This window comes from Pseudomonas sp. YuFO8, from assembly GCF_035065025.1.
GTDB lineage: Bacteria > Pseudomonadota > Gammaproteobacteria > Pseudomonadales > Pseudomonadaceae > Aquipseudomonas > Aquipseudomonas putida_AE.
This window is the reverse complement of sequence record NZ_JAXDEQ010000010.1, coordinates 56,380-169,283: the sequence shown is the minus strand read 5'-3', so window position 1 is coordinate 169,283 and position 112,904 is coordinate 56,380. Positions and strand designations below refer to the sequence as shown.

Genomic DNA, 112,904 nt, shown 5'->3' with positions numbered 1-112,904 from the left:
CTCGAGGCGTGCTTCGATTTGCGGGCGCGAACCGTGCACCAGCACCAGGCGCACGCCGAGGCTGTGCAACAGCACCAGGTCGTGGACGATGTTGCCGAAGTTCGGATGTTCAACGCCGTCGCCGGGCAGCATGACGACAAAGGTGCAATCGCGGTGGGCGTTGATGTAGGGCGAAGCATGACGAAGCCAATTGACGTATTCGGGCATGAACCTGGGCCTGTAATAAATAGCAGCCGAAAAAAGGGCGAAACAGTAAAACGCACAGCGGGCTGATGGTTATCGTCGGAACAGGCTTGGCGACACGCGCGCTCTCCTCATGAATACGGGTTTTGAACCTGACAAATTAATCGAGAACCCCTGTAGGAGCTGCCGAAGGCTGCGATCTTTTGATCTTTGTTTTACAAGCAAGATCAAAAGATCGCAGCCTTCGGCAGCTCCTACAAGGGCTTGCGTTCAACCGACAGACGCCAGTTCTTTGGCCGGCGTCAGGCAGTAATGTTCAATCAACTGACGTAATAGATGCACCGTAGGCTGCAAACGTGACATTTCGAGGAATTCCCCCGGTTGGTGGGCGCAGGCGATATCGCCCGGGCCGAGTACCAGTGTTTCGCAGCCAAGGCGCTGAAGATAAGGCGCTTCGGTGCCGAATGCCACTGCTTCGGCGGCATGGCCGGTGAGCTTTTCGGCAATGCGCACCAGTTCCGCATCCTCAGCCTGTTCGAAAGGCGGCACGGCGGGGAACAGCGGTGCGTAATCGATCTTGACCTGATGGCGTTCGGCAATCGGCTTGAGCTTCTGCAGAATCTCGGCACGCAGGACCTTGGGATCCATCCCCGGCAACGGCCGCAGATCGAATTCCAGCGAACACTGGCCGCAGATACGGTTGGGGTTGTCGCCACCATGGATGCAGCCGAAGTTCATGGTCGGCATCGGCACGCTGAACTGCGGATTACGGAATTCGCGCTGCCACAGCAGGCGCAGGCCGCGCAGTTCGCCGATGGCATCGTGCATGGCCTCGAGCGCGCTGTGACCCAGGCGCGGGTCCGAGGAGTGGCCGCTTTGCCCGAGGATATCGATGCGCTCCATCATGATGCCTTTGTGCATGCGGATCGGCTTGAGCCCGGTCGGCTCGCCGATCACTGCCGCACGCCCCAGCGGGCGCCCCGCCTCGGCCAGCGCCCGGGCGCCGGACATCGAGCTTTCTTCATCGCAGGTGGCCAGGATCAGCAGCGGCTGCTTGAACGGTTGGTCGAGCAGCGGCTTGACGGCTTCGATGGCCAGGGCGAAAAAGCCCTTCATGTCGCAACTGCCCAGGCCGACCCAGCGGCCGTCGACTTCCGTCAGCTTCAGCGGGTCGGTCTGCCACAGCGCGCCATCGAACGGCACCGTATCGCTGTGACCGGCGAGCACCAGCCCGCCGGGCCCGCTGCCAAAACTGGCGAGCAGGTTGAATTTGCCGGGGCTGACCTGCTGGATGTCGCAGGCAAAGCCCAGGTCGCCGAGCCAGGCGGCCAGCAGGTCGATCACCGGACGATTGGATTGATCGAGGCTTGCCTGGGTGCAGCTGACGGATGGTGCAGCGATCAGCGCAGCGAACTGATCTTTCATGGACGGCAAAGGCATCGCTGACTCCAACTCCCGGATTGAAGTCCATCATAGAGCCATCCGGTGACAGGAATAAACCGTCGCGCGGCGTAGGCAGGTCGAGTCCTGTACACTGCACGGCCTTGGCAGCCACCTTTTCCCCCGGCTGCGCTCCCGATCCTGGATTTTCCGGCCATGCAGAAAGAAACCGAAATCAAACTCCGCGTCAGCCGCGAAACCCTCGCCGCCCTGCGCGAGCACCCCTTACTGAAAAAACGCAACAAAAGTGGCTGGGAACGCCGTGAGTTGATGAATCAATACTTCGACACCCCGGAGCGGGACCTGGCCCGGGCCAAAGTCGCCCTGCGCCTGCGCAAGGATGGCGAAGAAGTGATCCAGACCCTCAAGACCCGCGGCCAGAGCGTCGCCGGCCTGTCCGTACGTAACGAGTACGACTGGAACCTGCCGAAAGCCAAGCTCGATCTGAAAAAACTCGACGGTGAATGCTGGCCCGAAGAGCTGGCTGAACTGGACAAGAAAACCCTGAAAGCCATCTTCACCACCGATTTCGTCCGCGAGCGCGCGGAAATCGCCTGGGGCCGTGGCAAGACCAAGGTGGTCATCGAAGCGGCGCTGGACCTGGGCCATGTGGTGGTCGGCAAGCAGAAAGAAGAAATCTGCGAACTGGAACTGGAATTGCGCGAAGGCGAGCCTGCCGCTCTCCTGGAACTGGCCGCCGAACTGGCCGAGAAACTGGCCCTGATGCCATGCGACATCAGCAAGGCCGAACGCGGCTATCGCCTGTACGACGCCCACAGCTACTCGCTGAGCCTGCCGGCACCGCAGATCAGCGCCGAAACGCCACTGGACGACGCCTTCGCCGCGCTCAGCTGGCACTTGCTGGGCAGCAGCCAGCGCCTGGCCGAGCAGTATCGCTTCAATGGTCACTGGCGCCTGTTGCAGGACTGGGTCGAGAGCCTGGCTGAAATGCGCGCGCTGATCAGCAGCCTCGGCCAAGCCGCGCCACGTCAGTCGACCCACGATCTGCGCGTCGCGCTCGACGCCTTGCTGGAAGACTGGCGCCCGCTGGTCCAGGCCGGCCTGGACGACGAAGACGTGCGCAAGGCCGCGCCGGAGCAGTTCCTCGAAGAACTCGAAGACCCTCGCTGGGGCCTGTTCTCCCTGAACACCTCGCGCTGGTTGCTGGCCCGCACCTGGACCGCCGACCGCAACACCCGCGGCAATCGCCAGGGCGCCGCGCAACTGGGCAGCTGGCTGCCACGTTTGCTGGGCGAAGAAGCCACTTCGCTGCAATTGCAGCGTTACCAGCAGCAGCCGGAAGACCTGGCTGAGCAACTGCCGCGCATCGAACGCATCCAGGTGTGGCTGCATCACGCACGCAACGTGCTGGAGATTCCGGAAATGGATCGCCTGTACGGCGAGCTGAACAAGCTGGCGCAACTGGCCAACGAGCCGATCACCGACGAAGTCCTGGATGCGCGCAAGCAGCAGGCGATCGCGGTTTATCAGAATCGTGCCTGGAAGATGCTTCTGCGCCTGTAATACCGCTATCGCCAGCAGGCTGGCTCCCACTGGGGATTTGTGGCGTACACAAAACCAATGTGGGAGCCAGCCTGCTGGCGATGGATTTCAGACCGGCAAACTGGTGGTCGACTTGATCTCCGACAACGCCACGACCGAGTTCACCTCCTGTATCCCCGGCACCAGCGACAGCTTCTCAAAGAAGAACCGCTCATACGCCTCGATGTCCGCCGCAACGATGCGCAGCATGAAATCCACCGCCCCCATCAGCACGTAACACTCCAGCACCTCCGGAAACCCTCGAATCGCCTCGGTGAATTCGGTGAAGTTCGAACGGCCATGGGCGTTGAGCTTTACCTGGGCAAAGATCTGCGTGTTCAGGCCGATTTTCTTGCGGTCGAGCAAGGTGACCTGGCCACGAATGATCCCCTCCTCCTTCATCCGCTGAATCCTTCGCCAGCAAGGCGACTGCGAAAGCCCCACCTGCTCGGCGATCTGCGCGCTCGAGAGCGAAGCATCCTCTTGCAGCAAGGCGAGAATCCTGCGGTCGTAGTTGTCCAGCTCGCTGTGCATAAAAAAACCTTCAACTGATAATTGTGTGAATTGCACTATTCAACAAAGCCGCAATATGCCTAATCATAGATAAGAAATACCCGGCGGCGAATGTAAAAATTTCTCCAACAACTTGGAGACCGAGCATGCCGTACCTGGAAGCCGTAAATACCTCGCCGACCCGCTTTGATGCCTGGAGTGCCAGCAACGCCCATTGCCGCGTTCACTACCAATTGCTGGCCGAAGCCGAGCCAGATCTGCTGTGCCGTGCGCTCAATCTGTTCGCCTTGCAGTTCCTGACACCAGAACAGGTGCAGGTGCAGCGCCAGGAGGACTTGCTGGCGATCGATATCGTCATCGACGGATTGAGCTGGCATCGCGCCCAGGTGATCGCGGAAAAACTTCGAAACCTGATCAGCGTTTGCTCGGTCGAGCTGCAAAGCGTTGATTCGGCGTGGGTTGAAGCGGCCCAGGCAGCCGGCTGAAAAAAACCGATACGGCTTCGTCGGGTAGTGGCCCAACGGCCTGCAGGGTCACGACTATCCTTTGCGCACTGTCGTTCAAAGGAGCCCGCATGTCCGTACAAATCGCCTTTCAGGACCGCTGGCTGGATCTCAATGATGTGCTGCGTGAACTGGTCGCCCAGGGCTTCGTCAGCCAGGACTCGGCCGAACAGGCGCTCAATGCCCGACGCCGTCACGCCGCCCATGGCCAGATGCACCCACTGGAGTTCATCGCCAGCCAACACCTGGACGACCTCAGCCGTCCCGGCAAGCACCTGGACCTTGAAAGCCTGACCCTATGGCTGTCCCAGCAGGCAGGCCAGCCCTACCTGCGGATCGATCCGCTGAAAATCAACGTCGCGGCCGTGACGCCGCTGATGTCCTACGCCTTCGCCCAGCGCCACAAGATCCTCGCGGTGTCGGTCGATCGCGACGCAGTGACGATCGCCAGCGCCCAGCCCTACGTCACCGCCTGGGAAGCCGACCTGACCCACGTGCTGAAGCTACCGATCAAGCGCGTGGTGGCCAACCCGGTGGACATCCAGCGTTTCAGCGTGGAGTTTTTCCGCCTGGCCAAATCGGTCACCGGCGCGAATAGCGGCGATCAGCAGGTCAATACCCTGGGCAACTTCGAACAGTTGCTCAACCTCGGCGCCAGCGATCAGGAGCCCGATGCCAACGACGCGCACATCGTCAATATCGTCGACTGGCTGTTCCAGTACGCCTTCCAGCAACGCGCCAGTGATATCCACATCGAGCCCCGGCGCGAACAGGGCACGGTGCGCTTTCGCATCGACGGGGTGCTGCACAACGTCTACCAATTCCCGCCACAGGTGACCATGGCCATCGTCAGTCGCCTCAAAAGCCTCGGGCGAATGAACGTCGCAGAAAAACGCAAACCCCAGGATGGCCGGGTGAAAACCAAGACCCCGGAGGGCGGCGAAGTCGAGTTGCGACTCTCGACCCTGCCCACGGCCTTTGGCGAAAAAATGGTCATGCGCATCTTCGACCCGGAGGTGCTGCTCAAGGACTTCGATCAGCTGGGTTTTTCCGCCGACGACCTGCGACGCTGGCAGGACATGACCGGCCAGCCCAATGGCATCATCCTGGTCACCGGCCCCACCGGGTCGGGCAAGACCACCACGCTCTACACCACGTTGAAAAAGCTGGCGACGCCGGAGGTCAATCTCTGCACCATCGAAGACCCGATCGAAATGGTCGAGCCGGCGTTCAACCAGATGCAGGTCCAGCACAACATCGACCTGACCTTCGCCGCCGGCGTCCGGGCGCTGATGCGGCAAGACCCGGACATCATCATGATCGGCGAGATCCGCGACCTGGAAACCGCCGAGATGGCCATCCAGGCTGCGCTGACCGGGCACCTGGTGCTGTCGACGCTGCACACCAACGATGCGCCCAGCGCCATCAGCCGCCTGCTGGAACTCGGCGTGCCGCATTACCTGATCAAGGCCACCGTGCTCGGCGTCATGGCCCAGCGCCTGGTGCGCACCTTGTGCCCACACTGCAAGGCCCCGCAAGCCTTGGCTGAAGAGGATTGGCAAACCCTGACCCGCCCCTGGCAAGCCCCGCTGCCTGGCAACGCCCAGCGCGCCATTGGCTGCCTGGAATGCCGCGATACCGGCTATCACGGTCGCGCCGGGGTGTACGAAATCATGCAACTGAGCGACGGCCTCAAGGCGCTGATCAATCCCGACACCGACTTGCTGGCGGTGCGGCGCCAGGCGTTCAAGGAAGGCATGCGCAGCCTGCGACTGTCGGGTGCACAGAAAGTGGCGGCCGGTTTGACGACCATCGAGGAGGTGTTGCGGGTGACGCCGCAGAGCGAGCAGAAGTAGCCCGGCCGGGAGGGAACTCGATTGAGGGACGACAATCCAACACCGCAGTTAATCAGTGGAGTCACCCATCATGCGTCTCAAACTTGCTGTCGCTACCATCGCCCTGTTGTCCCTGCCTGTCGGTTCGGCGATGGCCGATAGCTTTTGGCGTAACGTCATTTCCTCCGGTGCAACCACCGGTTCGACCTACCTGACGTTCAAGGATCACAAGCTGATCGTCGCTGCCCAGGACGATGCCGGCAGCTTTGTCGCCAGTGACGGCGGCATCCGCGGCCCGTACCTGGAAGCGGCGATGCAGAAGGTTCGCGCCGACAACCCGGGGCTGCAGGCTACGGACATGGAACTGGCGAATGCGATTTTGGCGAAGAATGCCGTGGCTTCGGAATAAGCTTAGCCTGAACAAAAATGCCGCTCCCATGAGCGGCATTTTTTATGGCCAACACAAAACCCTCTGTAGGAGCTGGCTTGCCAGCGATGGTGGGTCAGACAAATTGATGTCGACTGACACTCCATCGCTGGCAAGCCAGCTCCTACAGGAGGGGTGTGTGTTTTTCAGCGGTACTCGTCCAGCGGCACACACGCACAAAACAGATTCCGGTCGCCGTAGACATTGTCCACCCGGTTCACCACCGGCCAGTACTTGTGCGCCTTGGTATGAGCATCCGGCGTGACCGCTTGCTCAATGCTGTAAGGCCGCTCCCATACCCCAGTGATGTCCGCCAGCGTATGGGGCGCGCGTTTCAACGGGTTGTCCTCGGCCGGCCAGTTGCCGTTCTGCACCTCGGTGATCTCCGCGCGGATACTCAGCATCGCCCCGATGAAGCGATCCAGCTCCGCCTTCGACTCACTTTCAGTAGGCTCGACCATCAAGGTCCCCGGCACCGGGAACGACATGGTCGGCGCATGGAAGCCATAGTCCATCAGGCGCTTGGCCACGTCTTCTTCGCTGATACCGGTCAGCGCCTTCAGAGGTCGCAGGTCGAGAATGCATTCGTGGGCCACCCGCTCGTTGCGCCCGGTGTAGAGGACTGGAAACGCGCCGGACAGGTGCCGCGCCAGGTAATTGGCCGCCAGGATCGCCACTTCGCTGGCGTCGGCCAATTGCGGCCCCATCATGGCGATGTACATCCAGCTGATCGGCAGAATGCTCGCGCTGCCCCAAGGCGCGGCACTGACGGCGCCGTTCTGCGGCAGCGGCCCTTCGATCGGCACCACCGGGTGGTTGGCCACGAAGGGTGCCAGGTGCGCGCGCACGCCAATCGGCCCCATGCCCGGTCCACCGCCGCCATGGGGGATGCAGAAGGTCTTGTGCAGGTTCATGTGTGACACATCGGCGCCGATGTCCGCCGGGCGGGCGAGGCCAACCTGGGCATTGAGGTTGGCGCCGTCCATGTACACCTGCCCGCCGTGGCTGTGGATAACTTCACAGATTTCGCTGATGCCTTCCTCGTACACGCCATGGGTCGACGGATAAGTCGCCATCAGGCAGGCGAGCTTATCCCCGGCCTGGGCGGCTTTGTCTTTCAGGTCATCGAGATCGACGTTGCCCGCTTCGTCGCACTCGACAATCACCACGCGCATCCCGGCCATTTGCGCCGAGGCCGGGTTGGTGCCATGGGCCGATGAAGGAATCAGGCAGATATCCCGCCCGCCCTCCTGGCGGCTCTCGTGGTACTTGCGGATCGCCAGCAACCCGGCGTACTCGCCTTGGGCCCCGGAGTTGGGCTGCATGCAGATCGCATCGAAACCGGTGATCGCGCAGAGCCAACGCTCCAGTTCTTCGATCATCAATGAGTAACCGACCGCCTGCTCCTTGGGCGCGAACGGATGCAGGTTGGCGAACTGCGGCCAGGTAATCGGGATCATCTCGCTGGTGGCATTGAGCTTCATGGTGCAAGAACCCAGCGGGATCATCGATTGATTGAGCGCCAGGTCCTTGTTTTCCAGTTGCTTGAGGTAGCGCAGCATCTCGGTTTCGCTGTGATGGGCGTTGAACACCGGGTGGCGCAGGTAGGGCGAGGTTCGCCTGAGCGCGTCGGGAATGCCGCCATCCAGGGTTTCAGCGTCCAGTTCGTCGACGTTGAGCCCATGATCGGCCCCCAGGAACACATCGAACAGTTTCGCCACCGTGCTTTCGTCAGAGGTTTCGTCGAGGCTCAAAGCCAACTGCCCACGCCCAAGAATGCGCAGGTTGATTTGCGCGGCCTGAGCGCTTTCGAGGATCGCGGTCTGGGTGCCACCGACTTCCAGGGTCAAGGTGTCGAAGAAGTGTTGGTTGAGGCGGTTGATGCCCTTGCGCTCAAGGCCGGCGGCAAGGATGCAGGTCAGCCGGTGCACGCGCTGGGCAATCCGTTTGAGCCCCTCCGGGCCGTGATAAACCGCATAGAAACTGGCGATATTGGCCAGCAGGACCTGCGCGGTGCAGATGTTCGAGTTGGCCTTTTCACGACGAATATGCTGCTCGCGGGTTTGCAGCGCCATGCGCAGGGCAACGTTGCTGCGGGCGTCTTTCGACACGCCGATGATGCGTCCGGGAATCGCTCGTTTGTACTCGTCACGGCTGGCAAAAAACGCCGCATGAGGGCCGCCGTAGCCCATGGGCACGCCGAAACGCTGGGATGAGCCGAACACCACGTCGGCCCCCAGCTCCCCCGGCGGGGTCAGCAACAGCAGGCTCAACAGATCGGTGGCGACACAGGCCAGCGCCTGCTGGGCATGCAGATGATCGATCAACGGACGCAGGTCACAGATCTCGCCGCGGGTGTCGGGATATTGCAGCAGCGCACCGAACACCTGGTGCTGTTTCAAGTTATCCACAGCGTCGACGATCAGCTCGAAGCCGAAGCCTTCGGCGCGGGTTTGCACCACGGAGATGGTCTGCGGATGGCAATGTTCGTCGACAAAGAACAGATTGCTTTTCGACTTGGCGACCCGCTTGGCCAGCGCCATGGCTTCCGCCGCCGCAGTGGCTTCATCCAGCAGCGAGGCGTTGGCCAGTTCCAGGCCCGTGAGGTCGATGGTCAATTGCTGGAAATTCAGCAGCGCTTCGAGCCGGCCCTGGGCGATTTCCGGTTGATAGGGTGTGTACGCGGTGTACCAGCCGGGATTTTCCAGGACGTTGCGCAGGATGACGGCCGGCGTCAGCGTGCCGTGATAGCCCATGCCGATCAGGCTGGTCCAGACCTGGTTCTGCTCGGCGTAACCGCGCAGCTTGGCCAGCGCGGCTTCTTCGTCGAGGGCCGGCGGCAAATCGAGTGGCCGGTTCAGGCGGATTCCCGGCGGCACCGTCTGCTCGATCAACTCGACCCGGCTGCCGAGGCCCAGGCTGTCGAGCATTGCCTGTTGCTCGGCGGCATCAGGCCCGAGGTGGCGGCGAAGGAAGGCATTGGGGTCGCGTAACTGGCTCAGGGACGGCAACTGGGACATGACGGGCTCTCTCTTGACTGGCGCTCAGCGTCGATGCAACACGGTCAAACCAGCATAGCAGTCCCCTGAAAATCAAAAGATCGCAGCCTTCGGCAGCTCCTACAGGGGACCGCATTTCAATGTAGGAGCTGCCGAAGGCTGCGATTTTTTAGGGTACAAAAAAGCCCCGACAGGTCGGGGCTTTGGGGTAACGCTGAAGGCTTATTCGCCGATGGCGGCCTTGTAAGCCGCTGCATCGAGCAGCTTTTCCAGGTCAGCCGCGTTGCTTGGCTTGATCTTGAAGATCCACGCACCGTACGGGTCGGAGTTGAGCAACTCAGGTTCAGCGCTCAGTGCTTCGTTGACCGCGATCACTTCACCGGCAATCGGGGAGTAGATGTCGGAAGCGGCTTTTACCGATTCAACGACACCGGCCTGGTCTTCAGCGGCAAACACATTGCCTACTTCGGTCAGCTCAACGAACACCACATCACCCAGCGCTTCCTGCGCGTGATCGCTGATGCCCACGGTGACGGTGCCATCGGCTTCCAGGCGAGCCCATTCGTGACTCTCGGCAAAACGCAGGTCGGCAGGGATATCGCTCATGTTCTGTGTCCTCAGGAAAATGATCGGCGGTCAAGGTCCGCCGGAAAAGGTTAGATCAAGGTTTTGCCATGGCGGACGAAGGTCGGCTTGACCACTCGGACCGGGTACCACTTGCCACGGATTTCCACTTCTGCGCGGTCGGCCGTGGCCATTGGCACGCGCGCCAGCGCAATCGACTTGCTAAGCGTAGGAGAGAAACTACCACTGGTGATCTCCCCTTCGCCAACATCGGCGATGCGGACCACTTGATGAGCGCGCAAAACCCCGCGCTCCTCGAGGACCAGACCGACCAGCTTGTGTTGTATGCCGCCGCTGCGCTCGGCTTCCAGCGCCGTGCGGCCGATGAACTGGCGAGCGGCCGGCTCCCAGGCGATGCTCCAGGCCATGTTGGAGGCCAGCGGGGAAACGTCCTGGTGAATGTCCTGACCGTACAGGTTCATGCCCGCCTCGACCCGCAGGGTGTCACGCGCGCCCAGGCCAATGGGGGAAATGCCCGCGCCCACCAGATCGTTGAAGAATCCCGGTGCCTGGTCGGCCGGCAGAATGATTTCCAGGCCGTCTTCACCGGTATAGCCGGTGCGTGCGATGAACCAGTCACCGTCGGGCTTGCCCTCGAAAGGCTTGAGCTGCTGGATCAATGTGCCGCGTGCCTGGTTCACCAACTCGGCAATCTTGTTCCGGGCATGAGGCCCCTGGATGGCCAGCATGGCCATTTCGGAACGCTCGTTAAGCTGCACATCGAGACCGTCGAGATGCGCCTGCATCCACGCCAGGTCCTGATCGCGGGTGGAGGCGTTGACCACCAGGCGGTAACCGCTTTCGAGGCGATAGACGATCATGTCGTCGACGATACCGCCGCGCTCATTGAGCATGGCGCTGTACAACGCGGAACCGGGTTTGTGCAGGCGTTCGACGTCGTTGGTCAGCAAATGCTGAAGCCATGCCTTGGCCTTGGGGCCGTCGACATCGATCACGGTCATGTGGGATACATCAAAAACACCGCAATCGCGGCGCACCTGATGGTGCTCCTCGACCTGGGATCCATAATGCAGAGGCATATCCCAACCGCCAAAATCGACCATCTTCGCGCCCAGGGCGAGATGAAGGTCATACAGAGGCGTACGCTGTCCCATGGGTTTCTCCTTCCGGGCGTGGCGAAGGTGCGGGCGAGTGATGCAGCTTGCGGGCGCCTTGAAATAAGAGGCTTCCAGCCGTTTTCACTACCTTGTCTGTCAGACGGACCGCACCGAATGCCGCGCATTGTAGCCGCATGGTGTAGGACTGGCACCTAGCTGTTTCGATGCGCCGAACGACGTATCAATCCGATGACCGGTAGCAGTCCGACCAAAACCAGGGTCAAGGCCGGCAAAGAGGCCCTCGCCCACTCGCCTTCACTGGTCATTTCGAAGATCCTCACCGCCAGCGTATCCCAGCCAAACGGCCGCATCAGCAGGGTCGCGGGCATTTCCTTGAGCACATCGACGAACACCAGCAACGCCGCGCTCAACGAACCGGGGAGCAGCAACGGCAGATACACTTTGAAAAACAGTCGCGGGCCACTGACGCCCAGGCTACGTGCCGCTTCGGGCAAAGATGGCCGTATTCGCGCCAGACTGCTTTCCAGCGGACCGTAAGCCACGGCGATGAAGCGCACCAGATAGGCCAGCAGCAACGCCAGCAGGCTGCCCAGCAGCAACGGCTTGCCAGCCCCACCGAGCCAGCCGGAGAGTGGGATCACCAACTCGCGATCCAGGTAACTGAACGCCAGCATGATCGACACCGCCAGCACCGAACCGGGCAAGGCGTAGCCAAGGTTGGCCAGGCTGACCCCTGCGCGGATGCCTTGGGTGGGCGCCAGCCGCCGGGCAAACGCCAAGACCAGGGCGACACTGACGGTGATCAACGCCGCCATCGTCCCCAGGTACAAGGTGTGGAGTATCAGCGCGGTGTAGCGCTCATCCAGGTCCAGGCGCCCGCGCTGCCAGAACCAGACCAGCAGCTGCAGCATCGGAATGACGAAGGCACAGGCGAACACCAGCGCGCACCAGGCTGTCGCCAACAGCGCCTTGAGCCCGCGCAGGTGGTACAACGCCTTGACCCGTGGCCGTTCGTTGCTCGCCCGGTTGGCACCGCGGGCGCGCCGCTCGCCGTACAGTACGAGCATCACCACCAGCAGCAACAGGCTGGCCAGTTGCGCGGCGCTGGAGAGGCTGAAAAACCCGTACCAGGTCTTGTAGATGGCGGTGGTGAAGGTGTCGAAGTTAAAGACCGACACGGCGCCGAAATCCGCCAGGGTTTCCATCAGCGCCAAGGCGACGCCAGCGCCGATGGCGGGACGCGCCATGGGCATCGCAACGCGCCAGAACGCCTGCCATGGGGATTGACCGAGCACCCGCGCCGCTTCCATCAAGCCCTTGCCCTGAGCGAGAAACGCGGTGCGGGCCAGCAGGTAAACGTAGGGATAGAAGACCAGCACCAGGACCAGGATCACCCCGCCCGTGGAGCGCACGCGCGGCAATCGCAGGCCAGTGCCGAACCACTCCCGCAGCAGGGTCTGCACGGGGCCGGCAAAATCCAGCAGCCCGACAAAGACGAACGCCAGCACGTAGGCCGGAATCGCAAAGGGCAGCATCAGTGCCCAGTCCAGCCAGCGCCGGCCGGGGAATTCGCAGAGGCTGGTGAGCCAGGCCAGGCTCACCCCCAGCACCGTCACGCCAACGCCGACACCGAGTACCAGGGTCAGGGTGTTGCCCAGCAGGCGCGGCATCTGGGTTTCCCAGAGGTGAGACCAGATCTGCTGGTCGATGGTTTGCCAGGACAACAGCAGGACGCTGAGGGGCAGCAGGACCAGCGCAGCGATGGCGAAGACCAGGGGATACCAGCGGCGTTGGGCGGTGTGGGCCAAGGGATGGTTCTCGCAAAATCCTGAATTGTAGGGAAAACGCAAAAAGATCGCAGCCTCCGGCAGTTCCTACAGGGGACCTGTGTAGGAGCTGCCGAAGGCTGCGATCTTTTGCTTTAAAACCGTGGCGTCAGTTCCAGCCAGCCCGGTCCATCATGCGAATCGCTTCGGCCTGGCGCTTGCCCGCGACTTCCACCGGCAGGGTATCGGCGACGAACTTGCCCCAGGCGGCGACTTCGGCGGAGGGCTGCACGGTCGGGTTGGCCGGGAATTCCTGGTTCACGTCGGCGAAGATCTTCTGCGCCTCAGGCGTGGTCATCCACTCCACCAACGCCTTGGCCGCTTCCGGGTGCGGCGCGTTTTTGATCAGGCCAATGCCCGACAGGTTGACGTGCACGCCGCGATCCGCCTGGTTCGGCCAGAACAGTTTTACCGGCAGGTCCGGCTTCTGCTTGTGCAGGCGGCCGTAGTAGTAGGTGTTGACGATGCCGACGTCGCACTGGCCGGCATTGATGGCCTCGAGCACCGCGACGTCGTCGGAGAATACGTCGGTGGAGAGGTTGTTGACCCAGCCCTTGAGGATCTTCTCGGTTTTCTCGGCGCCGTGCACTTCGATCATGGTGGCGGTCAGGGACTGGTTGTAGACCTTCTTCGCCGTGCGCAGGCACAGGCGACCTTCCCAGTTCTTGTCGGCCAGCGCTTCGTAGGTGGTCAGTTCGCCCGGTTTCACCCGGTCGGTGGAATAGGCGATGGTCCGCGCGCGCAGGCTCAGGCCGGTCCAGGCATGGGAGGCCGCGCGGTATTGCAGCGGAATGTTGGCATCGATGGTTTTCGAGGTGAACGGCTGGAGGATGCCCATCTGCTCGGCTTGCCAGAGGTTGCCGGCATCGACGGTCAGCAGCAGGTCGGCGGGCGTGTTCTCGCCCTCGGCCTTGATCCGCTGCATCAGCGGCGCTTCCTTGTCGGTGATGAACTTCACCTTGACCCCGGTTTTCGCGGTGTAGGCATCGAAGACAGGCTTGATCAGTTCGTCGATGCGCGAGGAGTAGACCACTACCTCGTCAGCGGCCTGGGCGGCGGTGCTGCCGATCAGAGTCAGGGCCAGTGCGGTCAGTAGACGCTTCGGTGCCAACATGGGAGCGGTCTCTCGATTGAAAAAGTGAGGGCAAATGATAAGGACTCACATTTGCCTTCTCAATCGAACAGTTTGCGGAGGAGTTACCAGATGTTGCACAGGCCCGCGAATTTGCTGCGATCCCTGTAGGAGCTGCCGCAGGCTGCGATCTTTTGATTTTGCTTTTAAAAAGAGCAAGATCAAAAAATCGCAGCCTGCGGCAGCTCCTACAGGGGTATAGGGGAGGTGTCAGGCCTTGGCGAGGGCCGGCAGGTCGCCGATCAATCCCAACGCCTCACGCACGAACAGCGCCTTGGCCTCGGGCATCCGGTCGACCATCTTCAACCCGGTATTACGCAACCAGCGCACCGGCAATGGATCAGCCTGGAACAGCCGTTCGAAGCCTTCCATCGCCGCCATCAGCGCCAGGTTATGCGGCATGCGCCGACGCTCATATCGACTCAACACCTTCACATCCGCCAGGCGCTCGCCACGCGTGTTGGCCTGCAACAGGACTTCAGCCAGCACCGCCGCATCGAGGAAACCGAGGTTCACGCCCTGCCCGGCCAATGGATGAATGGTGTGCGCCGCGTCGCCGATCAGGGCCAGGCCCTCGGCCACGTAACGCTTGGCATGGCGCTGACGCAGGGGCACGCACAGACGCGGGTCGGCGCTGAGCACGCTGCCTAGCCGGCCTTCGAAGGCCCGCTCCAGCGCGCGACAGAAACCCTCGTCATCCAGCGCCATCAGCTGTTCGGCTTCGCCAGGAGTGGTCGACCAGACGATCGAGCACCAATCCTGCTGACCGTCGCGCTCCAGCGGCAGGAACGCCAGCGGACCGTTGTCGGTAAACCGCTGCCAGGCGGTCGCTTGATGGGGCTTGGAACTGCGCACGCTGGTGACGATGGCGTGGTGCAGGTAATCCCACTCCCGCGTGGCGACACCGGTCAGGCGCCGCACCGCCGAGTTGGCGCCATCCGCCGCGATCACCAGCGGCGCGCGCAAGGTACGGCCATCGGCCAGGGTCAGCAGCCAGTCGTCGCCGGAGCGGCGCATCTGCTCCAGTCGCGCGTTGGCCAGCATGCCCAGGTCACAGTCGTGCAATCGGTCGAGCAAAGCGTCCTGAACCACACGGTTCTCGACGATATGACCCAGTACCTCCGCGTGCACACTGGTCGCGGAAAAATGGATTTGCCCTGTGCCGCTGCCATCCCAGACCTGCATCTCGCTGTAAGGGCTGCTGCGCCGGCTGGCGATGCCGTCCCAGACACCCAGGCGTTCGAGAATTCGCTGACTGGCAATGGACAATGCACTCACTCGCGGCTCGAACGGCGCTTGCGGGTCATAGGGTTTGACGCTCATCGGGCTGCCATCGAGCAGCAGGACTTCCAGCCCGCTGTCCTGCAACGCCAGCGCCAGGGCGCTGCCGACCATTCCGGCCCCGACAATCAGCAGATCTGCGCGCATTTCCATGCTTTAAGCCTGTCTCGCTTGCGGCTTGAGCCGCACGTAAAGGGTTTTTCCGACACGCGCCACCAGGTTACCGGCGCCGTCATGAATATCGACCTGCAATTGCGGCAGGTACTTCCTGCCATCCGCCGTCTGCCGCCGGATCTCGTCGAGCAGGGTGTCGTCAATGTTGAAACGGGCAAACACCGGGCCTTTGCCCGGCGCGATGAAATCGATGTCGGCGGCCTTGTCCCAGACGATGTAATCGCGACCCAGGTTTTCCATCAACATCAACATGAAGAACGGGTCGACCATCGAATACAGGCTGCCGCCGAACTGCGTGCCGACGTAATTGCGGTTGTACCAGCTCAGGCCCATGGACACCTGGACGTCACGAAAGTCATCGCTGATGTGCCGTACCCGAACCCCGGCCCCAAGGTACGGCGGGTAGAGGTTCATGAACCGGCACATGAGGCGGGCCTTGCCAAACCGGCGGGTCAGCCACTTAAACATCAGGACGGGTACCCAGGCCCATGGCTTGCCGGGCGAACCAGCGCTTGGCCGGCGGCAGCAGGTCCAGGCCGAGCAGGCCCAGGTTGCGACCCAGTGATACCAGGGGCTGGGTGCTGCCGAACAGGCGCGTGACCTGGTCGGAGAATCCGACGGTGAGGTTCTGGTCCAGTCGCTGGCGCTCGCGGTAATCCTGCAAGGTGGCGAAATTGCCCGGCAGTTGTTCGCTGGCGAGCAGTGCATCGGCCAGCGCCTGGGCATCGCGCAGGGACAGGTTGAAGCCCTGGCCGGCAATCGGGTGCAGGCTGTGGGCCGCATTGCCGAGCACCACCAGGTGCGAGCGCACCTGCTCTTCGGCCTCCACCAGCGCCAGCGGATACAAGTGCCGCACACCGACTTGCTTCAACGTGCCGAGGCGATAACCGAATACCCCCTGCAGCTCGCTCAGGAAACTGCGCTCATCGAGGGCGGCCAGGCGTTGCGCATCCATGCCCTGACGCGTCCAGACCAGCGCACAGCGGTTGTCCGGCAACGGCAGCAACGCCATCGGGCCATCGTCGGTGAAGCGCTCGAACGCCATGCCGTCATGGGCTTCGCTCGGGGTGATGTTGGCGATCAGCGCGCTCTGGTTGTACGGGCGCTTCCTGATGCCGATGCCCAGTTGCTCACGCAGGCCGGAACGGCCGCCATCGGCGAGCACCGCGAGATCACAATCGAACGAGGTTTCATCACTCAGGGTCAGGCGGTAGCCGTCGGTGAGCGGCTCCATGCGCGTGACTTCCGCCGGGCAACGCCAGCTGATCACGTCCTTGTCCAGGCCTTGCCACAGACAATGGCCGAGCCAGGCGTTTTCCACCACGTAACCCAGCGCCGGAACGCCCTCTTCCATCGCCGACAGTCGCGCCGTGGAAAAACGCCCGCGGTCAGAGACGTGGATCTGCTTGATCGGCTCGGCGCGGCGGGAGATTTCCTGCCAGGCGCCCAAGCGCTGGTAAATCTGCCGCGCACCGAAGGACAACGCCGTGGAGCGTGCGTCGTAACTGGGTTGATAGGCGTCACCGGGGGCAAACGGTTCGATCAGCACGATCTTCCAGCCACGCGCCTTTGCCCCGGCCTGCAAGGCCAACGCCAGACTGGCACCGACCAGGCCGCCACCGATAATCGCCAGGTTGAATCGACTCATGCCGCTTGTGTCCGTGCTTGCGCCATCAGGGCCTCGATTTCGGCGACCGTTTTCGGCACGCCTTTAGTCAGGATTTCACAGCCGGTTTTGGTGACCACCACGTCGTCCTCGATGCGCACGCCAATGCCGCGCCATTTCTTCGCTACGTTCTGGTTGTCTGCAGCGATATAAATCCCCGGCTCCACGGTCAGCGCCATGCCGACTTCCAGCACGCGCCATTCACCGCCGACCTTGTACTCGCCGACGTCGTGCACATCCATGCCCAGCCAATGGCCGGCGCGGTGCATGTAAAACGCCTTGTAGGCCTCGCTGGCAATCAGTTCGTCGACATCGCCTTGCAGCAAGCCCAACTCGACCAGACCCGCAGTGATCACGCGGACCGTGGCTTCGTGCGCCTGATTCCAGTGCTTGTTCGGGGCAATCTCGGCAAACGCGGCCTCCTGGGCAGCCAGCACCAACTCGTAGATCGCCTTCTGTTCCGCGGAATACTTGCCGTTGACCGGCCAGGTGCGAGTGATGTCGCTGGCGTAGCAGTCAATCTCGCACCCGGCGTCGATCAGCACCAGATCGCCGTCCTTGAGCAGCGCGTCATTCTGCTGGTAGTGCAGGATGCAGCTATTGCGCCCTGCGGCGACGATCGACCCGTAGGCGGGCATCTTGGCCCCGCCCTTGCGAAATTCGTAATCGAGCTCGGCCTCCAGGCTGAACTCATGCAGCCCGACACGGCTGGCCTGCATCGCGCGCACGTGCGCCTGGGCGGAAATCCGTGCGGCTTCGCGCATCACTTTCACTTCTGCCGCCGATTTATACAGGCGCATGTCGTGCAGCAGATGATCCAGGGCAACGTATTCGTTCGGCGGCTGGGCGCCGAGGCTGGCCTTGGAGCGGATCACGTTGATCCAGTCCATCAGGTGCCGGTCGAACTCCGGGTTGCTGCCCATGGCCGAATACACCCGGTCACGGCCTTCGATCAGGCCTGGCAGGATGTCGTCGATATCGGTGATCGGGAAGGCGTCGTCGGCACCGAAGTCGCGAATCGCGCCCTCTTGCCCGGCACGCAGGCCGTCCCACAACTCGCGCTCGGCGTTGCGTTCACGGCAGAACAGGATGTATTCGCCATGCACACGCCCCGGCATCAGGACCAGTACGGCCTGGGGCTCGGGAAAACCGCTGAGGTACTGGAAGTCGCTGTCCTGACGGTAGACGTGCTCTACGTCGCGGTTGCGAATGGCCACCGCGGCGGCAGGCAGGATGGCGATGCTGTTGGGTTCCATCTGCGCCATCAGGGCCTTGCGGCGACGGCTGTATTCCGCTTTCGGGATATGAATCATGGGCAGATGGCTTTCCCTGGCTTTTTGATCAGTGCAGCGACGGCTTGGCGGCAGCCGCCACGTCTTTTTTGGTTTCGGAGAACAGCAGCAACGGCGCGATGCGCACGTACTCCATGACTTCCATATAGTCGCTTTCGCCGTCGTCCGACTCTTCCAGTGCTTCTTGCACCTGGGAAATGGCTGCAAGGTCCTGCAACACTTCGGTGGCCTCCAGGCTCAGGCTGCTGCTGTCGCGGCAGTTCAGGCCGAAACCGCTGAGGAAGCCCTGGCACCATTGGCCCAGTGCCGCGGCACGCTCGGCGAGCGGGGCGTCATCGGTCGGCAGCAACAGGACCACGGTCACGTCGTCGCCGGTGAGCTCGCCCTTGACCATCTCCTGCAGGCCGATCAAGGCGCTGCGAACGTTGTCCTGAGGCTCGTTTTCGAGCAGTTCGGCGGCGTCGATCAGCCAGCCTTCGGCCTCGAAACCGGCGCCGGCGCAGCTACGGCCGAGCAACAGGCCGTGCAGTTCGGCAGGCGAGACGTTATGACCGCTGGAAGTCAGCAGGTTGGCGAAGGCTTGGTACGGGGAATTCTGAATGGTCATGGGCAGCTAGGCGCCAGACGGCGCTATGTCTAGAATGAAGGCCTTGTATCCTACATCGACTACCCCTGTAGGAGCGAGCTTGCTCGCGATGGTCGTCAACGATAACGTTGGTTACCTGACACCCCGCGGCGATCTCTGGTTCATCGCGAGCAAGCTCGCTCCTACAGTCCATCACCCATCAGACAGTGAAGACAATGGAAGACACCGACCTGCAAGCGCTGATGGCCAGACTCGAACTGCTGATTACCCGAGTCGAGCAACTTAAGAGCCAAAACGGACTCTTACTAGCTCAGGAAAAGACCTGGCGCGAGGAACGCGCGCACCTCATTGAAAAAAACGAAATCGCCCGGCGTAAGGTCGAATCGATGATTTCGCGCCTCAAGGCCCTGGAGCAAGACTCATGAGTTCAAGCAATAGCGTCACTGTGCAGATCCTCGACAAAGAATATTCGATCATCTGCCCCCAGGAAGAACGCAGCAACCTGGTGAGCGCCGCCCGCTACCTGGACGGCAAGATGCGCGAAATCCGCAGCAGCGGCAAAGTCATCGGCGCCGATCGCATCGCCGTGATGGCCGCGTTGAACATCACCCACGACCTGCTGCACAAGGAAGAGCGACCGGACATCCAGGCCAGCGGTTCGACTCGCGAACAGGTGCGCGACCTGCTCGATCGAGTCGATCTGGTGCTCGCCACTGATCCGGATGTCACCAAAGGCTGATTCGTGTCACCGCTTGCGGTATACTCTGATCACTCCCTGGGGTGCTTGCCAGTTGGCGATGTCCCTGAGCCGATTTGCTATACCCTGGAGGTTGCACGTTGGGCTGGTGTGCATGTCCGCTAGACGGAAAGCCTGAAAGCCTACTGCATCTTCCACCTTGAACTTTCGGGTTCAAGGGCTAAGTCGACAGCGGTACATCCGGGGAGCCTGATTCCAGTCCGATGCCGGTTTAAATACCGGCATCGGCGTTTTTATAGATACGATATCTGTAATTGCATTACCGAAGCCCCGAATCCATGACCGAACCTGCGCTGCTCCCTCGCCCGCAACTTCGACGCATGTTGCGCAAGGCCCGCCGCGCACTGACGCCCTGTCAGCAACGCCAGGCGGCCCGCGGGCTGTACAAGCAATTGGCCCAGCAACCGCTGTTTCGCCGCGCCAGGCACATCTCCCTTTATCTGCCCACTGACGGTGAAATCGATCCGCGCCTGCTGCTGCGTGCGGCTCAACGTCGGGGCAAGGCCACCTATCTACCGGTGCTCAGCGCCTGGCCGCGCACCAAGATGGTGTTCCAGCGCATCCGCCCCGGCGAAAAACTCAGGCTCAATCGCTTCCGTATCCTGGAACCCAGGCACAACCTCGCCCGGCAACGTAAAGTCTGGGCGCTGGATCTGGTGCTGCTGCCATTGGTGGGGTTTGACGATGTCGGCGGGCGCCTGGGCATGGGCGGCGGCTTCTATGATCGCAGCCTGGCCTACCTGGCGCGCCGCAATGACTGGCGCAAGCCGACGTTGCTGGGGCTGGCCCACGAATGTCAGAAGGTCGAGCGACTGGCTCAGGCGAGCTGGGATGTGCCGTTGCAAGGAACGGTGACGGACAAGGCCTGGTATTACGCAGGCTAGACGCCACCGGATTCAGCGGCGTCGAAAAGCGCGGATCAGCGTTTGAAGGCTGTCGACTGTTGCTGCAATGACGAGATTTCGACCGGTGCATCGTTCTTGTTGACCCACAGGCTTTGGGCATAGCCAGTGGTCACGACGCCGAGGCCGAACAAAATAACCAAAATCCATAGTAAATCCGGTTTGCGTTTCATCGATTGCCCCCCAAAGGCATATCAACACGATGACAGCAGCGGTTTCCGTTTGTTGGCCGTGCAGCAGCGTCAAGCTTGAAAGGCCGGCATTTTGCGACAACGTGAACCGGCACGCAAATGCTGGCGTCAACCGACTGTCGGTTTGTCATAAAATTGCCCAACAACCTCTCCACCCGCTACGCAAGGAGCCAGAACCATGGCCTATTGGCTGATGAAATCCGAGCCCGACGAGCTCTCGATCAAAGACTTGGAAAAGCTCGGCAAAGCGCGCTGGGACGGGGTTCGCAACTATCAGGCGCGTAACTTTTTGCGGGCAATGGCGGTGGGGGACGCGTTCTTTTTCTATCACTCGAGCTGCCCGGAGCCGGGGATTGCTGGCATCGGCAAGATTGTCGAAGCCGCGTATCCCGACCCGACGGCGCTCGAGCCTGAGAGCCACTACTACGATCCAAAGGCAACGGCAGAAAAAAACGCCTGGAGCGCGATTGATGTCGCGCATGTCGAGACGTTTTCCCGGGTGTTGAAACTCGATTATCTGAAGCAGCAGACGGCGCTGGCCGAGATGCCGCTGGTGCAGAAGGGCTCGCGGCTGTCGGTGATGCCGGTGACAGAGGAGCAGTGGGCGGCGGTGATTGCGCTCAAGCCGTAATATTTGCAGCGACTCTGCGAATGCCTTCGCTGGCAAGCCAGCTCCTACAGGGTTCTGTGGTGAATGCAGGATTGTGATTCACCACAAACCTTGCAGGAGCTGGCTTGCCAGCGAAGAGGCCGGTAAAGGCGCTGCAAAACTTATTGGATGATCAGGTTGTTGAACAACAAATCCTCAACCACCGGCTTGCCCGTTTCATCATTCATGATCTGCTGGGTTTGCTTCAAGGCTTCCTGACGCAGCTTTTCCTTGGCCTCGACATTGTTCATCGTCTCGCTGGACTGCTGGGCAAACAACGCCACCAGTTGATTGCGAATCAGCGGCTCGTTGGCCTTCACCGCCTTGGTGGCCTCGTCCCCCGTCACACGCAAGGCCACATCGGCCTTGTAGACCTTGAGCTTGGGCGTGCCATCCAACCCGTAGTTGCCCACGAACGGCGGGCTCAAGGTGACGTAATTGACCTTCGGCGCCACCTCTTCCTTTTCCTCGGCCACCGCTGCCACAGGTAGGGACAGGGCCAGCAACAACATGATCCACGCTTTCACAATTCGCTCCTTATCCGGTTTGCGGCCCAGCATAACCACCCGCCACGCCAACACAAGCTTATGGCTGACTATCAGGCCCGGGCATGCTCGTTGACCCGTCGACTCACACACCTACACTTATCGGCCATCACTCCAAAAGGAATAGCCCTGATGAAAGCCGTGCTGTGCAAAGCCTTCGGTCCTGCCGAATCGCTGGTGCTGGAAGACGTCGCCAGTCCTGTCGCGAAGAAGAACGAAATCCTGCTGGAGGTACACGCCGCCGGGGTGAACTTCCCCGACACGCTGATCATCGAGGGCAAGTACCAGTTCAAGCCGCCCTTCCCTTTTTCCCCGGGCGGTGAAGCCGCAGGCATCGTCAGCGAAGTGGGCGAAAAGGTCAGCCACCTGAAAGTCGGCGACCGGGTCATGGCCCTGACCGGCTGGGGCAGTTTTGCCGAACAGGTCGCAGTGCCCGGCTACAACGTATTGCCGATCCCGCCCTCCATGGACTTCAACACCGCCGCCGCCTTCAGCATGACCTACGGCACCTCGATGCACGCCCTCAAGCAACGCGGCAACCTGCAACCCGGCGAAACCCTGCTGGTACTGGGCGCCTCCGGCGGTGTCGGCCTGGCGGCAGTGGAAATCGGCAAGGCCATGGGCGCCCGGGTGATCGCCGCGGCCAGCAGCGCGGAAAAACTCGCCGTGGCCAAGGCTGCGGGCGCCGATGAACTGATCAACTACAGCGAAACCAGCCTCAAGGACGAAATCAAGCGCCTGACCGACGGCCAGGGCGCCGACGTGATCTACGACCCGGTGGGTGGCGACCTGTTCGACCAGGCCATCCGCGCCATCGCCTGGAACGGCCGACTGCTGGTGGTCGGTTTCGCCAGCGGCCGCATTCCCGAACTGCCGGTGAACCTGGCACTGCTCAAGGGTGCAGCGGTATTGGGCGTATTCTGGGGCTCGTTTGCCCAGCGCCAGCCCCAGGACAACGCCGCGAACTTCCAGCAATTGTTTGGCTGGTTTGCAGAGGGCAAGTTGAAGCCGCTGGTGTCGCAGGTGTATCCGTTGAGCAATGCGGCGCAGGCCATCAATGATCTTGGCCAGCGCAAGGCGGTCGGGAAGGTGGTGGTGCAGGTTCGCTGAATCAGCGCATGATAAAAAAGGCCAGAACAACTGACATGGTTCTTCTGGTCCTTTCGTTTATATGCCTAGAGCAATTTGCGAATGTCCTCCGGCAAAAACCTCGCGTACCTGGAAACAGGTCTGTTCATGCATTGCCTGACAATCACCGGCACCTTCCTGTTCAGCTGGGCTATCAGCGCAAGACGTCGCTCATTGCTCAGCGTTGTCGTAGAAAACGCGTTCGACAGGTAAGCACGGGTATAGTGAAACGCGGCGACATCCCCCCAGGCATGATCCGGGGTACGAACAGTTCTTTCGTTGAGATCCCGACATTTCAATTCCTTAAGCCATTTGTTGAGGTCAATTGGCAGCGCTGAATCGTATCTGAAGATCATCGGTGCTATCACTTCCTGCTCCGCTGGTTTGTCACCCTCGACCGTCCACGGCTTGAATCGCCATTGCTCAATCGCCACTCTGGTCGCCTCAGCGAGATCGGGATGGTCGCTTTGCAAAATGCTCACCTTGCTGACCGATCCATCGGCATTGACCATAAATCTGACCCGAACATCACCAATGATCCCGGCCCGTTGAAGTGCCGGCGGGTAAATCGGCTTCGGGTTATTGTCCGGTATCAGGAAAACCTCCCCGGCCAGGATTTCGCCAGACATCACCAGCATGAGCATCAACACAAACCACCGCATAAACCTTCCCCCTCACACCTGAAATGCCATGTCTGGCAGTAGGACTAAGGGTAGAGATGCAGGGTTTTAAGCTGAAGGTCATGGTGTCTGGTAGTAACGCAGGACATTTCCCAAAAACCTGCCCTATTCCTGGCAAATCAGGCTTATCGAAACGCCAAGAGTAATTATTCCTACACCGCCCTTCATTTACACCTGAGCGACATGTTCATAAATGAACGCTTGAATTCCAACATTTCCGCTGTTTTGCCGATGCGAACCGATGCTATTTTCGATAACGAAACTGTAACATTCGCATCCGCAGTCAAAACAAGAAATTTGGAGCTCTTGAATGTTTGCTTTCTTTCGTCCTGCCACGCATCAGGCTCCCCTGCCTGAAGAAAAAATAGACAGCACCTACCGACGCCTGCGCTGGCAGATCTTCGCCGGTATCTTTATCGGTTACGCCGGTTACTACCTGCTGCGTAAAAACTTCTCCCTGGCCATGCCTTATCTGATCGAAGAGGGCTACACCCGTGGAGAACTGGGGGTGGCGTTGTCGGCGATTGCCATCGCCTACGGCTTGTCCAAGTTCCTGATGGGCATCGTTTCCGACCGTTCCAACCCGCGTTACTTTCTGCCGTTCGGCCTGGTGGTCTCGGCGGCGGTGATGTTCACGTTCGGTTTTGCCCATTGGGCGACGTCCAGCGTGACCATCATGTTCGTCCTGCTGTTCATCAATGGCTGGGCGCAGGGCATGGGCTGGCCGCCGAGCGGGCGGACCATGGTGCACTGGTGGTCGCAGAAGGAACGCGGTGGCGTGGTGTCCCTGTGGAACGTGGCGCACAACGTCGGTGGCGGTCTGATCGGCCCGCTGTTCCTGATCGGCATGGGCCTGTTCAACGACTGGCACGCGGCGTTTTATGTGCCGGCGGCGGTGGCCATGGCCGTGGCGGTGTTTGCCTTCATCACCATGCGCGACACCCCGCAATCGGTCGGCCTGCCACCGATCGAGAAGTACAAGAACGATTACCCGGAAGGCTACGACGCCAGCCACGAAGAAGAATTCAGCGCCAAGGAAATCTTCGTCAAATACGTGCTGCGCAACAAAATGCTCTGGTACATCGCCTTGGCCAACGTCTTCGTCTACCTGCTGCGCTACGGCGTGCTGGACTGGGCGCCGACCTATCTCAAGGAAGCCAAGGGTTTCACCGTGGACAAGACGTCCTGGGCGTACTTCTTCTACGAGTGGGCCGGTATTCCGGGCACGCTGCTGTGCGGCTGGATGTCGGACAAGATCTTCCGTGGCAACCGTGGCCTGACCGGCATGATGTTCATGGCATTGGTGACCGTGGCGACGCTGGTGTACTGGCTCAACCCGGCGGGTAACCCGACGGTTGACATGATTGCGCTGGTGTCCATCGGCTTCCTGATCTACGGGCCGGTGATGTTGATCGGTTTGCAGGCGCTGGAACTGGCGCCGAAGAAAGCCGCCGGCACGGCTGCGGGCTTCACCGGTCTGTTCGGGTATCTAGGGGGATCGGTCGCGGCCAGTGCAGCGATGGGCTACACCGTGGACCATTTCGGCTGGGACGGCGGTTTCGTCTTGCTGATCGGTGCCTGCCTGCTGGCGATGGCCTTCCTTGCGCCGACGTTGTGGCACAAGCAGGTCGCCAGTCAGAGCCGCGAAGCACTCGCTTGATCGTCCTTTGACTTGCAGCGCTTGAGCCGCGCCTCCAGATTCCGGTCTGGCATGGCGTGGCTACGCAGGGCGTGGGCGGTCTGCTCGACATAATCGCGAGTGGTGCCGTAACGCCCGCAAGCGTTTTCGAACACGTGGCTCAGCACGTGATCCGGCAGGTTGCCAGCGTAGCTGGGCAGATGCCGCTCCAGAACGAATCCCAACGCCTGAACCTGGTTGCCGTCTTCTAGTCGGCAGTTGAGCCAGTGCGGGCGATAGGACGGGAATGGCATTTCTCTTTTCCACAGCGCATACAGCGAAGCGTCCAGTTGCTCCTCCGGCAAGCGGTAGGCGAACCCGCTGCAGGAGCCGCCGCGATCCAGGCCAAACACCAGGCCGGGCATTTCCGGCGTGCCGCGATGTTCGTGGGACCACAGGTACAAACCACGATGGTAGCCATGCACGCGACCGCGAACCCGCTCCACCGCCGTGCACTCCGGTCGCCAGATCAGTGAGCCGTAGGCGAACAGCCACACCGGGCCGCCCTTGTGGCGAGCCATGGTCGACTGCATCGAGCTGAGCAATTGTTCGTGCGTGAGCTGCGGCCCCAGATCGAGCCGCGGAGGGTAAGCCAGGTTCAAGATCGAAGGTTCAATGGCGCTCATGGCGAATAGCGTTCAGCTCCCCGCGAGTTAAGAGTTACTTAATAGAACGCACCGCTGTAACAATAAGGCACATATGTTTTTCAAAGCAATTCAAGTGCCATGGCAATGTTGTTAATTAATTACCTGAACACAATATAACCTACCGGCATTTATGTGATTTTATAAATACCGATAAGCTATATATGGGGTTATAACCTGTAGGAGCGAGCTTGCTCGCGATGGACTCAAGAGCGCCGCGGGCATCCTGACTGCCCGCGTAATCGTTAACGACCATCGCGAGCAAGCTCGCTCCTACAGTGTGGTGGGACAGAATCAGGATCGAGGGGCGTATGCGAACACGTCGGCGCGCATCTGGTGAGCGTCCATTCCTGCCTCGACCAGCGCGTCCAGGGTGCCGTAGACCATGGCAGGCGAGCCACTGGCATAGACATGCAGGGCCTTGAGGTCGGGGAAGTCTTCGCAGACCGCTTCATGCAACATGCCGCAGCGCCCCTGCCAGCCGCATTGGTCGCTGACGACTTTATGCAGGAACAGGTTGGGCAGTTTCAGCCACTCATCCCAATGTTCGATTTCGTAAAAGTCTTCAGGACGACGCACTCCCCAGTACAAGTGCACCGGGTGCTTGAAGCCTTCGGCGCGGCAATGTTCGATCAAGCCATGAACCTGGCCCATCCCGGTGCCCGCCGCAATCAGCACCAGCGGACCGTCCGGCAACTCGGCCAGGTGCGCATCACCGAACGGCATGTCGATACGCACCATCGTGTTGCGTTGCAGTTGCTCGATCAGGCTGAGCGCACTGGGTTCGCGCGCCAGCACGTGGATTTCCAGATCTCGCCCGCCAGAGGGCGCCGAGGCCAGGGAGAAGGAGGACTTGTCGCCGTTGTCACGATGGATCATCAGGTACTGGCCCGCGTGATAACGCGGTGGCTTGCCGGCAGGAGCCCGCAGCCGCACCCGCCAGGTATCGCCACCAACCTCGGTGCAACTGGTGACCTGACACGACAGACTGCGCACCGGCAATTCTCCCAGCGCGAGCACGCCATCCCACAGCACGATGCAGTCTTCCAGCGGCTCTGCAATGCAAGTGTAGAACTCGCCATGGTCGCGCACGAGACCTGCCTGCTCGACGCGGCCTTCCACCAGCAGCGCGGCGCACACGTGGCAGTTACCGTTGCGACAGCTTTGCGGGCATTCATAGCCCAGGCGGCGTGCGCCATCGAGAATCCGCTCGCCGGGCAAGATATCCAGTACTGCGCCGGAGGGCTGCAAGGTTACACGCATCAATCTATTCCTAACTGATTCCAGATGGCATCGATCCGTTGGGTCACGGCGTCGTCCTTGACGATTACACGGCCCCACTCACGCGTGGTTTCACCCGGCCATTTATGCGTGGCATCGAGCCCCATCTTCGAACCCAGGCCGGAAACCGGCGAGGCGAAGTCCAGGTAGTCGATCGGTGTGTTCTCGATCATCACCGTGTCGCGCTTGGGGTCCATGCGCGTGGTGATGGCCCAGATCACGTCGTTCCAGTCCCGCGCGTTGATATCGTCGTCAGTGACGATAACGAACTTGGTGTACATGAACTGTCGCAAAAACGACCAGACACCGAGCATTACCCGCTTGGCATGCCCCGGGTACGACTTCTTCATGGTCACGACGGCCATGCGGTACGAACAGCCCTCGGGTGGCAGGTAGAAGTCGGTGATTTCCGGGAACTGCTTCTGCAGGATCGGCACAAACACTTCGTTCAGCGCCACACCCAGGATCGCCGGCTCATCCGGTGGACGACCAGTGTAGGTGCTGTGGTAAATCGGCTTGATCCGGTGAGTAATGCGCTCGACGGTAAACACCGGGAAGCTGTCGACTTCGTTGTAGTAGCCGGTGTGGTCGCCGTACGGCCCTTCATCGGCCATCTCGCCCGGGTGAATCACCCCTTCAAGGATGATTTCGGCGGTGGCCGGCACTTGCAGGTCGTTGCCGCGGCACTTGACCAGTTCGGTCCGGTTGCCGCGCAGCAGGCCGGCAAAGGCGTATTCGGAAAGACTGTCTGGCACCGGGGTCACGGCACCGAGGATGGTCGCCGGGTCAGCCCCCAGCGCCACGGCCACCGGGAACGGCTGGCCAGGGTGTTTCTCGCACCATTCACGATAATCCAGCGCGCCGCCACGGTGACTCAGCCAGCGCATGATGACCTTGTTGCGGCCAATCACTTGCTGACGGTAGATACCGAGGTTCTGCCGGTCCTTGTTCGGCCCCTTGGTGACCGTCAGGCCCCAGGTGATCAGCGGGGCAACGTCGCCTGGCCAGCAGGTCTGCACGGGCAAGGTCGACAGGTCGACGTCGTCGCCTTCGACCACCACTTCCTGGCAGATCGCGTCTTTGACGACCTTGGGCGCCATCGAGATGATCTTGCGGAAGATCGGCAGCTTGGACCAGGCGTCTTTCAGCCCCTTCGGCGGCTCGGGTTCCTTGAGGAACGCCAGCAACTTGCCGATTTCACGCAGCTCGCTGACCGCTTCGGCGCCCATGCCCAACGCTACGCGCTCGGGGGTACCGAACAGGTTGCCGAGCACGGGAATGTCAAAACCGGTAGGTTTTTCGAATAGCAGGGCCGGGCCCTTGGCGCGCAAGGTGCGATCGCACACCTCGGTCATTTCGAGCACTGGGGACACCGGAACCTGGATGCGCTTGAGTTCGCCGCGCTTTTCCAGGCCGCTGATAAAGTCGCGCAAGTCGCGATACTGCATGCGTGAGCCTCGTATTGGCCGTGGCGTTCGGGGTGGGCAGTTTAGCGCCGAACCCCTCTATTCAGAACCACGAACTGGCGATTCATCAAAAATCAGATAGCAAAAAGCCGGGTTTCCCCGGCTTCTTGGCCCGTTCGACTTACTTGCGTTTCATCGACAGGAAGAACTCATCGTTGGTCTTGGTCGTTTTCAGCTTGTCGACCAGGAACTCGATGGCAGCGACTTCATCCATCGGATGCAGCAGCTTGCGCAGGATCCACATGCGCTGCAACTCGTCGTCGGCCGTCAGCAACTCTTCGCGGCGAGTACCGGAACGGTTGATGTTGATGGCCGGGAATACGCGCTTTTCAGCGATGCGACGGTCCAGAGGCAGTTCCATGTTGCCGGTGCCTTTGAATTCCTCGTAGATCACTTCGTCCATCTTCGAGCCGGTTTCAACCAGCGCGGTGGCGATGATGGTCAGCGAGCCGCCTTCTTCGATGTTCCGCGCAGCGCCGAAGAAACGTTTCGGTTTCTCCAGGGCGTGGGCATCGACACCACCGGTCAGTACTTTGCCGGAGCTCGGGATCACGGTGTTGTAGGCACGGGCCAGACGGGTGATGGAGTCGAGCAGGATCACCACGTCCTTCTTGTGTTCGACCAGGCGCTTGGCCTTCTCGATCACCATTTCGGCAACCTGCACGTGGCGGGTTGGCGGCTCATCGAACGTCGAGGCAACCACTTCGCCGCGCACGGTGCGCTGCATTTCGGTTACTTCTTCCGGACGTTCGTCGATCAGCAGCACGATCAGATGAACTTCAGGATTGTTACGGGCGATGTTCGCGGCGATGTTCTGCAGCATGATCGTCTTACCGGCTTTCGGCGGTGCAACGATCAGACCGCGCTGGCCTTTACCGATCGGGGCGCACAGGTCGATGACTCGACCGGTCAAGTCTTCGGTGGAACCGTTACCGGCTTCCATCTTCATGCGCACGGTCGGGAACAGCGGGGTCAGGTTCTCGAAGAGAATCTTGTTTTTCGCGTTTTCCGGACGGTCGAAGTTGATCGTGTCGACCTTGAGCAGCGCGAAATAACGCTCGCCTTCCTTCGGAGGGCGGATCTTGCCAACGATGGTGTCACCGGTGCGCAAGTTGAAGCGACGGATCTGGCTCGGCGAGACGTAGATATCGTCAGGGCCGGCAAGATAGGAGGCGTCTGCAGAGCGGAGGAAGCCGAAGCCGTCCTGGAGAATCTCCAGCACGCCATCACCGGAGATTTCCTCGCCGCTTTTCGCGTGCTTTTTCAGCAGGGAGAAAATCACGTCCTGCTTGCGCGAACGGGCCATATTTTCTATGCCCATCTGTTCGGCCAATTCGAGCAGTTCGGTAATCGGCTTTTGCTTGAGTTCAGTCAGATTCATATAGGAATGACGTAATCATTTATGGAGGGGGGAAATTAAGCTTTTGGCTTAATGAGGCCGCGCCGCGGAGAAGGCGACAGGATCGCGTACTTATTCGAAAAGGAGAGCGTCGGCGACGGCTAGCAGGGGGCACTGGAGAAACCAGCGCGGGGCCGAATGTAACACCTGAGTTTCGGAGCGTCTAGCCCTTCACAACGAAAAAAGCCCCGCTATTTGCGGGGCCTTTTTCTGACAGGCTGCTACGACGCTTAAATGTTGGCGTCGAGGAAAGCTGCCAGCTGCGACTTCGACAGTGCGCCGACCTTGGTCGCTTCAACGTTGCCGTTCTTGAACAGCATCAGCGTCGGGATACCACGCACGCCGTGCTTGGCGGGGGTTTCCTGGTTTTCGTCAATGTTCAGTTTGGCAACGGTCAGCTTGCCTTTGTAGGTCTCGGCAATTTCGTCCAGGACAGGAGCGATCATTTTGCAAGGGCCGCACCATTCAGCCCAGTAGTCGACCAGTACAGCGCCTTCAGCCTTGAGTACGTCGGCCTCGAAGCTAGCGTCGCTAACGTGTTTGATAAGATCGCTGCTCATGGAATTCTCCAGGGTTGTAAGCAAAAAAACGTGGCCCATCATAGCCGCCCTTCCCCCGTTCAGGAAGGTGCAGATGATTGAGTCTCGCTATGGTGTTACATGAGTTTGGGTATAGCTCAGGTCACGCGGTGGCGGGAGCGACGAAGGCGATTCCGGTACGCAGGGCCGCGTTGCGCACATGTTCGTGCATGGCCTTTTGCGCGGCCCCCGAGGCCCGGCGCGCCAGCGCGCGAAGGATTTTGCGGTGTTCCTGCCAGGTTTCCATGGCCCGTTCGGCCCGGATGAACGGTAGCTTCTGGCTCTCCAGGAAGATGTCGGCGCTGGCCGTCAGGATGCTCAGCATCGCCTGATTGCCGCTGGCCAACAGGATTCGACGGTGGAATTCGAAGTCCAGCCGCGCCGCCGCTTCAAAGTCGCCGGACTTCAGTTCGTTGCGCATGGCAGCGACGTTGTCTTCCAGCGCATCGAGCTCATCGGTACTCAAGGTCACGGCCGCAAGCCCCGCCGCGAATCCCTCCAGCGCATACCGCAACTGGAAGATATCCAAGGGCGAAGCCTGTGCCGCGAACGGCCAACCGGGCGCTGCCTCGCCTCGGGGCAACTCCACCGGCGACTGCACGAACACCCCTTTACCCGGCTGGATGCTGATCACACCCAGGGCACTGAGCGATGACAGCGCCTCGCGCAACGACGCCCGGCTGACCCCCAATTGCACGGCTAGGTCCCGCTGCGAGGGCAAGGCATCCCCCGGCACGAACCCCTGTTCGGTGATCAGTTTGCGGATGGCTTGCAGCGCCACTTCAGGTACGGCGCGGGAGATCGAATTCATGGTTTTCCACTAGAACCAGGCCAATGTGCGATCAGTTGTAAAGCTATTCGCCGCGCCCGGCAAGTCGTGCCCCATGGGGGTTCGGTAACGTTAACGGCTGCGCCATCGGGGTGCGAAACGCCACCGGACTGTTCAGACCAGTAAGACCGTGCAACGCCAACAAAACCGCGGCCTGGCGTCCGGGAAACGCCATGTTGGCATGGCCCGTGCTCTGTCGATCCGCAGAAATCACTTCTCGAAGATCCGGAGACTTGCCATGACCCAGCGTTACAGCGCCCTCCTCGCTGCCTTGTTCGCCAGCCTCGTGCTGAGCCAGGCACCCGCCCATGCCGACGCCCTGGAAGATGTGGTCCAGCGCGGCGTCCTCAAGGTCGCCGTGCCCCAGGATTTCCCGCCCTTTGGCTCGGTCGGCCCGGACATGAAACCGCGCGGCCTCGACATCGACACCGCCAAACTGCTGGCCGAACAGCTCAAGGTCAAACTCGAACTGACCCCGGTCAACAGCACCAACCGCATCCCGTTCCTGACCACCGGCAAGGTCGACCTGGTGATCTCCAGCCTGGGTAAAAACCCGGAGCGGGAAAAAGTCATCGATTTCTCCCGCGCCTACGCCCCCTTTTACCTCGCCGTGTTCGGGCCGCCAGACGCCGACATCAAAAGCCTGGACGACCTCAAGGGCAAGACCATCAGCGTCACCCGTGGCGCCATCGAAGACATCGAGCTGACCAAGGTCGCCCCCGAAGGCGTGACCATCAAGCGCTTCGAAGACAACAACTCGACCATCGCTGCCTATCTGGCGGGGCAAGTGGACCTGATCGCCAGCGGCAACGTGGTGATGGTCGCCATCAGCGAGAAGAGCCCGAAACGCGTGCCGGCGCTGAAAGTGAAGCTCAAGGACTCGCCGGTCTACGTCGGCGTGAACAAGAACGAGCCGGCGTTGCTGGACAAGGTCAACCAGATCCTCGTCACCGCCAAGAGCGACGGCGCGCTGGAGAAAAACGCCCTGACCTGGTTGAAAGAACCGCTGCCGGCCGACCTCTGATCCGGCGCGCAGGAGACTCATGATGGCTTATCAGTTCGATTTCTTGCCGGTGGTGCACAACACCGATTTGCTGTTGCGCGGTGCGCTGTTCACCCTTGAGCTGACGGCCATCGGCGCGGTGCTGGGGGTGGGCCTGGGCATCGTCGGGGCGCTGGTGCGGGCGTGGAATATCCGCCCCTTCGCCGGGATTTTCGCGGTCTACGTCGAGTTGATCCGCAATACACCGTTCCTGGTGCAATTGTTTTTCATCTTCTTCGGCCTGCCGTCGCTGGGTGTGCAGATTTCCGAATGGCAGGCCGCCGTGCTGGCGATGGTGATCAACCTGGGAGCCTACTCGACCGAGATCATCCGTGCCGGCATCCAGGCGATCCCGCGCGGCCAACTGGAGGCTGCGGCGGCACTGGCCATGACGCGCTTCGAGGCGTTCCGCCACGTGGTGCTGCTGCCGGCACTGGGCAAGGTCTGGCCGGCCCTGAGCAGCCAGATCATCATCGTCATGCTCGGCTCGGCGGTCTGCTCGCAGATCGCCACCGAAGAGCTGAGCTTCGCCGCCAACTTCATCCAGTCGCGCAACTTCCGCGCCTTTGAAACCTATGCCCTGACCACGCTGCTCTATCTGTGCATGGCCTTGTTGATCCGCCAGCTGCTGAACTGGATCGGCCAGCGATTCATCGCGAGGAGCACTCGATGAGCGATTTCACCTTCTGGGACATCGTGCGCAACCTGCTCATGGGCCTGCAATGGACGCTGGCGCTGTCGCTGGTGGCGTTCCTTGGCGGCGGGCTGATCGGCTTGCTGGTCATGGTGCTGCGCATCTCGAACAAGCCCCTGCCACGCAGAGTTGCCCGCACCTACATCGAACTGTTCCAGGGCACGCCGCTGTTGATGCAGCTGTTCCTGGTGTTCTTCGGCGTCGCGCTGGCCGGGGTAGAGATATCGCCCTGGGCCGCGGCGGCCATCGCCTTGACGTTGTTCACCAGCGCCTACCTGGCGGAGATCTGGCGGGGTTGCGTCGAGTCGATCCCCAACGGCCAGTGGGAAGCCTCGTCGAGCCTGGCGCTGAACCCGCTGGAGCAACTGCGCTACGTGATCCTGCCGCAAGCGTTGCGCATTGCCGTGGCGCCGACCGTGGGTTTCTCGGTGCAAGTGGTCAAGGGCACCGCCGTGACCTCGATCATCGGCTTCACCGAACTGACCAAGACCGGCGGCATGTTGGCCAATGCCACCTTCGAGCCCTTCATGGTCTACGGCCTGGTCGCCCTCGGCTACTTCCTGCTCTGCTACCCCTTGTCCCTCAGTGCGCGCTACCTGGAAAGGAGACTGCATGCCTCTGCTTAGAATTTCCGCCCTGCATAAATACTACGGCGACCACCATGTGCTCAAAGGCATCGACCTGAGTGTCGAACAAGGCCAGGTGGTGGCAATCATCGGCCGCAGCGGGTCGGGCAAGTCGACCCTGCTGCGCACCCTCAACGGCCTGGAATCGATCAACGATGGCGTCATCGAAGTCGACGGCGAATACCTCGACGCCGCCCGCGCGGACTTGCGCAGTCTGCGGCAGAAAGTCGGGATGGTGTTCCAGCAGTTCAACCTGTTCCCGCACCTGACGGTTGGCGAAAACGTGATGCTGGCGCCGCAGGTGGTGCAGAAAGTACCGAAAGCCAAGGCGGCCGAACTGGCCCGGGAGATGCTGGAACGCGTAGGCCTGGGGGAGAAATTCGATGCCTTCCCGGATCGGTTGTCCGGCGGGCAGCAACAGCGCGTGGCGATTGCCCGCGCGCTGGCGATGTCGCCCAAGGTGTTGCTGTGCGACGAAATCACCTCGGCGCTGGACCCGGAGCTGGTCAACGAAGTGCTGAGCGTGGTTCGGCAGCTGGCCAGGGAAGGCATGACCTTGATCATGGTGACCCATGAGATGCGTTTTGCCCGGGAGGTGGGGGACAAGTTGGTGTTCATGCATCAGGGGCTGGTGCATGAGGTGGGTGATCCGAAAGAGTTGTTTGCCAATCCGCAGACTGTGGAGCTGGCGAATTTCATTGGCACGGTGGAAGCGGCAGTCTGATGGAAATTTAGTGCCTGTGAGACCGCATTCGCGAGCAAGCCCGCTCCCACAGGGTTCTCTGCCGGAGCACAATGGTGTGTTCGACGCAAAAACCTGTGGGAGCGGGCTTGCCCGCGAAGAGGCCATTTGCATCGCCGCGACGCCTACGCGTTGGCGCCAGCCTTTGATCGTGGCACGATGTCGAGGTTATCGACCGAGACCCTGACCATGCCGCAATCCCAAGCCAAGAATCTGTCCCTGATCGCCGCTATCGACCTGGGCTCCAACAGCTTTCACATGGTCGTGGCCAAGGCCCAGAACGGTGAAATCCGTATTCTCGAACGTCTCGGGGAGAAGGTTCAGCTGGCCGCCGGTATCGATGAAGAGCGCAAGCTCAGCGAAGAATCCATGCAGCGCGGGCTCGATTGCCTCAAGCGCTTCGCCCAACTGATCAACGGTATGCCCACCGGCGCCGTGCGGATCGTCGGCACCAACGCCCTGCGTGAAGCCCGCAACCGCAACGAATTCATCCACCGCGCCGAAGAAATCCTCGGTCACCCGGTGGAAGTCATCTCCGGCCGTGAAGAAGCGCGCCTGATTTATCTGGGCGTGTCCCACACCCTCGCCGACACCCCGGGCAAACGCCTGGTGGCCGACATCGGCGGCGGCAGTACCGAATTCATCATCGGGCAGAGATTCGAGCCATTGTTGCGTGAAAGCCTGCAGATGGGTTGCGTCAGCTACACCCAGCGCTATTTCAAGGACGGCAAGATCACCCCGGCCCGTTACGCCCAGGCGTACACCGCGGCGCGGCTGGAGATCATGAGCATCGAGCACGCCCTGCACCGCCTGACCTGGGATGAAGCCATCGGCTCCTCGGGCACCATCCGCGCCATCGGCCTGGCGCTGAAGGCCGGTGGCCACGGCAGCGGCGAGGTCAACGCCCAGGGCCTGGCCTGGCTCAAGCGCAAGCTGATCAAGCTGGGCGACGTCGACAAGATCGACTTCGAAGGCATCAAGCCGGACCGCCGGGCGATTTTCCCGGCAGGCCTGGCCATTCTCGAAGCCATCTTCGATTCCCTGGAATTGCAGCGCATGGACCACTGTGAAGGCGCACTACGAGAAGGCGTGCTCTATGACCTGCTGGGTCGCCATCATCACGAAGACGTGCGTGAACGCACCCTGACCTCGCTGATGGAGCGTTACCACGTCGACCTGGAACAGGCGGTGCGCGTCGAGCGCAAGGCCCTGCATGCCTTCGACCAGGTGGCCAGGGACTGGGACCTGGAAGACGGCGTCTGGCGCGAACTGCTCGGCTGGGCGGCCAAGGTGCATGAAGTGGGCCTGGACATCGCTCACTACCAGTATCACAAGCACGGCGCCTACCTGATCGAACACTCGGACCTCGCTGGCTTCTCCCGCGAAGACCAACTGATGCTCGCGCTGCTGGTACGCGGTCACCGCCGCAACATCCCCAAGGACAAGTTTGCCGAGTTCGGCAACGACGGCACCAAGCTGATTCGCCTGTGCGTGCTGCTGCGCTTCGCGATCCTGTTCCATCACATCCGCGGCACTCAGCAGATGCCCCAGGTGGAATTGAATGCCAATGGCAACAGCCTGGAAGTGGTGTTCCCGGAAAACTGGCTGGATGAGAACCAACTGACCCAGGCGGATTTCGAAATTGAAGCGCAGTGGCTGACGCGGGTGGATATCGTCCTTACAGCGCGCTGAAACCCCTGTAGGAGCGAGCTTGCTCGCGATGGACGTGAACGATAATGCGTGCGGCCTGAATAAACGCGCTGCCCTCAGGTTTTTCGCGAGCAAACTCGCTCCTACAGGGACGGCGGTCATAACAAAAATGGCGATCCCTTGGGATCGCCATTTTTTTTAGCGTACCGCCAGAATCGGGCTACCCAACCGCTCCAGCAACGTAGCCTGGGCACTGCGCGGGTTCTGGTTGCCGGTCGGCGTATTGCGGATGTAACGGCCGTCCGACTGCAGGCTCCAGCTGTGGGTGTTATCGGTCAGATACAACTCCAGCTCTTTCTTGACCCGCATGATCAGCTTCTTGCCTTCCACCGGGAAGCAAGTCTCGACGCGCTTGTCGAGGTTGCGCTCCATCCAGTCGGCACTGGACAGGAACATCTGTTCATCGCCGCCATTGAGGAAGTAGAAGACCCGGGTGTGCTCCAGGAAGCGCCCGATGATCGAACGCACGTGGATGTTGTGCGAGACCCCGGCGATGCCCGGCCGCAGGCAGCACATGCCACGCACCACCAGATCGATGCGCACGCCCGACTGGCTGGCCTTGTACAACGCGCGAATGATCTTCGGATCGGTCAGCGAGTTGAACTTGGCGATGATGTGCGCCGGCTTGCCCTCGAGGGCGAACTGGGTTTCCCGGGCAATCATGTCGAGCATGCCCTTTTTCAGGGTGAACGGCGCGTGCAGCAGCTTCTTCATGCGCAACGTCTTGCCCATGCCGATCAACTGGCTGAACAGTTTGCCGACGTCTTCGCACAGGGCGTCGTCGGAGGTCAGCAGGCTGTAGTCGGTGTACAGGCGGGCGTTGCCGGCGTGGTAGTTACCCGTGCCCAAGTGCGCGTAACGCACGATCTCGCCCGCTTCGCGGCGTAGGATCAGCATCATCTTGGCGTGGGTCTTGAAGCCGACCACACCATAGATCACCACCGCACCGGCCGCTTGCAGACGGCTGGCCAGTTGCAGGTTGGACTCCTCGTCGAAGCGCGCGCGCAATTCGATCACCGCGGTGACCTCCTTGCCGTTTCGCGCCGCGTCCACTAACGCATCGACGATTTCCGAGTTGGCGCCGGAGCGGTACAGGGTCTGGCGCACCGCCAGCACGTGCGGGTCCTTGGCGGCCTGGCGCAGCAGGTCGACCACCGGGGTGAACGACTCGAACGGGTGCAGCAGCAGGATGTCCTGCTTGCTGATCACGCTGAAAATGTTCTCGCTGTTTTGCAGCAGTTTCGGGATCTGCGGGGTGAACGGCAGGTACTGCAGCTCGCGCTGGCTGTCCAGGCCGGTGATGCTGAACAGACGCGTCAGGTTCACCGGACCGTTGACCTGATACAGCTCGGTCTCGCTCAGGTTGAACTGCTTGAGCAGGTAGTCGGACAGGTGTTTCGGGCAGGTATCGGCCACCTCCAGTCGCACCGCGTCGCCGTAACGACGGGAGAACAACTCGCCGCGCAGGGCGCGCGCAAGGTCTTCGACGTCTTCGGAGTCCAGCGCCAGGTCGGCGTTTCGGGTCAGGCGGAACTGGTAGCAGCCCTTGACCTTCATGCCCTGGAACAGGTCATCGGCGTGGGCGTGGATCATCGACGACAGGAACACATAGTTGTCGCCGGCGCCGCCGACTTCTTCCGGCACCTTGATGATGCGCGGCAGCAGGCGCGGGGCCGGGATGATCGCGAGGCCAGAGTCGCGACCGAAGGCGTCGATGCCTTCGAGCTCGACGATGAAGTTCAGGCTCTTGTTCACCAGCAACGGGAACGGGTGCGTCGGGTCGAGGCCGATCGGGGTGATGATCGGGGCGATTTCGTCGCGGAAATAACGGCGCACCCAGGTCTTGAGCTTGGTCGTCCAGTTGCGGCGACGGATGAAGCGGACCTGATGCTTTTCCAGTTCCGGCAGCAGAATGTCGTTGAGGATCGCGTACTGGCGGTCAACGTGACCGTGCACCAGTTCACTGATGCGGGCCAGGGCCTGGTGCGGTTGCAGGCCGTCGGCGCCGGCCTGCTCACGGGCGAAGGTGATCTGCTTCTTCAGGCCGGCGACGCGAATCTCGAAGAACTCGTCCAGGTTGCTGGAGAAGATCAGCAGGAACTTCAGCCGCTCCAGCAACGGGTAGGACTCGTCCAGTGCCTGTTCCAGCACGCGGATGTTGAACTGCAGTTGCGACAGCTCACGGTGGATGTACAGGCTGCTGTCATCCAGGCCGGGAATGGCAATCGCTGGCGCTGCCACTGCGGGCTCGACGACCGCCGCGGGCGGAGCGGGCTCCACCTCCGGCGGGGTTTCGTCGACCTGCTCCACCACTGGTTGAGCGTCTTTTACGGCAACTTCAGTGAGTACTTCGGTATTCATCGAATGTTCCTGGGAGGGCTATTTTTGCTCTCGTAACAATTGAGCGGCACGAACGGCAAAATACGTGAGGATGCCATCAGCGCCTGCGCGTTTAAAAGCGGTCAGGGATTCGAGGATAACCCCTTCGCTCAACCAGCCATTCTGGATCGCCGCCATGTGCATGGCGTATTCGCCGCTGACTTGATACACAAAGGTCGGCACTTTGAATTCTTCTTTGACCCGGCAGAGGATGTCCAGATACGGCATGCCTGGCTTGACCATGACCATGTCTGCGCCTTCTGACAAGTCGGCCGCCACTTCGTGCAGGGCTTCGTTGCTGTTGGCCGGGTCCATCTGATAGGAGGCCTTGTTGGCCTTGCCCAGGTTCAGCGCCGAACCGACCGCGTCGCGGAACGGGCCGTAATAGGCGCTGGCGTACTTCGCCGAATAGGCCATGATCCGCACGTTGACGTGACCGGCCACTTCGAGGGCCTCGCGGATCGCCTGGATGCGACCGTCCATCATGTCCGACGGCGCCACCACCTGGGCACCGGCTTCGGCATGGGACAGGGCTTGGCGGACCAGTGCGTCGACGGTGATGTCGTTCTGCACGTAGCCTTCTTCGTCGAGAATACCGTCCTGACCGTGGGCGGTGAACGGGTCCAGGGCGACGTCGGTGATCACGCCCAGATCAGGGAACTGCGCACGCAGGGCGCGGGTGGCGCGTTGGGCGATGCCTTCCGGGTTCCAGGCTTCGGCGGCGTCCAGCGACTTGAGCTCTGCCGGGGTCACCGGGAACAGCGCCAATGCGGGAATGCCCAGCTCGACCCACTTGGCCGCTTCTTCCAGCAACAGATCGATGGTCAGGCGCTCGACGCCCGGCATCGAAGCCACCGCTTCACGACGGTTCTCACCGTCCAGCACAAATACCGGCAGGATCAGGTCGTCGACGGACAGCACGTTTTCACGGACCAGACGACGCGAAAAATCGTCACGACGGTTGCGGCGCAGGCGGGTGGCGGGAAACAAACGGTTGACGGGGGTAAAGCTCACGGCAGACTCCTGAGCCCGCAGGCGTGCGAGCGTGACAGTTATAAGCGGCCATTATGACGAACGTATTACAGTTGTGTGCGCCCTATGTCATGTAGCCGTATTCCATTGTCCTTGTAGGAAATGTTCACGTCGAGACACATTTGGACACTTTCCTGAATGTGTACGAAGGGTTAGGCTGCGCGTTCATTTCGCCAGCACCCAGACAATGCTCCAACAATTTCTGCATGACTTCGGCTACTTTGCCCTGTTTCTCGGCACGTTCTTCGAAGGCGAAACCATCCTGGTGCTCGCGGGCTTCCTCGCGTTCCGTGGTTACATGGACATCAACCTGGTGGTGGTCGTGGCGTTCTGCGGCAGCTATGCCGGCGACCAGCTGTGGTACTTCCTGGGACGCAAGCACGGGCGCAAGCTGCTGGCACGCAAACCGCGCTGGCAGATGATGGGTGACCGGGCGCTGGAACATATTCGCAAACACCCGGACATCTGGGTCCTGAGCTTCCGCTTCGTCTACGGCTTGCGCACCGTGATGCCGGTGGCCATCGGCCTGTCGGGCTATCCACCGGGCCGCTATCTGCTGCTCAACGGCATTGGCGCGGCGATCTGGGCCACCGCGCTGGCGGCGGCGGCCTATCACTTTGGCGCTGTACTGGAAGGGATGCTCGGCAGTATCAAGAAATACGAGCTGTGGGTGCTCGGCGCCCTGCTCATCCTGGGCCTGGGCCTGTGGCTGCGCCGGCGCTTCAAGAATGCGCGCCTGGCCCGGCAGATCTATGCCGACGAGCAAGCCCTGAAGGCCGAAAAGCACACTACCGGCGGCCCTAAGACGCCAGTCGAGTAAAGCGGTTTCTGCAGCAATAAAGCCCGATACCGCTGATCAGGCTGTAACTGAGCAGGCCGACCCAGCCCACCGCGCTGGCCGGCCACAGTCCCGCCAGCGGCGCCAGCCAGACCAGCGGCACATTCGATGCCAGGCGCAGCAATTCCAGCTTCAGCGCCCACGGGCGATTCTCCAGGGCCACGCCCAAAACGAACAGGCCCAGCGCCACCGCCCCCCAGCCCAACACCAACGCGGCCGTCGACAGACTGGGTTCCAGGTTCATCAAATAGCTGCCCAGGGCGATGTAGACGCAGAACTGCAACAGCACATAGAGCTGCTGGCGCCCATCCAGCGGCACCTCGAATTTGCGGAACTGGCTCAGGTCCGGCTTGTTCATCGGGTACCTGGCTGCCACGTCCGCCGGCCGCCAGCCGGTGCGCATGAACCAGATCCGCAGCTTGTCCCAGGTGCTTTCGGCACGCCGCGCATCCGCCCACAACTGCGCGTAGAACTGCACGTTGGCCCACACCGGATTCCAGCTCGCCAGGGGCGTGGTCACGCCGAAAATCACCGGCTCGTTGTCGTCTTCTTCCTGGAACGAGCCGAATAGACGGTCCCAAATAATGAACACGCCGCCGTAGTTGCGATCCATGTAGAGAGCGTTCTGTGCATGGTGGGCCCGATGATTGGATGGCGTGACGAAAAACCACTCGAACCATCCCAGCTTGGGAATGTGCCGGGTGTGCACCCAGAACTGGTACAGCAGGTTCAGCGCGGCGACGCTGACGAACACCAGCAAGGGCACGCCGGCGACGGCCATGGGCAGGTAGAAGATCCAGCTCAGCAGAAACCCGGTGCTGGTCTGGCGCAGGGCGGTGGAGAGGTTGTAGTCCTCGCTCTGGTGATGCACCGAATGCGCAGCCCAGAGGATGTTGCGCTCGTGGCCCATGCGGTGCAGCCAGTAATAGCAGAAGTCATAAAAGACAAAGGCAAAAATCCATACCCAGACACTGTCGGCCGAGAGCTCGAACAGCGCCAGGTGCTTGAGGGCAAACGCGTAGGTCAGCAGCCCTACGCCTTTGGTCAGCAGGCCGGTGGTGGTCGAGAGCACGCCGGTGCTGATGCTGTTGATCGCGTCCGCCAGTCGATAGTTGCTGACCCCGCGCCAACGGTCGGCCAGCAGCTCGACGGCGATCAGCACGAAGAAAAACGGCACCGCATACAGAATGAAGTCCATGACGCGCCCTGAACGGAATCTTGAGGACAGATCCTATGTGTAACCTCGAATTATCCCTATGGCAACGAGTGACAAATTAGTGGACATTTAACGCCATGAATCTGGAGAAAAGCCCATGAGCAAAAAAGTTGCAGTGATCCTTTCCGGCTGTGGCGTGTACGACGGCGCCGAAATCTACGAAAGCGTGGTGACCCTGCTGCGCCTGGACCAGCGTGGCGCGCAGGTGCAGTGTTTTGCGCCGAACATCGCGCAGCTGCATGTGATCAATCACCTGACCGGCGAAGAAATGCCCGAGTCGCGCAATGTGCTGGTGGAATCGGCGCGCATTGCCCGGGGCGAGATCAAGGACATCCGTGAAGCGGACGCCGAAGACTTCGATGCGCTGATCATTCCCGGCGGTTTCGGCTCCGCCAAGAACCTCTCCAATTTCGCCATCGAAGGAACCGGCTGCACTGTTCAACCGGACGTGCTGGCCTTGACCGAAGCCTTTGCCGAGGCCGGCAAGCCGGTCGGCCTGATCTGCATCTCGCCTGCCCTGGCGGCGAAAATCTATGGGCCGGGCGTAACCTGCACCATCGGCAACGACGCCGAAACGGCAGCGGCCCTGAACAAGATGGGCGCCACCCACAAGGACTGTGCCGTGAGCGATATCGTCGAAGACAAGGCGCGCAAACTGGTGACGACGCCGGCGTACATGCTGGCGCAATCGATCAGTGAAGCGGCTTCGGGCATCAATAAACTGGTCGACCGCGTACTCGAACTGACCCACGAAAACGACGCCTGACACCGCCCCCTGTAGGAGCTGGCTTGCCAGCGAAGGCGTCATAGCATTCGACGCAGATGTTGAATGTTCGATCGCTTTCGCTGGCAAGCCAGCTCCTACAGGGGACCGCGTGAACCTTAAGACTGGCGCGACAGCCGCGTCAGGATCCGGTCCAGCGCATTGGCAAACGCCTGCTTCTCCCGCTCGCCAAAAGGCGCTGGTCCGCCGCTCATCTGCCCCTGCTCACGCAAGTCGGTGAACAGATTACGTACGGCCAAGCGATCGCCCATGTTCTGCGCGTCGAATTCCTTGCCCCGCGGGTCCAGCGCAGCGACGCCCTTCTTTACGAGCCGGTCGGCCAGCGGCACGTCACTGCATATCACCAGCTCACCGGGGACCGCGTGCTCCACCAGGTAATCATCCGCCGCATCCGGTCCGCTGGGCACCACGATCAGCTTGACCAGGGCCAGGCCCGGCTTGATCTGCGGCTGCCCCGCCACCAGCACCACCTCAAACCGGCGCTTGAGAGCGAACTTGACCACCAGATCCTTGGCTGCCCGAGGGCAGGCGTCGGCATCGATCCATACGCGCATGTTTTTTTCCTCTTGAAAGCAAAAGATCGCAGCCTTCGGCAGCTCCTACAGGGATTAACGTACACCTGTAGGAGCTGCCGCAGGCTGCGATCTTTTAAGGATCCTCGGTTAAGAAACTGTCACCCGCCGCTTCTCGGCCATGCGACTACGGCTGTACAGCACGATGATCGCAAGCAAAGCCACAGCCTGAGCGCTCAACGAATACGCATCCGCATGAATCCCCAGCCAATCGAACTCAAAAAACGGCACCGGTCGCGTGCCGAAGATCCCGGCTTCCTGCAGCGCCTTCACGCCATGCCCGGCGAACACCACCGACAAAGCACAGAGCAGACCGGCGTTGATGCTGAAAAACAGCGTCAGCGGCAGTTTCGCCGAGCCGCGCAGGATCACCCAGGCCAGGCCGACCAACAGCACCAGCGCCGTCGCACCACCGGCCAGCACCGCGTCATGGCCAGCGGGGCCTGCCTGCAGCCACAGGGTCTCGTAGAACAGGATCACTTCGAACAGCTCGCGATACACCGAGAAGAACGCCAGGATCGCAAAACCGAAACGCCCGCCTCCGCCCACCAGGCTGCTCTTGATGTAATCCTGCCAGGCTGCGGCATGACGACGGTCGTGCATCCACACACCGAGCCACAACACCATGACGCTGGCAAACAGCGCCGTCGCACCTTCCAGCAGTTCGCGTTGCGAGCCGCTGACATCGATCACATAAGCCGCAAGCGCCCAGGTACCCAGGCCGGCCAACAGCGCCAGGCCCCAACCGACGTTCACACTGCGTACCGCCGACTGTTGGCCGGTGTTACGCAGGAAAGCGAGGATCGCCGCCAGCACCAGGATGGCTTCCAGGCCTTCGCGCAGCAGGATCAGCAAGCCGGAGATATAGCTCAACGACCAGCTCAAGCCATCGCTGCCCAACAATTCGGCGGACGCCTTCAACTTGGCCTTGGCCGCTTCCAGGCGCTGTTCCACCTGCTCCACCGGCAGGCCGTCCTGCAACGACTGACGGTAAGCCATCAATGACTTTTCCGTGTCTTTGCGCACGTTGGCATCGACGTTGTCCAGGGAGCTTTCGACCAGCTCGAAGCCTTCCAGATACGCCGCTACCGACAGGTCATAGGCTTGGTCGTGATCGCCGTCACGGTAGGCCGCCACGCTCTTGTCCAGGGTGACGGCGGTGTAGTCGAGCAACTGCGCCGGGCCACGCTTGGCCTGTGGCGGTTGCGCCCGTTGCGCGCGGAAGGTTGCGGCGGCCTGCGGACCGTCGGCGGCATGCACTTCGGCCGGGGTCTGGCGGGCCAGCTCGGCAATGTCATAGATCTTGTCGCCGCTGGCGGTCGCCGGATCGGCGCTGAAGCTGGCGATGTAAGTAGCCAGGTCCCAACGCTGGCGATCATCCAGCTGATCGCCGAATGCCGGCATGTCGGTGCCTTCGACCCCCAGGCCCACTGTGTTGTAGATCGCGTAGAGGCTCAGGTGATCGAGGCGCGCGTTATCACGTAAGTTGGCCGGCGGCGGGGTCAGGCCGACACCCGCCGGTCCATCGCCAGCGCCCGTGTCGCCGTGACACACCGAGCAATGCTGGGCGTACAGTGGCGCGCCGCGAGTCGGGTCCGGGGTAATGATCGGCGCCTGGCTGACTTCATAGGCCACGGCCAGCTTCGCCCCGAGTTGGCGAGCCTGGCGGGCGACGTCGGCGCCATCCTGGCGGGCGCTTATCGCCGCGCGCAGCTTGGTGATGCCCTGTTCCAGCCCGGCCTTTTCCGGTTTGGCCGGCATCGCGGCAATCAAGCCTTGCACCGCCTGGACGAACTCCAGTTGCTCGCGGTATTCGGATTCGCTGGCGACCTTGCCGGCCTGCACCGCTTGCGGATAATCCGCGCCGATGTAGTCGAGCAGGTGCAGCGCTTGCGGTGCGCCCTCTACCGTGTCGGCCAGCAGATTAAAACTGCACAGGGCCAACACCGGCGCTATCAGCCAGGCCAGGAAACGGGACGGGGCAATCATGAACGAATCTCAATTGGAAATACGAAGTAACATATTGTTCACTCCCAATCAGTTTCACTCAAGCTTTGTTGTGGGGCGCGTTACTGGACTTAAACGAAAAAGGCGACCTGATAGGTCGCCTTTCCTGTGCCGGAGGGCTTAAACCGCGGCTTTACGCAGAGTCGCCATGAACGCCGCCGCGCCAATGAACAGCCCGGCGAAGGTACGGTTCATGCGCTTTTGCTGTTTGGGTGTGCGCAACATACGCAGCACTTTGGAAGCCAGCCCGGTGTACCCTGCCATGACGATCAGGTCCACACAGATCATGGTGGCACCGATGATCACGTACTGGATCAGCAGCGGCGCTTGCGGATCAATGAACTGCGGCAACACCGCCAGCATGAACACCAACGCCTTGGGGTTGCTGATGTTCACCAGAAAACCGCGGAACACCAGGGCCATCGGCTTGCCAATCGGCCGGATCGCCGCGTCATCGCTCATGTCGCTGGGCAGCGCGCGCCATTGTTTGATCGCGAGATAAACCAGGTACGCCACGCCGAACCATTTGATCGCAAAGAACGCAGTGGCCGACGCCGTGAGAATCGCGCCCACACCAGCACCGACAATCGCGATCTGCACCGCCAGCCCCAATTGCAGGCCCAGGGCGTTCCAGTAACCGCGCCAGAAACCGTACTGCAGACCGCTGGACATGGACGCAATGGCGCCGGCACCGGGGGACAGGCTGATCACCCAGCAGGCGGCAAAAAACGCCAGCCATGTTTGAAGCTCCATTGCACACCTCGACTCGGATTTGTGACAGATGAATAAGCTAATGCGGCTTCGGGTGGATGACCATCGATTTTTTGTAGTACATGGCAATGGCCGACCAGCGTTTTATGCCTTTAGGGCCCCTTCGCGAGCAAGCTCGCTCCTACAGTTGACCGCGTGCATCTGTGGGAGCGAGCTTATTTTTCAAACCCGCTGGAAGGGAATACATCCGTGCCACGCCAGCGTCGAACCGAACGCTGGAAGAACAGGCTGTTGGGCACTTGCACCATGGCGCTGCCAGTACCCAGCTCTTCAGCCTCGATCAACGTGGTGTACAGCAGATTGATCGCTATCACCCGCCCTTTGACGCCAGGCTTGTCGGTGGTGTCCACCAACTCGACCACATCACCGAGGCGGAACGGGCCAACCGTGAAAATCAGGATCGCGCACAACAGATTGGAGAGCACGCTCCACATGGCGAAAAACGCCACGGCGGCCACCGCGACGAAACCCGACAGCGCCGTCCACAGCACCGTGGCCGACACCCCGAGGCGCTCCAGCACGAAGATCAGCGCACTGCCCATGATCAGCCAGCGCAGACCGCCGCGCAGCGGCATCAGCAATTGCGGCGGAAACGGGTAGCGTTCCCCGAGACGGGTCAGGCACTTGGCAACGAAACGCTGGGCGATGTAACCCGCCAGCAGGATCAGCAGGATTTGCACACCGAGCCAGATCGGTTCGATCCACATTGCCGGCAGCGGCAGCTTGAACGCCTCCATCAGGACAGCGCCTCCAGCTCCGCCTGCATGCTTTCCAGCAGTTCCAGGGCTTCCATCCAGGCTTCTTCCAGCTCTGCTTCACGCACCTTCAGCTTGGCCTGCTCGGCCAGCAGGTCGCGCAGTTCATTCTTGCGCAAGGGTTCGTAGATGTCGCTGTCGCCCAGGCTGGCATCGATTTTCGCCAGTTTCTCGTGCAGCTTGCCCAACTCGGCTTCGAGCTTGTCGGCTTCGCGCTTGTGCGGCGCCAGTTGCTGGCGCAACGCCGCGGCGGCCTGACGCTGGGCCTTCTTGTCGGTCTTGTCTGGATTGACCGGGGTGTTGCTGACCGGCGCATTGCGCTGACGGTACTCCACCAGCCAACGGGTGTAGTCCTCCAGGTCGCCGTCGAACTCTTCGACCTTGCCGTCCGCCACCAGGTAAAAATTGTCGGTGGTGCTTTTGAGCAAATGACGATCGTGGGACACCACCAGTACCGCACCGCTGAATTCCTGCAGGGCCATGGTCAGCGCCAGGCGCATTTCCAGGTCCAGGTGGTTGGTCGGTTCGTCGAGCAGCAACAGGTTCGGCCGGTCCCAGGCAATCAAGGCCAGCGCCAGGCGCGCCTTTTCACCACCGGAGAAATTCAGCACCGGCTCGTCGATCCGTGCACCTCGGAAGTCAAAACCGCCGAGGAAATCGCGCAGGGTCTGTTCGCGCTCGGTCGGCGCCAGGCGCTGCAAGTGCAGCAGCGGGCTGGCCTTGGAGTCCAGGGAATCGAGCTGATGCTGGGCGAAGTAACCGACCACGGTGTTCTCGCCACGGGTCAGGCGGCCGGACAGCGGCGACAGCTCACCGGCCAGGTTCTTGATCAGGGTCGATTTACCGGCGCCGTTCGGGCCGAGCAGGCCGATCCGCGCACCGGGGGTCAGTTGCAGCTTGACCTTCTCCAGCACGGCCTTGTCGCCGTAACCCAGGCGGGCATCGGACAGGTCGATCAGCGGGCTGGAAATCTTCTGCGATTCACGGAAGACGAAGTCGAATGGCGAGTCGACGTGGGCCGCAGTCAGCTCTTCCATCCGCTCCAGCGCCTTGATCCGGCTCTGGGCCTGGCGGGCCTTGGTGGCCTGGGCCTTGAAGCGGGCGATATAGCTTTCCATGTGCGCACGTTGCGCCTGCTGCTTCTCGTAGGCCTGCTGTTGCTGGGCCAGGCGTTCGGCACGGGCGCGCTCGAAGGCGCTGTAGCCACCGCGGTAAAGGGTGATCTTGCGCTGATCGACGTGAGCCACGTGATCGACCACGGCATCGAGGAAGTCCCGGTCGTGGGAAATCAGCATCAAGGTGCCTGGATAGCTTTTGAGCCACTCCTCGAGCCAGATGATGGCGTCGAGGTCCAGGTGGTTGGTCGGTTCGTCGAGCAACAGCAGGTCCGAAGGACACATCAAGGCCTGCGCCAGGTTCAGGCGCATCCGCCAGCCACCGGAGAAATCGCCGACCTGGCGATCCATCTGCTCATTGGTGAAGCCCAGGCCTGCCAGCAGCTTGCGAGCGCGGGCATCGGCGGTGTAACCGTCGGCACTGTCCAGCTCGGAGTGGTAGCGGGCCTGTGCGGCACCGTCATGGGCCGCTTCGGCTGCCGCCAGGTCCCGTTGCACCTGGCGCAGGCGCAAGTCGCCATCGAGCACGTAGTCGACCGCCAGGCGCTCGAGCGTGTCGACCTCCTGGCGCATGTGGGCGATACGCCAGTCGGCCGGCAGGAAGCAATCACCCGAGTCCGGGTGCAGTTCACCCCGAAGCAAGGCGAACAGGCTCGATTTGCCGGCGCCGTTGGCACCGATGAGGCCGGCTTTCTGGCCGGCGTGCAGGGTCAGCTCGGCGTCTTCTAGCAGACGTTGCGGGCCACGCTGTAAAGTCAGGTTCTGAAGTCGAATCATAATGGCGGCGGAGTCTACCAGCTTCGCTCGCAACTGGCGCGAGTAGCACTATGTCCTCTGACCTGTGGAGCTTTTCCCTGACCCTTTATGCCCGCCCTGGTGTTGAACAGGCGTGCCTGCAATTGCAGTCGGCCGGGGTCAGTGTGTGTCTGCTGCTGTGCGGGGCATGGCTGGGACAGCGGGGTATCGCCTGCAATGAACAACGCCTGCAGCAACTTCGCGGTGTGGCGCAAGCCTGGGACGCTGATGTCGTGCAGCCGTTGCGGGCACTGCGCATGCAATGGAAAGTTGCCGCCACGCAGGATGCCGAACTGCACTCGCTACGCGAACAGGTCAAGACACTTGAGTTGGAGGCCGAGCGAATTCTGTTATTGCGCCTGGAGCGATCGGCCGAAGGCTGGCCGCAAGCTGCCGCGACCGACCTGGCGGTCTGGCTGGAAGGTGTGACGGCAGAGGCCGCCCACCTCGACCGCGACGCGCTGCATCAGCTGCGCGTCGCGGTAACCGGCACTTAAGAAGCGCTGGTTGGGGTGGAGCTGTTGCTCGACGGTGCCACTGGCGTTGGCGCAGTGGAGGCAGTCGAGGCCGTTGCTGTCGGCGCAGGAGCAGCCGAAGCGGTTGGTGCTGGCGCTGGAGTCGCTGGCTTGGCAGCAGGCGCCGGAGTCGGCTTGGCGACAGGCGCCGGAGTCGGCTTGGCGACAGGGGCCGGCTTGGTAGCAGCGGCCGGTTTTTTCACAGCAGGTTTTGCAGCTGGTTTGGCTGCTGGTTTTGCCGCGGCAGGCTTGGCTGCCGGTTTCGCTGCGGCAGGTTTTGCGGCAGCGGTTTTAGCAGCCGGTTTGGCGGCAGGTTTGGCGGCTGCTTTTGCCGCCGGTTTGGCTGCTGGTTTTGCAGCTGACTTGGCAGCGGTTTTAGCCGCGACAGGTTTTGCGGCCGGCTTGGCAGCAGGTTTTGCAGCGGCAGTTCTGGCAGCTGGTTTGGCGGCTGCGGTTTTCGCCGCGGCAGGTTTCGCAGCAGCAGTTTTGGCGGCCGGTTTGGCAGCTGGTTTCGCAGCAGCGGTTTTCGCCGCGGTTGTCCGGGCAGCAGGTTTGGCAGCTGCAGTTCTAGCCGCCGGTTTTGCAGCGCTGGCCGCGACAGGTTTTTTCGCCGCAGTTGTTGCAGCAGGTTTGGCTGCGGCTTTCACCGGTGCCTTGGCGGCAGGTTTGGCGGCAGGCTTGGCCGGTGCTTTTGCGGCAACCGGTTTGGCAGCGGCTTTCTTCGCAGGGGCCGCAGCAGGCTTGGCCGAACGCAGGGACAACGCCTTGCCGACAGCCTCTTGTACGCGACCAACACCCTGGGCCAGTTTCAGGCTTTCCTGGGCATCGCGCTTGAGTTGCAGAATGTAGCCGCGAGTTTCCGATTGACGATCCTTGAGTGCATCAAGCAGGTCCTCGAGCTGTTTCACCGCGTCCTTCGCTTTGGTCTGCGCCTTGGCCTTTCCAGCCGCCGCTGCGTCCTGCAATTTGGTACGGGATTTGTGCAATTTCTCTTGCGCTTTTCCGCGCTGCTTTTCCAGTTTGGCGAGCAGTTTTTCAGCATCGGCCAAAGCTTCGGAACAAGCGTTTTCGAGATGCTCGAGCAAGCTGCCCGAGAGTTGTTGGAGCAGGTGCAACGGAGTACTTACAGGCTTCTTGGTGGCCGACATGGTTTACCTCCTGGCTGGCGTGAGTGCGGCTCATACTAGACCTCTGCTGCTACCGCCGCTAGGGCATCTTGACAGTATCCAAAGCGCTGCGTTGCAACGAATTGAAAATGTTCTGTGCCGACGCAAAAGCAGTTCACCGTTAAACGCATTCACGCTGGCATAATCGCCCGCAACTCAGGCCGGAGAGTGCCCATGTCGCGCTACCTTTTTTTATCGCTGTGCGTGATAGTTTCCGTGGCCAACGCCGCTGAAAAAAACCAGGAAAAAGAGGCTCACGATCTCGCTTACAGCCTGGGCGCAAGTCTCGGCGAACGCTTGCGCCAGGAGGTGCCCGAATTGCAGATCCAGGCACTGGTCGACGGATTGCAGCAGGCCTATCAAGGCAAGCCACTGGCGTTGAAGGACGAGCAGATCGAACGGATTCTGGCCGAGCACCAAGCCCTGGCTGCGACGCAATCGCCTACGCCGGAAAGTGAATTGGCTTTGGAAAAAGAGCAGCGTTTTCTCAGCGAAGAAAGAGCCAGGCCCGGGGTTCGTCAACTGGCCGATGGCATCCTGCTGACAGAGCTGGCACCCGGGACAGGTGACAAGGCCGGGCCGAATGGCAAGGTGCAGGTTTTGTATGTCGGTCGCCTGCCTGACGGCACAGTGTTCGACCAGAACAGCCAGCCGCAATGGTTCAGTCTCGACAGTGTGATCAGCGGCTGGCGCAGCGCCCTGCAAGACATGCCGGTCGGTGCGAAATGGCGCCTGGTGATTCCATCGGCGCAAGCCTATGGCGCCGACGGTGCCGGTGACTTGATCGCGCCGTACACGCCCCTGGTATTCGAAGTCGAGTTACGCGGCGCAGCCGGCTGAAAAGCAGAAACGAAAACGGTGCGCATCGCGCACCGTTTCACTGACATTGCAGGAGCTCGGTTCAGGCCTGAACCGGAGCCTCTTCCTTGTGAGCGGTATGCAGCACTTCGATCAGGCAGTCTTCCAGCTCAAAACGCTCATGCAACAGCCCACCCAGTTCCTTGAACTTCTCCGCGACGCATTTGCCGGCATCACACAAATCATTGAAAGCGAGCAGTTTCTCGGTGATGACGTCGATGCGCGGGTAGATCGTCTCGGCGAGTTCCAGGCCACGCTTGTCATTGAAGGCCTTGGCCTCCCCCGTCAGCTGTTCGTAGATCTCGAAGTGGCCGGCGGATACGTAGTCGACCAGCACCCCACAGAATTCCTGCAAAGGTTTTCGGTTTTCGCCTAACGCCTCAGGCTTCTCGCCGAGCGTGTCATAGGCCCGAACCAGTTCGTGACGTTCCTGCAACCAACGATCGATCAGCAGATGTACTCCACCCCAACGTTCCTGAGCATTCTGACAACTTTCGAGCATGGCGGTCTCTCTTCCCTTGTGGGTCATGCTGCTCTACACCTGTCGCACACTTGAGAATCAAGATTCGACCAGGCAGAGCGTCATCGAGCAACATAAATCCAATGACACGTGCGGGCCAGATTATGCCCGCACGACGGTGGCTTCAAGGTACGCAGACGATAAAGTTCATACAAGTGTTTAATCGCCGGCAAGTACCCGCTGCGCCGACTCGCCGCCGAGCGGTCGTCGGCTGACGCTCAAGACCAGGCGTATCAGCTGATAAATACTCAGGATCATCACCGCAACGAAGAACAGCAGGCTCCATTCCGGGATACTCAAATCGAACAGCGTCCAGGCGATCCGCGGGCAGTCGACGGCACCCTGGAACAGCCTATGCACGGCATTCAGCCACGGTGCGCTGGTGAATACTTCGACCAGGTCAGGTGAGCAGGCGGAAAGTTGATGCACCGGATCGGTTTGCAGCAACACCTGGCGCCAGGCCGTGAAGGTCCCCAACAGGCTGCAGGACAGCCCGAGCAGCCAGTACACGAAGGATCCCAGGCGACCGGGACCGTGCACCGCAGCCATCAGGCAAAAACCGCTCAACAGCGCCAGGCAAGCCCGCTGCACCAGACACAGACCACAGGGGCTGAGGCCTACCGCATATTCCAGGTAATAGGAAACGCCCAGGGCCAGGGCGCCTGCGATAAACACAGTAAAAAACAGGGAGCGTGGGCAGGCCAACGACATGGCGTTTCCGTAACGATCAAGAGTCCGGCCGCTACGGTAGTGGAAAGCGCGCAACCCTTACAAGGCGGGCAGATGCAGACATTTCAGCAATTGCGTAGGGAAATCCCGACAGACATCAGAGGATCAGATGAAGTGGTCTGTAGGACTTTGCTGAATGCGGACTGCGAAGGGAGAATTCCGACAGGATCCGCGGTTCGGATCGCCCACTCGAGCGATCCTTCACGCAGCGATCAACCGTGCGCCAACACCGGCAGCGGTGCCGCCAGCAAGCGCTCATCAAGCAAGCCCAGGCCTTCCTGGAACAGCTGGTTGCTGCGCTCGGTATCGCCCATCTGCGCCAGCAGGCGTGCCAGTTCGGCACAGGCTTCCGGGTTGCGCTGGACTCGCAGACTGCTTTCCAGATAGTCCCGGGCCTTGCCCCACAGACTGCTTTGCAGGCACAGGCGACCCAGTGTCAGCAACAGGCCTGGATCGGTCGGATGATCTTTCAGCCAGCCCTCGGCGAGGTGCAGCTGGCGAGCCGGGTCACTGCCGCGCACCAAGCCATAGAGGCGCGCCAGATGGCTGTCGTAGTTGCGTTTCAATGCCGTGCGCAAGACCTCTTCGGCCTCGACCTGGGCCCCCAGTTGCCGCAGCTGCTCGGCATAGGCGAGGACCAATTGCGGCTCCTGGCGCTGAGCAGAGGTCAGCTGCTGCCAGGCGCGATCAAGCGCTTGCAGACCGAGAGCCCCTTCCTCTTCCCGATGCGCTGCCAGGGACAGGTTCTCACCCCAGGCCCGACGCTCCAGTTCCGCCAGTTCAGGTGCGGGCAGGACTTTGTCCTTGCGCAGCTCAGGCAGCAGGCGAATCACCGCCGACCAGTCGCCTCGCTGCTGATGCAGGCGCTGCAACTGACGCAGGACCTGTGCGTTATGCGGATGGCGCTCGTGCATCGCCTCCAGGGTCGCCAGGGCGCCTTCGGTATCACCGCGATCGGTCTGCAATTGCGCGTGGTTCAAGGCAATCGCCAACTCGGCCTGGGGCTGTCGCTCCAGCGCACGCTCCAGCAGGTTGTCACTTTCTTCGTAACGACCCTGCTCGTTCGCGGCGCGGGCAGCCCCAAGGTAGTAAAGCAGCGGCTGGCGCTCGGCCTCTGCGGCCCGATGCAAATGACGCTGCGCGCTGGCCCAGCGACCTTCGGCCAGGTCCAGTTGTCCGTGCTCGATCGCCACCTGGACCCGGCGACTGCGATTGCGCCGTGACCACGGATTGACCACGCCACCGGAGGTCGTCACCAGCTCGACCAAGGCCTTGATGCCCCAGACGACCAGCCAGAGAACGGCAACCACGGCCAGGGTCGCCCACAGGCTCGATTCGTAGCGAAAGCTCTTGTAGGCGATCAGGACGTAACCGGAATGCTCGGCGATGGCCAGGCCCAGGGCGGCCGCCGCCGCAATGGCCAGGAACACGATCACATAGAGGCGTTTCATGGGGTGGCCTCCTGCGCGGTATTGGCCGCAGGTTTGGCCATCGGCTTGATCGAGTCTTCGGCGTTGACGTTACGCCGTTCCAGGTAACCCTGGACCGCACTCAGGGTCCCGGTCAGGTCCGGGGTGACCACGGAGACCGGTTGCTTGCTCAGTTCGGCCACCTGCTCGAGCATCACTTTGCTCTGGGGATTGTCCGGGTTGAAGTTGCCCTTGAGCACATCCCGCGCCTCTGCCAGTGCCTGGGCATACACCGCTGCCTGACCGTTAAGCGCGGCCCATTGCGCCTGCTCCAGCGCCAGGCTCAGGGCAAGACGGACCTGGCTCAGGCTCTGCCCGGCCAGCAATGGGCGGACATTCTTGTCGGCGTTGAAATCGATACGGATGTAGCGCGAGATCTGATCCCACCATTGCGCCCAGCGACTGGCGCCGTCGCCATCGGCGGTCAGCCCCAGCAGGGATTCGCCACGGTCCTTGTACTCGGGCGCAAGCTCGGTGAGGCTGATCACCTGGTCGCGCAATGCCCCCAGGCGCAGGAACAGACCGGTGCGATCCGGCTGCTCGGTGCTGCGCAAGGCCACCAGGGTCTTGGCCACTTGCTCGCGGGCGGCGAAGGAACCGGGGTCGTTCTGCTCACGGAGAATTTCATCGGCACCCTGCACCAGGGCCTGGGCGCTGCTGATGTCCTGCAACGCCGAAAGGCGCAGGCTGGCCAGGCGCAGCAAGTGCTCGGCCTCCGCCAGGCGCCAGTCCTTGCGGCTGGCGCCGAGGACGGTTTCCAGGCGTTGATTCAAGCGTTGCTGGTCGCCCTGCAACTGAGTCACCAGGCGGCTGCGTTCTTCCAGCACATCGGCATTGGGCAGTTGTTCCAGGCGCGCACTCAGGCGCTGCTCGTTCAGCTTCAGGCTCTGCGCCTGATCGTTCAAAGCCTGCACCTGACTCAGTTGCTGCTGGGTATTGGCTTGCAAGTGCCGCACTTGCCAGACTCCCCAGCCACCCACTGCGACACCGACGGCGCCTACCAGCAGCGCGACGATTGCCAGCCCGTTTCCTCGGCGCTGCTGCTCGACAGGGGGTGGTTGCAGTTCATCAAGAGGTGCATCAGCCGGTGCATCGAGCACTGGCCGCGAGTCATCTTTAGGCAAGGCTGTTTCGCTCACGTATCCATCCTTTGCATTTAGAGAACGGGCACGGGATGCTCCCGTAACGCCGTCAGCAAAGCCGCGGCACTGGCGCCACGACAATCCACAACTGTCAGGGCCCCGGCGGCACGTGCCAGCTCGGCGACCCTGGGGCTTGGTACAAACAACGGCAACCGCGCCAACTGCGGCCAGGCATCGCCAGCCAATTGATGCAGGTGCTCAAAACCCTGTCCACTGCTGACCACCAGCGCATTCAGGCGTTCCGCCTCGATCCGCTGCCCGAGGGCTGCGGCCGGGTATTGCGGCAGCTCGCGGCGGTACAACTCCAGATACTCGACACTAGCACCTCGCTCGCGCAAACGCTCAGCCAGCAGTTCGCGTCCACCCTCCCCGCGCAGGATCAGCACCCGCGGATCAGGCCGGGCGACAGCCTCGCGCAGCGCTGCAAGTTCAAGCAAGGCCTCGCTGTCATCGCCTTGCGCCGGGAAGCTCACGTCCAACCCGCGAGCCTCAAGGATCTGCGCCGTCGCAGCGCCGACACTGAACCACTTCACGCGCGTTGCTTGCGGGCCAAACCGGTCGAGCAGTTCGACACCGATGCGCGCCGCCGGCTTGCTGACCACGATCACGGCGCAGTAGCGATCCAGTTCGCGGAACGCTTTACCCATTGTCCCAGAGACCGGGATCGGCACTATGTCCAAAAGCGGCAAGCTGCTGCTGAAAATCCCCTGTTCGGCCAACAGGCTGCCTAGCGCCGCCGACTCATCCGCCGGACGCGTCAGCAGCAGGCGCCAGCCTGTCACTCGTGACCTGCCTCGCCATACACCGCCTTGAGGATATCCGCAGCGCCCTGGCTCAAGAGGTCTTCGGCCACCCGCACACCCAAGGCTTCGGCATCGCCACGCGGCGCACGCGCCTGGGCACTGAGCAGCAGACTGCCAGCGGGATCCCCCACCAGCCCACGCAGCCAGACTTCCTCGCCCTCGAGCACGGCGTAACAGGCGATCGGCACCTGGCAGCCGCCATTGAGGTGCTTGTTAAGGGCGCGTTCGGCGCTCACGCGGATCGCGGTGTCCTGGTGATGCAGCGGCGCCAGCAGGGCGTGAATTTCGCTGTCCGCGGTGCGGCACTCGATGCCCACCGCGCCCTGGCCACCGGCCGGCAGACTGTCGTCGACGCTGATGGCCGAGGTGATGCGATCTTCAAAGCCCAACCGGATCAAGCCTGCGGACGCCAGGATGATGGCGTCGTATTCGCCAGCGTCGAGCTTGGCCAGGCGGGTGTTGACGTTGCCGCGCAGGAAACGGATTTCCAGGTCTGGACGTCGGCTCAGCAGCTGGGCCTGGCGGCGCAGGCTGGAGGTACCGACGATGCTGCCCGCAGGCAACGCCTCGAGGCTGGCGTAGGTGTTGGACACGAATGCATCGCGGGGGTCTTCGCGCTCGCAGATACAGAACAGACCGAGGCCTTCAGGGAAGTCCATCGGCACGTCTTTCATCGAGTGCACGGCGATGTCGGCTTCGTTTTCCAGCAGCGCGGTTTCCAGTTCCTTGACGAACAGGCCCTTGCCGCCGATTTTCGACAGCGGCGAGTCGAGCAGCTTGTCGCCGCGACTGACCATGGGTACGAGGGTCACGAGCAGACCCGGATGGGCCTGCTCCAGACGGGCTTTGACGTATTCGGCCTGCCACAGGGCAAGAGCGCTTTTGCGGGTGGCGATGCGGATCTGGCGAGAGGACATGGATCAATCCGTACTGAATAGATACGACGGATAATAACAGCTCAGCCAAATCCACTTTGACTTGTATCAGAAACTACTCGGCCTCCCTGGCCCCGGATATCCGGCAATCGGGTGTGCAGTCCGCCTGCGATCAGCGAATCAAAGCTGTTGCATCATTTTCCGCACGCCGGCCACGTGGCGTCGGCTGACGATCAAGGCATCGCCATTGAGGCCCTTGAGGAACAGCTGAAAATGCCCCAGCGGTGTTCGTTGCAAGCGCTCGATGCGCTCGCGAGCGACCAGTGCGTTGCGGTGGATGCGCACGAAACGGTCACCGAATTCATCTTCAAGGGCTTTGAGGGGCTCATCGAGCAGCACCTCGCCGCTTTCGTGGCGCAAGGTCACGTACTTGTGGTCGGCGATAAAATAGACCACCTGATCCAGCGGGATCAGCTCAATGCCCTTTCGGGTACGGGCACTGATGTGGCTGCGCGGGCCACTGCCACTCTCGGCAGCGGGACGAGTCAGGGCGGCGAGCTGGCCACGGTTGGGCCGTTCGGCTTTTTTCAACGAGTCATGTAACTGTTCAGTTCTCACAGGTTTCACCAGATAGCCTACGGCGCTGGCCTGTAAGGCTTCCACGGCAAATTCATCGGGGCCTGTGCAAAACACCACGGCAGGCGGGGTTTCGCGTTCGCACAATCGCGCGGCCACTTGCAGGCCATCGAGGCCTGGCATGCGGATATCGAGCAGCACGATATCCGGTTTGTGGCTGTCGATCAGTGCCAACGCTTCTTCGCCGTTCGTGGCGCTGGGCTCCAGGACACTGTATCCCTCGAGTTCACCAACCATTCGGCTCAGGCGCTCGCGGGCTAGGGGGTCGTCATCAACGATCAGGACATTCATATTGCGCTGGATTCCTGCGTGAGTCTCGCACAAGGATAGCGTAGACAGGTGAAGTGACGTCCGTCACCGCGATCCACGCTAAGACTAGCGCGAGCGTGAAAAAGTGCCGCTGGTCGGGCAGCTAATTTTTCATCTGCCGGGCGATTAGCGGCCCAGGCCCGCTTTGGCGACACATCGCCACAGGGTTTGCTGATACGCAATATGAACACCCCTCTTCTTATAGTCCTTTTGCGCACCGAGAAGTGCGCTCATCCTCCTGTCCAACTGTAGACGGTTGCCGGAACGATATTGCTCAATTGAAAAATATCGTTGTACTAATAGTGAAAACTGTAGGAGCGAGCCTGCTCGCGATGAACCTGAGAGCGACGGTTTATTCAGAAAGCACGCGTTATCGTTAACGTCCATCGCGAGCAGGCTCGCTCCCACACGAGAAAACCAATCGACCAGTGTCAACGACAGGATTGGCAACCCTGTTATTATCCGCGGCAGCTTTCAACGCCATTTTTCTTCAGCCGATACGAGCGAATTCATGAGCACTGACAAGACCAATCAGTCCTGGGGCGGCCGCTTCAGTGAACCCGTCGACGCCTTCGTCGCCCGCTTCACCGCCTCCGTCACCTTCGACCAGCGCCTGTATCGCCACGACATCATGGGCTCGATCGCCCACGCTACCATGCTGGCCAAGGTCGGCGTGCTGACCGATGCCGAGCGCGACAGCATCATTGATGGCCTGAAGACCATCCAGGGTGAAATCGAGGCTGGCCAGTTCGATTGGCGCGTCGACCTCGAAGACGTGCACATGAACATCGAGGCGCGCCTGACCGACCGCATCGGCGTGACCGGTAAAAAGCTGCACACTGGCCGTAGCCGCAACGACCAGGTCGCCACCGACATTCGCCTGTGGCTGCGTGACGAAATCGACCTGATCCTCGGCGAAATCACCCGCCTGCAAAAAGGCTTGCTGGAGCAGGCTGAGCGCGAAGCGGGCGCCATCATGCCCGGCTTCACCCACCTGCAAACTGCGCAGCCGGTGACCTTCGGGCACCACATGCTGGCCTGGTTCGAAATGCTCAGCCGCGACTACGAGCGCCTGGTCGACTGCCGCAAGCGCACCAACCGCATGCCACTGGGCAGCGCCGCGCTGGCCGGCACCACCTACCCGATCGACCGCGAATACACCGCCCAGTTGCTGGGCTTCGATGCGGTGGGTGGCAACTCACTGGACAACGTGTCCGATCGCGACTTCGCCATCGAGTTCTGCTCGGCCGCCAGCATCGCGATGATGCACTTGTCGCGCTTCTCCGAAGAGCTGGTGCTGTGGACCAGCGCGCAGTTCCAGTTCATCGATCTGCCGGACCGTTTCTGCACCGGCAGCTCGATCATGCCGCAAAAGAAAAACCCGGACGTGCCGGAGCTGGTGCGTGGCAAGAGCGGCCGTGTGTTCGGCGCGCTGATGGGCCTGCTGACCTTGATGAAAGGCCAGCCCCTGGCCTACAACAAGGACAATCAGGAAGACAAGGAACCGCTGTTCGACGCCGCCGATACCCTGCGCGATTCGCTGCGCGCCTTCGCCGACATGATCCCGGCGATCAAGCCCAAGCACGCGATGATGCGCGAAGCTGCCCTGCGCGGCTTCTCCACCGCCACCGACCTGGCCGACTACCTGGTACGTCGCGGCCTGCCCTTCCGCGACTGCCATGAAATCGTCGGCCATGCCGTGAAATACGGCGTGGAAAGCGGCAAGGACCTGGCGGAAATGAGCCTGGAAGAACTGCGCAAGTTCAGCGACCAGATCGATCAGGACGTGTTTGCCGTGCTGACCCTGGAAGGTTCGGTCAATGCCCGCAACCACATCGGCGGCACTGCGCCGGCGCAGGTCAAGGCAGCTGTGGTTCGTGGCCAGGCTTTGATCGCCAGCCGCTAAACCGCCAAAAGCTTCGCCAGCAGGCTGGCTCCCACATTTAACCGAGTTCTTTCAGAAAGAATGTGATCGAATGTGGGAGCCAGCCTGCTGGCGATGCGATCTTAAGAGCGCTGAAAACCTACCTTTTGGACGCGACCATCGCCATGAACGCTGGCATCGCCGCTTCCTTGTCCGCCGCAATCCGCTGCACGTTCGGATTGTCTCCCAAGCGTTCCAGCAGCGCCTTGGCAGCCGGCAGCTCAGCCAGCAGATCGATACCAAAAAGCTTCTTGGCAACCCCACAAGCCAACGGCACGCTGTACAGGAAATACAGATCCGCCACGCTCAGAGTTTCACCGGCCACGTAGGGACTGAATTTTCCGTGCCGGCCTAGCGCCGCAATACCCTGCAACAGTTCAGTCTTGGTTTTTTCCCTGATTGCATCCGGCACGCTCGCGCCGAAAAAAGCCTCGGGGTAACAGGCCCTTCCCGGCAGCTCGATATACAACTCGATCTCCTTGGCCAGCGCCAACACCTGCGCCCGCTCGAACGGATCGCTCGGCAGCAGGGGCGTGCCTTTCTGGCTCTGTTCGATGTACTCGAGAATCACGCTGGTTTCATTGATGAAACCTTGCTCCGTGCGCAGCACCGGGACTTTGCCGCGCGGGCTGATGGCCAGCGCTTCCGGGCTGGTGCCCGCGTAAAACGGCACTTCTTCGAATGGCAGTCCTTTCTCCAGCAGCGCCAGCTTGACCATGTTGTAGTAGTTGCTGACGGAAAAACCATAAAGCTTGAGCATCACAGAGCCTCCAGGCCGTGCGGGGTGGGCAGTGCCTGTTTATAGAACGCCCGAGGCTTTCTTGCCAGCAGCATCACGCTGCTGAATGCGGGTAAACTGGCGACCTTTCCCTGAGGAGCCTGCCATGAGCGAGCCAATCGATATCGATAACGACGAAGAAGAATTTGCCGAAACCACGCTGATCGAAGCCATCGAGAACCAGATCGAAAGCGATAACCCGCCAGCGGCCAAGGCAACGTTCAACAAGCTGACCCTGGTGGGTTACGAGCGTGACGAAATCCTCAACCTGATGGCCCACGTGCTGGCGGTGGAAATCGACGCAATCCTCGAAGAAGACCGCGCGTTCAATACCGAATGGTACGAAGCCGCGCTGCGGGCGCTGCCAGAGTTGCCGCCGGAAAAGAAATAACGCGTCGCCGTGACTGGACATACCGCACGAGTGGGATCACCTTAGGGGCGCTGTCGCCAAATTCCTAGAAAGTCTGGAGTCCTTATGTCGCTTACCCCTGAGTTGGTTGCCGAACTGGAAGTCCTCGCACTCTTCAACCTGGACAGTTCCCAGGAAGGTTTGAAAATTCATCAGACCGCTGCCCCGAAACACGTTGCCGCCGCCAAACGCCTGTTTGAGAAAGAACTGATCGACCAGCCCGATGGCGGTTATCTGACCAGCCTGGGCCGTGACGCCGCGCAAAATGTGCAAACCGTACTGACTATTCTGAGCGTTCAGGAAACAGCCTGAAATCCATCGCATGCCCACGGAAACCCCTGCCACGGGATTTCCGCGGGCGCATTCAGCTGCCTGGCGTCGCCCTGCGATAGAAATCTGACGCCAGAAATACAAAATCAGCTTAAAAGTCCCGGGGCCGAGGCGCTAAACTGCCCCTCATCCCGAGAGCCTCCACGTCCGAGCCCTGCGAGCCGGTTTGAGCTGACATGACCCGCACCCATGAAATCCGCCCCGATCTGGACGAGGGAATCGACCGCAAGGTTCTCAGTCAGCTGCGCGCACGCTTCCTCAAGCTCAACGAGGGGCGCATGGCGCGTGCCATGGAAGGGTTGTCGACGCGCCAGCAAGGGGTGTTGAACCTCCTTCCGCTGTTCTTCCACGTCAATCATCCGCTACTACCGGGTTACGTCTCGGGCAGCACGCCCGCCGGGCTGTCGAATTTCGAGCCGGATGCCAGCGTCCTCGCCGAAGCCCAGCGCCTGACCCGTTCCTTTTCCTATAAGCCGCGCCACGGCAGCAATCCACCCCGACCGATTCATGGCCTGTTCCTGATGGGCAGCCTCGGTACCCTGGCCCAGGCTGAGCAGAGCGATATGGACGTGTGGGTCTGCCACAGTCCGGATCTGAGCGAAAACGAACTCACCGAGTTGCGCAGGAAATGCCAACTGCTGGAAACCTGGGCTGCCAGCCAGGGCGCCGAGGCGCACTTCTTCCTGATCGACCCCGTCCGTTTCGTACGCGGTGAGCGCGACAGCCAGCTGAGCTCCGAAGACTGCGGTACCACCCAGCATTACCTGCTGCTGGACGAGTTTTATCGCACCGCGATCTGGCTGGCGGGACGCACGCCGATCTGGTGGCTGGTGCCGGTGTATGAGGAAGCCAACTATGACCGGTACACCCACACGCTGACGTCCAAGCGCTTCATTCGCGCCGATGAAACACTGGACCTGGGCCATCTGGCCTACATCCCGCCCGGGGAATTCATCGGGGCCGGGCTCTGGCAGTTGTTCAAGGGCATCGAGTCGCCGTACAAATCGGTGCTCAAACTCCTGCTGACCGAGGTGTACGCCAGCGAACACCCCAGGGTCCAATGCCTGAGCCTGCGCTTCAAGCAGGCGGTGTTCGCCAACCGGCTCGACCTCGACGAGCTGGACCCCTATGTCGTGGTCTATCGGCGCATCGCCGAATACCTCATCGCCCGCAATGAACCGGAACGCCTGGAGCTGGTGCGCCGGGCGCTGTACCTGAAGGTCAATCGCAAGCTCACCGGCAACGGCGGGCGCACCCAGGGCTGGCAACGCTCGCTGCTGGAGCGCCTGGCCCACGAATGGCAATGGGACCATCGCCAGTTGGCCCTGCTCGACAGCCGCAGCCAGTGGAAAGTCCGGCAGGTCAGCTCGGAGCGCCGGGCGCTGGTCAACGAACTGAATTTCAGCTATCGCTTCCTGACCCGGTTCGCCCGCCAGGAACACACCATCAGCCTGATCAACAAGCGCGACCTCAGCGTGCTGGGCCGACGCCTGTACGCGGCGTTCGAGCGCAAGGCGGACAAGATCGAGTTCATCAACCCGGGCATCGCCCCGGATCTGGCCGAAGACACCCTGACGCTGGTGTACGCGCCCAGCAGGAAAGAACCGAAACAAAGCCAGTGGGGCTTATACAACGGTAGCCTGACCGTGCTCGAGTGGGAACATTTCGCTCCGATCAAACGCAGTCGCCATCTGCTCGAGCTGCTCGCCTGGTGCCACCGCAACGGTGTGATCGACAGCAGCACCCGCCTGGCCTTGCACCCGGGCAGCAGCGACCTGAGCGAATTCGAGCTGTTCAATTTGCTGGGCAGCCTGCAACAGAGCATTCCCCTGCCTCTGCCGACTGTCGCCGAAGAACCCCTGCTGCGCGCCAGCGTGCCCAGCGAGGTGCTGATCCTGGTCAACGTCGGCATCGATCCGCTCAAGCACCATCGCGAACTGAACATCCTGATGACCACCGAGCGCACCGACTCCTTGAGCTACGCAGGTGTCAGGGAAAACCTGGTGCTGACCCTGGACCAGCTCACGCTCAACAGCTGGAACGAAGTGCTGGTCAGCCGTTATGACGGCCCCCATGCCCTGCTCGATTGCCTGCGCGACTATCTCAACAGCCTGCCCGGCGGGCCGCAGCAGCCCAGGGTGAGGGTCCGTTGTTTCTGCCACAACCGCGCGCAATTCATCGCCCAGCGCATCGAAGACATCCTCGACATCGCGCAGAACCTGCTGCTGAGCAAACTCAATCACCGCTACCTGATCCAGGTCCAGCAGCATTACCACGTGCTGGAGCTGATACCCGGCCAGGTCAAGCACATCGCGCTGGCCACCCTGCCGGCCCTGCTCGATTACCTCGGTGAAGAACGGGCGAGTTACAGCCCGCTGCACCTGGACCCGATGGCGTTGGACGACCAAGACCTGGCGCTACTCCTGCCCATGGGGCGGCCGGACTGCATCCAGGTGTTCTACCGGGTCAACGAAGCGCAGGCCGACCTGTACGTGCTCGATGAATTCAACGCCTTGTGGCAACAGCGCCTGCCGTGGCATGACGAACAAAGCCTGCTGGTGCCCCTGCAGCGTTTCCTGCAATCGATCCAGTACCGGCGCGACGCAGCGCTGCCGATGGACGGGGCACAGCCTGCGAACCTGGACACCCTCTATTACCAACTGCTGCCTTCAGGTGCAGGCAAGGCGCGACGGATCGAAGCCCGATCGGCACCGCAAACCCCGGCCGATAAACCCTTCTATGACGTACAGGCGATCGTCGGCAAAGCCGCACCGGGCAAGGTGCAGGTCACGTTGTATTGCAATCAGCGGGAGTTTTCCGAGCTGGAACATGGCGACCAGCTGTTCAGCGTGGTCGCTCGGGAAATCTTTGAACAACGCCGCGAGACCGAACGCTACCGCTGTTACATCACCGATCTGGACCTTTCGGGCGTGCTCGGTGATGGTCAGGGGTCAAGCCATCTGTATCTGCGCTACAAGGCCGACCTGGAGCGCGCATTGAACGAGGCGCTCGGGCAGGTCTGAGAGGAGGTCACTCGGGGAAGGCGCCGCCGTTGGCTGGCTGCGATTCGACTTCAAGCAGGGTCAGTTTCAAGGTCTTGCCACCCGGCGCCGGCCAGTCGATGTGTTGGCCGACCTTGAGCCCCAGCAGCGCACTGCCGACCGGTGCCAGAATGGAAATCTTGCCCTCGTCGGCGTTGGCATCCTTGGGGTACACCAGCGTCAGGTGATAGTCCTTGCCACTGCCTTCTTCGCGGCAGTGCACACGGGAATTCATGGTCACGACATCGGCGGGCACTTCATCGTGGCCGACCAGTGTATCGGCGCGATCCAGTTCGGTTTGCAGCGCGATAACGCCCGGCAGCGTTTCGTCCAGGCTGTCGATCAGGCGCTCCAGACGTTGTACGTCCAGACGGGTAAGGGTGATGGAAGGTGCGGTCATGATCAGGGCAGACTCCTTTCTTCTGCACGAAAAAAGCAAAACCCCGCCAGAAAAAGGCGGGGTTTTCACAAGCCTCGATGGGTTGAGGCGTACCCGGACACTATCACAGCTCAAAAAATATACAAGCCGCCACCGGCGTACGGCGATGCGCCCCTACCGGGGACCGGCGCCGGTCTTGCGCTGGGAGGCTTGGGTGCAGATGACCCGCCGACGTTCGTCATCCGCCGAGCGCCATTCGCGGATGTCTTCGACATGGCGGAAACACCCGAGACAGACCTTCTGCTCATCCAGCCGGCACACGCCGCTGCACGGCGAAGGGACGGCCGGGCTGACGTTGCTGTACAGCGGCTTGGGTGGCCGCACGGGGACTGGCTGGGTCACGGCGTTACAGGCCTTCGAAATCGAGTTCGATGCCGGCCTGCTGCTCGACGATGCGCTCGAGCATTTCACCCAGCTGCTCTTCGCTCTTGTCGCACATCCAGCGCTCGCTTTCTTCGTCGTAGTCGAAGTGAAAGCCCCCGGACACGGCTGCCAGCCACAGCTGACGCAGCGGTTCCTGGCGACTGAAGATCAGCTGGCTGCCGTTTTCAAACTTGACGGTCAGCACACCGGCCGAGCTCTCCAGATCGATATCCAGGTCACTCTCGTCAAAGATATCCTCCAGCGTCTGCTGGGTGGCATCGACCAGATCGTGGAAACGGGCTTCGGACAAACTCATTACGGCAACCTCAAAAAGTGTCTGATCAGGCTCAAGCGCCGCAAGATACGGACGAGCCCCGCTGATTGCAAAGGATAACGATCATGGGCCCATATAGGTACATCAAACGCTGTACCTGTGGGAGCGGGCTTGCTCGCGAAGAGGCCGGCACATTCAACATCTTCGTTGCCTGAACCACCGCTTTCGCGAGCAAGCCCGCTCCCACAGGGTTCGATGTGTATGCGGCAAGGCCCGCCGGACGGGAGCCCCGTCGCATAGGCAAGCTGCCGGGTGGCCGGTATACTCTGGCGCAATTAATGCATTTTCAAGGATTTCGCCATGAAGCGCTTGATCTCTTCCCTTGCTGCGCTCCTCGCGGTTGCCTGCCTGGTGTCGGCCTGCGGTCAAAAAGGCCCGCTGTACCTGCCCGATGAGGACCAGGACCCGGCAGAGCAGGCTCAGTCCTCGCAAAAGCAGCCGTCCAAATCGCACAAGCACGACGTCTACCAATAATAAGGGAACATCATGGACGCTTTTAACTACCGTGACGGTGAACTGTTCGCGGAAGGTGTTGCCCTGTCTGCTATCGCCGATCGCTTTGGTACACCGACCTACGTTTACTCGCGCGCGCACATCGAAGCCCAATACCTGGCGTATGCCGATGCCCTGGCCGGCATGCCTCACCTGGTCTGCTTTGCGGTCAAGGCCAACTCCAACCTGGGTGTACTGAATGTCCTGGCGCGTCTTGGCGCCGGTTTCGACATCGTCTCCCGTGGCGAACTGGAACGCGTACTGGCCGCCGGTGGCAGCGCCGACAAGATCGTGTTCTCCGGCGTCGGCAAGACCCGTGACGACATGCGTCGTGCCCTGGAAGTCGGCGTGCACTGCTTCAACGTCGAATCCACCGACGAGCTTGAACGCCTGCAAGTGGTGGCCGCCGAGCTGGGTGTTCGTGCGCCGATCTCGCTGCGCGTGAACCCGGACGTCGATGCCGGTACTCACCCGTACATCTCCACCGGTCTCAAAGAGAACAAGTTCGGCATCGCCATCGCCGACGCCGAAGACGTGTATGTGCGTGCCGCGCAGCTGCCGAACCTGGAAGTGGTCGGCGTCGATTGCCATATCGGCTCGCAACTGACCACCCTGCCGCCGTTCATCGATGCCCTCGATCGCCTGCTGGGCCTGGTCGACCGCCTCGGCGATTGCGGCATCTACCTGCGCCACATCGACCTCGGTGGTGGCCTGGGCGTACGTTATCGCGACGAAGAACCGCCATTGGCTGGCGACTACATCAAGGCCGTGCGCGAGCGTCTCGACGGTCGCGACCTGGCCCTGGTGTTCGAGCCGGGCCGCTTCATCGTCGCCAATGCCGGCGTGCTGCTGACCCAGGTCGAGTATCTCAAGCACACCGAGCACAAGGATTTCGCCATCGTCGACGCGGCCATGAACGACCTGATCCGCCCGGCGCTGTACCAGGCCTGGATGGACGTCACCGCCGTGCGCCCGCGCAACAGCGCAGCGCGCGCCTACGACATCGTCGGCCCGATCTGCGAGACCGGCGACTTCCTGGCCAAGGATCGTGAGCTGGCCCTGGAAGAAGGTGATCTGCTGGCTGTGCATTCGGCCGGAGCCTATGGGTTTGTCATGAGCTCCAACTACAACACCCGCGGCCGCGCCGCCGAAGTGTTGGTGGACGGAGACCAGGCATTTGAAGTGCGTCGCCGTGAGACGGTAGCCGAGTTGTTCGCTGGCGAAAGCCTGCTGCCGGAGTAAAACCATGCTGCTGCGTTTTACCAAGATGCACGGCCTGGGCAATGACTTCATGGTCCTCGACCTGGTCAGCCAGCACGCGCATATTCTGCCCAAGCATGCCAAGCAATGGGGCGATCGACACACCGGCATCGGTTTCGACCAGTTGCTGATCGTCGAAGCCCCGAGCAACCCGGACGTGGACTTCCGCTATCGGATCTTCAACTCCGACGGCTCCGAAGTGGAACAGTGCGGCAACGGTGCACGCTGTTTCGCCCGCTTTGTGCTCGACAAGCGCCTGACCGCGAAACGGCAGATCCGTGTCGAAACCAAGAGCGGTATCATCGAGCTCGATGTTCGCAGCGACGGCCAGATCAGTGTCAACATGGGCGCTCCACGCCTGGTGCCGGCCGACATTCCGTTCCAGGCGCCAGAGCAGGCCCTGAACTATCAGGTCGACGTCGATGGCACGCCGGTCGAGCTGGCCGCCGTGTCCATGGGCAACCCCCATGCCGTGGTGCGGGTCAGCGATATCAACAACGCACCGGTGCATGAACTGGGGCCGAAGATCGAACATCACCCGCGCTTCCCGGCACGGGTCAATGTCGGTTTTCTCCAGGTCATCGACCGGAGCCGCGCGCAGTTGCGCGTCTGGGAACGCGGGGCCGGGGAAACCCAGGCCTGCGGGACCGGCGCCTGTGCCGCCGCCGTCGCCGCGATCAGCCAGGGGTGGATGGATTCGCCACTGCTGATCGACCTGCCTGGCGGGCGCCTGTCCATTGAATGGGCAGGCCCTGGCCAACCGGTCATGATGACCGGCCCGGCAGTGCGCGTTTATGAAGGACAAGTGCGTCTTTGAGTGAGCCACAACCATGACCGATAAGCCCCAGGTGCCCGCCCTACAGCCCGACGAATCAGCGTCCGAAAACCTGGAGGCGGCGGCGGTGGCCGCGTACCTGGAGGCTCATCCGGACTTCTTCGTCGAGCACGAAGACCTGCTTGCGTCCTTGCGCATTCCCCACCAGCGCGGCGATACGGTGTCGCTGGTGGAGCGGCAGATGACCATCCTGCGCGACCGCAACATCGAACTGCGCCATCGCCTGTCGCACTTGATGGACGTGGCGCGCGACAATGACCGCCTGTTCGACAAGACCCGCCGACTGATCCTCGCCCTGCTCGATGCCACCAGCCTGGAAGACGTGGTGATCTGCGTCGAAGACAGCCTGCGCCAGGACTTCCAGGTCCCCTTCGTCAGCCTCATCCTGCTCGGCGACAACGCCATGCCGGTGGGTCGCTGGGTGACCCACGCCGACGCCCAGGTGGCCATCGGCGGCTTGTTGCTGGAGGACAAAAGCGTCAGCGGCAGCCTGCGCGAGCACGAGCTGGACTTCCTGTTCGGCGAAGAACAGCGCAAGCAGATCGGCTCCACCGCCGTCGTCGCCATCAGCCATCAAGGCATTCACGGCATCCTGGCCATCGCCAGCCGCGACCCGCAGCACTACAAGAGCTCGGTGGGCACGCTGTTCCTGAGCTACATCGCCGAAGTCATGGGCCGCGTGCTGCCACGGTTCAACAGCTCCCTGCGCTCGGTACGCTGATATGGAACGGCAACTGGACGCTTACTGCGAACACCTGCGCAGTGAGCGGCAGGTGTCGCCACATACACTCTCGGCCTACCGCCGCGACCTCGACAAAGTGCTCGGCTGGTGCGCCAAACAGAACATCGACAGCTGGGCCGCGCTGGACATCCAGCGCCTGCGTAGCCTGGTCGCGCGCCTGCACTCACAAGGTCAGTCGTCCCGCAGCCTGGCGCGACTGCTGTCGGCGGTACGTGGGCTCTATCACTACCTGAACCGCGAAGGCCTCTGCGACCACGATCCGGCCAATGGCCTGGCACCGCCCAAAGGCGAGCGCCGCCTGCCGAAGACCCTCGACACCGACCGTGCCCTGCAACTGCTGGAAGGTGGCGTGGAAGACGACTTTCTGGCGCGTCGGGACCAGGCGATTCTCGAACTGTTCTACTCCTCCGGGTTGCGCCTGTCGGAGCTGACCGGGCTCAATCTCGATCAGCTGGACCTGGCGGACGGCATGGTCCAGGTGCATGGCAAGGGCAGCAAGACCCGCCTGCTGCCAGTCGGCAAAAAAGCCCGCGAGGCGCTGGAAGAGTGGCTGCCACTGCGGGCCATGGCCAATCCGGCGGACGATGCGGTGTTTGTCAGCCAGCAAGGCCGGCGCCTGGGACCGCGGGCGATCCAGCTGCGGGTCAAGGCTGCGGGCGAACGCGAACTGGGACAAAACCTGCACCCGCACATGTTGCGACATTCTTTCGCCAGCCACCTGCTGGAGTCCTCCCAGGACCTGCGGGCGGTGCAGGAACTGCTCGGCCACTCGGACATCAAGACCACGCAGATCTACACCCATCTGGATTTCCAACACCTGGCCACCGTCTACGACAGCGCCCACCCACGGGCCAAACGCATGAAAGGCGACGATTAATGACCCTCCAACTGATCACCTTCGACCTCGATGACACCCTGTGGGACACCGCCCCGGTGATCGTCAGCGCCGAAGCCGTATTGCGTGAATGGCTGACTGAACATGCACCCAACCTGGGCGCGGTGCCGGTGGAGCATTTGTGGGCCATTCGCGAGCGCATCCTGAGCATTGAACCGGCGCTCAAACACCGCATCAGTGCCTTGCGTCGTCGCGTGTTGTTTCAAGCGCTGGAAGAAGCCGGTTATGCCCACGTCGAAGCGTCAGACCTGGCCGACCAGAGCTTCGAAGTGTTCCTGCATGCCCGGCATCAGCTGGAGATCTTCCCGGAGGTGCAACCGACCCTCCAGGCACTGGCCAATCATTACACCCTCGGCGTGGTCACCAACGGCAACGCCGATGTGCGGCGGTTGGGGCTGGCGGACTACTTCAAGTTTGCGTTGTGCGCCGAAGACATCGGCATCGCCAAACCCGATGCGCGACTGTTCCATGAGGCATTGCAGCGCGGAGGTGCAACCGCTGAGACGGCGGTGCATATCGGCGATCATCCAGGCGATGACATTGCCGGCGCCCAGCAGGCAGGGCTGCGGGCGATCTGGTTCAACCCGGCGGGCAAAGTCTGGGAAGCAGAGCGCCTGCCGGATGCCGAGATTCGCAGCCTGACCGAATTGCCGGGATTGTTGGCGCAGTGGAATGGCCTGACGCCGAACCTGTAGGAGCTGGCTTGCCAGCGAAGGCGGCCTCAAGGATTACACAAGATTCAAGGGCCCCTTCGCCGGCAAGCCGGCTCCTACAGGATCTGTGCACGATTTTGAGCCACCCATGAAAAAGCCCGCAGCGACGGCGGGCTTTTTCAGCAAGCGCGTAGCAGCCTCAGATAGGCCGGCTACCGTACTTGTTGTCCGGCTTCTTGGGCGGATCGGCGACCACATTGGCCTCCACTTCCTGCACCTTGCCGCCACGAGCCAGGAACTCTTCCATGGCCTTGGCCAGGGCGTCACGTTCCTTGTTCTTGGCCTCGACACTCGGCAGCTCATCGACCGATACCGCTGCCTTGGCTTTGCCTTTGGCGGTCGGAACGGGGGCATCACCGCCGTCGTCTTCAGCGACGTCTTCCGCCGCTGCTTCCAGACCTTCTTCGGTTTCGTCGTCGTCGCCTACTTCGAGGTCGTCGTTTTCCAGATCATCGTCGCTCATGTTCTACCTCATGACTTGCGAAAAGCAGATTAGTTATAGCCCAGCTTTGCCCTCTGTCGAAGGCTGCCGGAAAAAAATCAACAGCCGCTGCTGACCAGCGGTTATGCCCCTTCACCATGCACGGTGGCGAGGACTTTACGAGCACCGCCATGATCACGGTGCTCGCCCAGATAAACGCCTTGCCAGGTGCCTAACGCCAGTCGGCCCGCCGAAATCGGCAAACTGAGCTGACAGCCAAGCACGCTGGCCTTGAAGTGCGCCGGGAGGTCGTCCAGGCCTTCGTCGTTATGCTCATAGCCGTCTGTTCCTTGTGGGATCAGACGATTGAAAAATCGTTCGAAGTCGCGACGTACCGCCGGATCGGCGTTTTCGTTGATGGTCAACGACGCCGAGGTATGCTGCAGCCACAAATGCAACAGACCGACCCGACACGCCTTGAGTTCAGGCAAGCCGGCGAGTAACTCGTCCGTTACCAGATGAAAGCCCCGAGGCCTCGCCCGCAGGGTAATCAGAGTCTGTTGCCACATACAGTTCTCCGCACGTTCGGGGCGCATTCTAGCGCGCTCTGGGAAAAAACAAAGGCCCTAATATTCCTTCATTTCTGTAAGCCTTCGACCGTACAAATACACCCGGCGCAAACATCGTAAAACCTGTAGGAAAAAACCTTTCAGCTCTCCCTTCAATGACAAATCCCGGACAAAAAAATGCCCGGCAAGCCGGGCAATTTTTTTCATGCGCGTGCTTACAAGTTGTAGCCGCGTTCGTTGTGAAGCGCCAGATCGATACCGACCGCCTCTTCTTCTTCGGTGATCCGCAGGCCCATGACGGCGTCCAGGACCTTGAGGATGATGAAGGTGACGATTGCGGTGTAGATCACGGTGAAGCCCACGCCTTTGCACTGAATCCACACTTGCGCGGCGATGTCGGTCACGGTGCCAAAGCCACCCAGGGACGGTGCAGCGAAGACACCGGTGAGGATCGCGCCGAGAATACCGCCGATACCGTGTACGCCGAAGGCATCCAGGGAGTCGTCATAGCCGAGTTTGCGTTTGAGCGTAGTCGCGCAGAAGAAGCACACCACGCCTGCAGCCAGACCGATCACCAGAGCGCCCATCGGGCCTACGGTGCCAGCGGCCGGGGTAATGGCTACCAGGCCGGCAACCACACCCGAGGCGATGCCCAGTGCGCTTGGTTTGCCGTGGGTGACCCACTCGGCGAACATCCAGCCCAGTGCCGCAGCGGCGGTCGCGATCTGGGTGACCAGCATCGCCATGCCGGCCGTGCCGTTGGCCGCCGCAGCGGAACCGGCGTTGAAACCGAACCAGCCAACCCACAGCATGGCCGCGCCCATCAACGTGTAACCAAGGTTGTGCGGCGCCATCGGGGTGGTCGGGAAGCCTTTACGCTTGCCCAGCACCAGGCAGGCAATCAGACCGGCCACACCGGCGTTGATGTGCACCACGGTGCCGCCGGCGAAGTCCAGTACGCCCCAGTCCCACATCAGGCCGCCGTTGCCGGACCAGACCATGTGCGCGATCGGTGCATACACCAGGGTGAACCAGATGCCCATGAAGATCAGCATCGCGGAGAACTTCATGCGCTCGGCGAAGGCACCGACGATCAGCGCCGGGGTGATGATCGCGAACGTCATCTGGAAGGTGATGAACACCGCTTCAGGGAACAACGCAGCCGGGCCGGTCAGGCTGGATGGCGTGACACCGGCGAGGAAGGCCTTGCCCATGCCACCGAAGAACGAGTTGAAGTTGACGACGCCCTGTTCCATACCGGTGGTGTCGAACGCGATGCTGTAGCCATAGATGACCCACAGGACGCTGATCAGGCCGGTAATGGCGAAGCACTGCATCATCACGGAAAGAATGTTTTTGGAGCGAACCATGCCGCCGTAGAACAGCGCGAGGCCGGGAATGGTCATGAACAGCACGAGGGCTGTCGAGGTCAACATCCAGGCGGTATCGCCGGAGTTGAGGACTGGGGCCGCCACTTCGTCTGCCGCCAAAGCAAGGCTGGGCATTACGATGGACAACAGGGCTCCTAGCCCTGCGAATTTACGCAGAGTCATTTTGTTTTCTCCTGGGGCGTTGGGTTTGTGGCGGCTTAGATTGCGTCGGTATCGGTTTCGCCGGTACGGATGCGAATCGCCTGTTCCAGATTGACCACGAAGATCTTGCCGTCACCGATCTTGCCGGTGTTGGCCGCCTTGGTTATCGCCTCGATAACCCGGTCGAGATCCTTGTCGTCAATGGCGACATCAATCTTCACCTTTGGCAGGAAATCGACCACGTATTCCGCGCCGCGATACAGCTCGGTGTGACCCTTCTGCCGACCGAAGCCTTTGACTTCAGTAACGGTAATGCCCTGCACGCCGATCTCGGATAACGACTCGCGCACGTCGTCCAACTTGAACGGCTTGATGATGGCAGTGACTAGCTTCATGAAAACTCTCTCCCGAATTTGGTGGACTTGCCCCAGGAAAACAAACCCGTCTCAAGTCTAAGCGCAGTGCCTGGCTTTGTAACGCATCGTCGGCCTTACCTGCCCGTCCGACGCCAGTTAACCGCTCCTTGCGAAACACTCCCCGCGTTTCGCCTGGCGCACTGCATTCGTCACAGCGACTGCATCAGTGCATGGGTCATCAGCATCTAAGCAGAAAGCTTGCCATCTCCACAAAACACATTGATTTCAAGCCTTTGCCAACAGATCGCGACCACTTCACGACAACACCCAACGGGTTACGCACAACAACGGTGCGATGCCGTCCGTCCGCATGCGCGAAAAGCGTGCATCCCTTGCCTGCGGAATTGACTATAGACACTGCGTGATACACTGCCCGCCATTGCTACCAGGACATTCCCCCATGCTCGCGCCCAAAGACTTCCTCGACGCCCTGACAGGCACCGCCTCCCGACTCTTCAGCGGCGACACGCCACTGCCGAAAAGCGAAATCGAAAGCCAGTTCAAGGCTCTGTTGCAGAGCGGGTTCAGCAAGCTGGATCTGGTGAGTCGTGAAGAGTTCGATAGCCAGATGGTGGTGTTGGCGCGCACGCGGGCGCGGCTGGAGGCGCTAGAGGCGAAGGTTGCGGAAATGGAAGCGAAGCTCACTCCACCAACCGAGTAAACGCCGCGATCCCTGTAGGAGCTGCCGAAGGCTGCGATCTTTTGATGTTCCGCCCTTCCACCATCTCGGCAACGTCCTACAAAACATCACACCGCCGTCCGATTGCGTCGCCCATAAGCCAGTCTCTAAGCTCATCCCCTGCTGAATGTTCAGCACTGGGTTTGGCGACCCGGATGCTTAAGGCGTACGACGACGATCCGAAGGCGGGACTGCCTCCCACGGTAAAGACCTTGAACCTGCGGGCCTGCTTGCTGGCAAAAGAGCCTGACCCTGTCGACAGACGAACTGCCTGCATGGCGGTTTTTTTTGTGAGTCAGCACGCTCCAGGATGACTCGCAACATCCAGCGAAAATTCAAGTTCTCTACCCCAACGCGAAACCCTCATCTTCTGTCTACCCTTGAAAAACCCGCAGGAAGCGGCCTCCGTCATTTCAAGGAACGACCATGTCCCTCTCCATCGTCCACAGCCGCGCCCAAATTGGCGTGGATGCGCCCGCTGTCACCGTTGAAGTCCATCTGGCCAATGGTTTGCCATCGCTGACCATGGTCGGCCTGCCCGAGGCGGCGGTGAAGGAAAGCAAGGACCGGGTGCGCAGTGCGATCATCAATTCGGGTCTGCAGTTTCCGCCACGGCGCATCACCCTGAATCTGGCGCCGGCGGATCTGCCCAAGGACGGTGGGCGCTTCGATCTGGCGATTGCCCTGGGAATTCTCTCGGCCAGTGTGCAGGTGCCGACGCTGACGCTCGATGATGTGGAGTGCCTGGGGGAGCTGGCGCTGTCGGGCGCGGTCCGGGCCGTGCGCGGGGTGTTGCCGGCGGCATTGGCGGCGCGCAAGGCCGGGCGTTCGTTGGTGGTGCCGCGGGCCAATGCCGAGGAAGCGTGCCTGGCGTCGGGCTTGAAAGTGATTGCGGTGGATCATTTACTGGAGGCTGTCGCGCATTTCAATGGGCATACGCCGATTGAGCCTTATGTTTCCAATGGCTTGCTCTACGCCAGCAAACCCTATCCCGATCTGAATGAGGTGCAGGGGCAGCTTGCGGCCAAACGGGCGCTGTTGCTTGCCGCGGCGGGCGCGCACAACCTGTTGCTCAGCGGGCCGCCGGGGACGGGCAAGACACTCCTGGCGAGCCGTCTGCCCGGACTCCTGCCGCCGCTGTCCGAAAGCGAGGCGCTGGAGGTGGCGGCCATTCAATCGGTCACCAGTTGCGTACCGCTGAGCCATTGGCCTCACCGGCCATTTCGCCAGCCCCACCACTCTGCCTCAGGCCCTGCACTGGTGGGCGGCGGTTCGAAACCGCAGCCAGGCGAAATCACCCTCGCCCACCACGGTGTCTTGTTCCTTGACGAGCTTCCGGAGTTTGAACGCAGGGTCCTGGAAGTCCTGAGGGAACCGCTGGAGTCCGGCTACATCGTGGTCTCCCGGGCGAAGGATCGCGTGCGGTTTCCGGCGCGGTTCCAGTTAGTGGCGGCGATGAATCCGTGTCCCTGTGGATATCTTGGCGAACCTACGGGCCGCTGCTCCTGCACGCCGGACATGGTGCAGCGCTATCGCAACAAACTGTCCGGCCCGTTGCTGGATCGCATCGACCTGCACCTGACCGTCGCACGGGAGGCCACGGCGCTCAATCCTCCAGTGAAACCTGGAGAGGACAGCGCCAGCGCTGCATTGATAGTGGCCGAGGCACGCGAGCGCCAACAGACGCGTCAGGGCTGTGCCAATGCCTTTCTCGATCTGCCAGGGCTGCGCAAGCACTGCAAGTTATCCACAGTCGATGAAAACTGGCTGGAAACCGCGTGTGAACGGCTCAACCTTTCCCTGCGTTCAGCGCACCGGTTGCTCAAGGTTGCGCGGACGTTGGCGGATCTTGAGCAGGTCGACAGCATCAGCCGCGAGCATCTGGCCGAGGCGTTGCAGTATCGGCCAGCAACGCAGTAACGACTCAGCTCAGGTGCACGACATCCGGCAGCTCCATGGCCCTGACCTCCCCTTGCAGGAAGTCACTGAGCCGACGCATGCGCTCGCCACCCGGACGGGTTTTCGGCCACACAAGGTAATACTTCTCGCCGCTGGCGACTGCAGTTGGCCAAGGCAGGCTCAAGCGACCTTGGGCGACATCCTCCGCCACCATCAGCAGATCACCCATCGACACGCCGTACCCTCGGGCAGCCGCGATCATGCCCAGTTCAAGGGTGTCGAAGACCTGCCCGCCCTTGAGCGACACCTGCTCGGCCAGGCCCATGCGCTCCAGCCAATTGCGCCAGTCCCGTCGATCCGGTGTCGGGTGCAGCAGCTCGGTATTGATCAGACGCTCAACATCCCAAAGTTGATCATTAAGCAGGTTGGGCGCCCCCACCGGGATCAGTTCCTCGGGAAAGAGATAGCTCGCCTCCCAGTCCGCCGGGAAATGCCCGTTGCTCAACAACACCGCACAGTCGAACGGCTCATCATTGAAGTCCACCGAATCGATATCCATCCAGGCGCTGGTCAATTGCACCTCGTTCCCCGGCTGCAGATGGCGGAACCGACTGAGCCGCGCCAACAACCAGCGCATGGTCAGTGTCGACGGGGCTTTCATGCGCAGGATGTCGTCTTCGGCGCGCAAGGTGTTGCAGGCCCTCTCAAGGGCCGTAAACCCTTCGCGAATGCCCGGCAGCAGCAAGCGCGCCGATTCGGTCAGCTGCAGGTTGCGGCCACTGCGGTGAAACAAGCGGCAGGCAAAATGCTCTTCGAGCGTACGAATATGCCGACTGACTGCACTTTGGGTAATCGACAGATCTTCTGCGGCCCGGGTAAACGACGTGTGTCGTGCCGCCGCTTCGAATGCGCGCAGGGCATAAAGAGGAGGAAGACGACGCGACATCAGGAAAGCTCCTACAGCGGTTTTGGATACCCTAGCAGAAACTATTCAGCATGAGTTTGAATCATGTTACCCATCCTTTTTATCCCTTTGTGCAAACGCCGCAGAGCGCCGAGAATCGACGCTTTCCTGTTCTCTTTGATAACCGAGCGTGATGACCATGCAGCATCCAGCGCGTATTGAACTCTGGGCCATCCTGCGGCTGGCGGGGCCGTTGATTGCCTCGCAGTTGGCGCACATGCTGATGGTCCTCACCGACACCCTGATGATGGCGCGCCTGAGCCCCGAGGCTCTGGCCGGTGGCGGGCTCGGCGCGGCGACCTATTCGTTCGTGTCGATTTTCTGCATCGGTGTCATCGCGGCGGTTGGCACCCTGGTGGCGATCCGTCAGGGAGCGGGCGATATCCTCGGCGCAGCCCGGCTGACCCAGGCCGGCTTGTGGCTGGCATGGTTGATGGCGCTGGGCGCCGGCCTTCTGCTGTGGAACCTGAAACCGGTACTGCTGATGTTCGGCCAGACCGAAAGCAACGTCCAGGCGGCGGGACAATTCCTGATCTTCCTGCCCTTTGCCCTGCCCGGCTACCTAAGCTTCATGGCCTTGCGCGGTTTCACCAGCGCCATCGGCCGGGCAACGCCGGTGATGGTCATCAGCCTGGGCGGTACCGTTGCCAACTTTCTGCTCAACTATGCGCTGATCACAGGCATGTTCGGCCTGCCGAAACTGGGGCTGATGGGCATTGGCCTGGTCACGGCGATTGTCGCCAACCTGATGGCCCTGGCTCTGGCGTGGCACATTCGCCGGCACCCGGCCTATGATGCCTATCCACTGCGTCAGGGCTTGTCGCGGCTCAACCGCCAGTACCTGAAGGAACTGTGGCGCCTGGGCCTGCCGATTGGCGGCACCTACGCCGTGGAGGTCGGGCTGTTTGCCTTCGCTGCGCTGTGCATGGGCACGATGGGCAGCACGCAGCTGGGGGCGCACCAGATCGCCCTGCAGATCGTGTCGGTGGCATTCATGGTGCCTGCGGGGATTTCCTACGCGATCACCATGCGCATCGGTCAGCATTACGGCGCCGGGCAGTTACTGGACGCGCGGCTGGCCGGAAGGGTCGGTCTGGCTTTCGGCGCGGCGGCGATGCTGTGTTTTGCGATGGTCTTCTGGCTGTTGCCGAATCAGTTGGTCGGGCTGTTTCTCGATCACAACGACCCGGCGTTTCGCGACGTCATCGACCTGGCCGTGAGCCTGCTGGCTGTGGCGGCGTGGTTCGAGCTGTTCGACGGCACGCAAACCATCGCCATGGGCTGCATTCGCGGGCTCAAGGATGCCAAGACCACCTTCCTCGTGGGCCTGGGCTGTTATTGGCTGATTGGCGCCCCGGCAGCCTGGTGGATGGCGTTCCATTTGCAATGGGGGCCAACGGGCGTGTGGTGGGGCCTGGCGCTGGGATTGGCCTGCGCAGCGGTGAGCCTGACGCTGGCGTTTGAGTCGAAGATGAAGCGGATGATTCGGCGGGAGCCGTCGCAAGAGCGCTTCGACGCCATCCAGGCCGAATGAGATCCTTGTAATTGGATGGACTCGCCCCAGCCGAGGCGTCAATGCGCCACGGTGGCAGTCTAAACAGCCAACGGCAGCGAGGGCGAGTCCATGAAAAAGCATAGTTCGATTGATCAATCCCTGTCTTCTACCGATTTGTCGACCTGCACAACCTTGGCGGTCGATCTGGCCAAGCAGGTTTTTCAGGTCGCCGGTGAAGATGTTCTCGGCCAGGTGCGCTTCGAGCAACGGATCAAGTCGCGCGAGGCGTTCTATGAGTTTCTCCAAAAGTTGCCGCCTCATGTTGTGGTTTTGATGGAGACCGGTCCGGGTGCTCAAGCCTGGGCCCGGCAACTGCAAGACCAAGGTAATTCGGCGCGGATTCTTCCAGCCGGTTTGGTGGCCAAACATCGCAGTGGGCCAAAAAATGATCGCAACGATGCGTTGGCGATTCTGCGGGCTGGTCGCGATGAAAAAATCTGCGCAGTACCGGTCAAAAGCGTCGCGGCGCTGGCCATGCAGGCGTTGCATCGCGCCCGTCAGGGCTATGTGCGTCGGCGCACGGCCGTCAGTAATCAGATGCGCGGCCTGCTGCTCGAGCACGGTGTCGCCTTGGCGCAAGGCGATGTTGCGATCAGCCAGAAAATTCCGCGGGTGCTGGAAGATGCTACCCAGCCGGTGCCGGCCCTGCTGCGTGAACTGATCGACGAACTGCTGGCCGAGTGGCGCCATTTGGGCGAGCGCATCAGCGTACTGACGGGACGCCTGGAAGTGGCCGCCAACGCCGACATGACGGCGAAGCGACTGATGACTGTGCGCGGCATCGGCCCAGTCACAGCCACGGCCCTGGTGGCCAAGGAAACCAAGCCTGAGCGATTTCCCAATGCCCGCAAGTTTGCCGCGTACTTTGGCATGGTGCCTGACCAGCACAGCAGCGGGGAAAAGATCCGGCTGGGGGACATGACCAAGCGAGGTGATGCTTATTTACGCAGCCTGATGATCCAAGGAGCCCACGCGGTGCTGCAACAACTACGACCTGATTCCCAGCAACCCGATGACCGCCGCTTGTTGCACTGGATGAGCCGGTTGGGTCGTAAGGAAGCTGCGATCAGGCTAGCCAACCGCAACCTGCGAATCGTCTGGGTGCTTCTACAGAATGACCAGACTTATCGTCGCCACGCCGGAGATGGCCAGCAGGCAACGATGAGCCACTGAGCGACAGAGTTCTGCCACCGAGGTACCAACTGTCCGACCCTTTGCTGAAAAAAATTGACCCCAGGTAAGACCGGCGTGGATTGATGCCTAAGCTCCTACTGGCCTTCGAGGCCTGAATGTAATCGGCATACCACGAGCTTTTCCAATTTTGGCCAGAAGCCGAAGACGGCTTCCACGAATAGGCCTTATACATAGATGCAACGGGGCGACGGTTTTTTAAAAGCGGGTAGACAGTGGGGGCGAGTCCATACATAGGAGCTGGCTTGCCAGCGAAGGCGACCTCACAACCGACCCATCTCCCACGGCCGTACCCGATCTACTGTAGGAGCTGGCTTGCCAGCGAAAAAACTAAGGGCGCCGCGGGGTGTCAGGCTTCCCGCGTCATCGTTGACCTCCATCGCTGGCAAGCCAGCTCCTACTGGATGATACGTAACTTCAAATGCACACATTACCCTGTAGGAGCTGGCTTGCCAGCGAAGGCGACCTCACAACCGACCCTTCTCCCACGGCCGTACCCGATCTACTGTAGGAGCTGGCTTACCAGCGAAAAAACTAAGGGCCCCGCGGGGTGTCAGGCTTCCCGCGTTATCGTTGACCTCCATCGCGAGCAAGCTTGCTCCTACGGTGGATCGGGCTAAGGGCGCCGCGGGGTGTCAGGCTTCCCGCGTCATCGTTGACCTCCATCGCTGGCAAGCCAGCTCCTACAGTGGATCGGGTACATCCGCGGCGGTGGCCATAGTAGGTTAAGATGCCTGAAAACCTGGCTCGCCACGAGACACCCCGCATGACAGACCCCACACCCCGCCTGATCAAGAAGTACCCCAATCGCCGCCTCTACGACACCCACACCAGCAGCCACCTGACCCTGGCGGACATACGCCAGCTGGTCGTCGATAAAGTCGCGTTCCAGGTGGTGGACGCCAAGAGTGGCGAAGACCTGACCCGCAGCATCCTGCTGCAAGTCATCCTGGAAGCCGAAAGCGGCGGTGAGCCGATCTTCACCAGCGACATGCTGATGGGGATCATCCAGTTCTACGGCCCTTACCAGGGCGTACTCGGCAGCTACCTCGACAAAAGCATCCAGACCGTGATCGACATCCAGTCGCAGACGGGCGCGCAGTCGTCCGAAGCCTGGAGTACCTTCATGCACCAGCAGGCACCGGTGATGCAGGACCTGATGCGCCAGTACGTCGACCAGTCCAAGGCGCTTTACCTGAATACGCAGAACATGTTCGGCCTGTTTGGCGCCAAGCCGACTACCGATGGCAGCGACAAAAAAAATGGCGATGGGGAATAAACCCATCGCCATCGGTGCAGCCTTACTGATTTGACTTACTTGTTACCGTTGGTGGCCTTGTTACTTGCTTGCGGAGCAGCCTTCGCAACAGCGTCCGCAGCGGCGGCGGAGGCGCTGTCAAAATTACCCTGAGCGGCCTCTGTCGCCTGTTTTGCGGTTTTTTGCGCGCTTTCAAACACCGTACCGGCATTCGCCAGGCCCGATTTGAATGCCGCCACCACAGGCTCGGAACCGGCCGGTGCGTTCTTGCTGATCTCTTCTACAAATTCCTGAACCTGCGCAGTACCCGCCTCGACCTGATTCGACGTCAATTGGGCGATGTCCGAATGGGTGCCCACGATCAGAGCCTGCACCTGACGGTTGAACTCGGCCAGGCGTTCGGTCTGTGCGTTCGGCTGGCTGAAAGATGCCTGCAAATCGGCGAAGCCCTGGGGATCGCGAACAGCCAGCAGTTTGCGCACACCTTCGAATTGCTCTTCGGTGGATTCACGCAGTGCCTTGAACTGCAACTGGCTCAGCTGCTCAACGCTGGCGAAGACTTTGCCGCTGATCTGCTGCAAAAGATCGAGGTTGGCTTTCTGAACGGTTTGCAGTTTTTCCGGGTTGAAAAAAGACATGCTTGAACTCCTGGTACTGAAAGGCCCCGAAGGGACCTGAGGACGCGACAGCGATCCGGCAGTCATCGCGCTGGACTTCATATTGCAGCGCACAAAAAAGTTTGGCAATGCTTATTTTGTGCGGTGCAAAATAAACCTTGCCCACCCCACGCCTGTAAGCGCTAGACTCCTCAACTCAGACGGCCACGCACCAAAGCCCGCTTAATCGACGAGCTTGGCAACAACCGTTCCCCGTGTAAGGCATCAGGAGATCATGATGGGCCAGGAAGAAATTACCGCGCCGCACAATAAACCGTTTTGCACCGTTGCGGGTCCGTTCGACCACCTCAATCATCTGCAGCGCCTCAATGCCCGCAACATCCGCGACGCCATGCACAAACGCCATGCAACGACCTATGCAGCCTCGAGCCTTGGGCAACTCAGGCAACCCAGTGCCGCTGACTGGCAGGAGTACCTCACGGATCTCGGCCAGCGCAGCGTATTGTTCTGGGATACCTTGCGGCAGCGCGGCGACAACTCGCTGGCCCACGAACGTGCCGGGTATCCGTTGCTGTTGAAGTTCGATCATCAGCCCCTGGTCGACGGCATGGACCTGCCGCGTCCGGTCAACTACTCGCTGCTGCAGATTGTCCCGGGCCCCGGGCAACCCGTCGACAGTAAGCAGCGGCCGGTCATCATCATCGACCCCCGTGGCGGCCACGGCGCCGGCATTGGTGGATTCAAACAGGATTCGGTCATCGGCGAGAGCCTGCGCGCCGGTCACCCCACCTACTTCATCGCCTTCAGCCATGCCCCTGCACCCGGGCAGACGCTGGCGGACATCGTCAGCGCCCAGGCGCGATTTATCGAAGTGGTCAGTGAGCGCCATCCACACAGCGCCAAACCCGTGGTAATCGGCAATTGCCAGGCAGGCTGGGCGCTGATGGGCCTGGCGGCGGACCGGCCGGAGTTGCCGGGCCTGATCATCGTCAACGGCGCGCCGTTGTCATACTGGGCTGGCGTCAACGGGCGCAATCCGCTGCGCTACACCGGCGGTCTGCTGGGCGGTGGCTGGATGGCGCGCCTGGGCAGCGACCTGGGCAATGATCGTTTCGATGGCACCTGGCTGGTGAGCAATTTCGAGAACCTCGACCCGGCCAATGCCTGGTGGGGCAAGTATTACCACCTGTTCAGTGAAGTCGACAGCGAAGCGCCCCGGTTTCTCGACTTCGAGCGTTGGTGGGGCAGCCCGACCCTGCTCAATGGCGAGGAGATCGAGATGATCGTCGACGACCTGTTCATCGGCAATCGCTTGTCCGGCGGCCCCGGACGCAAGAGCAACGGGCTCGATCTCAAGCGCATAGAAGTCCCGGTGGTGGTGTTTTGTTCCTATGGTGACAACATCACCTCACCGCAACAGGCCCTCGACTGGATCGCCGACGTCTACCCAACCGATCTGGCTCTGCACCGCGCCGGGCGCACTATCGTGTATCTACGCCATGCCACCATCGGTCACCTGGGCATCTTCGTTTCCGGCGAAGTGGCGCGGCGCGAGCACCGTCAGTTACTGGGCGCAGTCGAGAGCATCAATGCGCTGCCGGCCGGGCTGTATGAAATGCTGATCGATGACGTGCCGCAAGACATGCAAACCCCCTACTCCGTGCGCTTCGAAAGCCGACGCATAGCCGACATCCATGGCGACGTTGCGCCGCAGCGCGATGACGATCGCGAATTCGCCCTGGTCGATCGCGCGTCCGCGATCAACAACAGCCTGTATGACGGCTTTGTCCGGCCATGGTTACGTCAGCTGATCAACGAGCCCACTGCCCAACTGTTGCGCAAGGCCCATCCCTTCCAGCAACAGCAGGTACTGTGGAGCAGCGCCAACCCGGCGCTGTGGTGGCTGGCCGCTAGCGCCGCGCAGGTGAGCCATGATCGTCAGCCCGCCAGCCCGCACAATCCGTTGCTGGCCTGGCAGGCGTTGTTTTCCAAGCAGGTCCACGATGCCATGGACGGCTACCGCGATGTGCGCGATGCGGCTCAGGAACTGTGTTTCTATGGTGTGTATGGCGTGCTCGGCAGCCTGCAGCTCAAGCATTGACGAGCACTACCTGAGGGTGAGAGGTGAGCGGCCCAGCACATGACTCATCGGCGCGATACTGGCCGGGGGTCATGCCAAACCAGCGGCTGCACGCCTTGTTGAAACTGCTGTGGTCATGAAAACCAAGGAGATACGCGACATTCTTCATGTTGAAGTGAGAATGGCGCAGGTAGAAATCGGCCAACTCTCGTCGTACCAGGTTCTGCACGTCCTTGAATTGCGTGCCGTCCTTTTCCAGTGCGCGTTGCAGCGTTCGTTTGCTGATGTTCATGGCGCCGGCGATCGACTCCATGTCGCATTGTCCCTGGCCATGACTCAAGCGCTCGGTGATCAGTGCGCGGAGCCTGCCGACGATGGAAGAACCGGACAACAGGTCCAGCTGCGCCTCGGCAAAGCTGTCATGCAGCACCGCCAGCGCCTCGTTTGCCATGCTCAGTGGCCGCAGGATCTCCTGGCCGTCGAACAGGATGCTGTCGTAGGCCGAGCCGAATTGCAGGTCGCAACCGAACAGGCGTCGATGCTCCGAGGTGTCCGCAGGTTCCGGATAGCTGAATTCCACACTCAAGGGTTGCGGCAGCTTGCCGTCTCCCAGCCAACGGCAAAAACCCAGCAGGGACGCCAACCCCGCATCAACATACTGGCGTGGCTTGATCGAGCCCGGTTGTTGGTGATCAAGCGAGGCCAGGCGGAAATGCTCCTGTTCCGGGACGAAAAAAAGGCTGAAGCCGGTGCCGATCAACGGACTGAAGCGCACCAGGCGTTCAAGTGCCAGTTTAAGGTTGAGGCTCGACATCATCGTGTAGCCGACGATCTGAAAGGTACCGGGATGGAAATGCCCATAGGCCTTGAGGCCGATGTCCGGATCCCCTGCGGCTTGCGCGGCCAGTTGCCACAGGCGATAGAGCACCCTTCTCTCGCACCGCGCCCCGGGCGTGTGGGCGAGTTCCAGGTCCAACCCGGCTTCCCGGCACAGGCTGGCGACATCCAGCCCCTCGGCCGAGAGCGTAGTGACCAGTACGTTAGCGTAGCCTGAACTCATTCTGAACATGGCGTCCTCGATGACGACTGAAAGCGGACATCCTGCCCGGAGCACGACTGATTGCGGCTTGGTGAATACTGAGTGTCCGCTCATTTTGAAGTATTGATACAGGTTTGGTTTATCGGTGTTTTGCGCTGCATCCGACCGGTGACCGGGCGTGGCACCGTTGGACACCGAACAGTCACCCCGCAACACTTCCGCAACGCCCGCCAATGCCCGACACTCCGCTTCTTGCAGCGCAAAACAATACTGCCCGTTCTTCCTCTGCGGGCAAGGAGCTCCATGGACAACAACACGCAAAACTTCAACACTTTCTGGTCTGGCCAGGTCCCGTTCGTCGCCTCCTTTGCAGTGCAACAATTACGCCTCTGGGTCAGCAGCAATCCCTGGTTTACCGGGCAGCCGTACAACGACTGGTTCGACTTGCCCCGGGAAACCCTGGACAGCCTTCAGTCCGACTATCAAGCGCAATGGGCCGGACTCGGCCAGCAGCTGCTGACCGGACAGCCGTTCACCTTCGATGATCGACGTTTCGCCAGCGGCAACTGGAGCACTCCACTGTTTGGCTCCCTCGCCGCGTTCTACCTGCTCAACGCCGGGTTTTTGCTCAAACTGCTCGACCAGTTGCCGATCAAGGACAAAAAACCGCGCCAGCGCCTGCTGTATCTGGTGGAGCAAGACATTGCCGCCGGCGCGCCCAGCAACTTTCTGGCGAGCAATCCCGATGCCCTGCAGCGCGTCGTCGATACCCGCGGAGGCAGCCTGCTCACGGGCCTGTTGCACCTGGCGAGCGACCTGCAGGAAGGCAAGATGCGCCAGTGCGACAGCGGTGCCTTCAAGGTCGGTGAAGACCTGGCCAGCACCCCTGGAGAAGTCGTATTCGAAAATGAACTGTTCCAGTTGATCCAGTACCACCCGCAAACCGAAACCCAGTATCAACGCCCTGTTTTCATCGTGCCGCCGTCCATCAACAAGTACTACATCCTCGACCTTCGCCCGGACAACTCGATGGTGCGCCATCTGTTGCAGCAAGGTCATCCGGTGTTCCTGATGTCGTGGCGCAACTTCGACCAGGCCCACGCCGGCACCACCTGGGATGACCTGATCGAGAACGGCATCATCAAAGGCCTGAAGGTGACCCGCGAAATCAGTGGCCAGCAGCGTCCCAACTGCGTGGGGTTCTGCATCGGCGGCACCCTGCTGAGTACGGCGCTGGCGGTCCTGGCGGCACGTGGCGACAAGGCCATCGCCAGCGTGAGCCTGTTGACCACCTTCCTCGATTACCTCGACACCGGTCCCATCGACATCTTCGTCGACGAACAACTGGTGGCCCACCGCGAACGCACCATCGGCGGAATCGACGGCCCCATCGGCCTGTTCAAGGGCGAGGACATGGGCAACACCTTCTCACTGCTGCGCCCCAACGATCTGTGGTGGAACTACAACGTCGACAAGTACCTCAAGGGCCAGAAACCAAACGCGCTGGACTTGCTGTTCTGGAACAACGACAGCACCAACCTGCCGGGGCCGATGTACTGCTGGTACCTGCGCCACACCTACTTGCAGAACGACCTGAAATCCGGCGAACTGGACTGCTGCGGGGTGAAGCTGGACCTGCGCGCGATCGATGCGCCGGCCTACATCCTCGCCACCCATGACGACCACATCGTGCCCTGGAAGAGCGCATACGCCAGCACCGACCTGCTTTCTGGAACCAAGCGTTTTGTCCTCGGTGCATCGGGGCATATCGCCGGGGTGATCAACCCACCCGCCAGGGAAAAACGCCACTACTGGACCAACGACCACCTGACGCAAGACCCGGACACCTGGTTCAACAATGCCGAGCAGCATTCCGGTAGCTGGTGGAATGACTGGTTCACCTGGCTGGCCGAGCATGCCGGAGAACGCGAAGCATCGGTACCGAGCGCCGGCAATGCGCAATACCCGGCGCTGGAACCGGCACCGGGGCGGTATGTGATGCAATGAGCGTCGACCGACCGGCTGCTCCTACAGACGACCACACCTGAGCAGCAGGCTCTCATTCGCCTGCCCCAATTCCTCACAACCGAGCTCTTGCAACAATCCCTCGGACAGGTTGCGCAAGCGCAAGGAGAGGTAAAACCTGCCATCGCCAGGCAACGCATCGATACTTTCAACGCGCCTGGCAGCACCGGCACTGTAGAATTCTGCCGAGTAGGATCCTCTGTCCAGGTAGAACAACTCTCCGGGCGCATCCGCACTGTGCTCGTTCCACAGGCTGACGATCTCCCGCTGGTTCTGCGGCCTTTCACTCAGCGATCCTTGCAGCACCAGGGCCCCACCCGTTATTGGCAGGCAAGCTGACAACAGGTAGATGATGGTCTGGCGCTTGTACATTGAAATGCTCTCGGCCAACAAGATTGCCCAGGCAGGTAAGGCAGGCAACACATAGGTCCAGAGGATATTGCCCGCCAAGGTAAAAAACAGCGGGGTTGCCAGCGCCCATCCCCAAAGGAAGGTGTAGAAATCAGGGTTCCAGCCATAGCGATTGCGCGCCTTGTGCAGCATCCACAGGCAGAGTGTCCATGGAAACAGACTACCGATCAGATATATCCAGATCGTCCCTAATGTTTCTGCATGGGCACTGCCATAAAGGTCACCCTGCCATTTCGAAATGACGTATCGACTCCAGTGTTCCCCAACAAAGAAGTAATTCAAGAATCCCGGGGTCTTGTTTTCAGCCAGGTAATACCAAGGCACAGACACCGCGGCCAGCAGAATCAAGCCAGACAACCAGGGTAGATGAAGAAAACGTTTCCAGTTCCGCGTCGAGGCAGCCCACACCATTGCCAGCAAACCCACCAGAACAATGGATAAGGGGCCTTTGGCCAACATGCCCAAACCCAGGCCTATAAACCCGATTCTGGCCCAGGTCAGGTCATGATAAGTAACCCCTCTCCACAAGCCATACGCAGAAATCACCATGGCGAAACTCAGCGCAGGGTCAGTCAGGACAACCCCACTCGCTATAAAGCCGAGCGCGCAGCTGGAGTAGATGATCGAAGCGATCAAACCTGTCCTCAGGTCGCGCTCTTCGCGACAGAACTTCAGGATCACCGCACAGGTTGCGACGTGAATGAGCCAGGCAGGAAAACGGCTGGCAAACTCACCCACGCCCAGAATTTTCATGCTCAGCGCCTGGGTCCAGAACGACAGGGGTGGCTTACCCCAGAACGGAACGCCATGATCAAACATCGGGGTGATCCAGTCATCGAGGGTCACCATCTTGCGAGCGACCTCCGCATAACGCGCCTCCGACGTATCCATCAACGGGTAAAACGCCAATCCCGCCAACCTGGCCAGACAGATGGCAATCAGGATCAACCATAACAAGCGGTTCTGATCAACCTGAGTCATGCCGACCGCTCCCGCAGGGCACTATCCGCAATCCGGGAAGTCGACTTTCTCAGAAAATAATGCGGCCTGCCCTTTGCCTCCACTTTCAGAATCCCGACATACTCCCCGACCAAGGCGATACCGCAAGTCATCAATGCCAGTACAACAAGGATGAAGTTCTCATAACCCACATTGCCCGTTATCAAGGCACCGACAAAAGCGATAACGGACATCGTCATGACCAGGGCGGCGCAATAGCTGAACCAGCGCAGCGGGCTGTGTGAAAATGAAAGTGAAGAGTCGATGGCCAGACCCAGGAGGTTTGGCATATTCCACTTGGTCTTTCCCGCCTCCCGACCCTCGCGATCATATTGCAAACAAATACTCTTGAAACCAATCCACCCGGCCAGCCCTTTCAGAACCCGAGACCTTTCCTTCAGTTCGATGAGCGCTGCCAACGGCGCGCTGCCTAACAGGCGGAAATCGCTGACTTGCGAGGGGAAAGAGAAATCCTTCACCAATACACGCATGATCCGATAGTAGGCAGTAGCGGTTGTTCGTTTCAGCCAGGAATCACTGTCACGCTTTCTGCGCTGCATATTGACAACGTCGTAACCCGCCACCCAATGCACGATCATTGAAGGGATCAACTCTGGAGGATCCTGGAGATCCGCATCGATGAAGATAATGGCACGAGCGTTTGCGTGTTCCATTCCCGCCCACATGGCGGCCTCCTTGCCAAAGTTTCGACTCAGGTGTAAACAACGCACATCCGGCTCGCGCGCAAACTCATCAAGCAGATCAGAGGTGTTATCCGCGCTGCCATCATTTACATAAAGCAGTCCGATTCGCATGTTTAATTCACGCACTACATGAGTGATTCGCTGATGAAATATCGGCAATACATCTTCCTCTTCAAAACAAGGAATAATCACCATCAAGTCATAACAAGGCGGACTACTTGAGTCTGGTTGCTGCATATTTGAATACCCAATTGTTAGAAATTGTAAAATTTACGATCATTACCAGCAAAGAAGACAGTAACTGGCCGGGCAAAGCACCTGCCCCCAGCCTCAAAATCACGGCCATGAACAGTGCATTGAAGGCAACACTCAATACACACAAAGCCGCGTAGTTGACGGGCCGTGCTGTTCTGTTGCGAAAGACCCAGGCCTTGAGGATCCAGTAGTTGACGACAGCGCCCGCTATCGCGCCGATGGTGCTACTGAGCAACACGCCGAAAACTGGCGCTAGAAGGAGCAAAAGCGCAAAATGCACTGTTGTCGCAGTCAAACCGGATATCAGGTAACGGGGAAACAGTAATGTATTCATGCAGCTAACATTACACGGCCCCGTGTGAACGGATTATCACATTCACAATCGGTTCACACTTTACTCAGTACAATGCCTGACAAGCATTAACGCGAGCATTGTCCATGCATGAAATATTATTGGTTGAAGACGACGTCGCGTTGGCCGGCACACTATGCGACTATCTTTCGGAGTTCGAAATCGATATAGATCATGCCTACGATGGGCGATCCTGCCTGGAATTGTTGAAGTCCAATAATTACGCCGCCATCATTCTGGATGTCACGATGCCGCGACTGAACGGGTTCGACACCTGCAGGCGGATCCGGGAACAAGGCAATACCGTGCCCATCATATTCCTGACGGCCCGCGACACCTTGGCTGACAAGCGGGACGGGTTCGAGGCGGGTGCTGACGACTATCTGGTGAAGCCATTTGAACCTGAAGAACTCAGGCTCAGGATCAACGCATTATTACGCCGGCAACGACCCCGGCCGCTTTCGACTCCGATAATGTGCGGGGACCTTGAGTTGACTGAAGCAACGTTCATGGTCAGTCGTGGAGAGCTGCGGACCCAACTTCCCGATATACAGTTTCGAATATTGAAGATGCTTGTCGAGGCAGCCCCAAGCCCCCTCAGCAGAAGGCAGCTTGAACTCGCTATCTGGCCCGATTCTGATCCCCCCGACAGCGATCCACTGCGCACCCAATCTACCGCCTCAGACGGCTACTCGCCAAGCTGAACCTGGATCACTCACTGGTCACCCTCCACGGAAAAGGATACCGGCTTGCGATCCCCCACTAATTCCTTTTTTGTCCGGATCCTCTCCATACTGATCCCCTTTTCTACCCTCGTTGCGATCATTTACAGCGTGTTGATCTGGGCCTCGATCTCGATGACAGAGGACTACATCGTCAAACATTACCTGAAGCGTGAATTTGAGGCGTTCGAGCGCGAGTACGTGCAAGACGCAAGTGCTACACCGTTACCCAATACTAGTTATCTGCAGACGTTCTGGGGTGATAGCCTGGAATTGCCAGACTTTGCCAAACCACTAAGTGAGGGACTGCACGAAATCGGCGATACGCACGTTCTCATCAAAAAAATGCCGGGCACAGCCAACAAGATCTACATGATACTTGACGAGTCCAAGATGAGTTCCCTGGACAGCTTTGCGCCAACAACAATCAGTCTGCTCTGGGCACTGGCCGGACTCATTATAATAGCGGGCGCAGTAGTTGCGATTGTCATGGCGCGAATCATATCCGCGCCGGTTGTGCAGTTAGCCAAGGATCTGTCCCGACACCCCCTCAAGACCAAACAGCTCGAAAGCAATCATCGCAAGGATGAAGTAGGTGTTCTAAGCCGAGTGATCAGTGGAGCACTTGAACGCCTGGAAAATACGCTGGATAGAGAGCAAGCCTTCACCCGACATGTGAGCCATGAGTTAAGAACTCCGCTGAGCATTATCAGAAACTCCCTGGCTGTCATTAAATTGCCCGGCTGCGACGAGACGAAAAAGGCGCGCAATCTTCAACGCCTGCAGCAGGCATCAAGAGACATGGAAGATTTGATTGAACTGTTCCTTTGTCTAAGCCGCGAGAAGATCGGTCAAAAATGCGCCAACATTAATCTACAACAACTGCTGAACGACGCACTGCTGCGACACCAACCGAAAATCGACTCGATGAGTGTCCAGCTTCAGGTAAAACAGGACCTGATGATCAGCGCCGACCCAATACTGCTGAAAAGCTTGATTCACAACCTCATCAACAACGCCATCCAACACGGCGGACAGCGCCTGCTGATTGCCGCCAACCAGAACAGCCTGGTTATTTCAAATACACTCACTGAAGTTGAATCAGTTGCAGGATATGGATTCGGCCTGGAAATCGTTTCGAGGATATGCCGATATGCCGGCTGGAGCTTGCACATACGCTCTACCTCGACAGTTTACTCCGCTAAAATAAGCCAACTTGGCTAGCGCAGGATGCTCACCCCCAAAGTTTTGCGCGAGCCAGGGAAACTGGCGGAAGGTAGCCGGAGTCGAACCTGCCCGGGAACGGATGCCGTCCCCAACCGGGTTTGAAGCCCGGCCGCGCCACCGGGCGCGATTACCTTCCTGAAAAATCAGTGATCCGTGGGCCGGGCCAGGGCATTGTCCAGGCGGATATGGCGTTTGTCGCCAAACCGCCGGGTCAGCCCGAGCCGATCGAAATATTCGAGAATCTGGATGCTGCGCTTGCGCCCCAGTCCCACCGCATCGCGAAACGCCGACACCTGGATCACCGGGTCAGCCTCGGCCAGTTGCATCAGCATAGCCGCCAATCGCCGGATCACCGCATCGGTGTAAAACAGGTCGCGGACCACTTGATGCAGCAGCCCCAGCCGGGCCATCTTGCGCAACAGCAAGCGCACGGTGGCCTCATCATGACCCAGTTCGCGCACCCACGGCGGATTAAACCCGGCGGCGTCGAACCGCGGCTGCAACTGTTGCCAAAGGGCTTCGTCCTCTTCACTCAAACGCACTTGATGACTGGGCAGATGCAGCCATGGCCCGCTGGTGGTGATGACCCCATCGGCCAGCAATTCGTCGAGCAAACTGATGAAGGACGGGCGATCGAGTGCCGTGCCGCTGAATCGACGCAGGCGATCGCGGTCCGGCCCCATCTGGTCCGGCTCCAATTGGTGAAAGCGCGCCAGATGCTCCAACACATCCGCTTTCAAGGCCTGCCAGCGGCCGGCGCTGAACAACAGCGGACCCTGGCGGGTGTCGATCAGGCGCACGTCATCCGGCAGCACCCAGTTTGCCCGCGGATGGTTGAACTGGCGTTCCAGGCGTTGCAGGTCAAGCCCGCTGTCACTGTTGGCCAGCAGTGTCGGCATGACGGCTTCCAGGCCAGTGCTCGCCCGCAACGCCTGTAGCTGCGCCAGTCGCTCGGGACTGCGCCGTTGTCGGCTCGGTGCGAACGGATCGAGCACGCGACCGCCGCCCAGGGTCCGTTGCGCGCTCTGGTCACGCAGGATCAGCGGATCGCCCTTCACGGCCTGCACCGGCGCATTGAGCAGGATCTGCGCGAACATCCGCTCACCCGGCGCCAGGCTGGAGCCCTCCAGCAGGGCCACGCGCCCGGTCACGTCTTGAGTGCCGATATGCGCATGCACCGGTTGAAAATGCTCGAAGGCGCGAGGCTCCCCGGGCAACAACCGCAGGTCGATATCCAGGCGCTGGGTCGGTGCGTACAGCCACTGCGTCGACAGCCACTGGCCGCGATGAATCTGCTCCAGCGCCAGGCGATCCGCGCTCAGGTTCAAGGCAACGCGCTGTCCTGCGGTCGCACGTTCGGCGGCTTGATTCTGCGCATGCAGGCCACGCACCCGCACGGGTTTGCCGAGGGGACCGAGCAATAGCGTATCGCCCACCGCCACCTCGCCGGACAGCGCCGTGCCGGTGACCACGATCCCGGCGCCTGCGACGCTGAATGCCCGATCGATCGCCAGGCGAAAGCCACCAGCGAGGCTGCGTTGCCGCACTTCACGCTGGGCATCGAGCAACGCCTGGCGCAGGGTGTCGATGCCCTGCCCGGTCACGCTCGACAGCGTGATCAACGGGGCATTGGCATAGGGCCCGGGCGCCAACAAGGATTGGATTTGCTCGCGCACCTCTTGCACCCGATCTGCTTCGACCCGGTCGCATTTGCTGATCGCCACGAGTGCGCGGGGAATGCCCAACAGTTCGACGATGGCCAGGTGTTCCCGGGTCTGCGGCATCACGCCGTCGTCGGCGGCCACCACCAGCAACACCAGGTCGATGCCCTGTGCGCCGGCGAGCATGTTGTGGGTGAAGCGTTCATGCCCGGGTACGTCGATAAAACCGGTGAGGGCCGTGCCCGGCTCGAGGGCGGCGTAAAGGTAGCCGAGGTCGATGGTCATGCCGCGTTCGCGCTCTTCGCGGCGTCGATCACCGGCCTGCCCGGTCAGTGCCTCGAGCAATGCGGTCTTGCCATGGTCGATGTGCCCGGCAGTGCCGACGATCATCTCAGGTCACCTGCAATTGATCGAGTTGCGCCAGCCAGGCCGGTTCGTCGTCCAGTTGCCGCAGGTCCAGCCACAAGGCGTCGTCGTCGATGCGCCCGAGCACCGGGATCGGCAAGGCGCGCAGCGCTTCTTCGAGCCCAAGCAGGCTTCGCCCGCGCAGACGTTTGGAGGTAAGCGGTCGCAGGCACAGCGCGGCACTGGGCAAGCGCGCCACCGGTTGGCTGCCGCTGCCGATCATGCCCAGCGCCGGCACTGCGCTGACACTCCAATGAGCGCCCAACACCCGTGCCAATGACGGTTGCAGACGTTCAGCCTGGGCGAGGATGTCGGCCTGCGGACGCGTCAGCAGGCGCAGGCTCGGCAGGCGCTCAGCCAGTCGATCCGGGTTGCGGTACAGCCCCAACACCGCTTCGAGCGCTGCCAGAGTCAGCTTGTCGACCCGCAGCGCACGTTTGAGCGGGTTTTTCTTGATCCGCGTGATCAACGCCTTGCGCCCGACAATCAACCCGGCTTGCGGGCCACCGAGCAACTTGTCGCCGCTGAAGGTGACGATGTCCGCGCCATCGAGCAGGGCCTGGCGCACCGTCGGTTCGACCGGCAAGCCCCAACGGGTCAGGTCCAGCAGGCTGCCGCTGCCGAGGTCTTCGAGCAGCGGCAAGCCATGTTGGTGCGCCAGTTGCGCCAGCTCGGCGGTCGGCACCCGGGTGGTGAAACCCTCGATGCTGTAGTTGCTCGCATGCACCCGCATGATCAAGCCGCTGCGCGGGCCGATGACGGCTTGGTAGTCGCGGGCATGGGTGCGATTGGTGGTGCCGACCTCGACCAGTTTCACTCCGGCCCGCGCCATGATGTCGGGAATGCGAAAGGCGCCACCGATTTCGATCAGTTCGCCCCGGGAGATGATGCCTTCCTTGCGGGCGCCCAGGCTGTTGAGGGTCAGCAGCACCGCGGCGGCATTGTTGTTGACCACGGTCACCGCCTCGGCGCCGGTCAGCTCGCGGATAAGGCCCTCGATCAGGTCGTCGCGGTCTCCGCGCTTGCCGCTGTCCAGGTCGAATTCCAGGTTCAACGGATAGCGCGCGGCCATTTGCACGGCGTCGATGGCTTCCTCCGGCAACAAGGCGCGGCCCAGGTTGGTGTGCAGGACCGTGCCGGTGAGGTTGAACACCCGGCGCACGTGGCTGCGGTGCTGGCTGGCCAGACGCTCGCCCGCCCTGCCCGCCAGCACGTTCGGGGTAAGTTCGACCTCGTTGAGAAGTCCTGCCAGGACCGGTTCGCGCAAGTCATCGAGCAACTGGCGCAGGCTGGCGAGCAAGGCGTCGCGCCCATAACGTTCGGCCAGCGGCTGGCAGGCCGGATGGCGAAGCAGGCTGTCGATCGAAGGCAATCGCAAGGCTTGGCTGGCAGATCGGGCGGACATCTGGCGCTCCGGCAAAGGTTGACCGCCTGAGTGTAGACGCTCGCTTCAGTCCCCCCCGGGGGCCAGCAACAGATTGGGCGCAGGACGCTGAAAACCCTCCTGCTCCAGGCGCATGTCGAGGATCAGGCTGCTCAGGTCGGCGGACAAGGCTTCGGCTTCGGCGTCGCATTCGAGATAAAGCTGCTTGAGATAACTGTGGCAACCAGGGCAGGTTTCCGCGCGCAGCGGCGCCTTGTCCGCGGCGTGGCGGTCGCTGTCGAGGCTCACGTATTGCAAGCCTTTGCTCTGCTCGCAATACACGCACTTGACCCGCACCACATGCCATTCGCAGGCACACAGCGAGCACACCAGGTAGCGCAAGCCGTTGTATTTGCCGCGATGGCGGATCACCCCGGCCATGGCCGGTGAACCGCAAGCCGGGCATTGGTTGAGGCTGTTGCCGGGTTTCAACGTGAGGTCCTTTGTGCTCAGCAACCAATGGCTCCAGGCAACTTGCAAGGCCGCCCCCAGAAATGGCACCAGCGCCGCCGGCAGCAAGGCGAACTGCCCGCTGACCAGGGCAATGGCCCACGCCTTGAGTTGCCCGACGCTGGCCTCACGCAAGGTCGCCACGGCGTTTTCCACCGCCGGCTGTGGCGGTGGCTGATAGTGCTGCAACAGCCCCTGCAGATACGCCAGCCACGCGTCCTCGCGCACCAGGCTGTCGGCGGCAAACGGCGGCAGGCCATGCTCCAGGCACAGGCGGATGCGTTGCGGGTCCGGCACTGCCGCCGCGGGTGGATCGTCCATCAGCTGCTGCTGTACGTTGCACAACCCCGCAACCAGGCGCAGGTAATCGGCCAGCGGATGCCCTTCGGCAAGGCGCTCCAGGCGCAGCGCGCGCAAGGCAAACAGGTTTTGCGGTGGAAGGTGCAGAAACGGCGGCGATGTCGCCGCCGCTTCGATCTGTCCCGGCTCCAGGATGGTGGCCAAATCGTTATCCTTTTTTGCCCAGCGGTGGGTCGGGACGCGGACGCTCGTCGTCACGGGTCACTTCGCGGTACCAGAGTTCGTGATGTTTCCTGGCCCAGGCGCGGCTGACCCAGCCATGCAGCATGGCGTTGACCGAGCCCTTGACCCAGATGCCGGCGTAGATGTGCACGATGATGCAGAGGATCAGCACGAAACCCGCCAGCGCGTGCAGCAGCATCGCCCAGCGAATCGTGGTGATGCCGAAGTACTCGCTGAAATACGCGCGCCAGATCACCAGCCCCGTGAACAGCAGTCCCAACATGCACAGCAGTAAAGTCCAGAACAGCAGCTTCTGCCCGGGGTTGTACTTGCCGATGGGAGGCACGCCCTCCTCTTCGTTTTTCATCACCCGGTCGATGCGCCGCAGCCACAGGCGATCGTTGTTGATGAAGTAGTTGGCGCGCCAGAACTGCACCACCAACCCGAGGAACAAAACGAACATCACCACGCCCATGAACGGGTGCAGGATGCGCGTCCAGGGCCCGCCACCGAACAGGTGGCTCAGCCAGAACAGCGCCGGATGAAACAGCGCCAGCCCGGACAGCCCCGCCATGAAAAACAGGATCGCCACCAGCCAGTGGTTGGTGCGCTGGTTGGCGGTATAGCGCAGGATCTGTTTGCGGATCATGGCCTGTCCTCCCGCTTCGGATCATAGGTGTGCACCGTCGGATCGACTTCATGTACGGCAGGATCGATGGGCGGCGGCAGCTCATCCTCCTCGACCACCTGCGGGCCGACGCGCACGTAGTGGAAAAATCCGGCCAGTACCGCCAGTCCCATGGCCAACAGGCCCAGGGGTTTGCTCACACCTTTCCACAGATCGACCAACGGGCTGATCACCGGATCGCTCGGCAGGCCGGCGTACAGCTTCGGCGTGTCGGCGTGGTGCAACACATACATCACGTGAGTGCCGCCGACACCGGCAGGGTCGTACAGCCCGGCGTTGTCGAAGCCGCGGCTTTTGAGGTCGACGATGCGTTCGGCGGCGTGTTCCTTCATGTCCTGCTTGGAGCCGAACACGATGGCGCCGGTCGGACAGGTTTTCACGCAGGCCGGTTCCAGCCCCACCGCCACCCGATCCGAGCACAGGGTGCATTTGTAGGCCTTGTGGTCCTTTTGCGAGATGCGCGGAATGTTGAACGGGCAACCGGTGATGCAGTAGCCGCAGCCGATGCAGTGATCCTGGTTGAAATCGACGATGCCGTTGGCGTGCTTGATGATCGCCCCGGGACTGGGGCACGCGGCCAGGCAACCGGGTTCGGCGCAGTGCATGCAGCCGTCCTTGCGGATCAGCCATTCGAGGTTGCCGGCGTCGGTTTCGTGCTCGGTGAAACGCATCAGGGTCCAGGTTTCTGCAGTCAGGTCCTGGGGGTTGTCGTAGGTGCCGAGGTTGTGGCCGACCTCGTCGCGCAGCTCGTTCCATTCCGAGCAGGCGACCTGGCAGGCCTTGCAGCCAATGCACTTGGTGGTGTCGATCAGCTTGGCGACTTCCTCCTGGTCGCGTACCGATGGGGGCACGGTGGTGGTGGCCGAGCGGGCAATGATGTCTTGGCTGGCCATTTAGACTTTCTCCACGTTGACCAGGAATGACTTGGATTCCGGGGTCTGGGTGTTGCCATCGCCGAGGAACGGCACCAGGGTGTTGGTCAGGTAGCCGTGGCGCGTGAGCCCGGTGAAGCCCCAGTGCAACGGGATACCGATCTGGTGCACCACCTGGTTGTTGACCTGCAGCGGACGAATCCGCTTGGTCACCACCGCCACCGCTTCGATGAAGCCACGCTTGCTGCTGACCCGCACCCGGTCGCCGGCGACGATGCCTTTTTCCCTGGCCAGCACTTCGCCGATCTCGACGAACTGCTCGGGCTGGGTGATCGCGTTGAGCTTGCAGTGCTTGCTCCAGAAGTGGAAATGCTCGGTCAGCCGGTAGCTGGTGGCGGCGTACGGGTAGTCCTTGGCCACGCCCAGGGAATCCCAGACCGAATCGAAGATCCGCGCCGCCGGGTTGCTGGTGGCTTTCTTGTTCTGCGGGTGCAGCGGGTTGATGCCGATCGGCGTCTCGAACGGCTCGTAGTGCTCGGGGAATGGGCCTTCGTTCATCTTGTCGACGGCGAAGAACCGCGCCACGCCTTCGGGGTTCATGATGAACGGATTCATCCCCGCTTCCGGCGCCACGTCAGCCTTGAAGTCCGGTACATCCGTACCGGCCCAGGCCTTGCCGTTCCACCACACCAGGCGTTTTTTCTCATCCCAGGGCTTGCCTTGCGGGTCGGCCGAAGCGCGGTTGTAGAGAATCCGCCGGTTCGCCGGCCAGGCCCAGGCCCAACCCTGGTGCTGGTGCATGCCATAGGGGTCGTTGTTGTCGCGTCGGGCCATCTGGTTGCCGGTTTCGGTCCAGCTGCCGCAGAAAATCCAGCAACCGGACGCCGTGCCGCCGTCGTCCTTGAGCTGGCCGAACCCGGCCAGTTGCGTATTGCCCTTGATCAGCGCCCCGGTGGCGTCGGTAAAGTCGGTGACAGCGTAGCCGTTGACCTCCTTGGCCAGTTCTTCCGGTGACGGTTCGTCCGGAACCTTGTACGGCCACGACAGTTTCAGCAGCGGGTCGGGAAAGGCCCCGCCATCGGCCTGATAGCGCTGGCGCAGGCGCAGGAACAGCTCGCTCATGATGCGGATGTCGGTGTACGCCTCCCCAGGGCCGTCGGCGCCCTTCCAGTGCCATTGCAGCCAGCGACTGCTGTTGACCAGCGAGCCGTCTTCCTCGGCAAAACAGGTGGTGGGCAGGCGAATCACTTCGGTCTGGATGTCGGCGCTGTTGACGTCGTTGTACGGCCCGACCTTTTGCCAGAACTCCGAGGTTTCGGTGGCCAGCGGATCCATCACCACCAGCCACTTGAGCTTGGCCAGCGCGGCCATCACGCGGTTCTTGTCCGGCAACGCCGCAATCGGGTTGAAGCCCTGGCACATGTAGCCGTTGACCTTGCCCTGGCCCATCAGGTCGAACACCTTGAGGATGTCGTAGTTGGGAATGTCCAGTTTCGGCAGATAGTCGTACGCCCAGTTGTTTTCCAGTGTGGCATTGGCGCCGTACCAGGCTTTCATCAGGCTCACGTGGAATTTGCTGTAGTTCTGCCAGTAGGACAGTTGCCCGGGCCGCAGCGGTTTCTGCGTGCGCTTGAGGATGTAGGCGTTGTAGTCCTGCTCGGCATCGCCGGCCAGCGTGAGATAACCCGGCAGCGCGTTGGACAGCAGGCCCAGGTCGGTCAGGCCCTGGATATTGGAATGCCCGCGCAAGGCATTCACGCCCCCGCCCGGCATGCCGACATTGCCCAGCAACAGTTGCACCATCGCCGCGCTGCGGATGATCTGCGCGCCGATCGAGTGCTGGGTCCAACCCAGCGCATAGAGGATGGTCATGGTCTTGCCCGGCGTCGAGCAAGTGGCGATCTCCTCCCAGATTTTCTGCATGGCGTCGACCGGCATGCCGCAAATCTGGCTCGCCAGTTCGATGTTGTAGCGGCTGTAATGCTGCTTCATCAGTTGATAGACGCAGCGCGGGTCCTGCAAGGTCGGGTCGACTTTGGCAAAACCGTCTTCACCGAGTTCATAGCCCCAGCCGGACTTGTCCGTGTACGTACGCTTGGCCGCGTCATAGCCACTGAAAATCCCGTCCTCGAAGCCATAGCCGGCTTTGACGATGAACGATACGTCGGTGTAGTTGCGCACGTATTCGTGCTGGATCTTGTCCTCGGTCAACAGGTAATTGATCAACCCGCCCATGAAGGCGATGTCGGTACCGGTGCGGATCGGCGCGTAATAATCGGCCACCGAGGCGGTCCGGGTAAAACGCGGATCGACCACGATCAGCCGCGCCTTGTTGTGCGCCTTGGCTTCGGTCACCCATTTGAAGCCACATGGGTGCGCTTCTGCTGCGTTGCCGCCCATCACCAGGACCAGGTTCGCGTTGGCGATATCGGTCCAGTGGTTGGTCATGGCTCCACGGCCGTACGTCGGGGCAAGACTTGCCACCGTCGGGCCGTGTCAGACACGCGCCTGGTTATCGAACCCCAGCATGCCGAGGCTGCGCACCACCTTGTGGGTGATGTAGCCCGCTTCGTTGGACGCCGCCGATGCCGCGAGAAAACCCGTGGTGAGCCAGCGGTTGACCGTCTGGCCCTGGTCGTTCTTCTCGATGAAGTTGGCGTCGCGGTCGGCCTTCATCAGGTCGGCGACGCGATCGAGCGCTTCATCCCAGGAAATGCGCGTCCACTCACTGCTGCCGGGCTTGCGCACCTGCGGGTATTGCAGGCGGCCGGGGCTGTGAATGAAGTCGAGCAAACCTGCGCCTTTGGGGCACAGGGTGCCGCGGTTGACCGGGTGGTCGGCGTCGCCTTCGATATGGATGATGTTTTGCGCGACGTTCTTGGCAGTATCGCCCTGGCTGTACATGATCAACCCGCAACCGACCGAGCAATACGGGCAGGTGTTACGGGTTTCATGGGTGTGGGCGAGCTTGAAGTGGCGCACCTGCTCGGCGAAGGCGGCAGTCGGGGCCATGCCCAACGCGCCCAGGCTCGAGCCTGCAAGGCCGATACCGGCGACCTTGAAGAACTGACGACGGCTGAGGTCCATCGTGCACTCCTGATCAGGTGGAAATCCGCTGCTTTGGCGGGTTTTTCTGGACAATCACGGTGGCGGCAGTCTGGCTACCGCCTCTTGAATTTTAGACAAGGCTGTCGAATTCACCATGAGAACCGACCGTCGGGCGACGCGCCCCCTGTAGGAGCTGCCGAGTGCAACGAGGCTGCGATCTTTTGATTTTTTTAAAGCAAGATCAAAAGATCGCAGCCTGCGGCAGCTCCTACAGGTCCCGCTCGCTCCCACAGGGATTGGCGCTTATCATGGCCACCATGATTAACCGGCCTTTACGAGACTGCGCATGACTTTCGATTTTGATCAGGTGTTCGATCGCCACGACACTGGCAGCACCAAATGGAGCCGCTACCCGGCCGACGTGCTGCCGATGTGGGTCGCCGACATGGATTTCGCCGCGCCGCCGGTGATCGTCCAGGCCCTGCAAAAGCGCCTGGAACACCCGCTGCTGGGCTACAGCATGGCCAAGGACGATTTGCGCGAAGCCATCGTGGCCCATTTGTGGAACAAGTACGCCTGGCATGTCGAGCCGCAGGAGCTGATCTTCCTGCCGGGCGTCGAGTCGGGCTTCAACATGGCGCTCAAGGCGCTGGTACAGCCGGCACAGAACGTGGTCGTGCAAGTGCCGAACTACCCGCCCCTGCGTCACGCGCCAGGCCATTGGGGCCTGATCAAGGTCGAACTGACCTTCGACCCGCAGCCGGACGGCACCTACGCCACGCCACTGTCGACCTTGAACGAGTCCCTGCAAGGCGGCGGCGCGCTGCTGCTGAGCAACCCGCACAACCCGTTGGGCAAAACGTTCGGCCGCGAAGAACTGCTGGCCATTGCGGACATCTGCCTGGCCAACGAGGCCTGGATCATTTCCGACGAGATCCACGCCGAACTGTGCTTCGACGGCCGCCAGCACCTGCCGATGGCGTCCCTGAGCCCGCAAATCGCCCAGCGCACCATCACGTTGATGTCGGCCAGCAAGGCCTACAACATCGCCGGCATGAAGACCTCGTTCATGATCATCCAGGACCGCCACCTGCGCGAGAAGGTCAATCATGCCCGCTGCGGCATGGTCGATAGCGTCAACCCGCTGGGCATGGAAGCCACCCGCGTCGCCTACAGCGAAGCCGCGCCGTGGCTCGCCGCATTGAAAGACTACCTGCAAGCCAACCGCGATTACCTGGTCGACGCCGTGCGCAGCCGTTTGCCGGGCATCACCCTGAACGTGCCGCAAAGCACTTACCTGGCCTGGCTCGATTGCTCAGCGCTGGGGCTGGATAACCCGCAACAGTTCTTCCTCGAACAGGCCAAGGTCGGTCTGAGCCCTGGCATGGATTTCGGCAATGACTGCAAACAGTTCGTGCGCCTGAACTTCGGCTGCCCGCGGTCATTGCTGGAGGAAGGGATTGCGCGGATGGAGCGTAGTTTGCGGCATCGTAACGCTTGATCCTGTCATGTCCCGTAGGAGCCAGACTGGCTCCTACAGTTTTTGAGCTCGCCTTGGCATGACCGTAAAAGCCGCCAGCACAATCAACAGTGTTCCTACGGCACTGACGATTGCCGTGAGGGAAAGGGTCTGGGAGTAACCCACCAGCCCGCCGACGACTCCGCTTCCTAGATAAATGAAGGGGTGCAGTCCACTGGTAAAGAACGTATCGACCGCCACCACTTTGCCGAGGTCCTTCTCGGGAGAAAGTGTCTGCATCGCGGTGGCCCATCCCGTCAACCAGGCCGCTTCGACGATGCCCACGAAGGTCGCCCCCAGTATCGCCATCCAGAACGAGCTTCCCATGCCGAGAAGCGCCATCGCGCCAGCCAGCAGCAAGCCGCAGGCCACGGCAAGACTGATCAGTCGCTCATGGCCGCAAGCGAGAACCGTGATGACAGATCCAATGCACGCACCGAATCCCGATGCGGCCAGACACAGTCCCCACATTTCCTGACTGAAGCGATCGCTGATGGCATAGGGTGCGACGACCAGAAAAATCGGAAAGCACAATACGTTCACCACCAGCGTGGCTGCAAAACCCAGCGAGAGCATGGAATTGCCGGTAATAACGCTAATGCCGCTGACCGCTTCTCGGATCGAGATCCCCTCCTCGCACTCACGTCGCTCTATATCGGGCAACTTCGCCGTATAAACGGCAGCGCAAAAGAACGTCAGACCATCGATCAAGATGCCCCAGACCGGGTCCCAGAAAATGATGAACACGCCCAGCGTCGCGGGAAACAGCACAGCAACCAGGTTATCGACAAAGTTCATCGCACCATTGCCGGCAACCAGTGCTTGCTTGGGCAGCAAATTGACAAGCAGTACCTGGGCACACGGACGGGATACCCCGATGCCGATGCCAAAGATCAGATAGGCAAAGATCAGGCACCACCAAGGCGCACCGCAGAAGATCAGCGCCACGGCGGTGAGCTGCGCAATACCCCGAGCCGTATCGGTGTAAATCAGCACCTGTTTCGCCGACTGTCGATCCGCCAGCAAACCTCCGGCCAAGGCCCCCATCACGGTACCTACCCCGACTGCCGCCATGACAAAACCGAACACGTCCGCTGCGAATCCACTTCGAATAAGGGCTATCGGCAACGCGGCCAGGCAAATAGCGTCACCGGCCATCGAGAGGCTTTGACCGATGAGCAAATTGCGAAAAGATGAGACGTTCAGCGCTTCGGTATACGGTGAAAAGCGATCGACAATAGAGATCATGAGTAATCGTCCATGAGGCCCATGCTTGCGTCCTGATTTAAGTGCGTAGCGAGTTTGCCAGCGAAGGCGTCCTGAAGCCGGATGCAATATCCAGCGGCCCCATCGCCAGCAAGACGGCTAACATCTTAACGATTGTTCAGCTTAGGTTCAGGTAACTGTCAATCACTCCCATATGGGAATGAGTGTCATTATGTTACAACTTAGCACCCTATCTAATTCCCCACGGTGCTGAATGCTCGTTCCTTTCCTGATCATGCTGCGCGAAGGCATTGAAGCCGCTTTGATCGTTGGCATTATCGCCAGTTATCTCAAGCAGACCGGCCGCGGCCAATGGATGCCCGCGGTGTGGGTCGGGGTGTTCCTCGCCGCCGCCCTCGCGCTGTTGGTGGGCGGTGGCCTGGAGTTGGTCAGCGCCGAGTTTCCGCAGAAGCAGCAGGAGCTGTTTGAGGGTCTGGTCGGCCTGGTAGCGGTCGGCATTCTCAGTTCCATGGTGTTCTGGATGCGCAAGGTGGCGCGTTCGATCAAGCACTCGCTGCACGTTTCCCTCGACAACGCTCTGGCCGGTTCCCGGAACCAGGTGATCGCGCTGATCGCCATGGTGTTTTTCGCCGTGGCCCGCGAAGGCCTGGAGACGGTGTTTTTCCTGCTCGCGGTATTCCAGCAAAGCGAAGGCCCGTCGGCACCGATAGGCGCCCTGCTCGGCCTGGTGCTGGCCATCGTCGTCGGTTTCCTGATCTACAGCGGCAGCATGCGCCTCAATCTCTGCGCGTTTTTCCGCTGGACCGGGCTGTTCATCCTCGTGGTGGCGGCGGGAATCCTGGCCAACTCGGTGCAGGCGCTGCATGAGGCCGGGATCTGGAATCACTGGCAGACCGTGCTCTTCGATTTCAGCACCTCGCTGCCGATGGACGGCCCACTGGGTTCGGTGCTGGCCGGGATGTTCGGTTACCAGGACGCCCCGACCGTCAGCACCCTCGGGGCCTATCTGATTTATCTGCTGGTGGCGGCGGTCATGTTCTTCATCCCTGCACCGCGCCCCAGTAGGAGCGAGCTTGCTCGCGATGGTCGTGAACGATAACGCGCCAAACCAGATTTCCAGCGGCGCCCAATGGTTTTTCGCGAGCAAGCTCGCTCCTACAGGGTTAGTCCATTCCCCCGCTTCCAGTCAGTAAGGGCAACCATGCCAGATCAAACTCCACCCCAGGTCTCCCCACCCCGAGCCTTGCGCTGGGCGGTGGCCGGTTCGGTGATCGTGATGATCGCCGCCGGCGGCCTGTTCTACTATGCCGCGCAATTGGCCGCGGCCAAGCGCGAACGCCAGGCCAACCATGACCAGGTGCTGGTGACCATTGCCGGCCACAGCTGCGAGCCGAACGCCCTGACGGTGCCGGCCGGGCGTTCCAGTTTTCGCATCGTCAACCGCTCCGATCGCGCGGTCGAATGGGAAATCCTCGACGGTGTGCTGGTGATCGAGGAACGGGAAAACATCGCGCCGGGACTGAGCCAGGTGATCAACGCCAACCTGCTGCCCGGCGATTACACCATCACTTGCGGCCTGCTGAGCAACCCGCGCGGCACGCTGCACGTTACCCCGACGGCGGCGTCGGAAGCCGCCGCCAAGGCCGGGCCTGCCTTACTGGCGTTTGTCGGGCCGCTGTCGGAGTACCGCGTGTACCTGAGCACCCAGGGTTCGATGCTGACCAAGGCGGTCACGGCCCTGGAGCAAGCCATTGGGGCCGGCGACCTCGAACAGGCGCAGGCGCTGTACCTGCCCGCGCGCGCTGCATATCAGAGACTGGCGCCCGCCGCTCAACGCCTGGGGCAATTGGACAATACGATCAACGCCCGTGCGGACTACTTCGAAAAGCGCGAACAGGATCCGGGTTTCGTGGGCTTCCATCGCCTCGAATATGCGTTGTTCGAGCAACGCAACCTCGACGGCCTGGCACCGTTTGCCCAACGCCTGCTGACAGACGTCACGGCGCTCAAGCAACAGTTGCTGGCCCAGTCCCTGGCGCCGGAGCAACTGGTGAGCATCGCGGTGCGCAATCTCGACAACATCGCACAGGTAGGCGCCAGCACGGGCGAAGAGGAGCGCTACAGCCACAGCGACCTCAACGGCTTCGCCGGCAACCTGGACGCCAGCCGCAAGGTGGTCGAGCTGCTGCGCCCATTGCTGGGCAAATCCGCCGCGCCACTGCTGGCAAACATCGACACGGCCCTGGCCGACTTCGATGGCGAACTCAACGGCTTCAAGGTCGGCGACGGTTATGCCAGCTACGACAGCGTCAGCGCCGAACAACGCCAACAGATCGCCGACAAGGCCAAGGCACTGGCCGCCGCACTCGATGCCATAGACCCCGCCCTTGGCCTTTCCGGCCTGTAAGCAGAAGACGACTTTCAGATGAACGATTCAGAGCAATTCAACCTTCAACGCCGCCGGGTACTGATGGGCATGGGCGCCGCCGGTGTCGCACTGGCAGGTTCAGCCTTGAGCTGCCCGGCCATGGCCGCCAGCCCCGCGCAAGTGACCGAAGCACCGAGTAGTGAGCGCACCCAGGACCGCCACGAATTCCATGGCAAACACCAGAGCGGCATCGTCACCCCACGCCCGGCGTCCGGCATGCTGGTGGCCTTTGATGTGCTGGCCAGCGATCGCGATGACCTGGAGCGGCTGTTTCGCACCCTGAACCAACGCATTGCGTTTTTGATGAAGGGCGGCCCGGTGGCTCAGGTCGATCCGAAACTGCCCCCGGTGGATTCGGGGATTCTCGGGCCGGTGGTCACGCCGGATAACCTGACCATCACCGTGTCTGTGGGCGCATCGCTGTTCGACGAGCGTTTCGGCCTGAGCGACGTCAAGCCCAAGCGTTTGATCCGGATGGTCGGCTTCCCCAACGATGCGCTGGAAGCTGATTGCTGCCACGGCGACTTGAGCATCCAGTTCTGCGCCAACACCGCCGATACCAACATCCACGCCCTGCGCGACATCGTGAAGAATCTGCCGGACTTGCTCCTGGTGCGCTGGAAGCAGGAAGGCAGCGTGCCGCCCCAGGCCCCGACCAAACCGGGTTTGCCGGCACAGAGCGCGCGCAACTTCCTGGGTTTTCGCGACGGTTCGGCCAACCCCGATTCCAACAACGCCCAAGCCATGGACCGCATCGTCTGGGTTCAGCCCGGCAGCGACGAGCCGGCCTGGGCGGCCAATGGCAGCTATCAGGCGGTGCGGATTATCCGCAATTTCGTCGAGCGCTGGGACCGTACGCCGCTGCAGGAACAGGAAAGCATTCTGGGCCGGGTCAAGGCCAGCGGTGCGCCCATGGGCGGCCAGCATGAATCGCAAGTCCCCGACTACGGCAAGGACCCCCAAGGCAAGCTGACCCGGCTCGACGCGCATATCCGCCTGGCCAACCCGCGCACCGCCGCGACCCAGGCCAACCTGATCCTGCGCCGGCCCTTCAACTATTCCAACGGTGTAAACAAGAACGGCCAACTCGACATGGGTCTGCTCTTCATCTGTTACCAGGCCGATCTGGAGAAAGGCTTCATTGCCGTGCAAACCCGACTCAACGGCGAACCGCTGGAGGAATACCTCAAGCCAGTCGGCGGCGGGTACTTCTTCACCCTGCCGGGTGTCACCGGTGACCAGGATTTCCTGGGCCGCTCGCTGCTTGAAGCCACACAAGCCAAAACAACAATCTGACCACCACAACCCTGACGGAACCGCCCCATGAAAAAGTCGCCACTCGCGTTATTGCTGACCCTAGGCTTGCTCAACTCCCCGCTTTCGGCATTCGCGGCAACGGCGCCGCTGGAGTTGGTGCAGCCGATTTCGGACTACAAGATCTACGTCACCGAGCAACTGGATGAACTGGCCAGCCACACCCGGCAGTTCACTGACGCGGTGAAAAAAGGCGACCTGGCGACCGCGAAAAAACTCTATGCGCCGACGCGCGTCTACTACGAGTCGATCGAGCCGATCGCCGAGCTGTTCAGTGACCTCGATGCCTCGATCGACTCCCGCGTCGACGACCACGAAAAAGGCGTGACAGCCGAAGACTTCACCGGCTTCCACCGCATCGAGTACTCGCTGTTCTCGCAAAACAGCACCCAGGGCCTGGGGGAACTCGCCGATGGCTTGAACAAGGACGTCACAGACCTGCAAACCCGCGTCGCCGGCCTGACCTTCCCGCCGGAAAAAGTCGTCGGCGGCGCCGCGGCGCTGCTGGAAGAAGTCGCCGCGACCAAGATCTCCGGCGAGGAAGACCGCTACAGCCACACCGACCTTTATGACTTCCAGGGCAATATCGACGGGGCGAAGAAGATCGTCGACCTGTTCCGGGCGCAGATCGAGCAGCAGGACGCGGCGTTTGTGGCCAAGGTCGATAAGAACTTTGCCACGGTGGACAAGATCCTGGCGAAGTACAAAACCCAGGATGGTGGTTTCGAGACTTACGACAAGGTGAAGGAGAATGATCGCAAGGCGTTGGTTGGGCCGGTGAATACGCTGGCTGAGGATTTGTCGACGTTGCGGGGAAAGTTGGGGTTGAACTGAGACTTGTAGCGTCTGGGCGGACGCTTTCGCTGGCAAGCCAGCTCCTACAGGGTTTTAGGTCGATCACGTAATTATGTGATCGACGTTGAACCTGTAGGAGCTGGCTTGCCAGCGAAGCTTTTTTTCGGTCTTACAGAATGCGGTAAAGCAACCGCTCAACCCTCACCCTGCTCACCCGTTTGAGAAACTTTGCCACCCCCGCCGGGTAATCCGGCAGGGTTTGCAGGTCCTGGTAGCGCTCGATGCGCCGGGTGTGCTGGAAAATCTGCGCAAGCTCAGTGCGGCGCGGTTCCAGCAGTTCGTTGTGCGGATCGTCGATCAGCAAGGCGTTTTCCAGGTCGAGACGAAACGCCCGCGGGTTGAGGTTATTGCCGGTCAGCAAGGTGTAGCGCTGATCGACCCACATGCCCTTGAGGTGATAAGTGTTGTCGCCGTCCTTCCACAGGTGCAGGTTCAACTGGCCGCTGTCGATGTTGCGCTGATGCCGCTTGGCAAAACGGCGCAGGCTGATCTCGTACAGATACGGCAGCGCCGAAATCACCTTGAACGGTTCGCTCGGCGGGATGTAGAAATCGTTGGCGGTCTTGTCACCGACCACGATGTCGATCTTCACCCCCCTGGCCAGCGCCCGATTGATCTCCCGGGTCACCGCCAATGGCAGGTTGAAGTAAGGCGTGCAGATGGTCAGCTGATGCTTGGCACTGGCAATCAGCTCGATGATCACCCGGCTCAACGGGTTGTTCTTGCCGACGCCCAGTAACGGGCTGACCGACAATCCACTTTTATCCGTAGAGCCCTGGGTGGTGTCGTAGGCCGCGTGCTTGAGGCGGCTACGCAGGTCGCCGATGTCATTGCGCAGGCTGCGGGTGGTCGGCAGGTTTGGCAGGTCCAGGCGATGCACCGCCTTGGAGGCCACCAGGCCGTGTTGCACCAGGTGATGCATCGAGTCGGCCAAGGCGCGGTTGTGCAGCAGGTGGTAACGGTCGTAACGGTACTTGTCGAACTGGTGCAGGTAGACGTTATTCAGGCTCGCACCGCTGTAGAGCACGCAGTCATCGATGACAAAACCCTTCAGGTGCAGCACGCCGAATAGCTCGCGGGTCTGCACCGGTACGCCATACACCGGCACGACGCTTTCACGGGTGCGGGTCATTTCCTGATACCAGGCCGAGTTGCCCGGCTGCTTGCCGGCACCGATCAGCCCGCGCTGGGCGCGCAGCCAGTCAACGACCACCACCACGTCCAGGTGCGGACGCGCCAGTTTGGCCGCGTGCAAGGCATCGAGAATTTCCTGGCCGGCCTCGTCCTGTTGCAGGTACAGCGCGACGATATAGATGCGCTGGGTGGCGCTGGCGATTTTTTCCAGCAGGCAACGACGGAACTCGGCGGCGCCAGAGAGGATGGTGACGGCATCGGCGGTCAGCGGAAAACTGCGCAGTTTAGGCAGCAGGGAGCGTTTGAAAAGCGACGGCATAGGGCTCGCAATGGGTCGAATCCGAAGAGCTTGAGAGCTTACACCATCGTTCGGTTTGGGTCTTGTTGGTGTCTGATCGGACGCCTTCGCTGGCAAGCCAGCTCCTACAGTTTGATCGCACTCCCCTGTAGGAGCTGGCTTGCCAGCGAAGGCTTTTTAATGAACGCCGCAAAAATAACATTTGACCAAGGAGAACGATCGTTCTACTGTTGGCCACATGAACGAAATCAATAGCAATGACACCCGCGACATCATCCTGGATGTCACCGAAAAGTTGATCTACAAAAGTGGCATTTCCGCCACTGGCATGGATCTCCTGGTGAAAACCGCCGGCGTCTCCAGAAAGAGTATCTACCGCTACTTCGCCAACAAGGAGGAACTGGTCGTCGCCGCCCTGCAACGCCGGGACCAACGCTGGATGCACTGGTACAGAAGCGAAGTCGACCAGGCACCCACCCCGGCCGAGCGCTTGCTCAACCTGTTTACCGTGCTCAAGGCCTGGTTCGCCTGCGAAGGCTTCCGCGGCTGTGCATTCATCAACACCAGCGGCGAAACCGGCGACCCGCAAGACCCGGTTCGCCTGGTCGCCAAAGACCACAAGCAGAAGCTGCTCGACTACGTGTGCGAGCTGTGTACCGAATATGGCGCCGAGGATCCGCAGATGCTGGCCAAGCAGCTGCTGATCCTGATCGACGGAGCCATCACCGTCGCACTTGTCATGGGTGACTACAGTGCCGCCGATAATGCGCAATGCATGGCGCGAAAGTTATTGGACCTGTAAGTACAACATCAAGTACCGACAACTTGTTTGAACTTTAACTTGCTAGGGAGACATGAAATGTCTAACGCCGAAGTCCGTCCGCCATTGCCGCCATTTACCCGTGAATCGGCCATCGAAAAAGTGCGCCTGGCCGAAGATGGCTGGAACTCCCGCGATCCGGAACGTGTATCGCTGGCCTACACCCTGGACACGAAATGGCGCAACCGCGCCGAGTTCGCCAACAACCGAGAAGAAGCCAAGGGCTTCCTGACGCGCAAATGGGCCAAGGAACTGGACTATCGGCTGATCAAGGAGCTCTGGGCCTTCACCGACAACCGCATCGCCGTGCGATATGCCTATGAATGGCACGACGATTCGGGCAACTGGTTCCGCTCCTACGGCAATGAAAACTGGGAGTTCAACGAGGACGGCCTGATGGCCCGGCGCTTCGCCTGCATCAACGACATGCCGATCAAGGAAAGCGATCGCAAGTTCCACTGGCCGCTGGGACGTCGGCCTGACGATCACCCGAGCCTGTCGGACCTCGGCCTGTAACACCGCCCCCCTTGTAGGAGCGAGCTTGCTCGCGATGAACGTCAACGATAACGCGCGCTTTCTGGCTAAACGCGGCGTTCTCCAGTCCATCGCGAGCAAGCTCGCTCCTACAACGATTTGGGTGTTTCAGGCGCAATCTGCTGCTGCGCTGTCGGCACAGCAACAGTTCAAGCTAAAAGGGGCCAGCCAGGTCGCAGCCAGAGTTGGATAAAGGTAAGATACCGGCCCTTCCCCGCAGCCCTTTGCTGCCCCCCGCCGATTAAGCCGATTCCATGCCTTTCGAACTCAGCGTTGACCTTACCACCCTGGCCATCCTGGCCTTTGTCGCTTTCATTGCCGGTTTCATCGACGCCATCGCCGGCGGTGGCGGGCTGTTGACCACCCCGGCCTTGCTGACCGCCGGCCTGCCGCCGCACCTGGTGCTGGGCACCAACAAACTCAGTTCGACCTTCGGCTCGGCCACTGCCAGCTTCACCTTCTACCGCCGCAAGCTGTTCCACCCCCGGCAGTGGATGCACGCCATCGTCGGCACCCTGGTCGGCGCGCTGACCGGCGCCGTGGTCGCGCATTACCTGCCGGCGGAATGGCTGAACAAGATGCTGCCGGTGATCGTGTTTGCCTGCGGGCTTTACCTGTTGTTTGGCGGCACGCCGAAAGCGCCGCTGGACAGCGACGCGCCGATCAGGAAAAAGTGGCAATCGACCCAAGGCTTCACCCTGGGTTTCTACGATGGCGTGGCCGGCCCCGGCACCGGAGCGTTCTGGACCGTCAGCAGCCTGCTGATGTACCCGATCGATCTGGTCAAGGCCAGCGGCGTGGCGCGCAGCATGAACTTTGTCAGCAACATTGCGGCGCTGTCGGTGTTCGTGTTTTCCGGGCAAGTGGACTGGATCATTGGCCTCTGCATGGGCCTGTCAGTGATGGTCGGGGCTTTCTTCGGCGCTCGCACCGCCATCAGCGGCGGCGCGAAGTTCATTCGTCCGGTGTTCATCACCGTGGTGCTGGGCCTGACCGTACGGCTAGCCTGGCAACACTGGTTCAGCGTGGCCTAGGCGCCGCGCCACGTAGACGTCGATCAGGTAACGGGCAATCGAGCGTGACGCCGGCAACGGCGGCAGCTCATGTACGTTGAACCACTGGGCGTCTTCGATCTCGTCCTCCTGGCAGACGATCTCGCCACCGGCGTATTCCGCATGGAAGCCGAGCATCATCGAGTGCGGGAACGGCCAGCACTGGCTGCCCAGGTACTGGATGTTCTTCACCTCGATCTGCACTTCTTCACGCACCTCGCGAATCAGGCAATCCTCCGCCGATTCGCCAGGCTCGGCGAACCCCGCCAACGTGCTGTAGACCCCGGCGACAAAACGTGGCGAGCGTGCCAGCAGCACTTCATCGCCACGGGTCACCAGCACGATCATGCTCGGGGAAATCCGCGGGTAGCTGCGCAAGTCACACGGCTGGCAATACATCGCCCGCTCGCGCGGCACCTGGGTCATGGCCTGGCCGCAGTTGCCGCAAAAACGGTGCTCGCGGGCCCAGGTGCCGATCTGCGCGGCGTAGCCCAGTACCTTGAACAGCGTGTGATCGCCCTCGAGCATGAACGCCCGCAAGCCTTTCCAGCCGCAGCCCGGCACATCGCCGGGGGCGCGCAACTCCAGCAAGTAGACGGGCTCGCCATCCAGATGGCCGATGCCGTGCTCGGCGAGTATCGGCAGGTCCTGGCGCTTGAGCCATTCGCGCGGGAACAGTGCGCCGTTGTCATCGAACAAAAAGCCTTCGGGGCTGCGCGCTACCGCCCAGCCGCCGGGTTGGTCGGTGTCCAGTACTGCCGTGGTCCAGCGTGGAGTCATTTTTCACTCAATCCAGAAATTCGGGTTTCTGTTTGCTCATATGGGCGGCCATGGCCACGCGCAGATCGGTGGATTGCAGCATGGCGGCGTTCCAGGTGGCGACGTATTCCAGGCCGTCGTCGATGCGATGATCGCGCATGTAGCTGATCATCTCCTTGGTGCCAGTAATGGCAATCGGCGACTTGCTCGCAATCTCCCGGGCAATGCCCATGACGCCGTCGAGCAGGCTGGCGGTATCGCTGTAGACGCGATTGACCAGGCCCATGCCGCGTGCTTCTTCGGCGCCGAAGGTGCGACCAGTGTAAGCCAGTTCACGCAGCATGCCGTCCCCGATGATCCGCGGCAAGCGTTGCAGCGTGCCGACGTCGGCGGCCATGCCGATGTCGATTTCCTTGATCGAGAATTGTGCGTCTTCGGCGGCGTAGCGCATGTCGCAAGCGGCGATCAGGTCGATGGCGCCGCCCAGGCAATAACC

Annotated in this window: 109 protein-coding genes, 1 tRNA gene and 1 other RNA gene (2 of these 111 only partly in view); 48 read left to right on the top strand and 63 right to left on the bottom strand. The window is 61.1% G+C overall.

All coding sequences use genetic code 11. The features are described from left to right. Both argA and argE read right to left on the bottom strand, forming a co-directional pair. Positions 1 to 207, bottom strand: the start of a protein-coding gene (argA, locus tag SOP95_RS11885) for an amino-acid N-acetyltransferase (protein WP_008064942.1). 1,092 nt of this gene lie to the left of the window's left edge; the window shows 207 of its 1,299 coding nt (coding positions 1-207); the start codon lies at positions 205 to 207; its stop codon lies off the left edge, out of view. A 246-nt stretch (positions 208 to 453) separates the two neighbouring features. Beyond that, positions 454 to 1,623 carry an acetylornithine deacetylase gene (gene argE, locus SOP95_RS11880; RefSeq protein ID WP_274073637.1) on the bottom strand — a complete coding sequence of 390 codons (1,170 nt, stop codon included), beginning with the start codon at positions 1,621 to 1,623 and terminating at the stop codon, positions 454 to 456. A gap of 156 nt (positions 1,624 to 1,779) precedes the next feature. Here argE and SOP95_RS11875 point away from each other — a divergent pair, with 156 nt between their 5' ends. After that, positions 1,780 to 3,147: a CYTH domain-containing protein gene (locus SOP95_RS11875; RefSeq protein ID WP_274073638.1), complete on the top strand. Its 1,368-nt coding sequence runs from the start codon at positions 1,780 to 1,782 to the stop codon at positions 3,145 to 3,147. Positions 3,148 to 3,234: 87 nt separating this feature from the next. Here the strand turns inward: SOP95_RS11875 and SOP95_RS11870 are convergent, their stop codons facing one another. After that, complete coding sequence (locus SOP95_RS11870) at positions 3,235 to 3,699, bottom strand: Lrp/AsnC family transcriptional regulator (protein WP_274073639.1); 465 nt, start codon at positions 3,697 to 3,699, stop codon at positions 3,235 to 3,237. 125 nt (positions 3,700 to 3,824) lie between these two features. Here SOP95_RS11870 and SOP95_RS11865 point away from each other — a divergent pair, with 125 nt between their 5' ends. The 3 genes from SOP95_RS11865 (at position 3,825) to SOP95_RS11855 (ending at position 6,425) form a co-directional block, all read left to right on the top strand. Next, a complete protein-coding gene (locus SOP95_RS11865) occupies positions 3,825 to 4,163 on the top strand; it encodes a hypothetical protein (protein WP_274073640.1) in 339 nt (112 codons plus the stop codon). 89 nt (positions 4,164 to 4,252) lie between these two features. Further along, positions 4,253 to 6,037, top strand: coding sequence for a GspE/PulE family protein (locus SOP95_RS11860; RefSeq protein WP_274073641.1), 1,785 nt, complete (start codon positions 4,253 to 4,255; stop codon positions 6,035 to 6,037). Positions 6,038 to 6,104: 67 nt separating this feature from the next. After that, positions 6,105 to 6,425 carry a DUF2388 domain-containing protein gene (locus tag SOP95_RS11855; protein WP_169857239.1) on the top strand — a complete coding sequence of 107 codons (321 nt, stop codon included), beginning with the start codon at positions 6,105 to 6,107 and terminating at the stop codon, positions 6,423 to 6,425. A 164-nt stretch (positions 6,426 to 6,589) separates the two neighbouring features. Here the strand turns inward: SOP95_RS11855 and gcvP are convergent, their stop codons facing one another. The 10 genes from gcvP to SOP95_RS11805 all read right to left on the bottom strand — a co-directional run bounded on the left by gcvP (position 6,590) and on the right by SOP95_RS11805 (position 19,123). Then, a complete protein-coding gene (gcvP, locus tag SOP95_RS11850; protein WP_323607219.1) occupies positions 6,590 to 9,463 on the bottom strand; it encodes an aminomethyl-transferring glycine dehydrogenase in 2,874 nt (957 codons plus the stop codon). Positions 9,464 to 9,664: 201 nt separating this feature from the next. After that, positions 9,665 to 10,048 carry a glycine cleavage system protein GcvH gene (gene gcvH, locus SOP95_RS11845; RefSeq protein WP_274073643.1) on the bottom strand — a complete coding sequence of 128 codons (384 nt, stop codon included), beginning with the start codon at positions 10,046 to 10,048 and terminating at the stop codon, positions 9,665 to 9,667. A gap of 50 nt (positions 10,049 to 10,098) precedes the next feature. After that, on the bottom strand, positions 10,099 to 11,181 hold the full coding sequence (gene gcvT / locus SOP95_RS11840) for a glycine cleavage system aminomethyltransferase GcvT (RefSeq protein WP_323607218.1): 1,083 nt from the start codon (positions 11,179 to 11,181) through the stop codon (positions 10,099 to 10,101). Positions 11,182 to 11,336: 155 nt separating this feature from the next. Then, positions 11,337 to 12,953 (bottom strand): ABC transporter permease, encoded by a 1,617-nt coding sequence (locus SOP95_RS11835; RefSeq protein ID WP_323607217.1) that lies wholly within the window; start codon positions 12,951 to 12,953, stop codon positions 11,337 to 11,339. A gap of 127 nt (positions 12,954 to 13,080) precedes the next feature. Further along, entirely contained in the window at positions 13,081 to 14,085 is a 1,005-nt protein-coding gene (locus SOP95_RS11830; RefSeq protein ID WP_274073646.1) for an extracellular solute-binding protein, read from the bottom strand. Between the two features lie 228 nt (positions 14,086 to 14,313). Further along, a complete protein-coding gene (locus SOP95_RS11825) occupies positions 14,314 to 15,531 on the bottom strand; it encodes a 2-octaprenyl-3-methyl-6-methoxy-1,4-benzoquinol hydroxylase (RefSeq protein WP_323607229.1) in 1,218 nt (405 codons plus the stop codon). Positions 15,532 to 15,540: 9 nt separating this feature from the next. Beyond that, positions 15,541 to 16,026, bottom strand: coding sequence for a DUF4442 domain-containing protein (locus tag SOP95_RS11820; RefSeq protein WP_274073647.1), 486 nt, complete (start codon positions 16,024 to 16,026; stop codon positions 15,541 to 15,543). After that, positions 16,019 to 17,206 carry a 2-octaprenyl-6-methoxyphenyl hydroxylase gene (ubiH, locus tag SOP95_RS11815; RefSeq protein WP_323607216.1) on the bottom strand — a complete coding sequence of 396 codons (1,188 nt, stop codon included), beginning with the start codon at positions 17,204 to 17,206 and terminating at the stop codon, positions 16,019 to 16,021. Before ubiH ends, SOP95_RS11820 begins: the two co-directional genes overlap by 8 nt. Then, complete coding sequence (gene pepP, locus SOP95_RS11810; RefSeq protein WP_274073649.1) at positions 17,203 to 18,537, bottom strand: Xaa-Pro aminopeptidase; 1,335 nt, start codon at positions 18,535 to 18,537, stop codon at positions 17,203 to 17,205. Before pepP ends, ubiH begins: the two co-directional genes overlap by 4 nt. A 28-nt stretch (positions 18,538 to 18,565) precedes the next feature. Beyond that, a complete protein-coding gene (locus tag SOP95_RS11805; RefSeq protein ID WP_274073650.1) occupies positions 18,566 to 19,123 on the bottom strand; it encodes a YecA/YgfB family protein in 558 nt (185 codons plus the stop codon). 194 nt (positions 19,124 to 19,317) lie between these two features. Between SOP95_RS11805 and SOP95_RS11795 the strand changes: the two genes are divergently transcribed. The 4 genes from SOP95_RS11795 (at position 19,318) to SOP95_RS11780 (ending at position 20,743) form a co-directional block, all read left to right on the top strand. Next, positions 19,318 to 19,527, top strand: a complete 210-nt coding sequence (locus SOP95_RS11795) for a TIGR02449 family protein (protein WP_007982902.1) — start codon at positions 19,318 to 19,320, stop codon at positions 19,525 to 19,527. Continuing rightward, on the top strand, positions 19,524 to 19,841 hold the full coding sequence (locus tag SOP95_RS11790) for a cell division protein ZapA (RefSeq protein WP_008055229.1): 318 nt from the start codon (positions 19,524 to 19,526) through the stop codon (positions 19,839 to 19,841). Before SOP95_RS11795 ends, SOP95_RS11790 begins: the two co-directional genes overlap by 4 nt. Before the next feature lie 30 nt (positions 19,842 to 19,871). Next, positions 19,872 to 20,050, top strand: a non-coding RNA gene (ssrS, locus tag SOP95_RS11785) — 6S RNA. Positions 20,051 to 20,137: 87 nt separating this feature from the next. Beyond that, positions 20,138 to 20,743 (top strand): 5-formyltetrahydrofolate cyclo-ligase, encoded by a 606-nt coding sequence (locus SOP95_RS11780; protein ID WP_274073651.1) that lies wholly within the window; start codon positions 20,138 to 20,140, stop codon positions 20,741 to 20,743. A 35-nt stretch (positions 20,744 to 20,778) separates the two neighbouring features. Here the strand turns inward: SOP95_RS11780 and SOP95_RS11775 are convergent, their stop codons facing one another. After that, entirely contained in the window at positions 20,779 to 20,934 is a 156-nt protein-coding gene (locus tag SOP95_RS11775) for a hypothetical protein (RefSeq protein ID WP_274073652.1), read from the bottom strand. A 196-nt stretch (positions 20,935 to 21,130) separates the two neighbouring features. Here SOP95_RS11775 and SOP95_RS11770 point away from each other — a divergent pair, with 196 nt between their 5' ends. Further along, a complete protein-coding gene (locus SOP95_RS11770; protein ID WP_274073653.1) occupies positions 21,131 to 21,583 on the top strand; it encodes an EVE domain-containing protein in 453 nt (150 codons plus the stop codon). A gap of 140 nt (positions 21,584 to 21,723) precedes the next feature. Here SOP95_RS11770 and SOP95_RS11765 read toward each other — a convergent pair whose 3' ends face one another. Further along, complete coding sequence (locus SOP95_RS11765) at positions 21,724 to 22,128, bottom strand: flagellar basal body-associated protein FliL (protein ID WP_274073654.1); 405 nt, start codon at positions 22,126 to 22,128, stop codon at positions 21,724 to 21,726. Between the two features lie 150 nt (positions 22,129 to 22,278). On the opposite strand from SOP95_RS11765, the gene SOP95_RS11760 reads away from it, so the two are divergent. Further along, a complete protein-coding gene (locus SOP95_RS11760; protein ID WP_274073655.1) occupies positions 22,279 to 23,256 on the top strand; it encodes an NADPH:quinone oxidoreductase family protein in 978 nt (325 codons plus the stop codon). A 65-nt stretch (positions 23,257 to 23,321) separates the two neighbouring features. Here SOP95_RS11760 and SOP95_RS11755 read toward each other — a convergent pair whose 3' ends face one another. After that, on the bottom strand, positions 23,322 to 23,936 hold the full coding sequence (locus SOP95_RS11755; RefSeq protein WP_323607214.1) for an energy transducer TonB: 615 nt from the start codon (positions 23,934 to 23,936) through the stop codon (positions 23,322 to 23,324). 328 nt (positions 23,937 to 24,264) lie between these two features. On the opposite strand from SOP95_RS11755, the gene glpT reads away from it, so the two are divergent. Beyond that, positions 24,265 to 25,614 carry a glycerol-3-phosphate transporter gene (gene glpT, locus SOP95_RS11750; protein ID WP_323607213.1) on the top strand — a complete coding sequence of 450 codons (1,350 nt, stop codon included), beginning with the start codon at positions 24,265 to 24,267 and terminating at the stop codon, positions 25,612 to 25,614. Here the strand turns inward: glpT and SOP95_RS11745 are convergent. From SOP95_RS11745 to SOP95_RS11720, 6 genes are all read right to left on the bottom strand, one after another. Then, a complete protein-coding gene (locus tag SOP95_RS11745) occupies positions 25,590 to 26,258 on the bottom strand; it encodes a gamma-glutamylcyclotransferase (RefSeq protein WP_323607212.1) in 669 nt (222 codons plus the stop codon). The genes glpT and SOP95_RS11745 overlap by 25 nt on opposite strands. Before the next feature lie 312 nt (positions 26,259 to 26,570). Then, positions 26,571 to 27,539 carry a CDP-6-deoxy-delta-3,4-glucoseen reductase gene (locus SOP95_RS11740; RefSeq protein ID WP_323607211.1) on the bottom strand — a complete coding sequence of 323 codons (969 nt, stop codon included), beginning with the start codon at positions 27,537 to 27,539 and terminating at the stop codon, positions 26,571 to 26,573. Beyond that, a complete protein-coding gene (gene ubiD / locus SOP95_RS11735) occupies positions 27,539 to 29,005 on the bottom strand; it encodes a 4-hydroxy-3-polyprenylbenzoate decarboxylase (RefSeq protein ID WP_323607210.1) in 1,467 nt (488 codons plus the stop codon). Before ubiD ends, SOP95_RS11740 begins: the two co-directional genes overlap by 1 nt. 139 nt (positions 29,006 to 29,144) lie before the next feature. Continuing rightward, positions 29,145 to 30,404 (bottom strand): transcription termination factor Rho, encoded by a 1,260-nt coding sequence (gene rho / locus SOP95_RS11730; RefSeq protein WP_003206716.1) that lies wholly within the window; start codon positions 30,402 to 30,404, stop codon positions 29,145 to 29,147. Between the two features lie 248 nt (positions 30,405 to 30,652). Beyond that, positions 30,653 to 30,982 (bottom strand): thioredoxin TrxA, encoded by a 330-nt coding sequence (gene trxA / locus SOP95_RS11725; RefSeq protein WP_003206727.1) that lies wholly within the window; start codon positions 30,980 to 30,982, stop codon positions 30,653 to 30,655. 121 nt (positions 30,983 to 31,103) lie between these two features. Continuing rightward, the gene (locus tag SOP95_RS11720; RefSeq protein WP_274073664.1) at positions 31,104 to 31,811 is read right to left on the bottom strand and encodes a FadR/GntR family transcriptional regulator; all 708 of its coding nucleotides are present in this window, start codon (positions 31,809 to 31,811) and stop codon (positions 31,104 to 31,106) included. A 256-nt stretch (positions 31,812 to 32,067) separates the two neighbouring features. On the opposite strand from SOP95_RS11720, the gene SOP95_RS11715 reads away from it, so the two are divergent. From SOP95_RS11715 to ppx, 5 genes are all read left to right on the top strand, one after another. After that, positions 32,068 to 32,853 (top strand): transporter substrate-binding domain-containing protein, encoded by a 786-nt coding sequence (locus tag SOP95_RS11715; RefSeq protein WP_323607207.1) that lies wholly within the window; start codon positions 32,068 to 32,070, stop codon positions 32,851 to 32,853. Positions 32,854 to 32,875: 22 nt separating this feature from the next. After that, complete coding sequence (locus SOP95_RS11710; RefSeq protein ID WP_274073666.1) at positions 32,876 to 33,544, top strand: amino acid ABC transporter permease; 669 nt, start codon at positions 32,876 to 32,878, stop codon at positions 33,542 to 33,544. Continuing rightward, entirely contained in the window at positions 33,541 to 34,191 is a 651-nt protein-coding gene (locus SOP95_RS11705) for an amino acid ABC transporter permease (protein WP_323607206.1), read from the top strand. The genes SOP95_RS11710 and SOP95_RS11705 overlap by 4 nt, the downstream gene beginning before the upstream one ends. Further along, entirely contained in the window at positions 34,178 to 34,915 is a 738-nt protein-coding gene (locus SOP95_RS11700; RefSeq protein WP_274073668.1) for an amino acid ABC transporter ATP-binding protein, read from the top strand. Before SOP95_RS11705 ends, SOP95_RS11700 begins: the two co-directional genes overlap by 14 nt. Positions 34,916 to 35,122: 207 nt before the next feature. Further along, complete coding sequence (gene ppx, locus SOP95_RS11695) at positions 35,123 to 36,625, top strand: exopolyphosphatase (protein ID WP_274073869.1); 1,503 nt, start codon at positions 35,123 to 35,125, stop codon at positions 36,623 to 36,625. 156 nt (positions 36,626 to 36,781) lie between these two features. On the opposite strand, the gene ppk1 is transcribed toward ppx, so the two are convergent. Beyond that, positions 36,782 to 39,004 (bottom strand): polyphosphate kinase 1, encoded by a 2,223-nt coding sequence (gene ppk1, locus SOP95_RS11690; RefSeq protein ID WP_274073669.1) that lies wholly within the window; start codon positions 39,002 to 39,004, stop codon positions 36,782 to 36,784. A gap of 18 nt (positions 39,005 to 39,022) precedes the next feature. Next, a complete protein-coding gene (hemB, locus tag SOP95_RS11685; protein ID WP_323607205.1) occupies positions 39,023 to 40,036 on the bottom strand; it encodes a porphobilinogen synthase in 1,014 nt (337 codons plus the stop codon). Between the two features lie 205 nt (positions 40,037 to 40,241). Between hemB and SOP95_RS11680 the strand changes: the two genes are divergently transcribed. Continuing rightward, a complete protein-coding gene (locus tag SOP95_RS11680; protein WP_274073671.1) occupies positions 40,242 to 40,874 on the top strand; it encodes a DedA family protein in 633 nt (210 codons plus the stop codon). On the opposite strand, the gene SOP95_RS11675 is transcribed toward SOP95_RS11680, so the two are convergent. Then, positions 40,855 to 42,090: a sterol desaturase family protein gene (locus SOP95_RS11675; protein WP_323607202.1), complete on the bottom strand. Its 1,236-nt coding sequence runs from the start codon at positions 42,088 to 42,090 to the stop codon at positions 40,855 to 40,857. The genes SOP95_RS11680 and SOP95_RS11675 overlap by 20 nt on opposite strands. Positions 42,091 to 42,205: 115 nt before the next feature. Between SOP95_RS11675 and elbB the strand changes: the two genes are divergently transcribed. After that, positions 42,206 to 42,874, top strand: a complete 669-nt coding sequence (gene elbB / locus SOP95_RS11670) for an isoprenoid biosynthesis glyoxalase ElbB (RefSeq protein ID WP_046818466.1) — start codon at positions 42,206 to 42,208, stop codon at positions 42,872 to 42,874. A 116-nt stretch (positions 42,875 to 42,990) separates the two neighbouring features. On the opposite strand, the gene SOP95_RS11665 is transcribed toward elbB, so the two are convergent. From SOP95_RS11665 to SOP95_RS11645, 5 genes are all read right to left on the bottom strand, one after another. Then, positions 42,991 to 43,446 carry a YaiI/YqxD family protein gene (locus tag SOP95_RS11665; RefSeq protein ID WP_274073673.1) on the bottom strand — a complete coding sequence of 152 codons (456 nt, stop codon included), beginning with the start codon at positions 43,444 to 43,446 and terminating at the stop codon, positions 42,991 to 42,993. 108 nt (positions 43,447 to 43,554) lie between these two features. After that, positions 43,555 to 45,453, bottom strand: a complete 1,899-nt coding sequence (locus SOP95_RS11660) for an FTR1 family protein (RefSeq protein WP_323607200.1) — start codon at positions 45,451 to 45,453, stop codon at positions 43,555 to 43,557. 138 nt (positions 45,454 to 45,591) lie between these two features. Further along, the gene (locus tag SOP95_RS11655; RefSeq protein ID WP_323607199.1) at positions 45,592 to 46,224 is read right to left on the bottom strand and encodes a LysE family transporter; all 633 of its coding nucleotides are present in this window, start codon (positions 46,222 to 46,224) and stop codon (positions 45,592 to 45,594) included. Between the two features lie 173 nt (positions 46,225 to 46,397). Further along, positions 46,398 to 46,979 carry a mechanosensitive ion channel family protein gene (locus SOP95_RS11650; protein ID WP_274073676.1) on the bottom strand — a complete coding sequence of 194 codons (582 nt, stop codon included), beginning with the start codon at positions 46,977 to 46,979 and terminating at the stop codon, positions 46,398 to 46,400. Then, positions 46,979 to 48,889, bottom strand: a complete 1,911-nt coding sequence (locus tag SOP95_RS11645; RefSeq protein ID WP_274073677.1) for an ATP-binding cassette domain-containing protein — start codon at positions 48,887 to 48,889, stop codon at positions 46,979 to 46,981. Before SOP95_RS11645 ends, SOP95_RS11650 begins: the two co-directional genes overlap by 1 nt. A gap of 50 nt (positions 48,890 to 48,939) precedes the next feature. Between SOP95_RS11645 and SOP95_RS11640 the strand changes: the two genes are divergently transcribed. After that, complete coding sequence (locus SOP95_RS11640) at positions 48,940 to 49,404, top strand: TIGR02444 family protein (protein ID WP_323607198.1); 465 nt, start codon at positions 48,940 to 48,942, stop codon at positions 49,402 to 49,404. Here the strand turns inward: SOP95_RS11640 and SOP95_RS11635 are convergent. Further along, entirely contained in the window at positions 49,401 to 50,570 is a 1,170-nt protein-coding gene (locus SOP95_RS11635; protein WP_323607197.1) for an AlgP family protein, read from the bottom strand. The two genes, SOP95_RS11640 and SOP95_RS11635, sit on opposite strands and share 4 nt — an antisense overlap. Positions 50,571 to 50,762: 192 nt before the next feature. On the opposite strand from SOP95_RS11635, the gene SOP95_RS11630 reads away from it, so the two are divergent. Next, complete coding sequence (locus tag SOP95_RS11630; protein WP_274073680.1) at positions 50,763 to 51,428, top strand: FKBP-type peptidyl-prolyl cis-trans isomerase; 666 nt, start codon at positions 50,763 to 50,765, stop codon at positions 51,426 to 51,428. A gap of 61 nt (positions 51,429 to 51,489) precedes the next feature. Here SOP95_RS11630 and rsd read toward each other — a convergent pair whose 3' ends face one another. The 7 genes from rsd to SOP95_RS11595 all read right to left on the bottom strand — a co-directional run bounded on the left by rsd (position 51,490) and on the right by SOP95_RS11595 (position 57,911). Continuing rightward, positions 51,490 to 51,948, bottom strand: coding sequence for a sigma D regulator (gene rsd, locus SOP95_RS11625; protein WP_274073681.1), 459 nt, complete (start codon positions 51,946 to 51,948; stop codon positions 51,490 to 51,492). Between the two features lie 177 nt (positions 51,949 to 52,125). Then, on the bottom strand, positions 52,126 to 52,677 hold the full coding sequence (locus SOP95_RS11620; RefSeq protein WP_323607195.1) for a disulfide bond formation protein B: 552 nt from the start codon (positions 52,675 to 52,677) through the stop codon (positions 52,126 to 52,128). Positions 52,678 to 52,907: 230 nt separating this feature from the next. Beyond that, positions 52,908 to 54,146, bottom strand: a complete 1,239-nt coding sequence (locus SOP95_RS11615; protein ID WP_274073683.1) for a heme biosynthesis protein HemY — start codon at positions 54,144 to 54,146, stop codon at positions 52,908 to 52,910. Further along, on the bottom strand, positions 54,143 to 55,303 hold the full coding sequence (locus tag SOP95_RS11610) for a uroporphyrinogen-III C-methyltransferase (RefSeq protein ID WP_274073684.1): 1,161 nt from the start codon (positions 55,301 to 55,303) through the stop codon (positions 54,143 to 54,145). Before SOP95_RS11610 ends, SOP95_RS11615 begins: the two co-directional genes overlap by 4 nt. A 17-nt stretch (positions 55,304 to 55,320) precedes the next feature. After that, positions 55,321 to 56,088, bottom strand: a complete 768-nt coding sequence (locus tag SOP95_RS11605; RefSeq protein ID WP_323607193.1) for a uroporphyrinogen-III synthase — start codon at positions 56,086 to 56,088, stop codon at positions 55,321 to 55,323. Then, positions 56,085 to 57,026, bottom strand: a complete 942-nt coding sequence (gene hemC, locus SOP95_RS11600; RefSeq protein ID WP_274073686.1) for a hydroxymethylbilane synthase — start codon at positions 57,024 to 57,026, stop codon at positions 56,085 to 56,087. The genes SOP95_RS11605 and hemC overlap by 4 nt, the downstream gene beginning before the upstream one ends. Positions 57,027 to 57,164: 138 nt before the next feature. Continuing rightward, on the bottom strand, positions 57,165 to 57,911 hold the full coding sequence (locus SOP95_RS11595; RefSeq protein ID WP_046818480.1) for a LytR/AlgR family response regulator transcription factor: 747 nt from the start codon (positions 57,909 to 57,911) through the stop codon (positions 57,165 to 57,167). A gap of 529 nt (positions 57,912 to 58,440) precedes the next feature. On the opposite strand from SOP95_RS11595, the gene argH reads away from it, so the two are divergent. After that, positions 58,441 to 59,835 (top strand): argininosuccinate lyase, encoded by a 1,395-nt coding sequence (gene argH / locus SOP95_RS11590; protein WP_274073687.1) that lies wholly within the window; start codon positions 58,441 to 58,443, stop codon positions 59,833 to 59,835. A 118-nt stretch (positions 59,836 to 59,953) separates the two neighbouring features. Here argH and SOP95_RS11585 read toward each other — a convergent pair whose 3' ends face one another. Continuing rightward, the gene (locus SOP95_RS11585; protein WP_323607188.1) at positions 59,954 to 60,613 is read right to left on the bottom strand and encodes a glutathione S-transferase family protein; all 660 of its coding nucleotides are present in this window, start codon (positions 60,611 to 60,613) and stop codon (positions 59,954 to 59,956) included. Between the two features lie 124 nt (positions 60,614 to 60,737). Here SOP95_RS11585 and SOP95_RS11580 point away from each other — a divergent pair, with 124 nt between their 5' ends. The 3 genes from SOP95_RS11580 to SOP95_RS11570 all read left to right on the top strand — a co-directional run bounded on the left by SOP95_RS11580 (position 60,738) and on the right by SOP95_RS11570 (position 64,393). Next, a complete protein-coding gene (locus tag SOP95_RS11580; RefSeq protein ID WP_274073689.1) occupies positions 60,738 to 61,022 on the top strand; it encodes a hypothetical protein in 285 nt (94 codons plus the stop codon). A gap of 84 nt (positions 61,023 to 61,106) precedes the next feature. Next, positions 61,107 to 61,352, top strand: coding sequence for a TIGR02647 family protein (locus SOP95_RS11575; protein ID WP_274073690.1), 246 nt, complete (start codon positions 61,107 to 61,109; stop codon positions 61,350 to 61,352). Between the two features lie 194 nt (positions 61,353 to 61,546). Then, a complete protein-coding gene (locus SOP95_RS11570; protein WP_323607185.1) occupies positions 61,547 to 64,393 on the top strand; it encodes a class I adenylate cyclase in 2,847 nt (948 codons plus the stop codon). A gap of 7 nt (positions 64,394 to 64,400) precedes the next feature. On the opposite strand, the gene rnk is transcribed toward SOP95_RS11570, so the two are convergent. The 3 genes from rnk to cyaY all read right to left on the bottom strand — a co-directional run bounded on the left by rnk (position 64,401) and on the right by cyaY (position 65,529). Continuing rightward, positions 64,401 to 64,811, bottom strand: a complete 411-nt coding sequence (rnk, locus tag SOP95_RS11565; RefSeq protein ID WP_274073692.1) for a nucleoside diphosphate kinase regulator — start codon at positions 64,809 to 64,811, stop codon at positions 64,401 to 64,403. Positions 64,812 to 64,964: 153 nt separating this feature from the next. Then, the gene (locus SOP95_RS11560; protein WP_323607184.1) at positions 64,965 to 65,192 is read right to left on the bottom strand and encodes a DUF1289 domain-containing protein; all 228 of its coding nucleotides are present in this window, start codon (positions 65,190 to 65,192) and stop codon (positions 64,965 to 64,967) included. A 4-nt stretch (positions 65,193 to 65,196) separates the two neighbouring features. Further along, the gene (gene cyaY, locus SOP95_RS11555) at positions 65,197 to 65,529 is read right to left on the bottom strand and encodes an iron donor protein CyaY (RefSeq protein ID WP_274073694.1); all 333 of its coding nucleotides are present in this window, start codon (positions 65,527 to 65,529) and stop codon (positions 65,197 to 65,199) included. A gap of 318 nt (positions 65,530 to 65,847) precedes the next feature. Here cyaY and lptM point away from each other — a divergent pair, with 318 nt between their 5' ends. The 6 genes from lptM to SOP95_RS11525 are packed head-to-tail and all read left to right on the top strand — an operon-like array spanning position 65,848 to position 70,466. After that, positions 65,848 to 66,021: an LPS translocon maturation chaperone LptM gene (lptM, locus tag SOP95_RS11550; RefSeq protein WP_137807209.1), complete on the top strand. Its 174-nt coding sequence runs from the start codon at positions 65,848 to 65,850 to the stop codon at positions 66,019 to 66,021. 12 nt (positions 66,022 to 66,033) lie between these two features. After that, complete coding sequence (gene lysA, locus SOP95_RS11545) at positions 66,034 to 67,281, top strand: diaminopimelate decarboxylase (RefSeq protein ID WP_274073695.1); 1,248 nt, start codon at positions 66,034 to 66,036, stop codon at positions 67,279 to 67,281. 4 nt (positions 67,282 to 67,285) lie between these two features. Beyond that, a complete protein-coding gene (gene dapF, locus SOP95_RS11540; RefSeq protein ID WP_323607182.1) occupies positions 67,286 to 68,116 on the top strand; it encodes a diaminopimelate epimerase in 831 nt (276 codons plus the stop codon). A 13-nt stretch (positions 68,117 to 68,129) separates the two neighbouring features. Next, positions 68,130 to 68,855: a DUF484 family protein gene (locus SOP95_RS11535; RefSeq protein WP_323607180.1), complete on the top strand. Its 726-nt coding sequence runs from the start codon at positions 68,130 to 68,132 to the stop codon at positions 68,853 to 68,855. Position 68,856: 1 nt separating this feature from the next. Beyond that, a complete protein-coding gene (gene xerC, locus SOP95_RS11530) occupies positions 68,857 to 69,753 on the top strand; it encodes a tyrosine recombinase XerC (protein WP_274073698.1) in 897 nt (298 codons plus the stop codon). Next, the gene (locus SOP95_RS11525; protein WP_323607178.1) at positions 69,753 to 70,466 is read left to right on the top strand and encodes an HAD family hydrolase; all 714 of its coding nucleotides are present in this window, start codon (positions 69,753 to 69,755) and stop codon (positions 70,464 to 70,466) included. Before xerC ends, SOP95_RS11525 begins: the two co-directional genes overlap by 1 nt. 157 nt (positions 70,467 to 70,623) lie before the next feature. Here SOP95_RS11525 and sutA read toward each other — a convergent pair whose 3' ends face one another. From sutA to glnK, 4 genes are all read right to left on the bottom strand, one after another. Next, positions 70,624 to 70,947 (bottom strand): transcriptional regulator SutA, encoded by a 324-nt coding sequence (gene sutA, locus SOP95_RS11520; protein WP_007980816.1) that lies wholly within the window; start codon positions 70,945 to 70,947, stop codon positions 70,624 to 70,626. Positions 70,948 to 71,048: 101 nt separating this feature from the next. Beyond that, positions 71,049 to 71,474, bottom strand: coding sequence for a secondary thiamine-phosphate synthase enzyme YjbQ (locus tag SOP95_RS11515; protein WP_007989493.1), 426 nt, complete (start codon positions 71,472 to 71,474; stop codon positions 71,049 to 71,051). A 215-nt stretch (positions 71,475 to 71,689) separates the two neighbouring features. After that, positions 71,690 to 73,027, bottom strand: coding sequence for an ammonium transporter (locus SOP95_RS11510; protein WP_046818496.1), 1,338 nt, complete (start codon positions 73,025 to 73,027; stop codon positions 71,690 to 71,692). Between the two features lie 35 nt (positions 73,028 to 73,062). Beyond that, entirely contained in the window at positions 73,063 to 73,401 is a 339-nt protein-coding gene (gene glnK / locus SOP95_RS11505) for a P-II family nitrogen regulator (protein ID WP_002555808.1), read from the bottom strand. 421 nt (positions 73,402 to 73,822) lie between these two features. On the opposite strand from glnK, the gene SOP95_RS11500 reads away from it, so the two are divergent. Then, on the top strand, positions 73,823 to 74,083 hold the full coding sequence (locus tag SOP95_RS11500; RefSeq protein ID WP_274073700.1) for an accessory factor UbiK family protein: 261 nt from the start codon (positions 73,823 to 73,825) through the stop codon (positions 74,081 to 74,083). 444 nt (positions 74,084 to 74,527) lie between these two features. Continuing rightward, the gene (locus tag SOP95_RS11495; RefSeq protein ID WP_323607177.1) at positions 74,528 to 76,021 is read left to right on the top strand and encodes a YifB family Mg chelatase-like AAA ATPase; all 1,494 of its coding nucleotides are present in this window, start codon (positions 74,528 to 74,530) and stop codon (positions 76,019 to 76,021) included. Positions 76,022 to 76,025: 4 nt separating this feature from the next. Here SOP95_RS11495 and SOP95_RS11490 read toward each other — a convergent pair whose 3' ends face one another. Beyond that, positions 76,026 to 76,946, bottom strand: coding sequence for a LysR substrate-binding domain-containing protein (locus tag SOP95_RS11490; protein WP_323607176.1), 921 nt, complete (start codon positions 76,944 to 76,946; stop codon positions 76,026 to 76,028). A gap of 157 nt (positions 76,947 to 77,103) precedes the next feature. On the opposite strand from SOP95_RS11490, the gene SOP95_RS11485 reads away from it, so the two are divergent. The 3 genes from SOP95_RS11485 (at position 77,104) to phaR (ending at position 80,989) form a co-directional block, all read left to right on the top strand. After that, positions 77,104 to 78,498: a NorM family multidrug efflux MATE transporter gene (locus tag SOP95_RS11485; RefSeq protein WP_323607175.1), complete on the top strand. Its 1,395-nt coding sequence runs from the start codon at positions 77,104 to 77,106 to the stop codon at positions 78,496 to 78,498. A 135-nt stretch (positions 78,499 to 78,633) separates the two neighbouring features. Continuing rightward, entirely contained in the window at positions 78,634 to 79,692 is a 1,059-nt protein-coding gene (locus tag SOP95_RS11480) for an IS110 family transposase (protein WP_323607228.1), read from the top strand. Between the two features lie 748 nt (positions 79,693 to 80,440). After that, positions 80,441 to 80,989: a polyhydroxyalkanoate synthesis repressor PhaR gene (gene phaR, locus SOP95_RS11465; protein WP_323607174.1), complete on the top strand. Its 549-nt coding sequence runs from the start codon at positions 80,441 to 80,443 to the stop codon at positions 80,987 to 80,989. A 35-nt stretch (positions 80,990 to 81,024) separates the two neighbouring features. Here the strand turns inward: phaR and phaP are convergent, their stop codons facing one another. After that, entirely contained in the window at positions 81,025 to 81,606 is a 582-nt protein-coding gene (gene phaP / locus SOP95_RS11460; protein WP_323607173.1) for a TIGR01841 family phasin, read from the bottom strand. Between the two features lie 256 nt (positions 81,607 to 81,862). Between phaP and SOP95_RS11455 the strand changes: the two genes are divergently transcribed. After that, a complete protein-coding gene (locus SOP95_RS11455; protein ID WP_323607172.1) occupies positions 81,863 to 83,686 on the top strand; it encodes a DUF3141 domain-containing protein in 1,824 nt (607 codons plus the stop codon). Here the strand turns inward: SOP95_RS11455 and SOP95_RS11450 are convergent. Next, on the bottom strand, positions 83,676 to 84,734 hold the full coding sequence (locus SOP95_RS11450; protein WP_323607171.1) for an AraC family transcriptional regulator: 1,059 nt from the start codon (positions 84,732 to 84,734) through the stop codon (positions 83,676 to 83,678). The two genes, SOP95_RS11455 and SOP95_RS11450, sit on opposite strands and share 11 nt — an antisense overlap. 273 nt (positions 84,735 to 85,007) lie before the next feature. Between SOP95_RS11450 and phaC the strand changes: the two genes are divergently transcribed. Then, positions 85,008 to 86,711 carry a class I poly(R)-hydroxyalkanoic acid synthase gene (gene phaC, locus SOP95_RS11445; protein ID WP_323607170.1) on the top strand — a complete coding sequence of 568 codons (1,704 nt, stop codon included), beginning with the start codon at positions 85,008 to 85,010 and terminating at the stop codon, positions 86,709 to 86,711. Between the two features lie 21 nt (positions 86,712 to 86,732). On the opposite strand, the gene SOP95_RS11440 is transcribed toward phaC, so the two are convergent. Genes SOP95_RS11440 through SOP95_RS11430 form a run of 3 tightly spaced genes read right to left on the bottom strand, consistent with a single transcriptional unit; the run spans position 86,733 to position 89,432 of the window. Beyond that, a complete protein-coding gene (locus SOP95_RS11440; protein ID WP_323607169.1) occupies positions 86,733 to 88,121 on the bottom strand; it encodes an ArnT family glycosyltransferase in 1,389 nt (462 codons plus the stop codon). Beyond that, positions 88,118 to 89,080 carry a glycosyltransferase family 2 protein gene (locus SOP95_RS11435; RefSeq protein WP_323607168.1) on the bottom strand — a complete coding sequence of 321 codons (963 nt, stop codon included), beginning with the start codon at positions 89,078 to 89,080 and terminating at the stop codon, positions 88,118 to 88,120. Before SOP95_RS11435 ends, SOP95_RS11440 begins: the two co-directional genes overlap by 4 nt. After that, on the bottom strand, positions 89,058 to 89,432 hold the full coding sequence (locus SOP95_RS11430; protein ID WP_323607167.1) for a GtrA family protein: 375 nt from the start codon (positions 89,430 to 89,432) through the stop codon (positions 89,058 to 89,060). The genes SOP95_RS11435 and SOP95_RS11430 overlap by 23 nt, the downstream gene beginning before the upstream one ends. A 104-nt stretch (positions 89,433 to 89,536) precedes the next feature. On the opposite strand from SOP95_RS11430, the gene SOP95_RS11425 reads away from it, so the two are divergent. Both SOP95_RS11425 and SOP95_RS11420 read left to right on the top strand, forming a co-directional pair. Further along, entirely contained in the window at positions 89,537 to 90,154 is a 618-nt protein-coding gene (locus tag SOP95_RS11425; RefSeq protein ID WP_323607166.1) for a response regulator transcription factor, read from the top strand. A gap of 45 nt (positions 90,155 to 90,199) precedes the next feature. Further along, the gene (locus SOP95_RS11420; RefSeq protein ID WP_274077290.1) at positions 90,200 to 91,396 is read left to right on the top strand and encodes a sensor histidine kinase; all 1,197 of its coding nucleotides are present in this window, start codon (positions 90,200 to 90,202) and stop codon (positions 91,394 to 91,396) included. Between the two features lie 43 nt (positions 91,397 to 91,439). Here SOP95_RS11420 and SOP95_RS11415 read toward each other — a convergent pair. From SOP95_RS11415 to fdnG, 7 genes are all read right to left on the bottom strand, one after another. Further along, a tRNA-Sec gene (locus SOP95_RS11415) sits at positions 91,440 to 91,535 on the bottom strand. A 7-nt stretch (positions 91,536 to 91,542) separates the two neighbouring features. Further along, positions 91,543 to 93,450, bottom strand: a complete 1,908-nt coding sequence (selB, locus tag SOP95_RS11410) for a selenocysteine-specific translation elongation factor (RefSeq protein WP_323607165.1) — start codon at positions 93,448 to 93,450, stop codon at positions 91,543 to 91,545. 1 nt (position 93,451) lies between these two features. After that, the gene (gene selA, locus SOP95_RS11405; RefSeq protein ID WP_323607164.1) at positions 93,452 to 94,870 is read right to left on the bottom strand and encodes an L-seryl-tRNA(Sec) selenium transferase; all 1,419 of its coding nucleotides are present in this window, start codon (positions 94,868 to 94,870) and stop codon (positions 93,452 to 93,454) included. Between the two features lie 45 nt (positions 94,871 to 94,915). After that, positions 94,916 to 95,842: a formate dehydrogenase accessory protein FdhE gene (gene fdhE, locus SOP95_RS11400; RefSeq protein ID WP_323607163.1), complete on the bottom strand. Its 927-nt coding sequence runs from the start codon at positions 95,840 to 95,842 to the stop codon at positions 94,916 to 94,918. 4 nt (positions 95,843 to 95,846) lie between these two features. Further along, positions 95,847 to 96,509 carry a formate dehydrogenase subunit gamma gene (locus SOP95_RS11395; protein WP_323607162.1) on the bottom strand — a complete coding sequence of 221 codons (663 nt, stop codon included), beginning with the start codon at positions 96,507 to 96,509 and terminating at the stop codon, positions 95,847 to 95,849. Then, positions 96,506 to 97,441, bottom strand: a complete 936-nt coding sequence (gene fdxH, locus SOP95_RS11390) for a formate dehydrogenase subunit beta (RefSeq protein WP_274077295.1) — start codon at positions 97,439 to 97,441, stop codon at positions 96,506 to 96,508. Before fdxH ends, SOP95_RS11395 begins: the two co-directional genes overlap by 4 nt. Continuing rightward, a complete protein-coding gene (fdnG, locus tag SOP95_RS11385; RefSeq protein WP_323607161.1) occupies positions 97,442 to 100,507 on the bottom strand; it encodes a formate dehydrogenase-N subunit alpha in 3,066 nt (1,021 codons plus the stop codon). A 307-nt stretch (positions 100,508 to 100,814) separates the two neighbouring features. On the opposite strand from fdnG, the gene SOP95_RS11380 reads away from it, so the two are divergent. Next, positions 100,815 to 101,969 carry a MalY/PatB family protein gene (locus SOP95_RS11380; RefSeq protein WP_323607160.1) on the top strand — a complete coding sequence of 385 codons (1,155 nt, stop codon included), beginning with the start codon at positions 100,815 to 100,817 and terminating at the stop codon, positions 101,967 to 101,969. Positions 101,970 to 102,002: 33 nt separating this feature from the next. Here SOP95_RS11380 and SOP95_RS11375 read toward each other — a convergent pair whose 3' ends face one another. Further along, a complete protein-coding gene (locus SOP95_RS11375) occupies positions 102,003 to 103,235 on the bottom strand; it encodes an MFS transporter (RefSeq protein ID WP_323607159.1) in 1,233 nt (410 codons plus the stop codon). Between the two features lie 232 nt (positions 103,236 to 103,467). On the opposite strand from SOP95_RS11375, the gene efeU reads away from it, so the two are divergent. From efeU to efeO (SOP95_RS11355), 4 genes are all read left to right on the top strand, one after another. After that, a complete protein-coding gene (efeU, locus tag SOP95_RS11370) occupies positions 103,468 to 104,313 on the top strand; it encodes an iron uptake transporter permease EfeU (protein ID WP_323607158.1) in 846 nt (281 codons plus the stop codon). 102 nt (positions 104,314 to 104,415) lie between these two features. Next, positions 104,416 to 105,621 (top strand): iron uptake system protein EfeO, encoded by a 1,206-nt coding sequence (efeO, locus tag SOP95_RS11365; RefSeq protein WP_323607157.1) that lies wholly within the window; start codon positions 104,416 to 104,418, stop codon positions 105,619 to 105,621. A gap of 18 nt (positions 105,622 to 105,639) precedes the next feature. Further along, entirely contained in the window at positions 105,640 to 106,938 is a 1,299-nt protein-coding gene (gene efeB, locus SOP95_RS11360) for an iron uptake transporter deferrochelatase/peroxidase subunit (RefSeq protein ID WP_323607156.1), read from the top strand. Positions 106,939 to 106,965: 27 nt separating this feature from the next. Continuing rightward, the gene (gene efeO, locus SOP95_RS11355) at positions 106,966 to 107,790 is read left to right on the top strand and encodes an iron uptake system protein EfeO (protein ID WP_323607155.1); all 825 of its coding nucleotides are present in this window, start codon (positions 106,966 to 106,968) and stop codon (positions 107,788 to 107,790) included. Between the two features lie 130 nt (positions 107,791 to 107,920). Here the strand turns inward: efeO (SOP95_RS11355) and pssA are convergent, their stop codons facing one another. After that, positions 107,921 to 109,264, bottom strand: a complete 1,344-nt coding sequence (pssA, locus tag SOP95_RS11350; RefSeq protein ID WP_323607154.1) for a CDP-diacylglycerol--serine O-phosphatidyltransferase — start codon at positions 109,262 to 109,264, stop codon at positions 107,921 to 107,923. A gap of 217 nt (positions 109,265 to 109,481) precedes the next feature. On the opposite strand from pssA, the gene SOP95_RS11345 reads away from it, so the two are divergent. The 4 genes from SOP95_RS11345 (at position 109,482) to SOP95_RS11330 (ending at position 111,631) form a co-directional block, all read left to right on the top strand. Next, entirely contained in the window at positions 109,482 to 110,045 is a 564-nt protein-coding gene (locus tag SOP95_RS11345) for a TetR/AcrR family transcriptional regulator (RefSeq protein WP_323607153.1), read from the top strand. Positions 110,046 to 110,102: 57 nt separating this feature from the next. Beyond that, positions 110,103 to 110,579: a nuclear transport factor 2 family protein gene (locus SOP95_RS11340; RefSeq protein WP_323607152.1), complete on the top strand. Its 477-nt coding sequence runs from the start codon at positions 110,103 to 110,105 to the stop codon at positions 110,577 to 110,579. A 25-nt stretch (positions 110,580 to 110,604) separates the two neighbouring features. Next, entirely contained in the window at positions 110,605 to 110,790 is a 186-nt protein-coding gene (locus SOP95_RS11335) for a hypothetical protein (protein WP_323607230.1), read from the top strand. 61 nt (positions 110,791 to 110,851) lie between these two features. Continuing rightward, a complete protein-coding gene (locus SOP95_RS11330; protein ID WP_274077307.1) occupies positions 110,852 to 111,631 on the top strand; it encodes a TSUP family transporter in 780 nt (259 codons plus the stop codon). Here the strand turns inward: SOP95_RS11330 and nudC are convergent. Beyond that, positions 111,599 to 112,429, bottom strand: coding sequence for an NAD(+) diphosphatase (gene nudC / locus SOP95_RS11325; protein WP_274077308.1), 831 nt, complete (start codon positions 112,427 to 112,429; stop codon positions 111,599 to 111,601). The two genes, SOP95_RS11330 and nudC, sit on opposite strands and share 33 nt — an antisense overlap. A gap of 7 nt (positions 112,430 to 112,436) precedes the next feature. Then, positions 112,437 to 112,904, bottom strand: the 3' portion of a protein-coding gene (locus SOP95_RS11320; protein WP_274077309.1) for a crotonase/enoyl-CoA hydratase family protein. The gene runs 345 nt beyond the window's last position; 468 of the gene's 813 nt are visible here — the last part of the coding sequence; its start codon lies off the right edge, out of view; it ends in the stop codon at positions 112,437 to 112,439.

Bases quoted from the DNA above. Each gene is read 5' to 3' on its own strand.
- SOP95_RS11495 (WP_323607177.1), top strand. From the start codon at position 74,528: ATGTCCCTCTCCATCGTCCACAGCCGCGCCCAAATTGGCGTGGATGCG.
- SOP95_RS11620 (WP_323607195.1), bottom strand. From the start codon at position 52,677: ATGTCGTTGGCCTGCCCACGCTCCCTGTTTTTTACTGTGTTTATCGCA.
- SOP95_RS11705 (WP_323607206.1), top strand. From the start codon at position 33,541: ATGAGCGATTTCACCTTCTGGGACATCGTGCGCAACCTGCTCATGGGC.
- SOP95_RS11760 (WP_274073655.1), top strand. From the start codon at position 22,279: ATGAAAGCCGTGCTGTGCAAAGCCTTCGGTCCTGCCGAATCGCTGGTG.
- SOP95_RS11645 (WP_274073677.1), bottom strand. From the start codon at position 48,889: ATGATTCGACTTCAGAACCTGACTTTACAGCGTGGCCCGCAACGTCTG.
- SOP95_RS11525 (WP_323607178.1), top strand. From the start codon at position 69,753: ATGACCCTCCAACTGATCACCTTCGACCTCGATGACACCCTGTGGGAC.
- gcvP (WP_323607219.1), bottom strand. From the start codon at position 9,463: ATGTCCCAGTTGCCGTCCCTGAGCCAGTTACGCGACCCCAATGCCTTC.
- SOP95_RS11340 (WP_323607152.1), top strand. From the start codon at position 110,103: ATGTCTAACGCCGAAGTCCGTCCGCCATTGCCGCCATTTACCCGTGAA.
- SOP95_RS11720 (WP_274073664.1), bottom strand. From the start codon at position 31,811: ATGAATTCGATCTCCCGCGCCGTACCTGAAGTGGCGCTGCAAGCCATC.
- trxA (WP_003206727.1), bottom strand. From the start codon at position 30,982: ATGAGCAGCGATCTTATCAAACACGTTAGCGACGCTAGCTTCGAGGCC.
- SOP95_RS11630 (WP_274073680.1), top strand. From the start codon at position 50,763: ATGTCGCGCTACCTTTTTTTATCGCTGTGCGTGATAGTTTCCGTGGCC.
- SOP95_RS11375 (WP_323607159.1), bottom strand. From the start codon at position 103,235: ATGATCTCTATTGTCGATCGCTTTTCACCGTATACCGAAGCGCTGAAC.
- phaR (WP_323607174.1), top strand. From the start codon at position 80,441: ATGCCTGAAAACCTGGCTCGCCACGAGACACCCCGCATGACAGACCCC.
- rsd (WP_274073681.1), bottom strand. From the start codon at position 51,948: ATGCTCGAAAGTTGTCAGAATGCTCAGGAACGTTGGGGTGGAGTACAT.
- SOP95_RS11425 (WP_323607166.1), top strand. From the start codon at position 89,537: ATGCATGAAATATTATTGGTTGAAGACGACGTCGCGTTGGCCGGCACA.
- SOP95_RS11870 (WP_274073639.1), bottom strand. From the start codon at position 3,699: ATGCACAGCGAGCTGGACAACTACGACCGCAGGATTCTCGCCTTGCTG.
- SOP95_RS11575 (WP_274073690.1), top strand. From the start codon at position 61,107: ATGTCGCTTACCCCTGAGTTGGTTGCCGAACTGGAAGTCCTCGCACTC.
- SOP95_RS11780 (WP_274073651.1), top strand. From the start codon at position 20,138: ATGACCGAACCTGCGCTGCTCCCTCGCCCGCAACTTCGACGCATGTTG.
- cyaY (WP_274073694.1), bottom strand. From the start codon at position 65,529: ATGAGTTTGTCCGAAGCCCGTTTCCACGATCTGGTCGATGCCACCCAG.
- SOP95_RS11755 (WP_323607214.1), bottom strand. From the start codon at position 23,936: ATGCGGTGGTTTGTGTTGATGCTCATGCTGGTGATGTCTGGCGAAATC.
- SOP95_RS11660 (WP_323607200.1), bottom strand. From the start codon at position 45,453: ATGATTGCCCCGTCCCGTTTCCTGGCCTGGCTGATAGCGCCGGTGTTG.
- SOP95_RS11745 (WP_323607212.1), bottom strand. From the start codon at position 26,258: ATGAGCGCCATTGAACCTTCGATCTTGAACCTGGCTTACCCTCCGCGG.
- SOP95_RS11395 (WP_323607162.1), bottom strand. From the start codon at position 96,509: ATGATCCGCAAACAGATCCTGCGCTATACCGCCAACCAGCGCACCAAC.
- SOP95_RS11825 (WP_323607229.1), bottom strand. From the start codon at position 15,531: ATGCGCGCAGATCTGCTGATTGTCGGGGCCGGAATGGTCGGCAGCGCC.
- SOP95_RS11675 (WP_323607202.1), bottom strand. From the start codon at position 42,090: ATGGACTTCATTCTGTATGCGGTGCCGTTTTTCTTCGTGCTGATCGCC.
- SOP95_RS11440 (WP_323607169.1), bottom strand. From the start codon at position 88,121: ATGACTCAGGTTGATCAGAACCGCTTGTTATGGTTGATCCTGATTGCC.
- SOP95_RS11515 (WP_007989493.1), bottom strand. From the start codon at position 71,474: ATGTGGCAACAGACTCTGATTACCCTGCGGGCGAGGCCTCGGGGCTTT.
- SOP95_RS11865 (WP_274073640.1), top strand. From the start codon at position 3,825: ATGCCGTACCTGGAAGCCGTAAATACCTCGCCGACCCGCTTTGATGCC.
- lysA (WP_274073695.1), top strand. From the start codon at position 66,034: ATGGACGCTTTTAACTACCGTGACGGTGAACTGTTCGCGGAAGGTGTT.
- phaP (WP_323607173.1), bottom strand. From the start codon at position 81,606: ATGTCTTTTTTCAACCCGGAAAAACTGCAAACCGTTCAGAAAGCCAAC.
- glnK (WP_002555808.1), bottom strand. From the start codon at position 73,401: ATGAAGCTAGTCACTGCCATCATCAAGCCGTTCAAGTTGGACGACGTG.
- SOP95_RS11430 (WP_323607167.1), bottom strand. From the start codon at position 89,432: ATGAATACATTACTGTTTCCCCGTTACCTGATATCCGGTTTGACTGCG.
- SOP95_RS11805 (WP_274073650.1), bottom strand. From the start codon at position 19,123: ATGACCATTCAGAATTCCCCGTACCAAGCCTTCGCCAACCTGCTGACT.
- xerC (WP_274073698.1), top strand. From the start codon at position 68,857: ATGGAACGGCAACTGGACGCTTACTGCGAACACCTGCGCAGTGAGCGG.
- lptM (WP_137807209.1), top strand. From the start codon at position 65,848: ATGAAGCGCTTGATCTCTTCCCTTGCTGCGCTCCTCGCGGTTGCCTGC.
- glpT (WP_323607213.1), top strand. From the start codon at position 24,265: ATGTTTGCTTTCTTTCGTCCTGCCACGCATCAGGCTCCCCTGCCTGAA.
- pssA (WP_323607154.1), bottom strand. From the start codon at position 109,264: ATGCCGTCGCTTTTCAAACGCTCCCTGCTGCCTAAACTGCGCAGTTTT.
- ppk1 (WP_274073669.1), bottom strand. From the start codon at position 39,004: ATGAATACCGAAGTACTCACTGAAGTTGCCGTAAAAGACGCTCAACCA.
- SOP95_RS11330 (WP_274077307.1), top strand. From the start codon at position 110,852: ATGCCTTTCGAACTCAGCGTTGACCTTACCACCCTGGCCATCCTGGCC.
- pepP (WP_274073649.1), bottom strand. From the start codon at position 18,537: ATGATTCATATCCCGAAAGCGGAATACAGCCGTCGCCGCAAGGCCCTG.
- efeO (WP_323607157.1), top strand. From the start codon at position 104,416: ATGCCAGATCAAACTCCACCCCAGGTCTCCCCACCCCGAGCCTTGCGC.
- SOP95_RS11665 (WP_274073673.1), bottom strand. From the start codon at position 43,446: ATGCGCGTATGGATCGATGCCGACGCCTGCCCTCGGGCAGCCAAGGAT.
- argE (WP_274073637.1), bottom strand. From the start codon at position 1,623: ATGCCTTTGCCGTCCATGAAAGATCAGTTCGCTGCGCTGATCGCTGCA.
- fdxH (WP_274077295.1), bottom strand. From the start codon at position 97,441: ATGGCCAGCCAAGACATCATTGCCCGCTCGGCCACCACCACCGTGCCC.
- ubiD (WP_323607210.1), bottom strand. From the start codon at position 29,005: ATGCAGTATCGCGACTTGCGCGACTTTATCAGCGGCCTGGAAAAGCGC.
- SOP95_RS11580 (WP_274073689.1), top strand. From the start codon at position 60,738: ATGAGCGAGCCAATCGATATCGATAACGACGAAGAAGAATTTGCCGAA.
- SOP95_RS11830 (WP_274073646.1), bottom strand. From the start codon at position 14,085: ATGTTGGCACCGAAGCGTCTACTGACCGCACTGGCCCTGACTCTGATC.
- nudC (WP_274077308.1), bottom strand. From the start codon at position 112,429: ATGACTCCACGCTGGACCACGGCAGTACTGGACACCGACCAACCCGGC.
- ubiH (WP_323607216.1), bottom strand. From the start codon at position 17,206: ATGAGTCGATTCAACCTGGCGATTATCGGTGGCGGCCTGGTCGGTGCC.
- efeU (WP_323607158.1), top strand. From the start codon at position 103,468: ATGCTCGTTCCTTTCCTGATCATGCTGCGCGAAGGCATTGAAGCCGCT.
- SOP95_RS11535 (WP_323607180.1), top strand. From the start codon at position 68,130: ATGACCGATAAGCCCCAGGTGCCCGCCCTACAGCCCGACGAATCAGCG.
- SOP95_RS11650 (WP_274073676.1), bottom strand. From the start codon at position 46,979: ATGGAGGCGTTCAAGCTGCCGCTGCCGGCAATGTGGATCGAACCGATC.
- SOP95_RS11775 (WP_274073652.1), bottom strand. From the start codon at position 20,934: ATGAAACGCAAACCGGATTTACTATGGATTTTGGTTATTTTGTTCGGC.
- SOP95_RS11640 (WP_323607198.1), top strand. From the start codon at position 48,940: ATGTCCTCTGACCTGTGGAGCTTTTCCCTGACCCTTTATGCCCGCCCT.
- SOP95_RS11595 (WP_046818480.1), bottom strand. From the start codon at position 57,911: ATGAATGTCCTGATCGTTGATGACGACCCCCTAGCCCGCGAGCGCCTG.
- SOP95_RS11570 (WP_323607185.1), top strand. From the start codon at position 61,547: ATGACCCGCACCCATGAAATCCGCCCCGATCTGGACGAGGGAATCGAC.
- selA (WP_323607164.1), bottom strand. From the start codon at position 94,870: ATGTCCGCCCGATCTGCCAGCCAAGCCTTGCGATTGCCTTCGATCGAC.
- selB (WP_323607165.1), bottom strand. From the start codon at position 93,450: ATGATCGTCGGCACTGCCGGGCACATCGACCATGGCAAGACCGCATTG.
- argH (WP_274073687.1), top strand. From the start codon at position 58,441: ATGAGCACTGACAAGACCAATCAGTCCTGGGGCGGCCGCTTCAGTGAA.
- SOP95_RS11455 (WP_323607172.1), top strand. From the start codon at position 81,863: ATGGGCCAGGAAGAAATTACCGCGCCGCACAATAAACCGTTTTGCACC.
- SOP95_RS11680 (WP_274073671.1), top strand. From the start codon at position 40,242: ATGCTCCAACAATTTCTGCATGACTTCGGCTACTTTGCCCTGTTTCTC.
- efeO (WP_323607155.1), top strand. From the start codon at position 106,966: ATGAAAAAGTCGCCACTCGCGTTATTGCTGACCCTAGGCTTGCTCAAC.
- SOP95_RS11770 (WP_274073653.1), top strand. From the start codon at position 21,131: ATGGCCTATTGGCTGATGAAATCCGAGCCCGACGAGCTCTCGATCAAA.
- rnk (WP_274073692.1), bottom strand. From the start codon at position 64,811: ATGACCGCACCTTCCATCACCCTTACCCGTCTGGACGTACAACGTCTG.
- SOP95_RS11710 (WP_274073666.1), top strand. From the start codon at position 32,876: ATGGCTTATCAGTTCGATTTCTTGCCGGTGGTGCACAACACCGATTTG.
- SOP95_RS11740 (WP_323607211.1), bottom strand. From the start codon at position 27,539: ATGCGTGTAACCTTGCAGCCCTCCGGCGCAGTACTGGATATCTTGCCC.
- SOP95_RS11875 (WP_274073638.1), top strand. From the start codon at position 1,780: ATGCAGAAAGAAACCGAAATCAAACTCCGCGTCAGCCGCGAAACCCTC.
- SOP95_RS11500 (WP_274073700.1), top strand. From the start codon at position 73,823: ATGCTCGCGCCCAAAGACTTCCTCGACGCCCTGACAGGCACCGCCTCC.
- dapF (WP_323607182.1), top strand. From the start codon at position 67,286: ATGCTGCTGCGTTTTACCAAGATGCACGGCCTGGGCAATGACTTCATG.
- SOP95_RS11490 (WP_323607176.1), bottom strand. From the start codon at position 76,946: ATGTCGCGTCGTCTTCCTCCTCTTTATGCCCTGCGCGCATTCGAAGCG.
- phaC (WP_323607170.1), top strand. From the start codon at position 85,008: ATGGACAACAACACGCAAAACTTCAACACTTTCTGGTCTGGCCAGGTC.
- ppx (WP_274073869.1), top strand. From the start codon at position 35,123: ATGCCGCAATCCCAAGCCAAGAATCTGTCCCTGATCGCCGCTATCGAC.
- efeB (WP_323607156.1), top strand. From the start codon at position 105,640: ATGAACGATTCAGAGCAATTCAACCTTCAACGCCGCCGGGTACTGATG.
- gcvH (WP_274073643.1), bottom strand. From the start codon at position 10,048: ATGAGCGATATCCCTGCCGACCTGCGTTTTGCCGAGAGTCACGAATGG.
- SOP95_RS11485 (WP_323607175.1), top strand. From the start codon at position 77,104: ATGCAGCATCCAGCGCGTATTGAACTCTGGGCCATCCTGCGGCTGGCG.
- SOP95_RS11585 (WP_323607188.1), bottom strand. From the start codon at position 60,613: ATGCTCAAGCTTTATGGTTTTTCCGTCAGCAACTACTACAACATGGTC.
- SOP95_RS11795 (WP_007982902.1), top strand. From the start codon at position 19,318: ATGGAAGACACCGACCTGCAAGCGCTGATGGCCAGACTCGAACTGCTG.
- elbB (WP_046818466.1), top strand. From the start codon at position 42,206: ATGAGCAAAAAAGTTGCAGTGATCCTTTCCGGCTGTGGCGTGTACGAC.
- SOP95_RS11655 (WP_323607199.1), bottom strand. From the start codon at position 46,224: ATGGAGCTTCAAACATGGCTGGCGTTTTTTGCCGCCTGCTGGGTGATC.
- SOP95_RS11790 (WP_008055229.1), top strand. From the start codon at position 19,524: ATGAGTTCAAGCAATAGCGTCACTGTGCAGATCCTCGACAAAGAATAT.
- SOP95_RS11820 (WP_274073647.1), bottom strand. From the start codon at position 16,026: ATGTTTAAGTGGCTGACCCGCCGGTTTGGCAAGGCCCGCCTCATGTGC.
- SOP95_RS11345 (WP_323607153.1), top strand. From the start codon at position 109,482: ATGAACGAAATCAATAGCAATGACACCCGCGACATCATCCTGGATGTC.
- hemC (WP_274073686.1), bottom strand. From the start codon at position 57,026: ATGTCCTCTCGCCAGATCCGCATCGCCACCCGCAAAAGCGCTCTTGCC.
- SOP95_RS11700 (WP_274073668.1), top strand. From the start codon at position 34,178: ATGCCTCTGCTTAGAATTTCCGCCCTGCATAAATACTACGGCGACCAC.
- SOP95_RS11435 (WP_323607168.1), bottom strand. From the start codon at position 89,080: ATGCAGCAACCAGACTCAAGTAGTCCGCCTTGTTATGACTTGATGGTG.
- SOP95_RS11860 (WP_274073641.1), top strand. From the start codon at position 4,253: ATGTCCGTACAAATCGCCTTTCAGGACCGCTGGCTGGATCTCAATGAT.
- sutA (WP_007980816.1), bottom strand. From the start codon at position 70,947: ATGAGCGACGATGATCTGGAAAACGACGACCTCGAAGTAGGCGACGAC.
- gcvT (WP_323607218.1), bottom strand. From the start codon at position 11,181: ATGGGACAGCGTACGCCTCTGTATGACCTTCATCTCGCCCTGGGCGCG.
- SOP95_RS11635 (WP_323607197.1), bottom strand. From the start codon at position 50,570: ATGTCGGCCACCAAGAAGCCTGTAAGTACTCCGTTGCACCTGCTCCAA.
- SOP95_RS11380 (WP_323607160.1), top strand. From the start codon at position 100,815: ATGACTTTCGATTTTGATCAGGTGTTCGATCGCCACGACACTGGCAGC.
- SOP95_RS11715 (WP_323607207.1), top strand. From the start codon at position 32,068: ATGACCCAGCGTTACAGCGCCCTCCTCGCTGCCTTGTTCGCCAGCCTC.
- rho (WP_003206716.1), bottom strand. From the start codon at position 30,404: ATGAATCTGACTGAACTCAAGCAAAAGCCGATTACCGAACTGCTCGAA.
- SOP95_RS11510 (WP_046818496.1), bottom strand. From the start codon at position 73,027: ATGACTCTGCGTAAATTCGCAGGGCTAGGAGCCCTGTTGTCCATCGTA.
- SOP95_RS11615 (WP_274073683.1), bottom strand. From the start codon at position 54,146: ATGAAACGCCTCTATGTGATCGTGTTCCTGGCCATTGCGGCGGCGGCC.
- SOP95_RS11450 (WP_323607171.1), bottom strand. From the start codon at position 84,734: ATGTTCAGAATGAGTTCAGGCTACGCTAACGTACTGGTCACTACGCTC.